We start from the raw sequence: 115,343 nt of genomic DNA, 5'->3' as shown, positions 1-115,343 counted from the left end.
GGAAAACCGGCCGACCGGCGTGGTCGCCTTCCGCGGGTGGTGGATTAGCGCCCGCGCGGTCACGGAGTGGAAGACCGAGCTGCTCGGTGCGCTGGAGGCCTACTTCGCCGACAACCCGCTAGCCGCCGGCATGCCGCGCGTGGCCGCGGTCCACCTGTTGGCCCTGCCCGGCGAGGAGCTTGTGGACGTCGTCATCGCCGCGGCTAAGGTGAGCTCCAGCGGCGGGCTGCTCAGCCTGCCGGGGCGCCAGGCGGACTTGGGCGCGGCGGAGGAGGGCATCGCCAAGCTGGAAAAGCGGCTGGCCGATGCCCCGTGCGCCGCCCCGGAGGCCGGCGACCTTAGCGCGTGGGGCCTGGGGCAGACCGAACTGGCCGCCGCCGAGCGCGCCGGGCGCGTGGTGCGCCTGGGCGGCGGGATCGTGCTGGTGCCGGCCAGCTTGGAATGGGCCAAGGCCCGCCTGGGCGAGCTGGAGCAGCCGTTTACGACCTCGCAGGCGCGGCAGGCCCTGGGGACCACCCGCCGCGTGGTCATCCCCGTGCTCGAGCATTTCGATGCCCAGCGCATCACCCGCCGGATCGACGCCGGGCACCGCGAGCTGCGCTAGCCGCGGCGGCTAATCCGTTGCCGGCGGGTCGTGGTGTAGCTTCGGGAAAGGCCCGAAGGTTCTGCTGGGTGCCTCGTCATGCTCGGCGTGGTCGGGTCCTAGGACCGGCCGGCCGCCCGGGGTGGGCAGCGGGAAGGCGGCGCAGTCGAGGGTGACGTCCCAGGTTTGGGTAAGCGGCTGCGGGCGGGCCGGCCAGGCGCTGGCGTCCGGCAGCGCGGGCGGGGCCGGGCGGAAGCGTAGCGATTCTGCGTCGGCGGGGACATCGACGGCAATGCTGCAGTCGGCCACATAGGCGCGCGCGCAGACGGTGCGGGTCCCGGCGGCGTCTAGGGCCGCGGTCAGAGCGGGGTAGTCGGCCGGGGTGCCGATGGTGCCCAAGACGTTGTCCTCGGTGCTGACTAATAACTCCGCCGCCTTCTTGTCCACGCGCACGATGAGCTGGCAAGCGTGGCTGTACGCGGCGTAATCGTCTGGCAGATCCCCGCGGGAAGTATCCACCGCGGCGGGCTGGCCGCCGTCGACGATAACCGCTTGGGCGGGAACCGTGTTGACCGGCACCAACCATTCGTTAGGGCCCAGGTGGATGCCGACCTCGACTGCGCGGTCGGCGATCTCGCACTGCGCCCACGTGGTGGGAACTAACCCGGCGCGCCGCAGCCGGTCTAGGCTGGGGAAGGCGACGGCCTCGTCCGCCGCGATGGTCGCGATGATGCCCACAGACGCCCGGACCCGCCAACCGGCCGGCAGGGGCTCCAGGCTGACCTCGAGGACCAGCGGCTCGTGCGCCAGGCCGGGCAGGCTCAGCACCGGGGCTGCGGTGATGTGATCCAGGAGGGCCAGGTGCTCCACGCCGAGGAACTGGGCGGGCAGATGGTAGTTACGCATTAGGCGGCGCTCCTGCGGTTGCTAGAGGAAACGGGTGGGCTCGGCCAGGACTCGGCTAACATATTAGAGCTAGCAGGTGAGAGCTAGCAGATGAGGAAAAGCCCTTTCTGCCAGACAGTCTATCGAGCATTCCGGCACCCTTACCCGATTACTAGGGTGAAGGTTCGCGCAAAGTGGAGAGGTCCAGCACACAGTGCGTTATGGTATACGCCACAGAAGTATCGACTTATGTGTTTTCTGTCTATTCTGTTATCCACTCGGATATCCACTTGGGTTCTAAGTTTCTAGGGCAAGGAGGATCCTCATTTCGCAGCAAGAGTCTTCATCTAGCTCGCCGGCAAGCTCGCAGCCGGACCCCACTCCGGCCACGCGCGGCGCAGGGCACAACCGAAAGCCGGGGCGCCTGCCGCAGGCCAAGCGGGTGCTCAAGGACATCATCTACCCGCACAACATCCACCCGGCGCTGGTGCCCGGCGTGTCCATCGAGGACCAGAAGATCAAGTACGGGGTGGACAAGCCAATCTTGGTGGTGGTCGGCGGCCTCATCGTGGCCTTCATCATCTGGGGTGTGCTGGCCCCACAGCAGGTATTCGATGCCTCCTCGGTCGCCCTCGAATGGGTCATGACGAACCTGGGCTGGATCTTTACCGTGCTGGCCATCGGGCTGGTCTTTTTGCTGCTGATCCTAGCCTTTTCCCGCTACGGGCGCATCCCGCTGGGCGTGGACGGGGAAAAACCGGAGTTCTCCACGGTCAGCTGGGCAGCCATGCTCTTTGGCGCCGGCATCGGCATCGGCATCATCTTCTTCGGCCCTTACGAGCCGCTCAGCCACTACCTGTCGCCGCGGCCCGGGGCCTACGAGGCCGCCAGCGAGGAAGCCATGATGGGCGCGATGGCGCAGGCGGCCATGCACTGGGGCCTCAACGCCTGGGCCATCTACGCCATCGTCGGCCTTGCTGTGGCCTATGTGTCTTACCGCCGCGGGCGCGTGCCGCTGATGAGCTCCATCCTGCTGCCGCTTCTGGGCACCAAGAAGAACGACTCCTGGCAGGCCCGGGTCATCGACGGCCTGGCGATCATCGCCACGCTGTTTGGTACGGCGGCGACGCTCGGCATCGGCGCGCTGCAGATCAGCCGCGGCGTCGAGGTGGTCACCGGCTGGTCGCCGGAGGGCAACGCCCTGGCGCTGGTCATCATCATGGTGCTATCGGTCGGCACGATCGCCTCGGCGGTCTCCGGCGTGGCCCGCGGTATCCGCTGGCTGTCCAACATCAACCTGGCCTTGGCGCTCGGCCTGGCGATCTTCTTCTTCGTGGTAGGACCGACGGCATTCCTGGCCAATATGCTGCCGGCCGTGGTCGTCGAGTACGTCGGCTCCATGCCGGACATGTTGGCCGCCAACATGGGCGAGGGCGAGGAGATGCAGGCCTACCTCTCGGCTTGGACCACGTTCTACTGGGCCTGGTGGGTGTCCTGGGCGCCGTTCGTCGGCGTCTTCGTCGCCAAGATTTCGCGCGGGCGCACTATCCGCCAGTACATCCTGGGCGTGCTTTTCATCCCGTCCGCCATCATCGTGGGTGCCTACACCATCCTGGGTGGGACCACCATCTGGCTGCAGCGCCAGTCCAACGCCGTAGCCCCGGATGGCACCGCGGAGTCCATGCCCGCGCCGGAGGAAATTTTCTTCGTGGTGCTGGACAAGCTCCCCGGCACCGAAATCGTCGCGCCGCTGGTGATGGTGATGCTTGCGGTCTTCTTCGTGACCACCGCGGACTCGGCCTCGCTGGTCAACTCGCAGATGACGCAGAAGGGCAACCCGCGGCCCAAGCCCTGGATCACCATCTTCTGGGTCCTGTGCATGGCCGGCATCGCCGTGGTGATCCTGCTAGCCGGCGGCCGCAATGCCCTGCAGGGCCTGCAGAACCTCATCACCATTACCGCGCTGCCTTTCGCGGTCATCATCGTGGCCATGTGCGTGGCCCTGGTGCGTGAGTTGCGCAACGACCCGATGAGTATCCGCGCCCACTACGAGTCCCAGGCGATCTCCAACGCCGTCGTCCACGGCGTGCGCGACTACGGCGACGACTTCGCCCTGAGCATCGAGCCGACGCCCAGCGAATCCGACTACGCCACCGGGGCCAACTTCGACTCCACCGCAGATGAGGTCACCGAGTGGTACACCCGTACCGACGAGGAAGGCAACACCGTCGGCTACGACTACGAGACCGGCGAGTACATCGCCGAGGACAACAGCGGCGTCGATCCGGACCATGACAGCGGGGTTAAGGCGGACTAATAACGGCGGCCGGCATTCCTGCCCTTTAAGGTAGGGGCATGCACGATTTGCCCACCGTCGCTTTCGCCTTCGGGCTGGCGCTGCTGGCCGGCCTGTCCACCGCGATAGGTGGCGCCATCGCCGTTAGCCGCCGCAACCCAGGCCCCGGATTCATGGCCGGGGCCCTGGGCCTGTCGGCCGGCGTGATGCTTTATGTCTCCTTCGTCGAGATCCTCCCCGAGGGCAAAGCACAGCTGACCGAGGCCTTCGCCGACGCGCGCGCCGGGACCTGGGCGGCCGTGGGCGCGTTCTTCGCGGGCATCGCCGTCATCGCGATCATCGACCGCCTGGTGCCGGAGGAAATCAACCCGCATGAGCCCGGCACCACCGAGGAGGTCGCCCGCCGGCGCCGGCTCATGAAGACCGGCGTGTTCACCGCCGGGGCGCTGGCTATCCACAACTTCCCGGAGGGCTTCGCCACCTTCCTGGCCGGCCTCGAGGACGTCCAAGTCGCGCTGCCGGTCGCGGTAGCGATTGCTATCCACAACATCCCGGAAGGCATTGCCGTGGCCGTGCCCCTGCGGGAAGCCACCGGATCGCGCGCCAAGGGCTTTTGGTGGGCGCTCGTTTCCGGCCTGGCGGAGCCGCTCGGCGCGCTCGCCGGCTTTTTGCTGCTGATGCCGCTGCTGGGCCCGGCGACGATGGGCATTAGCTTCGCCGCCATCGCCGGCATCATGGTCTTCATCAGCCTGGACGAGCTGCTGCCGACGGCCGAGGAGACCGGCAAGCACCACTTCGCCATCTACGGCGTCATTGCCGGCATGGCCATCATGGCGCTGTCGCTGCTGCTGTTCCTGTAGAGGCTCTGCGCGCCGTCGCCCGCCGCGCCCAGCGGGTGAGGTAGAACGAGCCCAGCGCCGAGATGACAATCGGTCCGACCAGCCACAACGGGGCCGCGGTCAGCTCCCAGGCGACGACGGCGGCGAAGAGGGGAGCCCGCTGGGTTACCGCCAGCACCGCGGCCGCGCCAATGAGCGCGCAGCTGATGATCGAGTATTCGCTGTCCATCCACGGTAGGCCTGCCCAGTGGAAGAAGAACGCGGCGGCCCCGCCCAGCGACGCCCCCGTCGCCAGCGCCGGCGTGAGCGTGCCGCCCACGGCCCCGCAGCGCAAACACAGCACCGTCAGGGCCGGCTTGGCCACCAGCAGGCAGGCAAAGAGCGTGCCGCTGCCGCCTAGGTGAAGGGTGAGCTGGATGATGTCGAAGCCGTTGCCTGGCACTGGCGGCAGGACCAGCGCGCAGGCGCCCACGGCCGCCCCGGCCGCGCCGACGGTCAGCGGCAGGTACCACCGCGGCGGGGTGCGGTGTCGTCCGGCCCAGTCCGCGCCCGCCGCGAAAGCGCCGCCGATGCCGCCGGCCAGCGGCATCACCACCACCATCCAGGCCACGGCCGCCAGGACCAGCCCGCGGCTGGGGGAGAACTCAGGCAGCGTGTAGAAGGCCTGGTGGCCCACCACCGGCCAGGCGGTCACGGTCGCCAGGCCGGACACGGCCAGCGCGGTGAGCACCGTGCGCAGGGTAGGGGTGATGTGCAGCACGGAGAAGGCGAAGATGGCACCGGCCAGCGGGACATTGTAGACCGCGCCCAACCCGGCGCCTGCGGCGATGGCCACCAGCTCAACGGCGACGCCGCTAGCGGAGTTCTTGTTCCGGGTTAGGGCCGCGGCTACGGCGGCCGCGCCCTGGCGCGGGGCGTTCTCGCGCCCGATGGAGCTGCCCGTGCCGGCGGCGAGTAGTTGGAAGGCGGCATCGGCCAGCGTGCGCCCCAGCGGCAGGTCGCGGCCGTCGTGTAGGGCGTCGCCGACGGTGCGTACCGGGCCGACGCGGCGCAGCCACCACCAGCCGGCGCCGGCCAGCAGCCCGCCGGCCGCCGGCACGCTGACGACGGTGGCCCAGTGCGCGGGGCCCGGGTCGTCGTGCGCGCCGATCAAGAGCAGGGCGTCGACGCAAAGCGTCATTACCAAACCAACGATGCCGGCGGCCAGGCCGGCGGCGACCACCAGGGCCACGTAGACGAGCGGGGACTTGATCCCCGGGGAAGGGGTGGTGTTACTTGGCCGCCCGGACATGCTGAACACCTTCGACGACGGCGACGATGATGGCGCCGACTATGAAGCCGAAGACCATCGAGCCGGCGGTATCCACCAGCCATTCCAGCACGCCGGCAGGAACCAGATGGCTGAAGTGGTGGACGGCATCGGCGGGCGCGCTCAGGCCGAACTCGGCCAGGCCGGAGGTCAGGATGTGGCCGCCGACCCACAGCATGGCGGCGGTGCCGATGATGCCGATGATGTGCAGGACGTAGGGCATGCCCTTGACCAGGGCCTTGCCGACCAGGGAGTTGCCGTCGCGGCGCTTGAGCAGGCGCAGGCCGATGTCATCCATCTTGACCAGCACGGCCACCGCGCCGTAAACGCCCAGGGTAAAGACGATGGCGATGGTAATCAGCGTGATAACGCGCAGCCCGAAGGACTCGCTCATCAACTCGTTGAGGGCGATGACCATGATCTCCGCCGACAGGATGAGGTCGGTGCGGATGGCCGAGGACACGAGCGAGTCCTCCGCGTCTGGGCCGGACTCGCGCACCGGCGTTTCCTGATCCTCCATGCCCGGCAGCAGTTTCGCGGAGATCTTGTGGGAGCCCTCGAAGCAGAGGTAAGCCCCGCCCAGCATCAGGATGGGGGTCAGCGCCCAAGGGGCCAGCCAGGACAGCAGGAGCGCCACCGGCAGGATGATGATGAGTTTGTTTACCAGGGAGCCCTTGGTGATGCGCCAGATCATCGGCAGCTCCCGCTTGGGGTCCACGCCGGCGACGTATTGCGGGGTCACGGCGGCGTCATCGACCACGACCCCGACCGCCTTGGCGGAGGTCTTGCCGGTCAGCGCGGCGACGTCGTCCACCGACGACGCCGCGGAACGCGCGATCAGCGCGATGTCATCAAACAAGGCAAGAAGGCCACCGGCCATGGAACCACTCTCCGGGCAGTGCTAGGCGAATTAGTGCTAAAAGAATTAGTGCTAGGCGTATTTAGGGCAAAAGCCTAAGGGCCACAGCAGGAAATAGAAGCTAAAAGCAACAGCTAAAGCGTTTGCAATCTACCCCGGATCCCCGGCGGCTGCAACACGTGCGGCTATCGGAAGGCTCAGGCGTTGCCGGCCGGGACGAGTTCCACCTCGTCGGCCCACGTGAGCGGGAAACCCAGCTGGCGCAGCCACTCCATGGCGTCGTCGCGGTGGCGGGTGATGCCCTCGACGGCGGCAAGGGTGGCATCGATAGCCCCCTCGGCCTCCTCGGCACTCAGGTAGCCGGCGGAGGTGGCGGCGGCGAGCTCGTCGATGTCCAAGACCTCGACCGGGCTGCCGGTCAGGGAGACTAGGTCGACGTAGAGATCCCGGGTGGACCACACCTCGTCGGTCACGGAGATATCCGCAATGTCGAAGTAGAAGTCCTGGGAATGCTCGACGCCCGGGCGGAAGTGAAAGATGTTGGCGCGCAGGCGCAGCTCCGGCAGGAGCCAGGACTCCAAGTAGCCGAAGCGCGGGTGGTCGGCACCGCGGCCCATGTAGAGGCCGAAGTCGGTGCGCTCGTAGCGGTCGACAGGGCGGTTAAAGCCCTTCGGGTCGATGTTGAAATCCCCGCGGGTGTCGAAGGTTTCTTCCTTGACGGGGTGCAAGTCAACGCTCATGGGTTTACTTAACCTCCACGATGGCGGCGGTGGGGGCGAAGCGACAGCTGCCCTCTTCGGTGTTGACGGCGCCGCTGAGCAGGGCGACCACGGTGCCGGGGCCGGTGGCGGCGCGGCCCGAGATGGTTGCCGGGCCCTCCGGGTTGATCCCGTGGTTGCCCAGCGGGGTGACGCCGCTGCGGAAGTTGTTCAGGTTGAACCAGTGGACGTTCATCTGGCCCTGGTTGGGCGTGGCGGGCTTGGTGCCCATGGCGGTGAACAGGAAGGCGGTTTCTCCGGCGCCGGCGCCGGGGGCGGGGATCTCGGTCGGCCCCGGCACCGCGATGGCCGAGCCCACGGAATCCTGCGTGCCGCCGATGCAGCGGCCGGAGGCGGTCGGCCAGTAGAACTGCCGGAAGTTCGGGCCGCCGACGGGCATGTCCACGCCGGCCTCGCCGCCGTCCTGGCCGGTGGTATACGCCAGGGTCGCCAGGATGGCGTTGCGGGCGTCCTCTGGCATCCACGGCTGATAGGCGAAGTCGCGCACCTGCTGGGCTGCCTCCGGGGTGGGCCGGCCCAGGTGATCCACCGGGAGCGAGGAGCCGACGGCGTCCTCGAACTGCGCGCTCAGCTCGGCGGCAGGAGACGCGGCCGAGGAGGCGGGAGCCGGGACCTGCGGGGTGGCTTCGGCGGGGGAGACCGCGGTGACGAGAGCGCCGATGAGCCCGGCGGTCGCGGCTGACATGGCTACCGCGCGGCCGAGCCGGGAGCTCGGGCTCCGGCGGCGCGTTGCGGGAGTGCTGGCGTGGTCCGCGGAGGAAATGGTCACGATGAACGCAGTCCTTGGGTGGGGGATAAGTTCTAGTAGAAGAAGGCGTTGTCCGGCGGTGACTAAACTGGCCCCGGGTTTTGTGTCTGCAAGCCTCTTGGGTCACATTAGTCACAGCCGTAACAACTTCACCTTCAGTAACAATATTTAATTTTTGGCAACAGTCAACCGTGAACGTGGCTATTACTTCATCTTTCGTCGAATGTAATGGTTTCGTTACACATCCCAGCGCTGCGGTAAATGCGGACGTGGCTGCGGGGCTCGGCGGGCGGCGAGTTTTGAGGTCGGGTCCATTTTTCGGTGGCCAATTCTGCAGCGAACTAGCAGGCGGGGTATCGTTGTACCCCGTTGAAAAATGTCCCGTTCCTGGGAGCCTGGGCGGCAAGAGCCTGCTCCCGGCAAGGAAGGCGGGCAACCCAAGATTCCATTGAAGGAGAATCGATTCGTGACCCATACTGAGTTCCGTAACGTCGCCATCGTCGCCCACGTTGACCATGGCAAAACCACCCTGGTCAACGGCATGCTGGAGCAGTCCGGCGCTTTCGGCGAACACGGCGAACACACGGACCGTGTCATGGACTCCAACGACCAGGAAAAAGAGCGCGGCATTACTATCCTGGCCAAGAACACCGCCATTACCCGTAAGGGCAAGGGCAAGGATGGCGCCGACCTTATTATTAACGTCATCGACACCCCGGGCCACGCCGATTTCGGCGGCGAGGTCGAGCGCGGTATTTCCATGGTTGATGGCGTGGTCCTGCTTGTCGATGCCTCCGAGGGCCCGCTGCCGCAGACCCGCTTCGTGCTGACCAAGGCCCTGGAGGCCAAGCTGCCGGTTATCATCGCCGTCAACAAGACCGACCGCCCGGACGCCCGCATCGACGAGGTCGTCACCGAATCCCAGGATCTCCTGCTGGAAATCGCCGCCGGCCTGGACGATCCGGAGGCGGCGGCCGCCGCCGAGGAGCTGCTGGACCTGCCGGTGCTCTACGCCTCCGGCCGCGCCGGCATCGCCTCCACCGAGAACCCGGGCGACGGCAACGTACCCGCCGGCGAGGACCTGCAGCCGCTCTTCGACGTCATCTACGACGTCCTGCCGGAGCCGTCGGCCACCATCGACGCCCCGCTGCAGGCGCACGTGACCAACCTGGACTCCTCCGACTTCCTGGGCCGTATCGCGCTGCTGCGTATCTACTCCGGCACCATCAAGAAGGGCCAGCAGGTCGCCTGGATCCACTACGATGACGAGGGTAACCAGCACACCAAGACCGTCAAGGTCGCGGAGCTGCTTCGCACCGTCGGTTTCGAGCGTCAGCCGGCCGAGGACGCCATCGCCGGCGACATCGTGGCTATCTCCGGAATCTCCGACATCATGATCGGCGACACCATCGCGGATCTGGAGCACCCGGAGGCCCTGCCGCGCATCACCGTCGATGAGCCGGCCATCTCCATGACCATCGGTGTCAACACCTCGCCGATGGCCGGCCGCGGCGGCGGCGACAAGCTGACCGCTCGCCTGGTCAAGGCCCGCCTGGACCAGGAGCTCATCGGTAACGTCTCCCTGCGCGTCCTACCGACCGAACGCCCGGACGCCTGGGAGGTCCAGGGCCGCGGTGAGATGGCGCTGTCCGTGCTCATCGAGTCCATGCGCCGCGAGGGCTTCGAGCTGACCATCGGCAAACCGCAGGTCGTCACCCAGGAAATCGACGGCAAGGTGCACGAGCCCTACGAGCTGATCACCATCGACGTGCCCTCCGAGCACCAGGGTGCGGTTACCCAGCTGATGGCCACCCGCAAGGGCCAGATGCAGTCCATGGACGTGCGCGAAGGCGACTGGGTCCGCATGGTCTTCCGCATCCCGGCCCGCGGCCTTATCGGCTTCCGCACCCAGTTCATGACGGAGACCCGCGGCGCGGGCATCGCCAACTCCATCTCCGACGGCCTGGACGTCTGGGCCGGCGAGATCAAGTCCCGCCCGACCGGCTCGCTGGTCGCCGACCGCACCGGCCAGATCACCCAGTACGCGCTGACCCAGCTGGCCGACCGCGGCAGCTTCTTCGTGGAGCCGGGAGACGAGGCCTACGAGGGCATGGTCGTCGGCGCCAACAACCGTGATGAGGACATCGACATCAACATCACGAAGGAAAAGAAGCTGACCAACATGCGCTCGGCCACCGCCGACGCCACGGTCACCCTCGCCAAGGCCCACACCCTGAGCCTGGAGGAGGCCCTCGAGTTCTGTGGCACCGACGAGTGCGTCGAGGTCGCCCCGAACGCCCTGCGCGTGCGCAAGGTGATCCTGTCCGCGACCGACCGCAAGCGCGCGGCCTCCCGCAACAAGCAGCTCAATAAGTAGTTCGCCCGAGCGTTAACTACCTCATCCCGCCCCACTGCACTAAAGTGGGGCGGGGGTTATTTCTTTTCCAGAAGGCAGGTGCACCGGTGACAAAGCCGTTTCGCGGCGCGATAGCGCTGCTAAGCGCCGGCCTGCTGGGCAGCGGGGTCGTAAGCGCCTGCGCGGCGAACCCGGGCCCGCCGCCGGTGGTGGAGGAGGCGCCGTCGGAGCCCTCGGCCACGTCGACCACGACCACCCCGCCGCCCGAGCCGACCGAGCGCTCCCGGGTGGCCGTCGGCGTCGACCCGCTGCAGGCCGGGCTCAACCCGCACCTGCTCGCCGACAACCAGCAAGTCGTCGAAGACATCGCCGACCTCGTGCTGCCGTCTGTTTTCCACGGCGATCGGCTCGATACCGACGTGGTGGATTCCGCCGAGGAAGTCGAGCCCCCGGAGGGTGTGGCTCAGCGCCTGCGCTACGAGATTTCCTCGGCCGCCCAATGGTCCGACGGCACCCCGCTGACCTCGGCCGACTTCAGCTACCTGTGGGAGAAGATGCGCAGCACCCCGGGGGTCAAGTCCCCAGCCGCCTACCAGGCAATTAGCGCGGTCCATAGCTCCGACGGCGGCAAGATCGTCACCGTGGACTTGTCCACCCGCGTGGCGGACTGGCGCGCGCTGTTCCAACACCTCCTTCCGGCCCATCTGCTGGAGGAGGGCGACGCCTCCTTTAGCGCGGCCCTGGCCAACGACATTCCGGCCTCGGCCGGGCGCTTCCTGGTCGCCTCCGTGGACAACGCCCGCGGGATGATCACCTTGAACCGCAACGACCGATACTGGGGCGCGGAGCCGGCCCAGCTGGACGTGGTCGAGCTGCACTACATGCGCTCGTCTCAGCAGGCCGTCAACATGCTGCGCACCGGGCAGGTCGGCTTCACCGACATCCGCCCGGAGCAGACCACCATGGAGTCGCTGTCCCTGGTTCCCGGCGTCGATGCCCAGACCCAGGGCGGGCTGCGACAGCTTCGCCTCCAGCTGTCCACCCGCACGCTTGCCGATACCCCAGCCCGCCGTGCCCTAGCCAGCCTCGTCGACACTGATCAGCTGGCGCGCCTGGCCACCGGCCGCAGCGCCGACCTTTCCGTGGCCCGCAACCCGGTCGGCGCGGGCGCGGATCTCACCCCGCTGCGCGAGCTCGCCGAGAACCGGCCCATCCGGCTGGCCGCGGACCCGTCCGACGTGCCCGCCACGAACGCGGCGAACGCCCTCGTGGACGTGCTGACCAGCCAGGGAATACCCGCCGAGGTGGTCGGGGAGAAGATGTCCGTTATCGCCTCCACGCTGCTGCCCAACGAGCGCGCCGATGCCGTCCTGGCCTGGCACGATCTGAGCCTGCAGCCGGCGGACTTCGCGGATTATTTCGTCTGCCCGGGCCCCGAGAACAGAGCCGTTGGCGACCTGTCCGGCTATTGTCCGGAGGACGCCGCGGCGCAGCTGGGGCGTATCCTCGGAGGCGAATACTCGGGCGAACAGGCCCTCGAGCAGGTGCGCGCCCTGAACGCGGCCCAGACCCTCTACGTGCCGATTGTGGACGAGACCCGAGTGCACGCCGTGGGCCGGGGCATCGCTGGCCCTGCGGGGAGGCCCGCCGAGTGGTCGCTGGAATCCGCCCCAACCTGGAAAGAAGGAGAACGTGACGAAGAATAACCTGGATCTTGCGGGCTACCGCGTGCTGGTCACGCACGCGCATCCGGACGATGAGACGCTCTTTACCGGAGGCACCATCGCCGGCCTGAGCGGGCGCGGGGCCCAGGTGACCGTCGCAACGGCCACGCTGGGCGAAGAGGGCGAGGTCATCGGGGATAAATACCAGCACCTGGTGGTGGACGAGGCCGACCAGCTGGGCGGATTCCGCATCGGGGAGCTAGACGCCGCCGTGGGCCACCTGGGTGCGCGCTCCGTGCTGCTGGGCGGGCCCGGTCAGTTCCGCGACTCCGGGATGGCAGGATCAGCCGCCCACGCTAACCCGCGGGCCCTGGTCAACCGCGTGCCGGAGGCGGCCCAGTCCATCGCCCAGCTCATCGACAAGCTGTGCCCCAATGCCGTCCTCACCTACGGGCCCGACGGCGGCTACGGCCACCCCGACCACATCGCGGTGCACCAGGCCACCCACCAGGCCCTCAAACAGGCCGGCTGGGCCGTTCCCCGGGTGTGGTGGGCCATCTACGAGCGCGAGCTGACGCTGGGCGCCCTGGAGACCCTGCACCCGCCGGAGGGCTGGCAGCTGCCCAGTGCCGAGTACTTGGAGAACTTCACCAACGCCGGCGCCGACCTCAAGGTCCGGCTCATCCCGGCCGCCTACCAGGCCAAGCGCCGCGCGATGGCGGCGCACGCGACCCAGATCTGGCTCGGCGACGGCACCGTCACCGAGACCAACCCGGAACCCGCCTGGGTGCAGGCGGCCAACCCGGCCGAGGTGCCCACCGGCTACGCCCTGTCCAACCGCCTGCTGATGCCGCTGCCGCGCACCGAGTCCTACCAGCTGGCCCAGGGTCCGTCGCCGCTCGGCGAGGGAATCCGCGGGCTGCTGGGGGAGCTGGATTCATGAGTGGCGAGCAAGCGGTCATCCGCACCGACTTCACGCGCGCCGAGGCCGCAGGCGGGCTAGCCTGGCTCTGCGTCGGGGCGGCGCTGTCCTGCCTGCTGGAGGTTGTCTACCTCAACGTGTGGCTGGGGCCCGTGCCGTTCCCGGTAACAATTGTGGTGGCGTTCCTGTTCAACCACGTGCTGACCACAACGGCGCGCCTGTGGAGCTCGAACACCCTGGTGGTGCTGCTGCCTTTGGTTGTGTGGATCCTGCTCTTCGCGATATTTTTGTTTGGTGTTGAAGTAACTGGGGATCAGCTACTAGCCAATAATATTCGCACCGTGTGCCTGCTTTTCGCGGGCATCGTGGGCGGTGTCTGGCGCTTTGTCAAGACGAAGTGACATACTAATTAACGGCCTAAAAACTGGATCAGGAGATAATTTTCACCCATGACTTATACAATCGCCCAACCTTGTGTTGACGTGATGGACCGGTCCTGCGTCGAGGAGTGCCCGGTTGACTGCATCTATGAAGGCAAGCGTTCCCTCTACATCCACCCCGACGAGTGCGTGGACTGCGGCGCCTGCGAGCCCGCCTGCCCGGTGGAAGCCATCTTCTACGAGGACGACGTGCCGGACGAGTGGCTCGACTACAACGACGCCAATGCCGCCTTCTTCGACGATCTGGGCTCCCCGGGCGGGGCCGCCGCCTTGGGACCGCAGGACTTCGACGCGCCGATGATCGCCGCGTTGCCGCCACAGAATCAGGAGTAGAAGCACCATGAACCGCACCCCGCTGGGGGAAAAGCTACCGGACTTTCCCTGGGACTCGCTGGCTGAGGCCAAGGCCAAGGCCGCCGCGCACCCGGACGGAATGATCAACCTGTCCGTAGGGACCCCCGTGGACCCGGTCTCGCCGGGGGTGCAGCTGGGTTTGACATCGACGGCCGCGGAGCCAGGCTACCCCGCCACCGCCGGCTCGCCGGAGCTGCAGCAGGCCATCGTGAGCGCAATGGAGCGGCGCTACCACGTCACCGGCCTGGACACGAAGTCGGTACTGCCGGTTATCGGTTCCAAGGAGGCCATCGCGTGGCTGCCCACCCTGCTGGGGCTTAGCGGGCACCGGATTGTTATCCCCAGCCTGGCGTACCCGACTTATGAGGTGGGGGCCCGGCTCGCGGGTGCCGAGGCCATCCGCGCCGACGAGACCGCCGACTTCGGTGACGCCTCGCTGGTCTACCTCAACTATCCCGCCAACCCGACCGGGCAAGTCGCGTCCGTCGAGCACCTCCGCGAGGTCGTCGCCTGGGCCCGCGCTAACGATGCCATCGTTGCCTCCGACGAGTGCTACCTCGGCCTGGGCTGGAACGACGACAACCCGCCGGTGTCCATCCTGGACCCGCGGGTGTGCGCCGGCGACCACACCGGTCTGCTGGCCATGCACTCGCTGTCCAAGACCGCCAACCTCGCGTCCTACCGCGCGGCGTTCATCGCAGGCGACCGCGACCTCGTCCAGGAGCTGCTGGCGGTGCGCAAGCACGCCGGCCTCATCGTGCCCGGCCCCATCCAGTCCGCGATGGTCGCCGCGCTCGACGACGACGCCTCCGAGCAGCTCCAGCGCCAGCTCTACGCCCGCCGGCGCGTGGCGCTGATGAAGGCGCTGACGGCCGCGGGATTTAGCATCGACCACTCCGACGGCGGCCTCTACGTGTGGGCAACTCGCGGCGAGGACTGCCGCGCGACCGTCGATTGGTTGGCCGAGCGCGGCATCCTGGTCGCGCCCGGCGACTTCTACGGCGCGGCCGGCAAGCAGTACATACGCATGGGGCTTAACGGCACCGACGCGGGGATCGCCGCCGCGGTGGAGCGCCTGGGGCGCTAGTGCCACCCATCGGCTGCCGGGAGGGCATCTCCCCGCAAAAGACCGTCTTGCGCGGCCACGTTCCTTCGGAAGGGGAGTACTGGGCCGCCCGCGCCGGCGATTCCCCCTTCGCCGAAGGCGAGAAACTCCGCCCCAGCCAGCCGCTGCCGCGGCCCGTTCCCGCGTGGTTTCACCCCGTCGTGGCTGAGGAAGAGGAGATCCCGTTCTACCACCGCGTCCTCTTTGCCGACGAGGACCTCATCGTGGTGGACAAGCCGCATTTTCTGCCGACGACGAGCAACGGGCGCATTGTCCGCAACACCGTCCAGACCCGTCTCCGCCTGGAATTCGGCGAAGACGAGATTGTGCCCATCCACCGGCTGGACCGGCTGACCGCGGGGCTGGTGGTCTGCTCCCGCAGGCGCGCTACCCGCGGCGCCTACCAGCAACTTTTCGCCCGGCGCCGCGTGCGCAAACACTACCGCGCGGAGCTTAGCGCCCCGCTATATGTCGACGCACTCATCACCCTGCCCATGCGCAAAGAGCCCGGCCAGCGCCGCGTAACCGTCGATGCCGCCGGCACCACCACCCGCACCCGAGTCCGCGCGCACGGGCGGGTGGCCGACCTGTGGCCGGAGACCGGGCACACGCACCAGCTGCGGGTGTTGCTGAATCATTTGGGCGCGCCGATCGCCGGCGACGACACCTACCCAACCGACCGTGGCCTGCAGCTTTACGATTTTTCCCGGCGGCTGAAGCTCTGGCACACCAGCCTTAGTTTTACCGATCCGTTGCAAGGCACGCAGCGCCGGTTTTCACTCCCGCAGTAGTGGCGGAGTATTCTCGAGTAGTTATTGTTGTTATCCGCAGGCCTGAAAAGGTAGTTCATGAGTGAGCAGAGCATCGCGCGCATGGCGGCCAACCTCCGGCAGTTCATCAAGTTCGGCATGGTGGGCGGCTCGGGCGCGCTGGTTAACTTTGCCGTCTTCGTGCTATGCAAGAAGATCGCCGAGGGCTTCTTCCACGTCCACGAAACCGACGTCTGGTTCCCGATTCTAGGCACCGAATTCAACGTGCGCTGGTACAACGTGTTCATGGTGATCGCCTTTCTCGTGGCCAACACGTGGAACTACCAGCTCAACCGCATGTGGACCTTCAAATCAGTCAGCAGCGTGTCCTGGCTGCGCGGTTTCTTCCCTTTCCTGCTCACCGGGCTGGGCGCGCTCATCGTCTCGCAGATTTTCATGGTCCTGCTGATGAACCCCACCACGCCAATCGGCCTGCCGCGCGAGATCTTTGATGATTCCACCGGCCTGCGCACCATGTCCTACTGGGCCAACATGATTTCCGTCATCCTCGCCATGCCGGTCAACTTCATCATCAACAAGCTCTGGACCTTCCGCTCACGGCCCGAGGGGCCGCGCGTCGTCCACGAGCAGGAGCCCGCCTAGCGCTTGTTTTCGGCTCTTCGCCGGCCCCGCGCGCCCTTCGCGCTCACGGGCAGAGCCTAGGAGCGCATTTTCGCCGTGCTGGTGACCGCGAAGGGTTCAGGCATGGCCTATCCCTCCGGCGAGCCAGCCAGCTGCTGTCTAGTCATCGAAGGAGGCGTCCAAACGCCTCAGGTCGCGTGCGCGGAGGAGGTTGATGATAAGAGGGGTGAAAACCAGCCCGCCGAGAAATCCCAAGACGCCACCGACGATGATGCCGCTAGCCGTATCCAGTTTGCCTGCCTGGTAGGTGTTGTAAAACATGCCCGCCATCATGATTGCAGCTGGTAGAGCGACTAGCGCGGTGGGAAGAAGACGAGGGGTGGCGGGCTTCGGGCGGGGTATGTGCTTGGTCATCCATTGGGTGCTGATCACCTCAGCGAGGGCGTAGGGCAAAACCACCACTACGGAGACCTGGGAGAGCTGCCCGTCTAGGAGCCAGGCGAAGATTGCGCCGACGGTGTACAGGCTGAAGACCATCGTGGAATACCCCACGGCGAAGGACTTGTAGACCATTTCCCGCTGGTACTCGTCCTCGGTGCACGCCTCGACCTGCTCAAAGGTGTGATTCGCGATGTGATCGGCGATCGACATGCCAGGTAGTCCTTTCTCAGCTCGTGCCACTCCCGCCGGCAAGAACGGAACGTGAGGTAGACGGGACTACCCATCAGTACCGTGCCGGCGGCGTGACTTGCCCATCTTCGTGACTTAGCGTAGAGAATCCCGGGCTACCTGGCAAAGCTTAGAGATTCCAGTGCCATTTCCATGCCGGTTCGCGGCTCACATAGGTCATTTGCCCGGGATGCCCTCGCGTGCGGCGCCGAATCGCGTCGCGAATCTGGTTGATTACGCTGGGGAGATTGAAGCGAATGCAGTCGCCGGTAAACCTCAGCACCAGGTACCCGTGGTTCTGGCCTGCGTTGGACTTCATGCGGTCGAGGATAAAGTTGCGGTGCTGGCTATGGTAAGTATACCCGTCGACCTCGATGAGAATCTTCCACCGCCGCAGCTCCAAGGTCGAAGCGGTAGCCGGCCACGGCCGAATTATGGATTGGGTAAATTCCCTGTTTGCGCATCTCGCGCGCGAGTTCTCGCTCACGGAGCGAATCCGTGCCGATAGCGCACTCGCGCAGGCACGCCCGCAAGCCCCTTGGTATTCGCCCCATCCGGCGCCTGTCCTTAGCCAGCTGGGCCCGCCCGTTTTTGCCGTGGTAGTGCGCTTCCAGCATCGGGTGGCTGCGTTCCGGGCAGCGCCGCGCAGCCCACAGCGGCTCCACCACCCGCAACCTGTCAACCACCTCCGCCGAGCGCATCCGCGAATGCACGACGCGGAAATTCTCGCCCACAATGGTCCGCGGTCCCTCTAGTGTCAACGGGAAAGTCAGCGGCAGCCCGCAATGCACCTCGATGGCGCTGCGCCCGGCCAGCACCGCGTGCGGATACGCCGCGAGCAGGCACGCCGCGACCTCGCGAGTGTTCGGCTGCTGGTCCGTGTAGACCCCGCGGTGGATGCGAAAAAGTCGGCCCTCGGCCAGCAGCGTTCGAATCCGGCGCTTGCCGATGCCCTCCTTCCGCAGCCGCGCAGTCGTCCACATCGCCATGTACCTAAAGCTAGGCAGCGAACAGCATTGCTAGGGGAGAGGGCAGAAAAGGCCGGAAAACGGCAAAAATAGTTTGCCCACGCCGGCTTCTGGCGGGCGCGACCTGTAATGTGACCATCCTAGGTGGTGACATTGCTACCCAGCGGGTAGGCCGCGAGGGTGAGCTTCGGCGAAGGGACTCAAACCGCCCAATGCGCCCTTCGCGGTCACGGGCGCGGGGCCCGCGCTCAGAAAATCCCCGCCGGTGACCGCGAAGGGTTCATTCTTGCCGGAGCAGTCGAATCTGGCGGAACTGAATCCGGTGCAAGGGGCGCCGGAGCAATTGAATCCGGCGCAAGAGGCCTCGGATGCAATGGAGTCGTCGCTAATGGAACAGGTGGAAGACACGCCGGCGCAACGTACGGTGAGCGCCCAGCCAGCTGACCCGCTACGGCAGGTCCAACGTCGAGGTCGGGGAGATGCCGCGGACCTTCGAGTTGATGAAGCCAGCGACGGCTAGCACCGCGAACATGGCGGCGGCGGAGGAGAGCTGGATGCGGGAGGAGGCATCGCTGAGCATGAGCACGGCGATACCGGCCAGCGCAATCAGCGTCAGCCACGTCAGGTAGGGGTAGGCCCACATGCGGATGGGCAGCTCGTAGCGGGCCTCGAGCTGGTGGCGCAGGCGTAGCTGCGCCACCGCGATGAAGGTCCACACGATAAGCAGGGACGCGCCCGCGGAGTTGAGCATGAAGGTCAGCAGCCAGCCGGTATCGGCGTAGTTGAGCACAACCATGACGGCGGCCAGCGCCACGGACAGCCCGATCGCCGGCAGCGGTACGCCGTGGGCGTTGGTGTGGGCGAAGATACGCGGGGCCTCGCGGCGGGTGGCCAGGGAGTGCATCATGCGGGAGGAAGCGTAGATCTGCGCGTTGAAGGCCGACAGCAACGCCAGCACGATGATGACCTCCATGAGGCCGGCCGCAAACGGGATGCCGGCGTGTTCGAGCACGCGGGTAAAAGGCGAGGCGGCGGCGGTGTCGGAATCGCCCAGCGAGGAGTAGGGCAGCAGGAAGGTAATCACCAGCACGGAACCCAGGTAGAAGACCGAGATCCGCAGGATGGTCGAGCGCACGGCGTTGACCAGGGAACGCTTCGGGTCCTCCGACTCGGCGGAGGCGATGGCTACGACCTCAATGCCGCCGAAGGCGAAGGCGACCGCCAACAGGCCGGTGGCCACGCCGGACAGGCCGTTGGGCATGAAGCCGTCGCCCAAGAAGATCTCGGTGCCCACGAAGGTGTGGCCGGGCAACAAGCCGAAGATGAGCGCCAGGCCCAGCAGCAGGAAGGCGACGATGACGACGACCTTGATGGCGGCGAACCAGTACTCGAACTCGCCGAAGAAGCGCACGTGCAGAAGGTTAATCACGCCGAAGATGGCCACGCACACGGCCGCGGGAATCCACGGCGGCACGGCCAGCCACGCGCCAATGAAGGCGGCGGCGCCGGTAATTTCGGCGCCCAGCACCGCCACGGTGGCCAGCCAGTAGATCCAACCCTGCGTGAAGCCTGCCCAGCGTCCGATGCCGTGCTCGGCGTACTCGGAAAACGAGCCGGAGGCGGGGATGACGGTGCCCATCTCGCCGAGCATCTGCATCACGAGGATGGCCAGCGTGCCGGCGATGATATAGGCGACGAGGACCGCTGGGCCGGCGGCGGCGATGGCCACGCCGGTGCCCAGGAAGAGCCCGGCACCGATGGTGGAGCCCAGCCCCATCATGGTCAGGTGGCGGACCTTCAGGCCGCGGCCGAGGGGGGCGGTGGGAGTTGGTTCAGCAGTAGACACTCCTCAAGTGTAAGGCGCGCATAAGAAAGGACCCCCGAAGGGGTCCGCAGTGCCGCTTTTTAATTCTTGTGGAGGTCGGAGTTGAGGGCCACGGCCGCGGCCTTCCACTCGGTGGCTTCCACCGCTCCGGTCACGGAGTGGCGGCGCAGCAGCACACCGGAAGCTCCCGACAGCTGCGCGGCCTTGACCTGCTCGCCCGGCTCGACGCCGGCGGCCTCGGCCACCTTGTCGTAGACGGTCACGCGGGTGCCCGCGGTGACATAAAGACCGGCCTCGACCACGCAGTCGTCGCCCAGCGAGATGCCGACGCCGGAATTGGCGCCGAGCAGGCAGCGCTCGCCCAAGGAGATGACCTCCTTGCCGCCGCCGGACAGCGTGCCCATGATGGAGGCGCCGCCGCCGATGTCGGAGCCGTCGCCGACCAGCACGCCGGCGGAAATGCGGCCCTCGACCATGGACGCACCCAGGGTGCCGGCGTTGAAGTTGACGAAGCCCTCGTGCATGACGGTGGTGCCCTCCGCCAGGTGGGCACCCAACCGGACGCGGTCGGCATCGCCAATGCGCACGCCGGAGGGGATGACGTAGTCGACCATGCGGGGGAACTTGTCCACGGAGTACACGGTGACCGGGCCGCGGGAGGCCAGGCGGCCGCGTACCATCTGGAAGTCGGAGACGGCGCAGGGGCCGTAGTTGGTCCACACGACGTTGGCCAGGTGGCCGAAGATGCCGTCCATGTTCAGCTCGTGCGGGCGGACCACGCGGTGGGACAGCAGGTGCAGGCGCAGGTAAGCGTCGTAGGTGTCGATGGGGGCATCGTCAAGGGAGGCGATGCCGGTGGCCACCGCCACGCGGGCGACGCCGCGCTCCTCGTCGGGGCCTACCAGCTCAGCGAACTGCTGGGGGACCTCATCCAGCTGGGTGGTGCCGGACTGCTCCACCGGCTGGTCGGTGTGGACGGCTGGGAACCAGACGTCCAAGACCGTGCCGTCGTGGGTGATGGTCGCGAGTCCGCGGGCGGATGCTGAAGTCATAGTGTGAAAATGCCTCGTGAAAAAATCGATGGGAGTATGCCACGTATTCAGTTGTTTAGACGCACGTTGAGCCAGTTTAGCTAATTAGCGTTTGTTGCGCCCCACCTGGCTGCGCGCGCCGGTCGGCAGCGCGAAGGACAGCACGATGAGGATGGCGGACATCGCCACGACGGCGCCGATCTGGGCGCGGGCGGCCGGGTCGAAGAGCATCAGGACAATCAGCGCCCCCAAGGCGGCCAGCACGATCCACGGCACATACGGGAAGCCGGGCGTGCGCAACTGGGTTAGCTCGCCGTTGGCCTTCATCTCCGGGTGCAGCTTCAGGTAGGAGCAGACCACCAGGATCCAGATGACCAGCAGGCACCCGCCCACGGCGTTGAACAGGAAGGTCAGCAGCCCCGGAGGGTTCCAGTACTGCAGGCCGACGGAGGCGAAGGCGAAAATCATGGACAGTACGACGGCGTTGCGCGGCGAGCCCTGGGCGTTCGTGAACAGGAAGGCGTGGTGGGCGTTGCCGTCGCGGGCCATGTCGAAGACCAGGCGGGAGGTCGCATAAATCTGGGCGTTGAACGCCGACAGCAGCGCCACGACGATGACCAGCTCCATGAAGCCGGCCACGGCCGGCAGGTTGGCCGTGCCCATCACGAGGGCGAAGGGGGACTGGGAGGCGTCGTCGGCGTCCTGGATCAGATCGAAGGGCAGCAGTAGCGCGATGACGGCGACCGAGCCCAGGTAGAAAACGATAATGCGGAAGATGATGGCGCGCACGGCGGTGGAGACGTTGTGCGCGGGATCCTCGGACTCCGCGGCGGCGATAGTCACCAGCTCGATGCCGCCGAAGGCGAAGGCGACCGCCAGCAGGCCGGCGGCGAAGCCGGGGATGCCGTTGGGCAGGAAGTTATCGGTGAAGTTCTCCGTGGCGACGAAGGTAGTACCCGGCCACAGGCCGGTAACCATCAGCACACCGAGCACGAGGAAGGCGACGATCACCGCGACCTTGATGACGGCGAACCAGAATTCGAACTCGCCGAAGCCGCGCACGGAGGCGAAGTTGATCACGGCGAAAATCAGCACGGCGATGAGCGCCGGGATCCACGGCTCGACGCCGAACCAGCCGCCGATGATGGCCGCCGCGCCGGTGATCTCGGCGCCCATGACCATCACCAGCATGAACCAGTACAGCCAGCCGCAGGTAAACCGCGCCCAGTTGCCGAAGGCCTGGCCGGCGTAGGTCGAAAAGGAACCCAGCGACGGGCGGGCGGAGGCCATTTCCCCCAGCATTCGCATGATCAGGGCGATCAAGGCGCCCGCGATGGCATAGGCAATGAGAATGGACGTGCCGGCGATGTGGATGCCCACGCCCACGCCCAGAAACAGTCCGGCGCCGATGGCAGAGCCCAGGCCCATCATAGTCAGGTGGCGGGTTTTCAGCCGATGAGGTTTCTCCGTTGCCATTGAATTCTCCAACCCAGATATGCGATATGTCGATCCCGCTGCAATACAGCGAGTGTTTGCTGGGAGTTTACACGTTCGTCACCAAGGTCACGCCCGCCACCCCCGCCTTAAGCGGTAGCATGGCCGGTTGTGAGTACCCCGAAGCCGAATTCTCTAGATCTGCTGACTTGTCCGATCGAGCTGACCAAGCAGCTGGTGGACATCCCCAGCCCCTCCCACCACGAGGAGGCCATCGCCGACGCGATTGAGGCCGCCCTCCGGACAATTGAGGAGGTGGAGGTAGCCCGCTTCGGCAACACCGTCTGCGCCCGCACCCACCGCGGGCTGGACTCCCGCGTCGTGCTGGCCGGGCACGTGGACACGGTCCCGCTGGCCGACAACGTGCCGCACCATATGGAAGGCGAGACGATGTTCGGCTGCGGCACGGTTGACATGAAGTCCGGCCTGGGCGTTTACCTGAACGCTTTCGCGACTCTGGCTAACGATGCCTCCTTGGCCCACGACCTCACCCTCATCGCCTACGAGGGCGAGGAGGTCGCCACCGAGTACAACGGGCTGGGGCACATCCAGCGCGACAACCCGGAGTGGCTGGCCGGGGACTTGGCGCTGCTGGGCGAGCCCTCCGGCGGGATGATCGAGGCCGGCTGCCAGGGCAGCATCCGCCTGCGGGTCACCGCCCGCGGTACCCGCGCGCACTCGGCCCGCGCCTGGCTCGGCTCCAATGCCGCCCACACCCTGGCCCCGGTCATCAATAACATCGCCGCCTACCAGCCCCGCGACGTCGAAATCGACGGCTGCGTTTATAAGGAAGGCATCAACATCGTGCACTTGGATGCCGGCGTGGCGACCAACACCATCCCGGACGAGGCGTGGCTGTTCGTCAACTACCGCTTCGCGCCCGATCGCAGCTCCGAGGAGGCCATGGCCCACCTGCGCGAGGTCCTCGGCGAGCACGAGAACATCGACATCGAGGTCGATGACGTCGCCGAGCCCGCGCTGCCCGGCCTGGGCCAGCCCGCGGCCGCCGCGCTTATCGATGCCGTCGGCGGCCAGGTCCGCGCCAAGTACGGCTGGACCGACGTGGCCCGCTTCTCCGAGATGGGCACCCCGGCCGTGAACTTCGGTTGCGGGGATCCCGGCTTCGCACACAAGCCGGACGAGCAGTGCCCGGTCGACCAGATAACCGAGGTCGCCGGCGTCCTGCGCCAGTACCTGACCACCACGAACTTTTAAAGCAAACTCTTAAAAACCAAGAAGGGGAGCCGTTGCCGATGGCACCGCAGAAAAACAATCAGAAGCACCTTTCTGAGGGCTACCACCGCACCCTGCGCGGGCCGCTGCTTCTGCGCACCGAGGGCGAGCAGGAGTCGACCTACGACCAGCGCCTGCTGCAGTCGGGCGCGGATCACGAGTGGCAGCACGCCGACCCGTGGCGCGTGCTGCGCATCCAGGGCGAGTTCGTGGCCGGCTTTGACGCCCTGTCGAAGCTGCCTAAGGCCGTGACCGTCTTCGGCTCGGCGCGCACGCCGGAGGATGCTCCCTCCTACGCGCAGGCCGTCGAGCTGGGCAACAAGCTGGTCGGCGCGGACTACGCCGTCATTACCGGCGGCGGGCCCGGTATCATGGAGGCCGCCAACCGGGGCGCGCACGGGGCCGGCGGCATGTCCATCGGCTTAGGCATCGAGCTGCCCTTCGAGCAGGGACTGAACCAGTACGTCGACTTGGGCCTGAACTTCCGCTATTTCTTCGCCCGCAAGACCATGTTCCTGAAGTACTCCCAGGCTTTCGTCTGCCTGCCGGGCGGGATGGGCACCATGGACGAGTTCTTCGAGGTAGCCTGCATGGTCCAGACCGGCAAGGTGACCAACTACCCGATTGTCCTGCTCGACACCGAGTACTGGTCCGGCCTGGTGGAGTGGATGAAAAAGCGCCTGGTCGCCGACGGCTACATCAACGAGACCGATCTGGACCTCTTCCTGGTTACGGACTCGGTGGACGAGGCCGTCGAGCACATCGTCAGCGCGCACGCCATCATGACCGACGGGCGCATCCGCGATCTCTAGCCCCATGCCACACCACGCTATCGCCCAGGTCATGGCGATTATTAACCGCACCCCGGATTCTTTCTACGACAAGGGCAGCACCTTCGAGCTGGACCGCGCCCTGGCGCGCTGCGGGCAGGTCGTTGCGGAGGGGGCATCGATAGTCGATGTCGGCGGCGTCAAAGCCGGGCCCGGCACGCAGGTGGATGCCGCCGAGGAGATCGACCGCGTCGTGCCCACCATCGCGGCCATCGCCGAGCGCTACCCGGACGTCGTCGTGTCCGTAGACACCTGGCGCGCAGAGGTAGCCGATGCCGCCATCGCTGCCGGCGCCCGACTCGTCAACGACACCTGGGCGGGCTTCGACCCGCAGCTCATCGAAGTCGCCGGCCAGCACCGCGTCGGCTACGTCTGCTCGCACACCGGCGGGATCACCCCGCGCACTCGCCCGCACCGCGTGCACTTCGACGACGTGGTCGCCGACGTCATCGCGGAGACCACCGCCCTGGCCGAGAAGGCCGCCGGTTTAGGCTGCCCGGAGGAGCTGGTTTTTATCGACCCCACGCACGACTTCGGCAAGAACACCTTCCACGGGCTCGAGCTGCTGCGGCGCATCGACGAGATCGTGGGCACCGGCTGGCCGGTGCTCATGGCGCTGTCGAACAAGGACTTCGTGGGCGAGACCGTCGGTCGCGGGGTGGGGGAGCGCGTCGCCGGGACGCTGGCGGCCACGGCCTGGGCCGCGGCCCGCGGGGTGGCGGCCTTCCGCGTGCACGAGGTCGCCGAGACCGTCGATGTCATCCGGATGACCGGGGCCATCGCCGGGCAGTGCACCCCGCTGGCCACCACGCGGGGGCTCGCGTGAGAGTCTCCGTTGTCATCCCGGCGCTCAACGAGGAAGCCACCGTGGCCCGGGTCGTTACCGCCTGCCTGGCCGATTGCCCGCACGAGGTCTTGGTCATCGACTCAGACTCCACCGACGCCACCGCCGCCGAGGCCGCGGGCGCGGGGGCGACGGTGGTCAACTGGCGCGAGGTGCTCGGAAGCATTGCGCCGGTGCCCGGCAAGGGCGAGTCGCTGTGGCGCGGGGTCGCCGCGGCGAGCGGCGACGTCGTGGTCTTCGTCGACGCCGACTTGGACTCGGCCGAACCCGGCATGGTCAACGCCCTGGCCAGCCCCTTTCAGGACCCGGGGATCCACCTGGTCAAGGCCCATTACGAGCGCACCTTGGGCGGGCAGGCCAGCGGCGGCGGCAGGGTCACGGAGCTTGCCGCCAAGCCGCTGCTGCGCCTGTTCTTTCCGGAGCTTACCGATATCTACCAGCCGCTGGGCGGGGAGTACGCCCTGCGCCGCGAAACCGCGCTTCAGCTGCCCTTCGTCTCCGACTACGGGGTCGAAGCCGGCCTGCTGATTGATGCGTGGCGGGCCTTCGGGAGGGCATCGATAGCGCAGGTGCCGCTGGCCCCGCGGCGCCACCGCAACAAACCGCTGGAGCAGCTGGCACCCATGGCGGAGGTCGTGGCGCAGACCATCCTGGCGCGCGCCGGCGCAGACGTCCCAGAGGTGGCCGGACGGCCGGCGCTTGCTGGTATCCTCAAACCATGATTTCTTGGCTCGTGCTGATTGTGGTGCTGGGCGCCCTCGTCGTCGTGGGCACGTGGCTGTGGGGCAAGCTGATTGGTCCCGGGCCCGTCATGGAGGCCGTGCCGAACCCGCAGGCCGCGGACCAGCACAACGATGCCGCCCTTGCCGCCGGCAACTACGCTGCCCTGGAGTTCGACGTCGCCCGCCACGGCTACCGCCAGGACCAAGTTGACCGCGTGATCGCGGCGCTGTCCGCCGAGCTGGAACGGTACCGGGCCGCCACCCCGGATCTGAATAAAGGATAGACTGGGAAGAAGCAGTAATCCTTTGTAAAGAAAGTGTGGAAACCATGGCAGCTATGAAACCTCGTACCACGGGCGGAGCGATGGAAGCGGTGGAAGAATCGCGCAAGATTGTCATGCGGATCCCCTCCGACGGCGGTGGGCGAATCGTCATCGAGCTGTCCAAGGAAGAGGCGGCGGAGCTCGGTTCGTTGCTGACCGAAGTCGCCAGCTAGAGTAGGTCTATGCTTTCCGACATCATTGATCTTTTGGCGGATCCCGCCGACGGAAGTGCCCTTTCGGGCGCGGATGAGTTTTCTCGCCTCGTGTCCGAGACCGGCCACAGCTACGACGTGGCCAAACAGGGCTACGTGACGCTTGCGGCCGGGGCGGGGCTCAAGCACCAGGGCGATAACATGGACATGGTCAACGCCCGCGAGACCTACCTGGCCCGTGGCCATTTCGCCCCCTTCGTCGAGGCCGTGACCGGCAGCATCCAGGACGTCGTGGAGCCGGTGGCTGACGATGTCGCCCCGAGCATCCTCGAGGTCGGCGCCGGCACCGGCTACTATCTGGCGCACACGCTCGACTCGATTGCGGGTTCGCGCGGGGTGGGCCTGGACATCTCCCCGCACGCGGCCAAGCACCTGGCCAAGGCCCACCCGCGGATCGGCGCCGTGGTCGCCGACGTCTGGGAGCGCTTGCCGCTGCGCGATAACAGCGTGCACGCCATCTCCGTGGTTTTCGCGCCGCGCAACCCCGCCGAATTCCGCCGCATTCTGGCCCCGGGCGGACAGATCGTCGTGCTCACTCCCGAGGTGGGACACCTGGATGAGCTGCGCGAGCCGCTGGGCATCCTGGGCGTGGAAGAAGGCAAGATTGACCGCATGTACGAGCAGGCCAGCGGCTACCTCGAGCAGGCCGCCGACCCGGTCGATATCTCTTTCCCCATCACCCTCGACAAGGAGTCCATCCGCGACCAGGTCGGGATGAGCCCCTCGGCGCGACACATCAGCGCCGCCGAGCTCGACGAGCGCCTGGCGGCCCTGCCGACGACGCTGTCGGTCACCGCCCGCGCCCGCCTCGACCGCCTGCGCGCGGTCTAAGCCGGGTCCGTTTCTCCTAAGAGCCGGCGCGCTCCCACTCGCGCAGGATTTCGGCGTCGCCGCTGGTGCGCAGGCCGCTGCAGCCGCCGGTGAAGTAGACGCGCGAGGCCATGGCCACCTGGCCGCCGTCGGCGAAGACCTCGACGGTAGAGCCGTCGATGATGATGGTCAGCGAGTCAGAGTCATCTTCGGCGAGGGTGGCGGTGGCGGGGGCGTCGTCGGCGTAGAGATCCTGAAACTTGGAGCAGCGCTTGAGGGTGAGCTCCTCGCCGGAGTGGGTCACGACCGCGGCCGGATCCCCGTCGGCGTCCAGTAGCTCCACCGCCAGGTGCGAGCCGGCCGGGACGTTGAGCAGGCCGACCCAGGAGCGCGCCCGGGAGGACTCGGCGACCGCGTCCGGCAGGCCCACCGCCGGGGTCTGGAAGAGCTTGCCGCCCTGCAGCGTGATGTGCCGCGGCAGGGAGAGCACGTTGGCCCAGCCTTCCTGGGTGAAGGAGGGGTGCGTGGTGGCATCGTCAGCGCGGCCCTGGCCGTTCATGAGGCCGAACAGGCGCGACTGCTCGAAGCGCTGCTGCTGGTCGACCGTGCCCGGCATGTAGTTCGTGGTGCGCGGGCGGGTGAAGTCGTGCCCGAAGTCGAGCTGTTGGAAGCCGGTGCGCACAGTAAACACGGTGCCCTCCAGGCGCCCGACCAGGTAGCCGGAGACCTCCCGGTCGCCGCGCTCGATGGTCACCAACAGCACGTCGTAGATGTGGTCGTCGACCTGGTCGCGCAGGCGGATGATGCGCGGCGAGACCACCGGCGGCAAGTCTCCGCCGGCGCTCCAGCCGGACAGTCCGGTGTCTCCCGCGAAGGTCAGCGGGCCGGAAAAGGTCCAGGAGGTGCCGTCCTCGGAGTGGAGGATGACCGGCTGCGGGGTCTCCGTGGTGCCGGTCAGTGCCAGCATGATCCAGCCGGCGTGCCCCTCGTCGCGGTCGGCTTCGGCCCAGCCTGGCACGACGCAGGGGGAGCGGAAGCGGGAGAAATCGGTGGTGTCGGCGGCGACGGTGCCCACCCGCTGGATGGCCGCGTCCAGGGTGGACGGGTCGTCGGAGACCTCGCAGACGCGGTCGAAGTCCTTGTCCTGGGCTAGAGCCACGGTGCTGCCCGTCGACGTCACGGAGGTGAAGTAGAGATTGACACCGGCATCGACAGCCGCGACAGCGCCGGCACGCAGGGTGATTTCGCCGCCGGCGGGGGCGAGCACGTCGTCGCACTCCAGCCAGTCGAAGGGCATCTCCTCGGAGAAGACGTGACCCCACCGGGCGCCCTGCCCGGGCTGCGCGCGGTACTGGAAGTACAGGTGCCAGGTCGTCCCGTCCAGCAGCGCGCCGGCGGGAGCGTCCAGGATCCCGCTTTCCGGAGCGAAGTGAAGCTCGGGATGATGAATGTGGATTGGCAAGAAAAACTCCTTAAAACTCAGACCAGCGAGCGGTAGATATCGACCGTGTGCTGCGCGATTGTCGCCCAGGAAAACTCCTCCACGGCGCGCTGCCGGCCGGCCTCGCCGTACTGGCGGGCGCGGTCGGGGTCTGCCGCAAGGTCGTTGACTGCCTGGGCGATGTCCACCTCGAAGGTGGCGGCGTCGTCAGCGTCGTAGGCCACCAGCGTACCTGTAACCCCGTCGCGCACGACTTCCGGAATGCCTCCCACGCGGGAGGCCACGACTGCGGTGCCGCACGCCATGGCCTCGAGGTTAACTATTCCCAGGGGCTCGTAGATGGACGGGCACACGAAAACATCCGCGCCGGTGTAGACCTGCTGGACACGGTCGTGGTTGAGCATCTCCTTGACCCAGAAAACCCCGTCGCGCTCGGCGCGCAGCGTGTCGACTAAGGCCTCGGTGCGCGCGGCGATCTCGGGGGTATCGGGGGCGCCGGCGCACAGCACCAGCTGGATGTCCGGGTCGAAGGAGCGGGCGGCGCGTAGCAGGTGCTCCACGCCCTTCTGGCGGGTAATCCGGCCCACGAAGGCGACCACCGGCCGCTGGCTGTCCACGCCCAGCTGCGCCAGGTAGTCGCCGTGGCGCGGCTGCCAGCGCTGCGTATCAATGCCGTTGAGCACCACGTGCACCTTGTCCGCGTCGATGCGGGGGTAGGCGTCCAGGATGGATTCCTTCATGCCGGCGGAGACGGCGATGACGGCGTCGGCGGATTCCATTGCGTTGCGCTCGGACCAGCTGGAGATGCCGTAGCCGCCGCCCAGCTGCTCGCGCTTCCACGGGCGGTGCGGCTCCAAGGAGTGGGCCGTTACCACGTGCGGGATGCCGTAGAGTAGGCCCGTCAGGTGACCGCCCAAGCCGGAATACCAGGTGTGCGAGTGCACCACGTCCAGGTTGTCGGCCGCGTGCGCCATCCGCAGGCCGGTCGACAGGGGCTTGAGGGCGGGGTTGGCGTCGGCCAGCGCGCTGTCGGGGCCGTGGGCAAAGACACCGGCCTCGTCGCGGTCGGCGCCCATGCAGTGGACGTCGACGTCGATGATGTCGCGCATGAAGCGAGTCAGCTCGGCCACGTGGACCCCGGCGCCCCCGTAGACCTCGGGAGGGTATTCCTTGGAAAAGATTCCGGCTCTCATGCCCTCCCAGAATAATGATTAATGCCGCGGCGCGCACCGAAGGTAAACAAGGGGTAAATAGTACTAATTTCCGCTGCGTAGTTTCCTTCGTGCGGATAGGTTGGAGGTCGTGAGAAGCCAGCCTAACGTCCTTGCCATCGTTCTTGCCGGCGGAGAGGGCAAACGCCTCTTTCCGCTGACGGAAGACCGCGCCAAACCCGCCGTGCCCTTCGGCGGTTCCTACCGTCTCATCGATTTCGTCTTGTCTAATCTAGTCAACGCCCGCTTCCTCAAAATCGCGGTGCTGACCCAGTACAAGTCGCACTCGCTCGACCGCCACATCTCCCAGGCCTGGAACCTGTCCGGGCCCACGCCGCAATACATCGCCTCCGTGCCGGCCCAGCAGCGGCGCGGCAAGCGCTGGTACAACGGCTCGGCCGACGCCATCGTCCAGTCGCTGAACCTCATCCACGACGAGAAGCCGGACTATGTCATCGTCTTCGGCGCCGACCACGTCTACCGCATGGACCCAGCTCAGATGGTCGACGAGCACATCGCGACCGGCCTGGACTGCTCCGTCGCCGGCATCCGCGTGCCCCGCTCCGAGGCCAGCGCATTCGGCTGCATCCAGGCCGACGGCATGGGCACTATCACCGAGTTCGTCGAGAAGCCGGCCGATCCGCCGTCCACCCCCGACGACCCGACGCAGACGTATGCTTCCATGGGCAACTACGTCTTCACCGCCCAGGCACTTATCGATGCCCTTTTGGCCGACGAGGACGACTCCGAATCCGCGCACGACATGGGCGGCAACATCATCCCGTACTTCGTGGAGCGCGGCCAGGCCCACGTCTACGACTTCATGTCCAACCAGGTGCCCGGCTCCACCGAGCGCGACCACGGCTACTGGCGCGATGTGGGGACCATCGACTCCTTCTACGAGGCGCACATGGATCTCATCTCCGTGCACCCCATCTTCAACCTCTACAACCGGCACTGGCCCATCCACTCGACGGATGATTCCAACTTCCCGCCGGCGAAGTTCGTGCAAAACGGAATCGCGCAGTCGTCGATGGTGGCCCCGGGCTGCATCATCTCCGGCGGCACGGTGCGCAACTCGGTGCTGGCTTCTGACGTGCACGTCGCCGACGGCGCGACCGTCGAGGGCTCCGTGCTGCTGCCGGGTGTGCGCGTCGGCCGCGGGGCCGTGGTACGCCGGGCCATCCTGGACAAAAACGTCGAGGTAGGCGAGGGCGCCATCGTCGGCGTCGACCCCGAGCGCGACGCCGAGCGCTTTCAAATTTCGGCCGGCGGCGTGGTCGTCGTCGGCAAGAACCAGCGCGTCTAGAGCTTCGTTACGAGCGTGACACCGCCACCCAGCGGCAGGCGGGTGACCACGGCGCCCTCGAGCTCGCGGATGGCGGCGTCGGCCTGGCGGGCGGACTGGGTGGCGCGATCCGTACGCGAGCTATCGCCCAGGGTCCCGTCCAGCAGGGCATTCGGCAGGACCAGGGTGCCGTGCGGGGACAGGAGGGGCCAGGCGGCATCGACCAGCGCGGGCAGATCCAGGCTGTGCACGTCGGCGTAGATTACCTGGTAGGACTCGCTGGCCAGGCGGCTCATCACGTCCAGCGGGCGGGACGGTAGGTAGCGCACGCGGCTCGGCGGGTAGCCGGCCTCTCGGAAGGAGGCCTTGGCCGCGGCTTGGTGCTCGGCCTCCGGGTCGATACAGGTCAGCGAGCCCGACTCGGAAAGGCCCTCCAAAACGTAGAGGCCGACGACCGCCGCGGCCGGCGAAATGACAATTGCTTGGGCCTTCGGCGTGGCCGCATGCCCCGTGGAGGCGGCGGCGAGGGTGCTAATCAGCTGGCCCAACGACTCGTCCGGCAGCGGCAGGGAATACTCCTGCGCGTGGTCGCGGGCGTGCGCGAGCGCTTCCGAGGGCGCGGAAGTCGAGCCAATATAGGATTGCAGTGCGTCAAAAGCCGTAGTAATCACAGCCTTCAGTCTAGGCATAACGCCCCACTTAGGTGGGGATAACGCCCCGAGTCGTGGGTGGCAAAACGGTTAACAGCAAATGTACAGCCCACCGTCTGGAGTTTGGAAGAAAGATGTAGCACAATACTTGTTATGGCAAAAGACTCTTCCTCGGCGAACACTGCCCCCGTGAGCACCGCTGCTTTCGATGCCGGGCAGGCAGCCATGCCGTCCTGGGCCGACCTGGTGGCCGAGCACGCCGACAGCGTCTACCGCCTAGCCTACCGCCTGTCCGGTAACCAACACGACGCGGAGGATCTGACCCAAGAGACCTTCATGCGCGTGTTTAGGTCCCTGCACAACTACCAGCCCGGCACCTTCGAGGGCTGGCTGCACCGAATTACCACCAACCTTTTTCTGGACATGGTGCGCCACCGCGCGAAGATCCGCATGGAGGCCCTGCCCGAGGACTACGACCGCGTGCCGGGCAACGACATGACGCCCGAGCAGGCCTACACCGTGGCCAACCTGGACCCGGCCCTGCAGGCCGCGCTGGACTCGCTGAGCCCTGAGTTCCGCGTCGTTGTCGTGCTCTGCGACGTCGTGGGCATGAGCTACGACGAAATCGCCGAAACCCTGGGCGTCAAGATGGGCACGGTGCGCTCCCGCATCCACCGCGGCCGGTCCCAGCTGCGGGCGGCCATCGAGTCCGCCGCGGCTAACGATGCCGATGCTCGCCTCCTGCTTCCCACCAAGTCCTAGAAAAATTCCCTAGGCTGTTGTTAGGACTAGTACTTCGGGGCTGAAAGGAGGCCACAGCTGTGCACCCGCATGTATCGCGCTTTTCTTCGCTGAGCTCGGCTGGCTCGGCCGGAGCTGTCGGCTCGGCGGGTTCGGCGGACGCGGCTGGGATTGCGCGGGCCCGCAAGATCCGCGACAAGGCTAAGGCGCGGGCGCGCCGCATGGACACCATCGGGCACTTGGGCCCCGAGGCCGTCGTGGCCTTCGTCGATGGCGAGATGGAGCGCAAGGCAGCCCACCGCGTGCGCGTGCACCTGGTCCACTGCGCCGAGTGTCGCCGCGAGGTCCACGTGCAGCGCGGTGCGTCGGAATGGGTGCGCATGTGCAACGTCGACCACCAGGTGCGCGCACCACATTCGCTGGTGGATAAGCTGACCAGCATCGCGAGCTCCGCGGTGGGGCCGGGGCCGGACGCCTTCACGCCAGCCTACCGCCCCGAGCAGGATCTGTTTGACCGGCTGGAGATGATGGTGCGGGCGATCAGGCACAACCAGGGCCGCAGAGAAAGACTAGAGTAAGTCACGTGTTTTCGAATTTAGGCGTTACCGAGATCGTGGTGATCGTGCTGATCGCCGTAGTCGTCATCGGCCCAGAGCGGCTGCCCGGGGTGCTCCAGGACGTGCGCGCCGCGATCTTCGCCGCGCGGCGGGCGATCAACAACGCCAAGGCCGAGCTCAACGGCGAGGTGGGGGAGTTCTCCAAGGAATTCGACGACCTGCGCGGGCCGCTCAACCAGGCCATGGAGTGGGGACGGCTTGGGCCCCGCGGGGTGCTGACCAAGGCGCTTTTCGACGGAGACGACAGCGCCTGGGACGACTTCAACCCGAAGAAATTCTTAGACGAACCGGCCGCGAAGGTCGAGCAGCGCGAGGAAAGCTACAGCCCGTACACCGACCAGCCGCGCGAGACTAACACCGCGGCAGCCGGGCAGGGCTTCGATTATTCGCAGATTTATGCTGCCGATTTCACCCCCACGCTGCAGGCTGAGCCACGGCAGGCTGAGCAGCAGCCGCAGGCGGAGACGCGGCAGGCCGAGCAGCGCCGCGAAGAACCCCGCCCCGACCAGCCGTCGGGCTTTAGCTGGTCGGATATTAGCTAGCGCCTAGAGGCGTCTAGTGACGGGTAACGCCCAGGCCGAGTGGCTTGCCGGCCAGGGAATCCTTGCGCACCGCGATCTTGTCCGCGATGGCGGCAACGGCCTGCGCTGCGGCCGAGTTCGGGGCCTGCTCGAGAATCGGTACGCCGGAATCGCCGCCGGTGCGCAGCGCCGGATCCAGCGGGATCTGGCCCAGCAGCGGGACCTCGTGGCCCAAAAGGGTGCTCAGCCGGTCGGCGACGATCTGGCCGCCGCCGCTGCCGAAGATATCCATCGTGGTGCCGTCCGGCATGACCATCGCGCCCATGTTCTCGATGACGCCGGCCACTCGCTGGCGCGTTTTCTGGGAGATGGAGCCGGCGCGCTCGGCGACCTCCGCGGCCGCAGCCTGCGGGGTGGTGACGATAAGCAGCTCGGCGTTGGGGATGAGCTGGGCTACCGAGAGCGCGACATCGCCGGTGCCGGGCGGCAGATCCAGAAGCAGCACGTCTAAGTCGCCCCAGAAGACATCGACCAAGAACTGCTGGAGGGCGCGGTGGAGCATCGGCCCGCGCCAGACGACTGGCGCGTTGCCCTCGACGAACTGCCCGATGGAGATGTGCTTAATATCGTGCGCGATGGGCGGCAGCAGCATCTCCTCGTCCAGCACGGTGGGGCCCGCGGTGGAGCCCAGCAGGCCGGGGACGGAGTGACCGTAGATATCGGCATCGATGATGCCCACCTTGAGGCCCTTGCGCTGCAGGGCGGAGGCCAGGTTGACGGTGACCGACGACTTGCCCACGCCGCCCTTGCCCGAGGCCACCGCGAAGACGCGGGTGGTCGAATCGGGCTTCGCGAAAGGGATCTCCGGCTCGGCCTTGCCGCCGCGGAGCTTCTTCTTAAGCTCGAGGCGCTGCTCGTCGTTCATCGCGTCCAGCGTCACGCTGACGTCGCCGACGCCGTCGATGTCCTCCAACGCCGCCTGGGTGTTGGACTGGATAGTGTTTTTCATCGGGCAGCCAGCGATGGTCAGGTAGATTTCCACGGCGACGTCGTTGCCGTCGATGGCGATGGACTTGACCATGTCGAGTTCAATAATCGGGCGCCCGATTTCGGGATCCTCTACGCGGGAGAGCGCGCTGCGGACAGCGGATTCGGTTAGTGCACTAGTCATATCATGAACCATCGTAGTAACCGGGCGGGGAAAAATACACGTCGGGGCACGCGGTGTAAGATGACAGGGAATTTCAACGTTGGGAGGAGACTCGATGCGTGTGCAAGCCGGTGCCGCCTGCCTCGTCGCCGCGGCGGTGGCCTTGAGCGGGTGTGAGGTGGCCGACCCCGGCAGCACCGCCGACCCGCGGGAGGACGCGGACATCCGCATCCTGGTGGATTCGCAGGACACAGAGGGCCAGGTCGTCGCCGAAATCTTCAAGCAGGCCTTCGCCCGCAACGACCGCAACGCCGAGTTGGTCGTCGAGGACAACACGGCCGGTTCCTCGCTGGTGGAAAAGATGGGCGAGGACGGCAATTTCTGGGCCGCCTGCACCGGCGACGCCCTCTTCGCCCTCGACCCCGACCGCGCCCGGGAGATGGAGCAGGACTTCAGCGCCGGCGAGGCCCGCCGTGACGAGGACCGCAACGGGCAAACCCACATCGCGATGATGGAATCGCTGCCCACCACGCTGACCACCGTCGACCCGTCCACCGCCCAGGGCTGCAGCGCGAGCCCCGCCAGCGAGCTGCCCCAGAACTACAGCCCCATCTTCACGAAGGGCCTTTTGGACCGAGAGGAAAAGGAGATGCTGGGCTCGTTGTCGAAGTTCCTCATCGAGCAGGACATCGACGAACTCGTCGAGGAAATCGAGTCCGGCGACGGCGAGATCGAGAAGATCGTTTCCCGCTGGAGCCAGAACAGCGTCCCCGAAGGCGAGTTGGACGCCAACAGCGACTCGGACTCCTCCGAAGAATAGCGCGCCGCTAAATAGCGCCCTGGCCGGTGGATAACTCCGCGGTCTATACGCCCGCATATGTTTTGGGCAAGTTGTCCACAGGCTGCCGCTGCGCTTGGTTGAGCGCGGCGGCGTCGGCTGCTGTTGTGGAGCATGGACACAGAATTTGATCCAGACCGATTAGAACGCACGCGGGCGTACTTCGGGGCGCGGGCGACGGTCATCGCCCTGCTTGAGGAGATCCGCGGCGCCAGTACCGACGACCTCGTAAAGCACGCCGGGGCCACGCGCGCCGGCGCCGAAGAGCTGCTGGGAGTGCGCGACCTCTTTTTTGGGGCGACCCGCTACCGCGGCCGCCAAGGCCGCGCCTTGGCCGCCGCCCGGCGGATTGGCCACGACCTTGCGGTGCTGCTGGTGATTGCCTACCACGTCGGGCGCGCCCGCAAACAGGACGACGCCTGGCGCATCTTCGAGGAGCTCGCGTGCATTGCGACGGACGAGGAGGCGATGGGGCGCATCGCTCGCCGGAAGGTGCGCGAGGCCAACCCGAGCCCGACCCGCACGCCCGGCGCGAGATGCGCCGCGGCAAGGACGGTCTATGGTCGTGGAAGATTACCGCGGACTCGGCGTTCATCGCGGACCTGCACGCCAATATCGACTCGGTCGACGACGCCCGCGCCGCCCTTCTAGGCGGAGGCGGGGCGGCCACGCCGGCGACCACCAACGCGGTCATGGGCATCAGCGATTTCGGCCGGCTGCTTAGCGATGCCTCCTCCGGCGCCGAAGACATCACCGTTCAGCTGACCAACGGCGCCGTTATCAGCGGCGCCGAGCTGGCGCGACGCAAGCTCAGCGAGTTCGGCTTCGTCGGTCTGGTGGACCCAGTGCGCGGGCCGGTCAACCTCTACCGCATCGAGCGCTTCGCCTCCGACAAGCAGCGGCGCTTGGCGCTGATGGAAAACCCGGTCTGCGCCTGGCCGGACTGCCTGCTCGGCGGCGACGAATGCCGGATACACCACATGAGACCCTGGGAGCGGGGAGGGTCGACCAACATGGACAACCTGGTGACCTTGTGCCCGCACCACAATGGCGCGAACGATGACGCGGGGCGCGGTGGGCCGACATCGCGGGGCAGGATGGCCCGGGTGCGCGGAAAGACGGTGTGGATACTGCCCCGGTAGGCCCTCCCAGAGATTAAAAAACCGACCCGCCACCTCCCTAGTTGAGGGAGGGCAGCGGGCCGGCTAGCTGGCGTGCCTAGAGCGCGGCCTAGACGTCGAAGGCCTCATCGAGCAGGTTCTTCTGCTCGAGCTGGTGGACCTTGGACACGCCGGTGGCAGTCGAGGACTGCGCGCGGCGGGACACGCGGACCAATTCCGGCATGTCCGGAATCAGCTCGCGCAGGTGCTCGTTGTAGAACGGCCACGGGCCCTGGTTGGCCGGCTCGTCCTGGACGAAGCGCACCTGGGTGGCGTTCGGGTAGGCCTCGAAGGCCTCGCGCAGGCGGTTGAACGGGATCGGGTGAAGCATCTCGACGCGCACGATGGCCACGTCGTCGCGGCCGTCCTTCTCGCGCTTCTTCTCCAAGTCGTAGTAGATCTTGCCGGAGCAGAGCATGATGGTTTTGACCTTGTCCGGGTCGCCGACTACCTTGCCGTTGTGATCCACCTGGTTCGGGTCGTTGATGACCGAGCGGAAGGAGGTCACCTCGGTGAAGTCCTCCACGGCCGAGGTGGCCTGCTTGTTACGCAGCATGGACTTCGGGGTGAAGACGACCAGCGGGCGCTTCATCGTGCCGAGTGCCTGGCGGCGCAGCAGGTGGAAGTGGTTGGCCGGGGTGGTCGGCTGGGCCACGGTCATCGAGCCCTCGGCGCACAGCTGCAGATAGCGCTCGATACGGGCGGAGGAGTGGTCCGGGCCCTGGCCCTCGTAGCCGTGCGGCAGCAGCAGCACGAGCGAGGAGGTCTGGCCCCACTTGGCCTCGCCGGAGGCGACGTACTCATCGATGATGGTCTGCGCGCCGTTGGCGAAGTCGCCGAACTGGGCTTCCCAGGCTACCAGGGCATCCTGGTTGCCCAGGGAGTAGCCGTACTCGAAGCCCATGCCGGCGTACTCGGTCAGGGCGGAGTTGTAGATGAGGAACTTGCCGCCGTTGCCCTTGGCGTCGGCCACGTGGTTGAGCGGGTTGTACTCCTCGCCGGTTTCCGGGTCGAACAGGACCGCGTGGCGCTGGGTGAAGGTACCGCGGCGGGTATCCTCACCGGCGATGCGGATGACCTTGCCGGAGTTAGCCAGCGAGCCGAAGGCAAGCAGCTCGCCCCAGGCCCAGTCGATGCCGCCTTCCTGGGCGGTCTTGGCGCGCTCCTTGGCTACCTTGGACACGCGCTTGTGCAGGTCGAAGCCCTCCGGCGGGTTGACGAAGGCCTGGCCCAGCTCGTTCATCTCCTCGGCGGTGATGGAGGTGTCCAGACCGCGGGTCAGCTCCTGGGAGGAGGTGATGCCGGTCTGCTCCTGCGGGCCGGTCTTTTCGGCTTCCTTGACCTCGGTGAACACGGATTCCATCTGGTCGTGGAAGTCGCGGGCGGCGGCCTCGGCGTCCTCCGCCGAGAGGTCGCCACGGCCGATAAGGTCCTCGGTGTAGGACTCGCGCACGCCCTTGTGGTCGTTGATGAGGTCGTAGAGGACCGGCTGGGTCATCGACGGGTCGTCGGCCTCGTTGTGGCCGCGCAGGCGGTAGCACAGCAGGTCGATGAAAACGTCCTTGCCGAACTGGCGGCGGTACTCGGTAGCCAGCTGGCCGACCCAGACGACGGCCTCTGGGTCGTCGCCGTTGACGTGGAAGACCGGGCAGTCGAAGCCCTTGGCCAGGTCCGTGGCGTAGTGGGTCGAGCGACCGGAATCCGGGGTGGTGGTGAAACCGATCTGGTTGTTGACCACGATGTGGATGGTGCCGCCCACGGTGTAGCCGCGCAGGTTGGACAGGTTGATGGTCTCCTGGACGACGCCCAGGCCGGTGAAGGAGGCATCGCCGTGCAGCATCAGCGGAACGACGGAGTAGCCCTCGTCGCCCTGGTCGATGATGTCCTGCTTGGCGCGGGCCATGCCGACCAGTACAGGGTCGACGGCTTCGAGGTGGGACGGGTTGGCGGTCAGGGAGACCTTGATCTCGCCGTCGCCGAACATCTGGAGGTGCTCGCCGCTGGCGCCCAGGTGGTACTTGACGTCGCCGGAGCCGCCCAGCTGGCCGCCGCGGTAGTTGCCGTCGAACTCTTCGAAGAGCTCGGCCAGCGGCTTGCCCACGATGTTGAACAGGACGTTCAGGCGGCCGCGGTGCGGCATGCCGATGACGACCTCGTCCAGGCCCTGGCCGGCGGCGGTGTCGATGATGGAGTCCATCAGCGGGATGAGGGACTCGGCGCCCTCCAGGGAGAAGCGCTTCTGGCCGACGTACTTGGTCTGCAGGAAGTTCTCGAAAGCCTCGGCGGCGTTGACCTTCTGCAGGATGTACTTCTGCTCGGCGTTGGTCGGCTTGGGCATGCCGTCCTCGAGGCGATCCTGCAGCCAACTGCGCTCGTCGCGATCGAGGATGTGGGCGTACTCGGAGCCGACCTTCAGGGTGTAGGCCGAACGCAGGCGGGACAGGACCTCGCGCAGCGTCGTGGATTCCTTGCCACCGAAACCGCCGACGTTGAAGGTGCGATCCAGGTCCCAGATTGTCAGGCCGTGGGTGGCCATATCCAGGTCGCGGTGATCCGGCGAGGGCAGGCCCGGCTGGTGCCAGCCCAGCGGGTTGACGTCGGCCAGCAGGTGTCCGCGGGAGCGGTAGGCCTCGATGAGCTGCATGACGCGGGTGTTCTTGTCCACGCCGGAGTTCGGCACGTCCTGGGCCCAGCGGAACGGCTGGTAGGGAACGCCCATCTCGGCGAAGAGCTCGTCCCAGAACTTGTCGTCGACCAGCAGCTGGCCGATGGTGCGCAGGAACTCGCCGGACTCGGCACCCTGGATGACGCGGTGGTCGTAGGTGGAGGTCAGGGTGACCAGGCGGCCCACGCCCAGGTCCGCCAGGCGGTCCGCGGAGGCGCCGGCGAATTCGGCCGGGTAGTCCATGGAGCCCACGCCGATGATGGAGCCGGAGCCCTTGGTCAGGCGGGCGATGGAGTGGCGCGTGCCGATGCCGCCCGGGTTCGTCAGGTTGATGGTCACGCCGGAGAAGTCGTCCATCGTCAGCTTGCCGTTGCGGGAACGGGTGACGATGTCCTCGTAGGCGTCGACGAACTCGGCAAAGCCCTTGTTTTCACATTCCTTGATGGCGGCGACGACCAGCGCGCGGGAGCCATCCTTTTGCGGCAGGTCGATGGCCAGGCCCAGGTTGATGTGCTCGGGCTGGACGACGGTCGGCTTGCCGTCGGAAACCTCGTAGCGCACGTTCATGGCCGGGTGGATCTGGGTGGCCTTGACCAGTGCGTAGCCGATGATGTGAGTAAAGGAGATCTTGCCACCGCGGGTGCGCTTGAGGTGGTCGTTGATCATGGAGCGGTTTTCCCACATGAGCTTGACCGGCATGTCGCGCACGGTGGTCGCGGTCGGGATCTCCAGCGACTCGTCCATGTTCTTGGCGATGGCCTTGAAGGTACCCTTGAGCGGCTTCTGGCCCGGTTCGGGGGTAGCGCCGATGCGATCCAGGGGTGAGGTCGGGGCCTTTTCCTTAGCCGGGGTGTTGGCCTTGGCGGATTCCTTCTGGGCCTTCTTCACGTTTTTGGAGACCTCGGTCTCGCGGACGTTCTGCTTGGTCTTGGCAGTCGTTCCTTCAGATTCCTTGGCCGCCTTAGCCGGCTTGTTCTTCTTCGGCTTGGCCGGCCCCGATTTGCCGGTGTCAGCCGACTTTTTAGGGGCGCCGTTGGCCTCGAAAAACTCCCGCCATTCCTTATCTACGGAGGATGGATCTTGGGAATACTGCTGGAACTGTTCGTCAATCAGCCACGCGTTCGGGCCGAATATATTCGACTTGCTCACGGCAGGTGCTCGCCTCTTTTCCTTTAGCTTTGTCGGGTAGTCACATCAACTTTAGTGGTAAACATCCACGGCGGGGGTAATGCCCCCAGCAAAGTGGTTCGCTCCCAATGATACGGGGCGCAACCGCGCTGACAATCTCGCTTCTTAATTGGTGATAGCGGGCAGTGGATCGAGGTTGGCGCGTGCGTGATCGATGACCTGTCGAGCCAGCTTGCGGTTGGCCACCGAGCCCAACACCGCGCCGATTCCCAGCGGCATCAGCTTGGAGACCCACGCCCACTTGAAGCGCTTGGTGATCTGCTTGGCAAACAGCTTGCCCAGGCGGGCGTTCATCCCGGACAGGGTGGGGGCGGAAAAACGCGTGAGCGATGCCGCACTCGACAGGCTGGCGCCCTGGCCCAGGTCGCCGACGATGGTGTCGACGATGGCCGAGCCCTTCGAGCCGGTCAGCACCAGCAGCACCAGCGCGCGGCGCTGCTCCTCGTTGCTGACATCGATGCCCCGCAGGTGCGCGGAGGCCAGGATGTACCAGGCGGCGGCCTCCAGGAAGACCAACGAATCCGCCCCGATGGCGGCCGCGCCGGTGAAAAAGCCGACGCCCGGGACAGAGGCAGCCGCGCCGGCGCCCGCGCCCGTTCCGGTGGTGATGTTGCGGAAGTGCTTGTCGATAATCTCCTGGAGCTGCTCCGGCGTGGCAGTCGGGTTGCGCTTTTTAACCGACTCGACGTACTTGACGATGGTGCCGGCCTGGATCTTGACGGCCTTATCTAGACTTTTGAGTAGGGTGGCCGTCCACTTGTCGGCGTGGTCGGGGTCGATGTCGTACCGTTCCAGGTTTGCCGCGGCTTCCTCCGGGGTGACAGTGTCGACGGCGCCGCCTTCTTTGTCCTTCTTACCAATTCCAAACACGTTTCGTCTCCTCCGATAAATAGGTCCTATACCACTCTAGGGGAAAGAGCGGCGGGGCATCGTTAAGCGGGCGCAAGGTTGCGCAAACCCGACGCGAGCTTACTACGCTGGATTCCATGGGGCCCTGGGACGAGAAGTGGGAAGAAGAATCAGTCGCTGCCGCGCGCCGGCAAGCGGCGGCCGCCCATGCCCGCGCCGCCGCAGCCCAGGCAGCCGCCCATGCCCACCCCGGGGACGGGCTAACCATCCGGACTGCGGCCGGGTGGGTCCACGGCAAGCGCGAACATGACGACGACGGGCTTGACGTCAGCTCCTGGAAGGGCATTCCCTTCGGCAAGGACACCGCACGCACCGGGCGGTTTTGCGCCCCCGAGCCGGTGGAGGCCTGGGAGGGCGTGCGCGAATGCCGGGACTTCGGCCAGGTGGCGCCGCAGCCGACCTATTCATGGACCGAGCGGGTCATCGGCAGCGAGGACTGTCTGAACCTAGACGTGGTGCGGCCCACGGGCACGCAGCGTTTGCCGGTGGTGGTCTACCTGCACGGCGGGTCTTTCATCATGGGCTCGTCGCACATGCTGATGCTGCGTGGTTTCCACCTGGCGCAGTCGATGAACGTCGTCTACGTTTCCATCAACTTCCGGCTCGGCGCGCTGGGCTACCTGGATCTGCGCAGCCTGCCCGGCGAGTGCGTGGCCAACCCAGCGGTGCTGGATCAGCTGCTGGCGCTGGAATGGGTGCGGGATAATATCGCTCAGTTCGGCGGGGATCCGGACAACATCACGCTGATGGGCGAGTCGGCCGGGGCGGCCGCGGTGCTTTCCCTCATGACGAGTCCGGCGGCGCAGGGGCTTTTCCACAAGGCCATCGCCCAGTCGCCGCCCATCGGACTGAATCATTCCCGCACACAGTCGACCCTGTGGGCGCGCGAGCTGGTCAAGCGTTTGGCCTTGCCGCGGGGAAGTGGCATCGAGGAGCTGCGCGCGGAGGGGTGGCCGGACCTGGTGCGTGCCGGGCAGTCGATGATGTGGCGCGCCGGCGAATTGCTGCACCTTAATTCCTGCTACGCGCCCACACTCGACGACGACGTTTTACCCGTGCACCCGTTGGAGGCCTTCGAGAAGGGCACCCAGGCCGGCGTGCCGCTGCTGGTGGGGACCAACTCGGGCGAGACCAGCTTCGCGAAATACCTGTTCCAGCGGGAGGGCTCCCGCGCCCGCGCCGGGCTGCGGCTGCTGCGCTCTTTCGACGAACACAACGCCGAACAGGTCGTGGACGCCTACGGCCGGGCCGAAGGGCGGCGGGATTTCGCTGACCTGCTTTCCGATGCCCTCTTCTGGGCGCCCACCGTCCGCGCCGCCGGTGCTCACGCCCAGCGCTACCCGACGTGGATGTACCGCTTCGACTACACGCCGATGGCGCTGCGCTGGCTGGGGCTTGGCGCGGTGCATTCGCTGGAGCTGGCCAACGTCTTCGGGGATCCGAATTCTTCGCGAATGTCGCTGGTGACCAAGCTGGGCAACGGGGACGCGGGGGAGTCGATGACCCAGCTGATGCAGGAACACTGGGCGCGGTTCATCTGGGAGTCGGAGCCTGCACCCAGCTGGCCGCGCTACCGGGTGGACGGCGGGGAAGAATCCGAGTTGCGCGCGACCCAGGTTTTCGACATCCCGCCGCGCGTGGACCACGACCCCAAGGCCGAGCAGCGCCGTGCCTGGGAGGACTATTCCATGCTGGAGTGGGGCGCGGGCCGCCCGGAGCTTCTGGCGGAACTGGGCTTCATCACGAGCGAACCCGATTAGCGGTAGACTAGGGTCGGTGCACCACTGCCTAAACACAAGGACGGATTGCTGAACATGAGCTTTTTCGAAGATATTGCAATTGCCTTGGACGCCGAAGGAATTGAATCCCGGGTCAACGATGACGTTTTGTTCGTCCCGATTACCGCGGAGTTGGAGATCCAGTTCGTGGAGATTGACCCGCTGCTGCCCGCTGCCAACGTCTACATCGCTGCCGCGGACGTCGACGAGGATGACGAGAACTTCGAGGCAGTGCTGGTCTCGGTGGCGTTTTCCGTCGAGGACGCGACCGAGGCGGTCGCCCGCCACATCGCCACCGATCAGGTGGTCACGGTCCTGCGGGACCTCATCGAGGGCACCGACGAGCGGATTTCTGACCTGGAATTCGAGCAGGACTCCTTCAACCCGAACCTAGTCGTCGCCGAGGTGGGCGAGGACTCCGAGCTCCGCGTGCTCGTGGAGACGGTAGACGGAATCCCGCAGGCGATCGTGCGTTTCCTGGCTTTCGACTTCGACGAGGACGAGCTCGACGCCGCCGAGGACGAGGCCATCTCGGAGGCCTGGGACCAAGGCGAGGCCGAGGGCATCGTGGAAGAAGGCCGGATCGCGCTCTTCGAGAGTGGCGAGCTGGCCGAGGCCGCGCCCGTCATCGAGGTGCCAGCCGAGGCTCTGGAACTGGGGACCTACACGGACTTCGACCGCCTCTTCGACGTGCTGGGCTTGGTCTCCGAGCAGGCGCTTGACTGGGAGGCCCAGCTGGTCTCCTTCGACGCGGGCGAATTCGATGAGCCGGATGTCTACGACATCTTCGGCGAGGACGTCGACGATGCCGATTTCGCCGATTACGAGGACACCACCGGCGAGGACTAATCGCCTGGCGGAAGGTTGTCGTCGGCGTGGCCACCGCGCTGCTCGTCGCCGTGTGGGTCGCCGGCTCACCTGGCATTCGCCTCTGTGGGCGCGTTGACCGAGCTGCTCTTCGGCGCGGGGGCAAAGCGCGGGTGGTGCGCCTCGGTCTTGCGCATCTTGGGCGCCGGGTGAGCCATCGGCTTGGCTACCGGGCTGGCCTCGTGCCCGCCCCGGCTGTGGCCGCACCCCGAAACCAACGCCGTGGGGCTGAGCCACCTGACGGATTTTTCTGCTAACCGGGCGCTAGGTGGGCGCTAATCGAACGCTGAACTATCGGCCGGTTAGGCGGCCTGGTCGAAGCCGGCGAACAGTGAGATGGGGGAATGGACGGGGCGCAAGTCACGGTCGACCAGCCAGATGAAGGTGTGGGCTGTGCCGGAGCTGAGCTCGTGGACGGCATCGATAAGCTCTTTGTCGATGACGGCGCGGACCCAGGCCTCCGGGGTGGTGCTGTCGACGAAGTCGCCGCCGGCGTGGGTAAAGCGGAGGGAGACCACGTAGGCGGGCTCGCGCTCGGCGCCGTAGCCCTTCGCCCGGGCCTTGGCGCGGGGGCCGACGCGGTGGCGAGTGATGGCCACGTCGAGCCCGGGGCTGCCGGCCACGGGTGGCAGGGAGACCGAGGGCGGGCGCCAGTTGGCCAGCGGCCGCGCCAGCGAGCGCGGGTGGCGCGTGATGCTGGTCAGTGCCCGGGCTTCCTCCCAGGCGGTGAACTGGATTTCGGAGGCCAAGCGGCTAGGGGAGACGGTCGAGGTGGCGGTGGGCTGGGGGCGGTAGTTCGTGTTCTTCATGCCGGAAACGTTAGTGGCCCGGCGGGACACAGCCCGCGGAAAATAGAACGCGTGTGCGATTTAGTCTGGCGGATTTGGGGCCACCGGCTAAGCTAGGGATTTACCATGTCAGATACCGTGTCAGATTCCCCGCAGTCCAGCCCAGCCACCCCGGCCATTCCCCGGCAGATCTGGGTGCTGGTGGCCGCTGCCTTCATCATCGCGCTGGGCTATGGGCTGATCGCGCCGCTGTTGCCGCAGTTCGTGGTGAGCTTCGACGTCTCGATGGCCGCGGCGGGCCTGGTCGTGTCGATCTTTTCCGCCTCCCGGCTGCTCTTCGCCCCGGCTTCGGGCTACCTGATTAACCGGATTGGCTCCCGGCGGATCTATCTGACGGGCCTTTTAACCGTGGCGGTGATGACGGGCTTGGTCTCGCTGGCCCAGGCTTATTGGCACATCATCGCGCTGCGCTTTCTGGCCGGGATTGGTTCGACGATGTTCACGGTATCGGCCATGGGGCTCATTGTCAGCCTGTCGCCGGCGCAGATTCGCGGCCGGTGCTCGGCGTTGTACGGGACCGCGTTCCTGCTGGGCAATATTGCCGGGCCGCTGTTGGGCGCCGGGTTGGCGTTCCTGGGCTTCCGCTGGCCGTTTTTCATCTACGGCCTGGGCGTGGCGCTGGCAGCCGGGGTGGTCTGGTGGCTGATGCCGCGCTCGGCGGGAGGGGCCACCGCAAAGTCCAGCCTGCCGCCGATGAAGCTTTCGCAAGCCTGGCAGGACACCGCCTTTCGGGCCGCGCTGACCTCCAGCTTCGCCCATGGCTGGGTGAATATGGGGGTGCGCGTGTCGGTCATCCCGCTCTTCGCCGCCGCGGTTTTCGCCAACAGCTCCGCCGCCGCGGGCTACGCGCTGGCGGCGTTTGCCGCCGGCAACGCCGTGGTCCTGCAGTTCTCCGGCCGCTGGGCGGATACCTTTGGCCGCCGCCCGATGATCCTGGTTGGCCTGTGCGGTTCGGCCGTTTTCACCTGGCTGCTGGGGCACGCGGACTCGCTGTCCCTGCTGATTGGGTTCTCAGTGTTGACCGGCGCCGCGGCCGGGTTCATTAATCCCGCCCAGCAGGCCACGCTGGCCGACATCATCGGTTCTGAGCGCTCCGGTGGGCAGGTGCTCTCCACCTTCCAGATGGCCATGGATTTGGGCTCCATCTTCGGGCCCGTCGTGGTGGGCGCGCTGGCGGATATCTACGGCTTTAAGAGCGCCTTCGCGGTCAGTGGGGCGGTAGCGCTTATGGGCGTTGTCGCGTGGGCTTTCTCCCGCGAGCCGCTGCCTGCCACCCCGGCCAAGCTGCGGGTTATCCCGCGCCTGATTGGGGGACCGCGGCGGCCGCGGAGGCATCGTTAGCCTAGTCGCTACCGTGCGGGACGATGACGGCGCGGCCGGAGGCCTGGCCCGCCTGCAGCTTGCGGTAGACCTCGAGGCTCTCGCTGAGCGGGTAGGTGGTCTACATCGGCTCGAGGTAGCCGTCGCGGAAGATCTCGACCAGACCGTGCAGCTCGGGCAGGGTGTCCCAGTAGGTGGAAATCAGCTCGGTCTCACGCGGCGAGGTCAACCAGGCGAACTCGTAGGCCCAGCCCGCCCAGACCGATGACCAGGACGTACTGACCGCCCTGGTTGAGCGTCGGCAGGGCCTTCTTGATGGCGCGGTAGGGGGCAGGCCGGCGTCGGCGACCTTCAGCAGGACCTCCGTGGGTGCCGGGGTGGGGCGTTCGATGTCTTTGAGCTCGGGGAAGTGTGCGGGCCGATGGGGCGGATTGCCTTCATGGTGGTCATGTTATTCCCGAGTTTTCTACCGAAAGGTGCGGGTGTGCGTGGTGCGGATAGGGGGCGGGGCGCTGCCCAGTCTAGTAATTGGGAACCTACTCGACATTGAAAGTGTTCTAGGTTACATTTAGTGTTACTCGCGTCTGGCTGTCGCGCGGGCATCACAGACCTCACCCCGGTTGCCCAAAACCCGGGAGGGCCGTATGCCCGCTATTGGCGTGCGCGCTTCTCGTGGCTTTTCGGGCCCCGCCGAAACCCCGATCGACCAGGAGTAAGTAGTGACTACTCAATCCCAACCGCCCGCCGACGAGCGGGTCGAAGCCGCCCCCTTGTCGCGGGTGGACGGCAAGTGGCGCCTGTTCGTCTACAGCGCCATCGGCGCCTTCGTCTTTTTCTTCCCCGTCACCTACGACGGGAAGCAGTCCATCCCGCTGGATCACCTGGTGACCATCATCCAGCAGTATCTGCCCGGGGTCGTGCCGTGGATCATCCTGGCGCTGGCCGCCTACGGCACGTGGCGCTCCATTGCCAATAAGAACTGGGAGCAGGGCCCGCTCCAGGCGGTCTTCACGGTGCTTAACGTCGTGGGGCTGGTGGTCAGCTTCCTGATGGTAATCGACAAGCTACCGTGGGTCCTGGGCGAGGAGGATCTAGTCCCTTTCCTGTGGAATAAGATCGCGGTCCAGGTCGGGCTGATCGTTCCTATCGGCGGGGCGTTTTTGGCCCTGCTCATCGGCTACGGCCTGCTGGAATTCGTCGGGGTGCTCATGCAGCCCATCATGCGCCCGCTGTGGAAGACCCCGGGGCGCTCGGCTATCGATGCCGTCGCGTCCTTCGTCGGCTCTTATTCCTTGGGCATCCTCATTACCGACCGCGTCTACCAGGGCGGCGGCTACACCGCGCGCGAGGTCTCGATCGTGGCCACGGGTTTTTCGACGGTCTCGGCCGCCTTCATGGTCATCGTCGCCAAGTCGCTGGACATCATGAATATCTGGGGCATCTATTTCACCGTGACCCTGGTGGTGACGTTCTTGGTCACCGCGGTGACCGTGCGCATTCCGCCGCTGCGCACCATCCCGGACGAGTATTATCACTCCGCTGAGCCGGACCCGGAGCGCACCGTGCAGGGCAACCGCTTCCGCGAAGCCTGGCGCGAGGCCCTGCAGGCGCTGGCGACGGCGCCGTCGCTGCGCAAGGGCATCGGCGAAAACTTCCTGGACGGGCTGAAGCTGTCGGGGGCCATCGTGCCCTCCATCATGTCCGTCGGGCTCATCGGCCTGCTGCTGGCCCGGTTCACCCCGATCTTCGAGTGGATTGGCTACCTGTTCTACCCGTTCGCTTGGATCGTGCGGCTGCCGGAGCCGGTGCTGGCCGGCAAGGCCTCGGCGATGGGCGTGGCGGAGATGTTCCTGCCGGCCACTGCGGTGGCGGACTCGTCCAGCCTAGTGCTGAAGTTCGTGATCGGGGTGGTCTCGGTCTCGGCGATTATCTTCTTCTCGGCGCTGGTGCCCTGCATCCTGGCGACCAAGATCCCGATCAAGCTTTGGCACATGCTGGCCATCTGGTTCGAGCGGGTGGCCCTGACTATCGTGCTGGCCACCCCGTTCGCGTACGTGCTCTTCGAGGTCTTAGGGCTCGGGACTTAAAGCCTGGGGGCTTAAAGCCAAGGGGCTTTAAGCGTGGGCGGACGCGTGGGTGGCCACGATATCGGCGATGAGCCGGGCCGCCAGCTTGGCGGTCCGGTCGTCGACGTCGAAGTCGGGGTTGAGCTCGACGACGTCGACCAAGCGGAGCTTGCCGGTGGCCGCCACGGCGAGTGCCATCGCGCGGATTTTGGCGAAGTCCACGCCCAACGATGCCGGGGCGGACACGCCCGGCGCGGTGGCGGCCGGCAGGACGTCGAGGTCGATGGACAGGTGGACGGCCGGCTGGTTCTGCACAGACTTGGCGACCAAGCCGGCGGCCTGGGAGGGGCTGAGATGCATCAGGTCCTCGTCGAGGACGGTCTCCACACCGAGCTCGTCGGCGGTGTTGAACAGCACCGCGGTGTTGTTGGCCTCCGAGATGCCGAAGACGGAGTAGTCGAAGGCAGCCGGCTGGTCGGGGCAGGCGTTCTGGACGAACTCGGCGATCTGTTTGAACGGCGTGCCGGAGGTGGCCCGGTCGGCGGTGCGCAGGTCGAAGTGGGCGTCGAGGTTGACGATCTTCAGCGGCTGCTCGCCATTGCCGCGGAAGGCGCCGCAGTGGGTGGCAAACGCCGTTTCGTGCCCGCCGCCCAGCACCACGGCGAGGTTGCCGTTGCCGACGATGTCGCCGACGCGCCGGCTCAGCTCCGCCTGGGAGCCTTCCAGATCGTCGTTCTGGGTGGTTACGGTGCCGGCGTCGAAGCGGGGGAAGGAGTCGTGGACGGCCAGGCCGCCTAGGGCAGAGCGCAGCGTGGCCGGGCCGGCGGCGGCTCCCTGACGGCCGCCGTTGCGTAGTACGCCCTCGTCGGAGGCGTAGCCGATGAGCACGGCGGCATCGGTAGCAGAAGCGGCGCCGTCAGCCGGCAGGGGCTGGACGACGCTGTGCCAGCGGGCGTGTTCGGGGCCGGGGCCGTCGTCGCGGCCGGTCCATTCGGGGGCGGGGGCAAAGAGCGGTTGGTCGCTGATGGTGTTCATAGTCTTCCACTGTAGGAGCTTTGTACCGCGAGTTTGCGGGGAAATTTCCTACAATTGTCGCGTGAGAAAGATTCAGGTGCCCGCCGCCCACAATGCCCTGCGGATTCTGTCGCTGCTGTCTACCATCGACGTGCCGATTTCGGCCGCGCGTATCCGCAGTGAACTGGACCTGCCGCGGTCAAGCACCTACCACCTGCTCAACGAGCTGGTGGAGTCGGGCTTCGTGGTGCACCTGCCGGAGAATCAGACCTACGGGCTAGGGCTGGCGGCCTACGCGATGGCCTCGGCGTATACTACGCAGCAGCCCTTGGTGCGGATGAGCCACCGCTATGTCGAGCAGGTGGCGAACCTGGCGGGCGGGTCCGGGCACCTATCCCGGCTGGCGGGCTCGGAGGTGGTTTACCTGCACGAGGTCCGCAGCCCCGGGGCGGTCTCCCTGGTCACGGAGGTGGGTGTGCGCTTGCAGACGCTGCGCTCGGCCTCCGGCCGGGTCATGCTGGCCTACCTGCCGGAGGCCGAGGCGCGTGCCACCTTCGCCACCGCAGGGCAGGAGGGTAGCCTGCGGCAGTTCCGCGAGCGCCTGGCCCAGGTACGCGAGCGCGGGTGGGAGGAGGAGACGGAGGAGATCTCGCGCGGTCAGGCATCGTTGGCCGTGCCGGTGCTGGATCATTTGGCGCGCCCGGCCGCCAGCCTGGCGGTGACCTTCGGGGTGGGCTCGCTGAGCGATGCCACCCGCGCGGCCGTCCTCGACCACCTGCAGTCCTCTGCTCGTCAGATAGCGGCGCGGATGTACGGCTCCCGGTAGTGAGGGCAAAGGCCGCCGCCCACGGAGCGACCGGCCAAAGAGGGCACAACATTTTCAGCCAAACGTGTGGTAAATGACACAAATTGGGGTTAGTGTCTGGAAGTAGCGTTCCGCGGCGCACAAGGCTGGGGGACGGGCCAGGCTACGAGAAGGAGACAACTGACCATGGCTGAATTTAAGGCTGACAAGACCGCTTTCGCGGGCAGAGATAGCGGAGATATTAGGGAAGTGGAAGTAGGGATCGGCGGGCTGAGTATCGCCGAGGTCGTGGCGGTGGCCCGCCACGGCGCACGCGTGACGGTCGCCCCGGACGCGCGGGAAGTGGTGGCGGCCACCCGGCAGCGGGTCGAAGACCTGGCAGCTGCGGAGACGCCGGTCTACGGGATTTCCACCGGCTTTGGCGCGCTGGCCCGCCGGCATATCCCTGCCGAAAAGCGCGCCCAGCTGCAGCTGTCCCTGGTGCGCTCCCACGCGGCCGGCTCGGGGCCAGAGGTGGAAGAAGAGGTCATCCGCGCGCTGATGTTGCTGCGTCTGTCCACGCTGTGTACGGGGCGCACCGGCGTGCGCCCCGTCGTGGTGGACACTTACGCGGCGGCGCTGAACGCCGGGATCGTGCCGGTGGTCTACGAGTACGGCTCGCTGGGCTGCTCCGGCGATCTGGCCCCGCTGGCGCACTGCGCCCTAGCGCTGCTGGGCGAGGGGGAGGTCCGCGTGGAGGGCAAGCGGCAGCCGGCGGCCGAGGCCTTGAAGGGCGCCGGGATCCAGCCGCTGCAGCTGCGGGAGAAGGAGGGTCTGGCGCTGATCAACGGCACCGACGGGATGCTGGGACAGCTGTGCCTGGCTATCGCGGACCTGGAGGCGCTGGCCCGGCAGGCGGATATCGCGACCGCGCTGACGCTGGAGGGCCTGCAGGGCAGCCTCGACGTCTTTGCCGACGACTTGCAGCAGCTGCGCCCGCACCCCGGTCAGGCCGCCGCGGCGGCGAATGTCCGCGCGTTGACCGCCGCATCGGAGAACCTGTCCCAGGCCCACGACGAGTTCGCGCAGTCGCACGTCCAGGATGCCTACTCGGTGCGCTGCGCCCCGCAGGTGGCCGGTGGCTTCCGGGACACGCTAGAGCACGCCCGCCAGGCGGCCGTCAACGAGCTGGCCGCGGCGGTAGACAACCCGGTCGTGGCCCTGGACGGCCGGGTGGTCTCCAACGGCAATTTCCATGGCGCGCCCGTGGCTTATGTGCTCGACTTTCTGGCGATCGTGGTCGCGGATCTCGCCTCCATCTCGGAGCGGCGCACGGACCGCTTTTTGGACGTGGCACGCAACCGCGGCCTGCCCGCGTTCGTCGCGGACGATCCGGGCGTGGATTCCGGCCACATGATCGCGCAGTACACGCAGGCCGGCATCGTCAGCGAGCTGAAGCGCCTGGCGGCCCCGGCGTCGGCGGATTCCATCCCGTCGTCGGCCATGCAGGAAGACCACGTCTCCATGGGCTGGTCGGCGGCGCGCAAGCTGCGGCGCGGTATCGACGGTGCGCAGCGCGTGGTGGCGATTGAGATCCTGACTGCGGCGCGCGGCATCGACCTGCGGGGGACCACCCCCGGCGCCGGCGTGGCCGCGGTGGTGGCAGCGCTCCGGGAGCGGGTCCCGGGGGCGGGGCCGGACCGCTACCTGGCCCCGGAAATCGCCGCTGCGGTGCAGATGGTGCAGGACGGCACCTTCCTGCGGGCGGCCGAATCCGCGGTCGGCCAGCTGCAATAAACCAGCGTACACCAGCGCAATCCCGTATCTGAGACAGCTAGCTCCTCAGGTACGGGACTTTTTAGTATGACGCGGGTTACTTTTATTGCACGGCACGCGGTGGCGCACAATCCCACATGTGGTTGCTCCACCTCCGTGCATGTGCGCGGTGCCGCCCACCCACTTCAGGAGTAATCGGGGAGACAGCCCCGGGAGACCGGTCCCCAACGCCCCGGGGAAGGCGAGGCGGCATCGGCAAGCGCGTGCTGACCTGCCGCCGGAATGAAGAGGAAGGAATAGTAAATGTCGGAAGCCCGTGAAGTCCGCGCCCCGCGCGGGACCGAAATTAGCGCCAAGTCCTGGGCCACCGAGGCCCCGCTGCGCATGTTGATGAACAATCTGGACCCGGAGGTGGCCGAGCGCCCCGAGGACCTGGTAGTTTACGGCGGCACCGGCAAGGCCGCCCGCAGCTGGGAGGCCTTCGACGCCATCGTGGACACGCTGCGCGACCTCGAGGCGGACGAGACCCTCCTGGTGCAGTCCGGCAAGCCAGTCGGCGTTTTCAAGACCAACGAGTGGGCCCCGCGCGTGCTGATCGCCAACTCCAACCTGGTCGGCGACTGGGCTGACTGGGAGCACTTCCGCGAGCTGGAGGCCGAAGGCCTGATGATGTACGGCCAGATGACCGCCGGGTCCTGGATTTACATCGCCACCCAGGGCATCCTGCAGGGCACCTACGAGACCTTCGCGGCCGTGGCCCGTAAGCGCTTCGACGGCACGCTCGCCGGGACCCTTACCCTGACCGGTGGCTGCGGCGGCATGGGCGGCGCTCAGCCGTTGGCCGTGACCTTGAACGGCGGCGTGTGCCTCATCGTCGACGTCGACGAGACTCGCCTGAAGCGCCGCCAGTCCAAGCGCTACCTGGACGAGGTCGTCACCGACCTGGACGAGGCCCTCAAGCTGGCCCTGGCCGCCAAGGAAGAAAAGCGCGCCCTGTCCGTGGGCCTGGTGGGCAACGCCGCGGACGTCTTCCCGGAGATCCTGCGCCGCCAGCAGGCGGGCGAGCTGACCGTGGACGTGGTCACCGACCAGACCTCGGCGCACGATCCACTCAGCTACCTGCCGATCGAAATCACCGTCTCCGACTGGCACACCGAGGCCCAGTCTGACCCGACCACCTTCACTAAGAAGTCCCGCGAGTCCATGGCCCGCCAGGTCCAGGCCATGGTCGAATTCCAGGACGCTGGCGCCGAGGTCTTCGACTACGGCAACTCCATCCGCGACGAAGCCCGCCACGCCGGCTACACCCGCGCCTTCGAGTTCCCGGGCTTCGTCCCGGCCTATATCCGCCCGCTGTTCTGCGAGGGCCTGGGCCCGTTCCGCTGGGCTGCGCTGTCCGGCGACCCGGAAGACATCAAGGTCACCGACCAGGCGCTCAAGGAGCTCTTCCCTGACAACGAGCACCTGCACAACTGGCTGGACGCCGCCGAGGAATACGTCGAGTTCGAGGGCCTGCCGGCGCGCATCTGCTGGCTGGGCTACAACGAGCGCCACAAGGCCGGCCTGCGGTTCAACGAGCTGGTCGCCGAGGGCAAGATCTCCGCTCCGATCGTCATCGGCCGCGACCACCTCGACTCCGGCTCCGTGGCCTCGCCGTACCGCGAGACCGAGGCCATGCTGGACGGCACCGACGCGGTGGCCGACTGGCCGCTGCTCAACGCGATGACCGCGGTGTCGTCCGGGGCGACCTGGGTCTCCATCCATCACGGCGGCGGCGTCGGGATGGGCCGCTCCATCCACGCCGGGCAGGTCAGCGTGGCCGACGGCACCGAGCTGGCCGCCGCCAAGCTGCGCTCGGTGCTGACCAACGACCCGGGCATGGGCGTTATCCGCCACGTGGACGCGGGCTACACTCGGGCCCACGACGTCGCCGAAGAACGCGGCGTGCGCATCCCGATGGAGTTTAAGGCCCGCGACTAAAGCGACAAAGCACCGTTTGCCCCCTCGACCAAACCCGCTGCAGAAAGGCTGGACGAATGACCAAGGTATTTCGCAACATTTCCGAGCTCCGCACGGTGGCCGAAGCCGGCACCATCACTGATGCCGCGCTGGTGGCCGACGACGCCGGCACCATTGCTTGGGCCGGCCCCGCCGCCGAGCTGCCCGGGAAGTACGCAGACGCCGAGACCGTCGACTTGGGCGGGCGCGCCGTCCTGCCCGGCTGGGTGGACTCCCACACGCACATGGTCTTCGACGGCAACCGCGCCGAGGAATTCGAGACCCGGATGGCCGGCGGCGACTACGCGGCCGGCGGAATCGCGGTGACCATGGAGGCCACGCGCTCGGCCGGTGCGGAGCGGCTGAGCCAGCTGGTGCGCGAGCGCGTGTCCGCCGGGCACGCGGGCGGCACCACCACCTTTGAGACCAAGACCGGCTACGGCTTGGACGTGGACTCCGAGGTCGAGGCTGCCCGGGTGGCCAGCCAGTACGTGGACGAGGTGACCTTCCTCGGCGCGCACTTGGTGCCGCCGGGGCAGGAGGCTGAGGCCTACGTCGAGCAGGTCGTCGGGCCGATGCTGGACAAGGTCGCGCCCTATTGCGGCTGGATCGACGTCTTCTGCGAGCGCGGCGCGTTCAACGAGGAACAATCCCGCCGCGTCTTGGAGGCCGGCCGCGCCGCGGGGCTGGGGCTGCGCGTGCACGGCAACCAGCTGGGCGAGGGCCCGGGCGTGGCGCTGGCCGTCGAGCTCGGTGCCGCCTCCGTCGACCACGTTAACTACTTAAGCGACGCGGACATCGCGCGCCTGGCGGATTCGGAGACCGTGGCGACCATGCTGCCGGCCTGTGATCTGTCCACCAGGCAGCCGCTCGCGCCGGGCCGCACGCTCATCGATGCCGGCGTGACCGTCGCGATCGCCTCCAACCTGAACCCGGGCACGAGCTATACCTCCTCGATGAATTTCTGCGTGACCACGGCGGTGCTCCAGCAGCACCTGAGCCTGGACGAGGCCATCGCCGCGGCCACCCTGGGCGGGGCGAAGGCGCTGCGCCGCCACGCCGTCGACGGCGGCAAGGACGCAGCCGGGCGCCCGGCCAAGGGCCAGCTGGTGGTCGGCGCGGCCGCAGACCTTCACGTGTTGAACGCGGAAAACGCCATTAACTTGGCGTACCGCCCGGGCATGCCGGCCACGTGGCGCACCTACGTAGCCGGGGAATTGGTCGCCGAGAACAGCTAGCCGGCCGGGCCCCAACGCGCCGGGGCTAGTCCCAATGGTGTTTGCCCGCCCATTAGCGTAATGTTGGGCGGGCAATGAGCATTACCGATAACGCCACCGGCGGCGTCAACGAGCCGGAAGAATTTTCTCAACAGTCGGAATCTCAGGACAACGCGCAAGGTGTGGCAGCAGAAGCTGCGGAGAACACCGGGGCTGCGCAAGCTTCTGAGGGCGCCGGCGCCGAATCCCAGGATTCGGCCAATGACAACTCCCAGGGGTTTGACGGCCTAAGCCTGCCAAGCGAAGTGCTTGACGCCGTGGCCAGCGTTGGTTTCACCACCCCTTCTCCCATCCAAGCGGAAACTATCCCGATCCTGATGGAAGGCCGCGACGTGGTCGGCCTCGCCCAGACCGGTACCGGCAAGACGGCGGCCTTCGCGCTGCCGATCTTGGCCCGCATCGACGAGCAGGCCCGCCATCCGCAGGCCCTCGTGCTGGCTCCGACACGCGAGCTGGCCCTGCAGGTCGCGGACTCCTTCCAGTCCTTCGCCGATTACCTGGGCAACATCGAGGTCCTACCGATCTACGGCGGCCAGGCCTACGGCATCCAGCTGTCCGGCCTGCGCCGCGGCGCCCAGATCATCGTCGGCACCCCGGGCCGCGTCATTGACCACCTGGAGAAGGGCTCGCTGGACCTGTCCCAGCTGCGCTTCCTGGTCCTCGACGAGGCCGATGAGATGCTGAACATGGGCTTCCAGGAGGACGTCGAGCGCATCCTGGAAGACACCCCGGACAACAAGCAGGTCGCGCTGTTCTCGGCCACCATGCCGAACAGCATCCGCCGCCTGTCCAAGCAGTACCTGGACAGCCCGGCCGAGGTGACCGTCAAGTCCGAGCGCCGCACCAACGACAACATCACGCAGCGCTTCCTGCTGACCCCGCACCGCGCGAAGATGGACGCGTTCACCCGGATCCTCGAGGTCACGGACTACGACGCCATCATCGTCTTCTGCCGGACCAAGCACGAGACCGAAGAGGTCGCCGAAAAGCTGTCCGATGCCGGCTATTCCGCCGCCGCCATCAACGGCGACATCGCGCAGAACCAGCGCGAGCGCACCGTGGATCAGCTCAAGGACGGCCGCCTGGACATCCTGGTGGCTACCGACGTGGCCGCCCGCGGCCTGGACGTCGAGCGCATCACCCACGTGGTCAACTACGACATCCCGAACGACACGGAGTCCTACGTCCACCGCATCGGCCGCACGGGGCGTGCCGGCCGCACCGGCGAGGCCATCCTGTTCGTCACCCCGCGCGAGCGGCGTATGCTGCGCTCCATCGAGCGCGTGACCAACGCGCGGCTGGAGGAGATGGAGCTGCCCACCGTCGACGAGGTCAACGTCAAGCGCAAGGAGAAGTTCGCGCAGTCCATCACGGAGACCTTGGGCGACAAGCAGATGGAGCTCTTCCGCGGCCTGGTTCGCAAATACTCCGAGGCCAACAACGTCGGCATGGACGACATCGCGGCCTCCCTGGCGGTACAGTTGCAGGCCGGCTCTGAGTTCCTGATGAAGGAACAGCCGGTCAGCAAGAAGGACAAGCGCGACAAGGAGCGCTTCCGCCGGGACGATCGCGGCGACCGCGGCGACCGCGGCGACAAGCGCGGCGGCCGCTTTAGGGACCGCGAACGAGACCGCGGCCCGAAGCGCCCGGACGGCGACTTCGAGACCTACCGCCTGGACGTGGGCAAGCGCCAGAACGTCCGCCCGGGTGCCATCGTGGGGGCCATCGCCAACGAGGGCGGCCTGTCCTCCAAGGACTTTGGCCGGATCACCATTGCGGTTGGCCACACCTTGGTCGACCTGCCGAAGAACCTGGACCCGGCCGTGCTGGACCGGTTGAAGGACACCCGGATCTCCGGGCAGCTCATCAACATCCAGAAGGACACCGGGCGCCCGCCGCGCCGCGGATTCCACCGCGACAACCGCGATCGCCGCGGGGGCCGCCGCGGCGACAAGGGCGGCCGCGGCCGCTGGCGCGACTAGCACGCTAACAGGAGAGCTCCACAGCCAGCCAGGGAACCACAGGAAGCCCGGCGCAGTCTATAAAGGCATGCGCCAACGTTTCCTGTGGTTCCTTTGTCTGTGCACTCTGGTTTACCTCTTCGCGCAAGTCGCCCCGTTTGTTAAGCCCGCGGCGCCCGACGGGCTGCCCGAGCTTAGCGCTAGCCTGGCACGGGTGGAGGCGATCGAACAGCGCCAGCGCGTGCTGGGCTACGAGCGCGAGGCCTTCGGTTCCGGGTGGGCTGCGGCCCCGCGGTCGGCGTGCACCACCCGGGAGGTCGCCATCCTGGAGCAGACCTCGCAGCTGCGCCGCAGCGGCGCCTGTGACATCAGCCGGGGCAGTCTCCACGATCCTTATGCCGACACCGAGGTGCCCCTGCGCCGCGGGGATATCCCGGTGGAGGTCGACCACGTCTTCCCGCTGTCTGCCGCGTGGGACCTGGGCGCGCACACCTGGTCGGCGCAGCGGCGGCAGGACTTTGCCAACGATCCGCTCAACCTGGTGGTGACCCGGGACGAGGCTAATCGCGACAAGTCCGACGATCTGCCGGCCCGGTGGCTGCCCCCGGCGGCGGGGCAGCGTTGCTGGTACGTGCGCCGGCTGGCGGCTGTCGCCGCGGAATACGGCCTGCCCCTGCCGCGGCGGGACCTTCAGGTCATGCGGGCGCAGTGCCGGTTGACCATTTGATCCGGTTTAACGATAGGGTTAACTGCGGAAGCCGTGTCCCACGCACGGCAGTTTTCCTATGAGCGGCGCTTTCCCTTAGCCGTCGCAAAACCCGTGAGAAAGGTTCTGGAGCAACTTTTATGACTTCTTTGTTCATCGCCGCGCATGTGATCGCCGCGATCTTGCTGTTGGGCCCAGTTACCGTGGCGACGTCGCAGTTCGGCCCGCAGATGCTGAATGCCGCCGAGGGCGACGACAAGGCCCTCGGTGCCACCCGCACCCTGCACAACATCACCAATTCCTACGGCTATATCTCCGCGATCGTGCCGATTTTGGGTATCGCCGTCTTCCTGATGGATATGTCCACCTACGGCACTCAGGGCCAGTTCCACGCGTCCATTGTGCTGGCGATTATCGCCTGGGCGCTACTGTTTTTCCTGATCATCCCGCGCCAGAAGAAGGCTATGGCCGCCCTGGCCGGTGAGGGCACCACCGATTTCGCCAAGGATAAGAAGCAGATGGCCATGTTCAGCGGCATCTTCAACCTGTTGTGGGTTGTCATTGCCATCCTGATGTTCCTCTAAGTTTTAAAGGGGACGTCGGCAAGCAAAAATCCCGCTTTCCTGACCGCGCACGAACGCGGCGGGGAAAGCGGGATTTTCTTTTGTTTGGGAAGGCACCGAGCGGGCTAGCCGGAACTAGTCCTTGACCTGCTGGGCGGCATCCTCGAAGGCGACGTTCTCGTTCTTGGAGACGATCTTGGCGAGGTTTTCTGCCTGGTCGAACTCATCCTGGACTTCCTTCGGCGGCTGCTTGGTCGCCAGGGAGACCACGACGGTCACGATGAGCGAGAGGGCGAAGCCCGGGACGATCTCGTAGAGCGTCTCGGTCAGCGCCGGAATGTTGCCCCAGATGATGGTGGTCAGCGCGCCGACGACCATGCCGGCGATGGCGCCGGTGGCGTTCAGACGCCTCCAGTACAGGGACAAAAGCACCAGAGGACCGAAGGCGGTGCCGAAGCCGGCCCAGGCGAAACCGACCAGACCCAGGATGGAATCCGACGGGTTGATGGCCAGCAGGGCGGCAACCACCGCGACGGCGACGACGGCGGTCCGCGAGAGGTTGATCAGCAGGCCCTGGGAGGGCGACTTCTTGGAGAAGATCTTCCACAGGTCCTCGATGAGCGAGGTGGAGACCACCAGCAGCTGGGAGGACATGGTGGACATGATGGCGGCCAGCACCGCGGTCAGTACCAAGCCGGCCGGCAGCGGGTGGAACATGACCTGGGCCATGTCCAGGAAGACGGTCTCAAAGTTCTCCTGGTCGGTGATGGAGTAGTCGTTCTGGGTGAAAAAGACCGTGGCGGACAGGGCCACGAAAATGGCGCCGAGGACGGACAGAGCCATCCAGGTCACGCCGTAGAACCGGCCCTGGCGGGCATCGGAGGGCTTGCGCAACGCCATGAAGCGAACGATGATGTGCGGCTGGCCGAAGTAGCCTAGGCCCCAGGCGACGTTGCCGATGATGACGCCTGCGGTCACGCCGGAGACCAGGGAAAAGTAGTTCGGGTTCTCCAGCACGCCGTTGGTGGCGTACGGGTTCTCCGCCGCGAAGGAGAAGATATCGGACGGGTTGTCCAGGGAGATGATCGCCATGACGGGCACGATGATGAGCGAGCAGAACATCAAAAGGCCCTGGACGACGTCGGTGTAGGACACTGCGAGGAAGCCGCCGATGAAGGTGTAGGCGACGGTGACCGCGGCGATAATCAGCATGCCGGTCAGGTAGTCGCCGCCGAAGGTGGACTCGAAGTAGCGGCCGCCGGAGACCATGCCGGAGGAGACGTAGAAAGTGAAGAAGAAGATGATGATCAGCGCGGCGATAACGCGCAGCAGGCGGGACTTGTCGCGCAGGCGGTTTTCGAAGAAGGACGGGACCGTGATGGAGTTTCCGGCCACCTCCGAATAGGCACGCAGACGCGGGGCGACCCACTTCCAGTTAGCCCAGGCGCCACAGGTCAGGCCGATGGCCATCCAGACCTCGGACATACCGGTGAGGAAGAGGGCGCCGGGCAGGCCCATGAGCAGCCAGCCGGACATGTCGGAGGCGCCCGCGGACAGGGCCGCTACGAAGGGGTGTAGCCCGCGCCCGCCCAGAACGTAATCGTCGTATTGATCGGTTTGCTTGTAGCTCCAGTAACCGATGGCGAGCATCGCGAAGATATAAATGATGATCGCGATGACATACCAGGTTGAGGTATCCACGAAGGCTCCTTGCAGTACTTGATGTGTAAAACAGTGCGCCACCCGGGTGCGATAAAGCTCAAGCGGCCCAGGGCGGGAAAGAACGGTTGCCTACAGAGTCTTTTTCCCAGGTGGTGCCGTGGGAGTATGACCTGCGGAACATAACAAGGGTAACGAGAGTCACAGAACTGCCCAAGCTATGAAACTCCCCCTCACAGGTGCGCGGAAGGGTTTTATGAAGCAATGAGGAGGTTCACCACCGTTTATAACGAGACGGTAACAATCGCAGGTGGTGCGCGTCCCACCGTCGTTTGCGCGGTAAACGCCCCCTTTCCTCCCCTCAAAGGAGGGTAGGCATCTGTGCTGGCCAGTGGCCTAAGTGGGCATCTGAGTGGGGGCGGCAGGCCAACGCCCCCAAACAGTGTGGCTGGCGGAAAAGGCCGCGTGTCGGCCATCGGTGTTAGACTATTCGGCATGTCTGGATACCTTCTGCACGGCCTGTGGCTGCCTGTGTCTGGGTTTAGCCTGTGGGTCGAACAGGTGGAGGGGCACAAGATCGTTACGCCCGCCTCCGTGCCGGAAGGGACCTTTCCAGAAGCCGTCGAGAGCCTGCTTTCCAAGAAGTCTTTCCGCAACCGCGCCCGGGTCTCGCTGCGCACGCCGAAGGGTAAGGACGTCTCGCTCATGGCGCCGATGGCCATGTTCGGGCCGCAGGACGCCATCGTGGCGCTGTCCCAGTTATCCTTCTTGGACGAGCGGACACCGGCGGCGACCGCCGAACAACGCGCCTCTATCGCCCCAGATCTCTATTGGCTCATCCGGGCCTACCGCGGGCTGGCCAAGTTCGTACGCGCGGGACGCGTGACCATCCGCCTGTCCTACCAGGCGGGCGAGTGGTTCCCCATGTGGCAGCTGGCCGCCGGGCTGGGGGAGCGCGGCTGGCTGGCGGAGATGGTCGCCGCGGCCCCGGGGATTTTGACCATCAATAACCGGTCCCTGTCGGACGACCTCATCGATGAGCTCACCCACTGGATCGCCTTCATGGAGCTCAAAGACCTGCTGCACACGCCGCGCCCGTACGCCTGGCACGATTTCGCGCAGGCCATGCTGACCACCTCGCCCATTAAGCGCGGCCGGGCGCAGCTGCTGCGGGGCTTGAATGAGTGGAAGGACTCGATCGCCTCGGTCGACCTGCAGCTGGTCATCATCGTCGAGGAACCCGGCGAAGAAGAGACCTTACTGGAGCCTTCCCAGGCGGTTTGGCCAATGCGCCTGCGGGTCCGCTCCGGCACGGACTCGCCGCAGCCCATCCGCGTCGATCAGCTCGACGCCCGCTCGGTGGAGAAGCTGCGCGACTCGCAGCGCCGGGCCATCGGCATTGCCCCCGCGCTCAACCCCAGCTCCTCGCAGCCCGCACCCCGCTGGTACGACAACGCCGGGGACTGGGACGTCTACCTGAGCACGGACGCGCTGGTGCAGTTCATCGGCAGCGACGTCTCCGCACTCAAGGCCGCCGGCTTCACGGTGATGCTGCCCAAGGCCTGGGCGCAGGCGGAAACCAAGGCCCAGCTGGAAACCCGCGAGGTCACGGACCCCGCGGTTGCGGCCACCAAGTCGCAGGTGGGCCTGGAGAAGCTGGTCGAATACGACTGGCACATCTCCGTCGGCGACGTGCAGCTGAGCGAACAAGAAATGGAGGAGCTGGTCAACTCCAAGTCGGGGCTTATCCGTCTACGCGGCGAGTGGGTCATGGCGGACACGCAGGCGCTCAGCCGCATTACCGACTACATGGACAAGCTCAACCAAACGGCCTACAAGCGCCGGAAGAAACAGCTGGAGGCGGCCGCCAAGGAGGCCGAGCGCGCCCGCCTGCTGGAAACGCCGGGCTGGGAGCAGCTGGTCGCGGACGTAGAGCGCCAGCTCGCCGAGTTCAACCAAGCGGACAAGGACACGGACGAATTCGGCGAGGTCACCCTCGCCGAGCTGCGCCAGCTAGCCCTGGAATCCATGGCCAACGAGCCGATCGAATTCACCGGCTCGAAGTGGTTCAACGGCCTGTTGGGAGGCATGGACACCATCGCCCCGCAGCGCGTCGCGGTGCCGGACGCCGTGCATGCGGAGCTGCGCGAATACCAGCGCCGCGGCGTCGACTGGCTGTACTGGATGTCGCAGAACAATATCGGCGCCGTGCTGGCCGATGACATGGGCCTGGGCAAGACCCTCCAGTTGCTGACCCTGCTGGCGGTCGAAAAGGAAAAGGCCCGCACGGACGGCAAGGAGCTCGGCCCCACCCTGGTGGTCGCGCCGACGTCCGTCGTGGGCAACTGGGCGCGCGAGGCCGCGCGTTTCGTCCCGGATTTCACCGTCCTGGTCCAGCACGGATCCGGCCGCCTGAAGGATAAGGAGCTGCTGACCGCGGCTGCCGATGCCGACCTGGTCATCACCTCCTACGGCACCCTTGGCCGCGACTTCAAGCAGCTCGGCCTGGTCGAGTGGGACCGCGTGGTCCTCGACGAGGCGCAGGCGATTAAAAACTCCGCGACCCGCAGCTCCCGGGCAGTGCGCTCCCTGCCGTCGCGCCACCGCATTGCGCTGACCGGCACGCCGGTGGAAAACCGCCTGTCGGAGATGCGCTCCATCCTCGACTTCTGCAACCCCGGCATCCTGGGCTCGACCAGCTTTTTCCGGAACCACTTCGCTAAAGCCATCGAGCGGGAGCAGGACCCCACCATGACCGAGCGCCTGCGCCTGCTCACCGCGCCGTTTATCATGCGCCGGCTGAAGACGGACCCGAAGATCATCGACGACCTGCCGGAGAAGTCCGAGCAGATCCTCACTGTGTCCATGACCACCGAGCAGGCCTCCCTCTACAAGGCCTTCGTGGACGACGTCCAGGTCCAGCTCGAACAGCGCCAGGGTATGGCCCGCCGCGGGCTGGTGCTGTCCTCGCTGACCCGCATCAAGCAGATCTGCAACCATCCGGCCCACTTCCTAGGCGACGGCTCGCCGGTGACCATCAAGGGCAAGCACCGCTCCGGGAAGGTCGCCGAGCTCATGCGGATTGTCGACGAATCAATCCAGGCCGGCGAGCGCCTGCTGGTCTTCACCCAGTACCGCGCCTTCGGCGATATCTTGAAGCCCTACCTGAGCGAGCAGCTGGGGCGGGAAATCCCGTTCCTGCACGGCGGGGTCATCAAGAACAAACGCGATCAGATGGTCGAGGACTTCCAGGACCCGGATGGCCCGCCGGCGATGATCCTGTCGCTCAAGGCGGGCGGCACGGGCCTGAACTTGACCGCCGCCAGCGTGGTGGTGCACATGGACCGCTGGTGGAACCCCGCGGTGGAAAACCAGGCCACCGACCGCGCCTTCCGCATCGGCCAGCGCAAAAACGTCCAAGTCTACAAGATGATCACCGCCGGCACCTTGGAGGAGAGCATCCAGGATATCCTGGATGGCAAGACCACCCTGGCCGGCTCCGTGGTCGGCGAGGGCGAAGGCTGGCTCACCGAGCTGGATCCGGAGCAGCTGGCTTCCCTGATGAGCTACCGGGGCAGAGAGTAGGAGGACGAGGACATGAGCGTGTCTAAAGACAACGTCATCTACGCCAACTTCGGCACCCGCAAGCGCGTGACCACGGCAGAGGAGACCAACAAGGTAACCCGCAGCGGGGCTACCGGGCCTGTGCTCTCCCCGGCCGCCCAGCGCGTCTGGTCCGTCATCAGCAAGGCCACCGACGACGGCCGGCTCACCCGCGGGCGCCAGTACGCGCGCGCCGGGCACGTGGTGGGCCTCGACGTGCGCAACGGCGCCATCCACGGCCGCGTCGCCGGCTCCCAAAACGAGCCCTTCACGGTCCTGATGCAGCTGCCGTACCGCTCCAACGACGACCTAGCGCGCATCAACGAGCTGCTGGCGCGCACCCCGAACGCCCTGCGCAACGCCCACGAGGGCCACTTAAGCGAAGAGGTCCTCGACCTGCTCTTCGCCCCCACGGCCGACGACCTGCGGCTGAGCTGCTCCTGCCCGGATTCCACCCCGGTCTGCAAGCACGTGGTGGCCGTGGCAGATCGCCTGGCCAGCCGTATCGACGCCGACGCGTCGGTGGTCTTTGCCTTCCGCGGCCTGAATTTCCTGACCCTGGAGCAAGCGGTCTTGGAGGAGTCGCAGGCCGCGTCCCAGGATGCCTTGGCTAACGATGCCGGCTTGACCAACGACGAGCGCAACGACCTGTTCTGGAAGGGGCGACAGCTGCCGGACCTGCCGCGGCCCAAGGTCGCACCGGCACTGGAGGATTCCGACCCGGATCTACTGCGCAAGGCCATGCGGGCGGTCTCGCACACCAACGTGGATTTGCTGCGCTCGATCTCCGATATCGAGGACATGTACCACCACCTGACCACCCGCTAGCTTCTTTAAACGGGTGTTCGATAGTAGCTTCGGGCGTGTGTCCGGTGGCTGTGTTAGACATGGGGTATGACTTCAACGACGTTCATCCACACCTCCGATCTGCAGATCGGGATGGAGCGTGGCTTCTTAGGCAGCGACGGCCAGGCGCGTTTCAACGCGGCCCGGCTGGCCAGCATTGACAAATTGGGCGAGCTCGCCGCTGAGGTAGGCGCGGACTTCATCGTGGTGGCCGGTGACGTCTTCGAACACAACTCGCTCTCGCCCCAGACCACCGGGCGCGCCCGGGAGGCGCTTGCCCACCTGAATGTTCCGGTCTACCTGCTGCCCGGCAACCACGACCCGCTGGTGGCGGACTCCATCTTCTTCCGCACCCAGGCTGAGGGGATCCACGTCATTGGGGACTCGGAGCCCACCCCAGTCGCGGACGGCGTCGAGCTGGTCGGCGCCCCGTACCTGTCGAAGCGCTCCAACCATGACCTGGTGGCGGCCGCCCTCGAGCCGCTGGAGCCCATCGAGACGATCCGCGTGGCCGTCGGCCACGGGCAGGTCGAATCCCGCACGTCAGAAGATGACGCAGAGCTGATCGACTTAAGCCTAGTCGAGGACAAGATCCACGCCGGGGCCATCGACTATCTCGCGCTGGGGGACACCCACTCGGCCATGCCGCTGGGCAGCACCGGGGCGGTGTGGTTTTCCGGGGCGCCGGAGACTACCGCTTTCCACGAGGTGGACAACGACGCCGGCGAGAACAACTCCGGCAAGGCCTTGGCCGTGACCATCGAGAAGACTGCTGCGGGCAATGCCTCGGTGACGGTGGAGCAGCACCAGCTGGGCGAGTGGCGCTTTGAGGCCCTCAGTGCCGAGCTGACCACCAGCCAGGACGTGGACCACTTCATCGAGAAATTGAAGGCCTACCCGCACAAGGACCGCACCGTCATCAAGTACGGCCTGCAGGGGACCCTGGGCATCCACGACACCCAGCGCCTGCAGCACCAGTTGGAGGCCCTAGAGCCGGTCTTCGCCGATTTGCGCGAACGCGGCCGGACCATGGACCTGCACCTCGCCCCGTCGGAGGACGAGCTCGCGGACCTGGACTTGAGCGGCTATGCGGCCGGGGCGCTGGAAGAAATCATTGCGGACATGGACGCGGACCCGGTGGCCCGGGACGCGGCGAATTTGTTGTTCCGGCTTTCCTCGCCGGGCGCGCGGAAAGGGGCTAAGTAATGCGGATTCATTCTCTCGAGCTGCGCAATGTGCGCGCCATTGAACACCTCAAGCTGGAAGACCTGCCCGACCACGGCGTGGTGGTCATCCACGGCGACAATGAGGCCGGCAAATCTACCCTGGTCGAGGCCATCGACGTGGTCCTTAAACTGGCGCACAGCTCCGAGGCAATGAAGACGGTGGGCGTCCTGCGCCCGGTGGGCAAGGACGTCTCGCCCGCAATCACCTTGGAGGCGACCGTGGGGCCGTACCGCTTCCGGATCTTCAAGCGGTGGTTTAGCAAGAAGGCCGCGGAGCTGACCGTCTTCGCGCCGCGCCCGGAAAACCACACCGGCCGCGCCGCCGATAAGCGCCTCGAAGAGATTCTGGACGAGCACCTAGACCAGGATCTCGTGAAAGCCCTGTTCCTCAAGCAGGACGATCTCGGCGCGGCGGTCGAGGCCGTCGGCATCCCCTCGCTGCGCAACGCCCTGGAGCAAAGCTCCGGCAGCCAGGTCCTTGGGGAGGGGCAGGATTCCGGCCTCATGGACAAGGTTGAGGAGGAATACCAGCGGTATTTCAACAAAAAAAAGGCGACCCGACCGGCGAGTACAAGCGCGCGGCCACCGAGCTATCGGCCGCCCAGGACGCGGCCGAGCAGGCGGGCAAGGAGCTCGCGGAGCTGGAAGGCTACGTCCGTGACTACGAGCGGGCGGTCGACCAGCGCGAGCAGGCCGCCCAAGAACAGGACCCGGCCCGTGCGGAGCTGGAGCAACGCACCGCGGAGCTGAACGCGGCTCACCAGGCCCAGGACGCCTTCGCGGCCCGGGAACAGGACTTCAACCAGGCCCAGGAGGCCGAGGAGCGAGCCCAGGAGGATCTGCGCGGCCGCCAGGAGCTGATCGAGGAGATTGAGAGCAACCACAAGCAGCTCGCCGCGGCGCAGGAAGAACTCGCCCCGGTGGCCGAGCAGGCCGCGGCTGCCGACGAACGCCTCAAGACCGCCCGGGAGCAGTCGGCGAAGTATGCCAAGGCGCTGGCCGAGGCGCGTCAGCAGCGCAAGGACGCCGCTGCCGAGCACAAACAGGTGGTAGACAGCGAGCGGCTGGCCCAGCTGGGCAAGCAGTTGGGCCGAATCGATGGGGTTGCTGAGCAGCTGGACGCGCTGCGCCAAGACATCGCCGCGCGCGGCCACGCCGTGACAGAGGCGGAACTGGCTGACGTGGAGCAGTTGTCCCAGGACGTCCAGCTGCACCGGCGCTTGCAGGAGGCCGCGCAGGCGAAGCTGTTTTTCCGCTCCGAGTCCGGCGCGGACACGGAGATTACCGTCGACGGTCAGTCGCAGACCGTGGCGGCCGGGGCCCAGGAGCTCGAGGTTCCCGTCGAGGACGGCACGGAGCTGGTCATCGGCGCCCTGCGGGCCCGGTTTGTCGCCGGGCAGCAGGGGAATGCCGCGCGTTCAGCGCGGGAGGAATACGAGCACGCGCAGCGCCGGCTTGCGAACCTACTGGAGGCGCTAGGCTGCGACAGCGTGGAGGCGGCCCGCGCGCTGCGCGAGCACCAGGCCGAGCAAGACCGTGCGGCCGAGCGGCTGCGTCACGAGATGGACACGCTGGCCGCCGGCGAAGACGTGGAGCAGCTGCGAGCCGAGCACCGCGCGCTGAGCGAAGCCCTGACGGACGTGGACACCGCGGACCTGGTGGATGCCGCCACCGCCGCGGCCGCGCTGGCTGCCGCCGAGGAAGCGGAGGAGAAGGCCCAGAAGGCGCAAGAGGACGCCGCCGCGGCGGTAGCGCGCGAGGAAGAGCTTAACCTCTCGGAGACGCTCATGCGCCACCAGGTCACGGTGGAAAGCCTGCGCGACGCCGTCGCCCGAGCCGAGCAGTCCCTGGCCCGGGCACGCGAGCGCCGCAGCGACGACGAGCTGGACCAGGCGCTTGCCGTGGTCTCCGAACGGCTGACGGCGGCCCACGACGCGCGGGAGCAGGCGCGGGCGGCCTTGGACGCGGCGGACCCGGAACGCGCGGAGCAGCTGCACGCGGGCGCGCAGGCGCACCTGAAGTCGCTGGAGGACGCCTGGTCGCAAGCCGACCGGACCATCGCCACGCTCACCGGATATATCGAGCGGGACCAAGGTAGTGCCGAGCGCGCGGAGAAGGCCCAAGCCGAGGTCGAGAACGCCCGCGACCGTTACGACTCCCTGGACCGGCGCGCGCAGGCTGTGAAGTACCTGCGCGCGGTGCTGCTGCGCCACCGCGAAGAGGCCCGCCGCAAGTACTCGGCGCCGTTCGCCGACCGCCTGGGCCGGCTAGCCCGCCGGGTCTACGGCGGCGAAGTCGAATTCCAGCTGAACGAAAACCTCGAGGTTACCCAGCGCACCCAGGACGACGTCACCGTCAACCTGAACGAACTGTCCGGCGGCGCCCGGGAGCAGCTAGCTATCCTGACCCGGTTTGCCATCGCGGAGCTGGTGGAGGAGTCCGCCGGCGGTGGGGAAGAGGGCGGTGCTAGGCCGGTGCCGGTGGTCATCGACGACGCGCTGGGCTCGACCGACTCCGAGCGCATCCGGCTAATGTCCACGCTGTTTAGCGAGGTAGGCAAGCGCTCCCAGGTCATCGTGCTGACCTGCATGCCGCAGCGCTACTCGCGCGTGCCAGGAAGGGTGGCCCTGGACATCGAAGATCTCAAGCGGGCGGACTAGGTCAATGACGCAGCCCGGGCAGGACCAGTCGGAGGCAGCTTCGCGGCAGACTGTCTTCTCCGGCTGGCTAAGCCCGGAGCAGGAGCGCCTGTGGGAGCTTTTAAACTCCGCGGCCCAGCAGGTTGAGGCGAAGCTTGACCAGGCGCTGGAATCCTGCGGCACGCTCACCCAGACTGAGTTCCACCTTTTGGCGGCGCTGTCCCAAGCGCCCGGGTACACGCTGCGCCTGAAGGATCTGAGCGAGGTCCTCGGCTGGGCACACGCTCGGGTCTCGCGCCAGATTAGCCGGATGTCGCGGCGCGGCCTGGTCAGCAAGTCGACCGATGGGAGCGACCGGCGGGCGGTGCGGGCCCGGATGACGGAGGCCGGAAAGGAGGAGCTGGGGCGCGCCGTGCCGGCCTATACCGCGCAGCTGCAGCGCACGGTTTTCGACGAGCTCACGCCCCGGGAGGCCGGCCTTGTGGGGCGGGTGGCGGCGGAGGTGGCCGGAGAAGGCCCCGGGGAAGCCGCGGTAGCGAGCTGTTAACTAGCACGTGGGATAGGGTACGTTGAGTCTATGAATAAGCAAACGCGTTGGCTTGACGATGACGAGCAGGACCTCTGGCGAATGCTCCTCGACTCCATGCGGAAGATCGACCGCGGCATGGAGGATTCCCTGCTCTACGGCAGCGACCTCTCCCTCGCGGATTTCTCCATCCTGGTTCCGCTCTCCGAGGCCGACGGCCAGGCGCTGCGGCTGCGCGACCTGTGCAAGAACCTGGGTTGGGACCGCTCCCGCGCCTCCCACCAGGTCAACCGGATGCTGAAGCGCGGCCTGGTCACCAAGGGCAAGTGCGCTGGCGATGCCCGCGGAGTGCTCATCGAGCTCACCAACGAGGGGCGCCGCCGCCTGGAGCGCGCCGCTCCGGCCCACGTGGAATCCGTCCGCCGCCTGGTCTTTGATCATTTATCGGACGCGGACCGCGCGGGGCTGCGGCGTTTTTGCGAGGGCGTGCTCGCCGTGGACAACATCCCCGGCCAACCCGGCTTCGTCCCCGATGCCCGCCTGGGCGAGAAGGTAGAGTAAGGGCCATGATGGGCCAAGAGTTGTTCGAGCAACCGCACAAGCAATACGAGCAGTACCACCTCACCGCCTTTCCGGAAGAATCCGCCGCCCTGGGCGATCCGGAACACTTCCCGGACGGGGAGCCGACCGCCGAGCAGGCTGAGATCATGGAAAAGCTGCTTGAGGCGCACCCCGATAAGGCCCTGACCTTCGACGCGGCGACGGGCCTGTGGATCGCCGGCGCGGAGGCAGACGTCGAGGCGCTGTTTAACGCGCGGGAGGAATTCGTCGCTGCCCTTGAGGAAGGCATCGACCCCGAAGCCTAGCCTATAGGGGTGTAGCTGCCAGCAGGGCGGAGTCGAAACTAGTACGTAGATACTGCTAAGATAGCGGTTGAATCGGGCCGGTCACGGCCAGTGGAGTCGAAAGGAAGCAAAGTAATGACTTCTCGTTTGGAGCAGGAAAAGAGCGAGGCAGAAGCTCGCGACCGCGGTGACGGCGTCGGCAAGGTCATCCTGGAATGGATCCCGATGGGCATCATCATGGTCGTCGTGATGGGACTGCTGATGACTGGGATGCTCGCCCTGGAGCCGGGCCCCATGGATCTCTTCTAATCCCGCTTTAGTTTCTGCACGCTCCCTGACCACGGTGGTCGGGGAGCGTTTTGTCTGCGCGGTGTTAGATTGGAAGCTATGAATAACAAGTCAGCAGACGTAGAGATTCGGCCCGCGCGCGAGGACGAGCTTCCCGCTGCCATCGAGGTGCTCGCCCACACCTTCGCCCAGGACCGCGCGGTGCGCTCCATCATGGCGCACACCGGCGGCCAGCACAACAACGTGGATTTTGCCCGCGCTATTTATGAAATCCAGGTCTACGGCCACTATTTCCCCAAAGGGGAGGTCGACCTGGCCATTGACGACGGCGAAATCGTCGGCGTGGGCCTGTGGGCACGGCCGAATAAGCAGATGTCGACGCCCAAGTTCATGGCGCTGCTGCCGAAGTACATCAACCTGTTTCGCCGCGCGGTGCCGTTCGTGGCCCGGCGGGAGGCGCGCACCGCCAACGCCCACCCGGGGTTCGCCCATTGGTACCTCTTTGCCATCGCGGTGAGCTCCCGCGTCCAGGGCAAGGGGATTGGCTCGACGATGCTCAAGCACGGCCTGCGCCGCGCCGGCGATGCCCCGGTCTACCTGGAGGCATCCACGCCGAAGTCCGCGGCTCTGTACCGTTCGCTGGGCTTCGCGGAGCTCGGCCCGATCGAGGTCGCCGGCGATATGCTGGCCGATCCGCCGGAGATCGCCATGTGGCGGCCTACCCCGCGCGACGACGACTAGCCGCAACAAAAGGGCCCGCACCCAGAGCTTCTTGCTGGGTGCGGGCTCTCTTTGTGGTGTCCCCGACAGGGATCGAACCTGCGACCTTCGGTACCGGAAACCGATGCTCTAATCCGCTGAGCTACGGAGACATATTCACCATTGCCGTCTCTTGGAACGACAATGATAAAATTCTAACCCATCGGGCCAGTCAGTGTTAAATCAGCCCCGGTACTTCGTTAACGTCGCTGGTTCCGGTGCGCAGATAGTCCACCACGATCTCGTCGACAGCCGCGTTGCCGGACGCGACGTGGCCGTGGCCCGGGCCATGGACGGTCACGACGTGGGAGCCCATCTGGCGGGCCATATCGGCGTGAAACTGGTACGGGGTCTGCGGGTCGCCGGTGGCGTTGATCTGCAGCGGGCGGTGCTCGAGCTCGGCGCCGCTCAGCGCTGGGACGGAGGTCACCGGGCCGCGGCCATTGCAGGCGATCCCCGCCCCGTACAGGGAATTGAACATCGTGAACGGGTCCTGGGTGACATAGGTCGACCACACATACGACGGGACTAGGCCCGGGTTGGCTGGCAAGGAGTTCTCGTTGCACAGGATGAGGTTCTGCATGGCCTGGGCTTGGGTTTGCGCCTCGAGCGCCTTGCGGGCCTGCTCCGGATCCTGGGGCCCGCCCAGGTCCTCGATGCCGGCGATGTGCTTAGCCAGCGCCTCCCAGCTGACCGCCGAAGGCACGAGTAGGCGGGTGAGCATCAGGGTATTCGAGTTGGTCTGGGAGGCCTGCGGGTTGCGGATCTTGTCGCCCAGGAACTCGGCCTGGACGCGCAGCTCACTGGTCGCGGTCATGATGTTGGCCGCCGGCTGGCTGGAAAACTCCAGCCCCGGGGGTAGGTCGCCGATCTTCGCGTCCGGCGGCAGCACCGTCGGGCGCACGCCGGCTTCGCGGGCTACCTTGCGCGACCACGCCTCGTAGGCCTTGAGGGGAGTGGTGCCCAGGTGGTAGGTGGCATCGTTAGCCGCGACGTAGTCGAAGAAATCGTGCAGCGCGTTCTCGTAGCCGGCCTGCTGGTCGGCCAGGGTGCCGTTCCACGCGCGGGCGGGGCTCATGGCCGAGTCCAGCACGACCTTGTCGGTGTGCTGCGGGTAGAAGGAGGCGTAGGTAGAGCCCAGCAAGGTCCCGTAGCTAAGCCCCATGATGGAAATCCGGTCCTCGTCCAGGGCCTGGCGCACCATTTCCCAGTCGCGGGCGGTGTTTTCGGTGGTCAGCGAGTTGGTGTAGCCGGGCGTGGACTTCTCGCAAGAGTTGCGGATATAGGCGCCGGCGCGGGTGGCGGCGTCGAAGTCGTTGCCGCCCGGCTGGGTGCACTCCACTGGGGTGGAGCCGGGCAGGCCGCGCGGTTGGACCGCTACGCGGTCCCACTCGTTGACGACGCCCTCGGGCCAGGCGAACTGCTCACTGCCGAAGTAGGAGTAGCCGTCCCCGCCCGGTCCGCCCGGGTTGCCGAAGAGCACGCCGCGCTTGGCCTGCGGGTTGGCGGCCGGCACGCGCAGGAAGCCGACGCTGATGGTGCCGGCCGACGGGTTGTCATAGTACGTGGGGACCTCAATGCGGCCGCACTCGGCGTTGTCCTCGGTGACCTGCTCGGGGCAGTCCTCCCACTGGATCTGCGGGGCGGCGTTCTGGGGCTCGTGGGCTACCGCCGGGCCGGCGGCGAGGCTGCAGGCCACCCCGAGCGCTGCCAGGACGGAGACAGCGGCCCGGGCCGGGCGATTCTGAGAAGGTCGTAGCACCTGATCCTCCTAGGAACTGAGTCAGTAAAGAAAATGAAAATAGAAAATAACGGAAACCGTGGGGTTTGAGTGTTTTTACACTATCGCCGCCTCCCCCGGGCCGCACGTTTGCTCAACAAAAAGGGGGGCCGGCGGGTGCCCTAGGTCGCCACAACTGACAACTTTGGCACCGCCGGCCCCACAGGGGCTGCTAAGCGCTACTTCACGATGACGACGATCAGGTCCCGCGGCCCGTGCACACCCTCCACGCGGGAGAGCTCGATATCGGAGGTCGCCGAGGGGCCCGAAATCCAGGTTGCCGGGTGCTCCGGGTTCATGCGGGAGACCATCTCCGGCACGCCGTAGACGATGTTTTCCTGGCGGACGATGCACACGTGGCGGTCCGGGACCAGGGTCAGCGCGCGGCGGCCGTTGGTCTCACCGGCCTCGAGGGAGATCGTGCCGGTCTGGGCGGCAGTGACGTGGGATTCCGTTACGACGGCGTCGACCTCGTTGAGCGTGCGCGGGTTGACGTCGTTGGAGTCCGGCTTGGCCTCCCCGTCGAACTGGGCGAAAAGCTCAGTGTCCATGCCCGGCGCGTAGCGGATGTCGTGGCAGTCCTTGTCCACCAGGATCTTCGCCAGGGTGGCCGGCAGCTCCGCGGCGTCGGTGACGTGCACGTCGGCCTTGTAGTCCACCAGGCGGTCCACCAGCAGGTCGCGCAGCTCATCCGGGGCGACCTCACGGTCGCGCTGGTAATCGCGCGGGACGTCCACGTGGTCGGCCAGTCCCGCGGACTTCTGCGCGGAGCGGATGCGGGACAGGATTTCCTTCTTGGCTGCGCGGGATTGTTCAGCGGTACGGGTCATGACTTACTTCTCCTTCTCAGAGCCCTGGTCCGGGGACTGGACAGCGGCGGCGGGCAGGCCCTCCTCGCGGGCCTGTGCGAGCAGGTCGCGGGCCTCGTCGGATTCGAACCACTGGCGGAAGGACTTCTTCGGCGGCACGGCGGTGTCGCGGCCTTCCGACCAGCCGGACATGAACAGCGGCAGGCTGTCGATGGTGCCGTTGAAGCCGCCCAGCACGCGGCCGAAGGCGACCAGGCGGGTCAGCGTGTTCCAGACCTTCGGCTTGGCCCAGACGAACTCCACCAGGTCGAAGAGCTTGGACTCGACCGGCGGGGTGGCGTGGGTGACCTTCTGGTAGCGGTTTTCCAGGATGACCTGGGACAGCGGGATCTTGACCGGGCAGACCTCGTCGCAGCGCCCGCACAGGGAGCAGGCGTACGGCAGAGAGGCCGACGGGTCGTGGTGGTCCTTCATGCCGGTCAGCTGCGGGGTCAGGGAGATCCCGATGGGGCCCGGGTAGACCGAGCCGTAGGCGTGGCCGCCGGCGCGCTCGTAGACTGGGCAGACGTTCAGGCAGGCCGAGCAGCGGATGCACTTGAGCGCCTGGGAGCCCACTGGGTTCGACAGGGCGGCGGTGCGACCGTTGTCCAGCAGGACAAGGTGGAAGTTCTGCGGGCCGTCGCCCTCGGTAACGCCCGTCCACATCGAGGTGTACGGGTTCATGCGCTCGGCGGTGGAGGAGCGCGGCAGCAGCTGGAGGAAGACCTCGAGGTCCTGGAAGGTCGGTACGAGCTTCTCGATGCCCATGACCGTAATCAGGGTCTCCGGCAGGGTCACGCACATGCGGCCGTTGCCCTCGGACTCGACGATGTTGATAACGCCGTTTTCGGCCACGCCGAAGTTCGCGCCGGAGATGGCCACCTTGGCCTTCATGAACTGCTCGCGTAGGAACTTGCGGGAGGCCTCGGCCAGCTCCGGCGGGTTGGCCTGTAGGGACTCGTCCGTGTTCGGCATCTGCCGGACGAAGATGTCGCGGATTTCGGCGCGGTTGCGGTGGATGGCCGGGACCAGGATGTGGGAGGGCTTGTCCTCGCCCAGCTGGACGATGAGCTCGGCCAGGTCGGTCTCGCGGGCGCCGATGCCGGCCTCTTCGAGGTGCTCGTTCAGGCCGATCTCCTGGGTGGCCATGGACTTGACCTTGACCACGTCGGTCTCACCCGTGTCCTCGATGAGCTGCGTGATGATCTCGTTGGCTTCCTTGGCGTCGCGGGCCCAGTGGACGATGCCGCCGCGGGCAGTCACTGCCTCTTCGAACTGCTCCAGCAGCTCCGGCATGCGGGCGGCGACGTCCTCCTTGAGTGCGGAGCCGGCCGAGCGCAGCTGCTCCCAGTCCGGGGTTTCCTCCACGGCGTGGGCGCGCTTGTTGCGGATGGTGGTGGTGGCATGCTCCAGGTTGCGGCGCTGAGTGGCGTTGTTCAGGCCGTCGTGAGCGGCGGCGACGAAGCCGCGGTCGCCGCGCAGGTTGCCGTAGTTTTCGGGGGCACGGGGCGGGGTAGTGTCGGTGAAAACAGCCATTAGAGCATCTTCTCCTTCGAGTAAGCTGCGGACTTCGGCGTCCAGGGGTGTTCCTTGGTCGAGGCGAGGATCTCCGCCATGTGCACGGCGCGGATGCCGGCCTGCTGGCGCGAGAGGGCGCCGGCGATGTTCATCAGGCAGGAGGAGTCGCCGCCGGTGACGTACTCGGCGCGGGTGTCCTTGATGTGGCGGGTCTTGTCCGTGACCATGGCCTGGGAGACCTCGGGGTTCTTCAGCGAGAAGGTGCCGCCGAAGCCGCAGCATTCCTCTGCTTTTTCCAGCGGGACCAGCTCCATGCCCTCGACGTTCTTGAGCAGCTGGTAGGGGCGGTCCGCCAGCTTCAAAAAGCGCAGGCCGTGGCAGGAAGAGTGGTAGGTCACCCGGTGCGGGAAGAAGGCGCCCAGCTGGGTGGTCTGGGCGATGTCGACGAGGAACTCCGGCAGGTCGTAGGTCTTGTCGGCGGCCTTCTTGGCGCCGTCCACGTCGGCCTTGCTGCCGAAGCGGTCGGCGATCTTGACGTGCTGCTCGCGCACCGCGCCCACGCAGGATCCGGAGGCGGAGACCACGTAGTCGATGGAAGGATCGGCGAAGGCGTCCGCGTAGGTGCGGATCATGCCCAGCGTTTCTTCCTGGTAACCGGTGTTGACGTGCATCTGCCCGCAGCAGGTCTGTTCCTCTGGGAAGACCACCTCGTGGCCCAAGCGGGAAAGGATGAGGGCAGTGGCTTTGTGAGCGTCCGGAAAAAGGGCGTCGCCAATGCACGTGGAAAACAAAGCTATTCGCATCGATTAGGCTCCTTGGTTTAGCGGGATCTTAAGGGGACTCTCGGAAAGTGAGGCTCCTAGAAAATTCACGGGGGTATGAAGTAAATATTAGCGCGAATCCCGTATTTAATCACCCCCAAAAATAACGATGACCTGCGGATATTTCGAAACATTAATGTTGCGAAAATGGTCCGCAGGTCATGCGCCTGCCCCGCGCGCTGGGCGCGGGTTTTCCGGCTCGGGCGGGTTTGGGGTATCCGGGGTTATCAGGGGTGTCTAAGGAAAGCCTTAGGGAACTAGCCCTCGGGACTGGTTAGGGCACCAGGAAGCCGAGAACGTTGGTCATCAGGAAGACGATGACGCACACGACGGCCAGGAAGGCCAGCGAATAGGCCACCACGTTCTTGAGGATGACGGACTCCTTGCCCTCCATCTTGACGGCGGTGGCCGCAATCGCCAGCGACTGCGGGGAGATCATCTTGCCGACTACGCCGCCGGAGGTGTTGGCGGCCAGCATCAGGTCCGGGTTGACGTGGATGCGCTCGGCGGCGGCGACCTGCAGGTTGGCGAACAGGGCGTTGGCTGAGGTGTCCGAGCCGGTCACGGCGGTACCGATCCAGCCGAGCACCGGGGAGAACAGTGCGAAGATGCCGCCGGCCGAGGAGACAAACTCACCAATGGTGATGGTCTGGCCGGAGTAGTTCATGGTGTAGGCCAGCGCCAGGACTAAGATGATGGTCAGGGCGGAGAACTTCATACGGGAAACGACGTCCCCGAAAGCCTTCACCGGCTGGCCGAAGCTCAGCTTGTAGCGGCCGTTCTCGTTGAAGAAGTGGTAGATGATCGTGACGATGATGCCGGAAATTAGCAGCAGCGTACCGGGGTTGCCGAAGACGTTGAAGCTAAAGCTGGTGTCCAAGACGTTGCCGGTCGCGTCCACGATCGTCCCGTCCAGGAAGGGCCAGCCGGTCTTGAAGACCCAGAAGCCGAACAGGGCCGGGATGGTGGTTGCCACGGCGAAGACCGCGGTGACTACGGCGTAGGGCAGCAGGGCCATCCAGATGCGGCGGCCGGTGAGATCGCTGGTGCCGTCCTGGGCGGGCAGCTCCATGCGCTCGCGCAGGGCGGCAACGCCCTTGGGCTTCCAGACGCGCAGGAAGGCGAAGGCGCAGCCCAGGGAGACAATGCAGGCGATGACGTTGGTCAGCTGGTAGGCGAAGAAGGTCGCGGCGAGCCACTGGGCCACCGCGAAGGAAATGCCGATGACGGCGGCCGCCGGGGCGGTCTCCTTCACGCCGCGCACCCCGTCCAGGATGAACGCGATGAGGAAGGGCACGATGGCGGCGATGACCAGCACCTGCAGCGAAATCAGCGCGGCGATGTCGTGGGTCTGCTCCAGGGTACGGCCGCCGACCTCGCCGGCGGTGGTCACCGGGATGCCTACGGCGCCGAAGGCCACGGGCGCGGTGTTAGCGATAAGGACCACGGTCGCAGCGCGCAGCGGCTTGACGCCGAGCGCCATGATCATGGTGGCGGTAATGGCCACCGGGGCGCCGAATCCGGCCAGGGCCTCCAGCAGGCCGCCGAAGCAGAAGGCGATGAGGATGGCCTGGATGCGGATATCGCCGTCGCCGAGTAGGTCGAACGTCTTGCGTAGATCCTCAAACCGGCCGGAGGCGACGGTGATTTCGTAGAACCAAATAGCGGTGATGATGACCCAGACGATGGGCAGCAGGCCGAAGAGGCCGCCGCGGACGGCGGACGAGAGGGCCATGTCGATAGGCATCGCGAAGCCCACGATGGCGATCACTAGGGAAGTTAGCAGTGCGACCGCGCCGGAGGTGTGGGCACGGGCCTTGAAGCCCAGCAACATAATGAAAAAGGCGATGAGCGGCAGGGTGGCCACGAGCGCGGTGAGCCCGAGGCTGTCCCCGATCGCTGAGGTGTTGATCTCAAACAAGATGCGTCCTCGAATTCTCCAGATAGGGAGGCCCCGACTATTCGGGGCGCAGCAGGTAGTACACGGTCCTCATTGTGGTTAGTCGGGGATAAACCGACTTAGAAACTCACACTGAGTTAAGAAAAGCATAGCGCGGACCTGTGCGTTGGCAGACCATTTCGATCTGCTTATGGGGTATCTCATGCACCAGCGGGGTTAGTGCGGTAGTCAAACGGGATATTCGATAGAGTTTAGGGTTATGACTCCGGCAGAACTGGCACAACTGATTAAGGACACCGCAACCGACGTGTTGGCGGAACACGACCTGGATATCTCCGTTATCCCCGAGACCGTGACCGTGGAGCGCCCGCGCAACCCGGAACACGGCGATTACGCGACCAACCTGGCGCTGCAGGTCGCTAAGAAGGCGGGCGCCCAGCCGCGCGAGCTGGCCACCTGGCTGGCCGTCGCGTTGGACGAGCAGGACGCGATCGCGGAGACCGACGTCGCTGGCCCTGGCTTTTTGAACATCCGCCTGGCCGCCGCCGCCCAAGGCGACGTGGTGGGCAAGATCCGCGAGGCCGGTTCCGACTTCGGCAAGAACACCACCTTTGCCGGGCAGAAGATCAACCTGGAGTTCGTCTCCGCGAACCCGACCGGGCCCATCCACCTCGGGGGCACCCGGTGGGCGGCCGTCGGTGACTCCCTGGGCCGCGTGCTGGAGGCCAGCGGCGCGGAAGTCACCCGCGAGTACTACTTCAACGACCACGGTGGCCAGATCGACCGCTTCGCCCGCTCCCTGGTGGCGGCCGCCCAGGGCGAGCCCACCCCGGAGGACGGCTACGGCGGGGCCTATATCCAGGACATCGCCAGCGCGGTGCTGGAGAAGAACCCGTCCGCCCTAGACGGCTCCCCGGAGCAGGTGCAAGAAGCCTTCCGCGCCGACGGCGTGGACATGATGTTCGCCCAGATCAAGCAGTCCCTGCACGAATTCGGCGTGGACTTCGACGTCTACTTCCACGAGAACTCACTGTTCGAGTCCGGCGCGGTCGAGCGCGCCCTGGACCAGCTCAAGGCCCAAGGCGAGCTCTACGAGGCGGATAACGCCTGGTGGCTGAAATCCACCGACTACGGAGACTCCAAGGACCGCGTGGTCGTTAAGTCCGACGGCAACGCCGCCTACATCGCCGGCGATATCGCCTACGTCGCGGACAAATTCGACCGCGGCCATACCCTAAACATCTACATGCTCGGCGCCGATCACCACGGCTACGTGCCGCGGCTGAAGGCCGCCGCCGCGGCCCTGGGCTATGACGCTGACGCGGTCGAGGTCCTCATCGGCCAGATGGTCAACCTGCTGCGCGACGGCAAGCCGGTGCGCATGTCCAAGCGCGCGGGCACCGTCATCACGCTGGAGGACCTGGTGGCCGCCATCGGCGTGGACGCCGCCCGTTACTCGCTGGTGCGCTCGTCCGTGGACCAGTCCATTGACATCGACCTGGGTCTTTGGCAGTCCCAGTCCTCCGATAACCCGGTCTACTACGTGCAGTACGGGCACGCGCGACTGTGCTCCCTAGCACGCAAGGCGGCCGAGGCGGGCGTGACCGCCGACGGCGCGGACCTGTCCCTTCTGACCCACGACCGCGAGGGCGACCTCATCCGCACCCTGGGCGAGTTTCCCGCCGTGGTGGCCGAGGCCGCGCAGCTGCGCGAGCCACACCGCATCGCCCGCTACGCCGAGGAGCTGGCCGCCAGTTTCCACCGCTTCTATGATCAGTGCCAGGTCCTGCCCAAGGCCGGCGAGGAGGCCCAGCCGGTGTACTCGGCCCGCTTCGCGCTTGCCGATGCCGCCCGCACCACCCTGGCCAACGCCCTGACCATGGTGGGCGTGACCGCCCCGGAGCGGATGTAATGACCGATTTCAACGATCTGCCGTCGCATGTGTGGCCCCGCAACGCCCAGCGCGAGGAAGACGGCGTGGTCACCGTCGCCGGGGTCCCCGTGCCTGACCTGGTGGAAGAGTACGGCCCGCCGCTCTACGTCTTCGACGAGGATGACTTCCGCTCCCGCTGCCGGGACATGGCAGCCGCCTTCGGCGGGCCCGCCCACGTCCACTACGCCTCCAAGGCCTTCATCTGCAAGAAGATCGTGCAGTGGGTCAACGAGGAGGGCCTGTGCCTGGACGTGGCCTCCCACAACGAGCTGCTCATCGCCCTGGCCGGCAACTTCCCGGCCGCGCGCATGACCGCCCATGGCAACAACAAGGGCCCGGGCTACCTGCGCGACTGCGTGGAACACGGGGTGGGCCACGTGGTGCTCGACAACACCGACGAGCTGGAGATGCTCAACCGGATCGCCGGCGAGTTGGGGCGCGTCCAGAAGGTGATGGTGCGAGTGAAGCCGGGTGTGGACGCCCACACCCACGAGTTCATCGCCACCTCCCACGAGGATCAGAAATTCGGCATCTCGCTGGCCACCGGCGCGGCTTTCGATGCCGCCCGCGCCTGCCTGGCCGCCGATAACCTCGAGCTGGTCGGCCTGCACTGCCACGTCGGTTCCCAGGTCTTCAACGCCGAGGGCTTCAAGCTGGCAGCCGAGCGCGTCATGGCGCTGTACTCGCGCATCCATACCGAGCTGGGCGTCACGTTGCCGGAGCTGGACCTGGGCGGCGGCTTCGGCATCCCGTACATGCCCTACGAAGAGGCCCTGGACGTGCGGGCTGTGGCCCACGATCTGCTCACCGCGGTCGGCACCACGGCGGACGCGCTGGGGATTACCCCGCCCTTCGTCCTGGTCGAGCCGGGCCGCGCGCTGGTGGCCGGATCCGCCATCGCGGTCTACTCCGTGGGAACGGTCAAGGACGTGGAGACCGGCAAACAGGAGCTGCCGCTGCGGCGCTACCTCTCCGTCGACGGCGGCATGAGCGATAACATCCGCCCGGCCATGTACGGCTCCGAGTACGACCTGCGGGTCATGGGCCGCTACACCGACGGCGCCGAGGTACCTTCCCGCGTGGTGGGTTTCCATTGCGAATCCGGCGACATCCTGGTCGACGAGCGGGACCTGCCGGAGGACATCACCAGCGGCGACATTGTGGCGACGGCGGCCAGCGGCGCCTACCAGTACATGATGTCCTCGCGCTACAACGGCGCGGTGAGGCCCGCGGTGGTCGCCGTGCGCGCGGGGCAGGTAAAGCCCATGCTGCGGCGCGAGACCTTAGCCGATTTACTCTCGTTAGAAGTCGACTAGTTACCCCCGCCCGGGCGCCTCAGTGGCGCCCGGGCGGGATTATTATTCTCCGCTGTGCTGGCCATTAGACCAGCGCACGCGCGGTCGGCGGGGGTTAGGCACCGGAGGAGTGGTTCCGTTGGGCCTCAAAATAGACAGCTCGTTCTGTATGATAGGCCGCGTACGTTAAACGACCGCATAGATTGAGGAGAGCTTCGAAGATGGCAGCCACCACGCAGGGAACTATCCGCACGGCTAAGGGCGAGGGCGAGACCGTCGGAATTGCGCTGCTGGGATTCGGCACCGTGGGCGCGGAGGTCTTCCGACTGCTCGGGGAGAACGCCGACGCCTTTGCGCACCGCATCGGCGGCCCGGCCGAGATTCGCGGTGTGGCTGTGTCCAACGTGGGCAAGAAGCCGCGCCCGGGCGTTCCCCAAGAGCTTCTGACCGACGATGCCCGCGCGCTCGTCGCCCGCGACGACATCGACCTGGTCGTGGAGGTCATCGGCGGCATCGACTACCCGCGCGAGCTGGTTTTGGCCGCCCTGCGCGCCGGCAAGTCCGTGGTCACCGCCAACAAGGCGCTGGTCGCCGCCCACGCCGACGAGCTGGCCGAGGCCGCCGATGCCTCCAACGTCGATCTCTACTTCGAGGCCGCCGTCGCCGCCGCCATCCCGGTGGTCGGCATGCTGCGCCGCTCCCTGGCTGGGGACCAAATCCAGCGTATCTCCGGCATCGTCAACGGCACGACCAACTACATCCTGGACGCGATGGAATCTACGGGTGCGTCCTACGAGGAGGCGCTGGCGGAGGCGACCCGCCTGGGCTATGCCGAGGCCGATCCGACCGCCGACGTCGAGGGCCACGACGCCGCCTCCAAGGCCGCCATCATGGCCTCGCTGGGCTTCCATACCCGCGTGAAGTTCGAGGACGTCCACTGCGAGGGGATCACCAACATCACCGCCGAGGACATCGAGGCCGCCGGGCAGGCCGGCTATTCCATCAAGCTGCTGGCTATCTGCGAGCGGATCACCGATAAGGAAGGCAAGGAATCCGTGAACGCGCGTGTGCACCCCACCCTCGTGGCGAAGTCGCACCCGCTGACCTCGGTCAGCGAGTCCTACAACGCCATCTTCGTCGAGGCCGAGGCGGCCGGTTCGCTGATGTTCTACGGCAACGGCGCCGGCGGTAACCCGACCGCCTCCGCCGTGCTGGGCGACGTGGTCGGCGCGGCCCGCAACATCATCCACGGCGGCCGCGCCCCGGGCGAGAACACCTATGCCAACCTGCCGATCGCCTCCTTCGGCGAGGTGCGCACCCGCTACCACATCGACATGACGGTCAACGACCGGATCGGCGTGCTGGCCGAAATCGCCAACGTCTTCTCGACCAACAACGTCTCCCTGCGCACCGTCCGCCAGGAGGACGGCGACGACGAGGCCCGCCTGGTCATCGTCACGCACTCCGCCCAGGAGCAGCTGCTGGCCGACATCGTGGACCAGCTGGGGGCCCTGCCGGACGTGCTGGCCGTCAACTCGGTAATCCGCCTGGGCAGCTAGGAAAAGGGAGAAAGACGCGCATATGAGCACCGAACTGCAAGTCGGGACCAAGGCGATTGTTAAGGTGCCGTCCTCCTCGGCCAACCTGGGCCCGGGCTACGACACCCTGGGCCTGGCCGTCACGCTCTATGACACCGTCGAGGTTGAGGTCACCGAGTCCGGCCTCGAGGTGGTCATCTTCGGCGAGGGCGAGGAGGACCTCCCGCGAGACGGTTCGCACCTGGTGGTCAAGGCGCTGCGCTCCGGGCTCAACGCCGCCGACGTCGAAGCACCGGGTTTGCGCGTGGTCTGTACCAACGCGATCCCGCAGTCACGCGGCCTGGGCTCGTCCGCGGCCGCCGCGGTCGCGGGCGTGGCCGCCGCCAACGGGCTGGCCGGCTTCCCGCTCGACGAGGACCAGGTGGTCCAGCTGTCCTCGGCTTTTGAGGGCCACCCCGACAACGCCGCCGCGTCCGTGCTGGGTCAGATGGTGGTTTCCTGGACGACGGTCCCGGTCGACGGCCGCTCCCTGCCCGAGTACCGCGCGCGCTGCCTGCCGGTCCACCCGGACATCCGCGCCACCGCCCTGGTGCCGGACTTCCACGCCTCCACCCAGGCGGTGCGCCGCGTGCTGCCCTCGCACGTCACGCACAGCGATGCCGCCTTCAACGTCTCCCGCACCGCCGTCCAGGTGGCAGCGTTGACTAGCCACCCGGACTTGCTCCTGGAGGGCACCCGCGACCGCCTGCACCAGCCTTACCGCGCCGACGTGCTGCCGGTGACCGCGGAGTGGGTTAACCGCCTGCGCAACCGCGGTTTCCCGGCTTACCTGTCCGGCGCTGGCCCGACGATTATGGTCCTGCACACCGACCCCATCCCGGAGGCCGTGCTCGACGATGCCCGCGACCAGGGCCTTCGGGTCCTTCCGCTGGAGATCGCCGGGCCGGTGGAGGTCGAGGTCACCCAGGCCTAATCCTGGGTGATAAGGCAGGTGCCGCTGTCGGTGAGCGGGTGGAGCCGCACGGTGGGCTCCTCGTCCGGGGCGGTGGTCATCTCCTGCAGGTAGCCCTCGTGGACCGCGCACAGAAACGGCGTGGGGGACTGCCCGGCAGAAACGAAGGGGCAGGCGTGCAAGCACAGGCCCAGCTTGGTCTGCTCGGGGTCGAAGCCCATGGCGCGCAGCCGGGCCTGCATCTGAGCCGCCGAGGCCGGGCCCGTTTGTTCTAGCTTCCTCGCCCACTGGCGCCCGATTTCGCGGGCGCGGGGTGAGTCGTAGTCGGTGAGCTCGGCATCGTCAGCCAGCTGGTAGAGTAGTACGGTGATCAGGCTGACGTATTCGCTGGCGATGGCCTGGTTATCCGGGACGCGTACCCGGAAGATGAGGGAGGGGCGACCGCGCCCGTGGGAGTGGGCGGCCACCGCCGCGACGGCCCCGGCGGCCTGGAGCTCGTCGAGGTGCCCGCGGGCGGTGTTGACGTGCATGCCGAGACGCTCGGCGATCTGGGCTGCGGTGGCGCCGTCGCTGAAGGAATCCACCACGTCGAGTACCTCGCGCTGTTTCGGGGACAGCGCGAGTGCCTCTGGGAAGAGGTCCGTCACGGGGCGAGGCAGGCGGGCAGGTTCGGTCATTCTTTTTACTTTAGTACTCGTTGGGGCTGACGTGAACTGCCTGCGGGTCAACCTGACAGTAGATTTCGTCACCCACGGCCGGGGCTTCGGCGTGGGAGACGCGCACCTGGCCGAACGGGCAGTGGAGCGTGACCAGGAAGCTATTTATCGAGCGCGCCTCCACGGCCTGGACGGTGCCCGGCCAGCAGTTCTCCGCTTGGGCAACCGGGTGCGCGGACAGTCGCGCGTCCTCGGGCTGGAAGGTCACGACAACCTCTTGCTGGGGGCGTAGTTGCGCGGTGGTGGCCCCGATGAGCGTGGCCCCGCCGGCGGCCACCCGCGCGGTGTCTGAGTGGACGATCTCGCAGGTGCCGGTGGCCCGGTTGAGGCCGCTTACCCGCGCCACGAAGTCCGTCGGCGGGGCAGAAAGCAGCTGACTCGTGGGCCCGCTGGCCACGCTCAGCCCGGACTCCATGACCACCAGGTGCTCGGCCAGGCGCTGGATGTCCAGCAGGTTGTGCGTGACCATCAGCACGGTGCGGTCGTGGCGGCTGGCGTGGAAGAAGCGGCGCCACCGGGCGGCAGCGGCCACATCGAGGGCGGCCAGCGGCTCGTCCAGGATGAGTACGGACGGCCGGGTGGCCAGCGCGCGTACGAGCGCGACCTGTGCGGCCTGCCCGCCCGACAGGGAGGGCACGCCGACGTCAGCCAGGTCGCTGAGGCCCGCCGCCTCCAGCAGCTGGGTGGCGAGTGCGCGGTCGCGGCTGGCCATGGTGACGGCCTCGACCACGCCCGCCCGCGGCGGCAGGCCGGGCGACTGAGTGACCATGACGACCCGGCGCTGGTGCGGCGGCACGAACTGGCCGGCCGCGTCGTCCACGACCCGGTCCCCGATGGTGACCTGGCCGCGCAGCCGGCCCGCCACCCGGCGCATGAGGGTGGTCTTGCCCGAGCCGTTTTGGCCCACGATGGCGCTCACGCGCCCGGCCGGCAGGGTCGTGCCCTCTACCGTGACCGGGGTGGGTTCCTTCGGCGGGCGGGTGAGTTCGCGCAGGCGCTCGGCGTCCATCTCGGTAATGGTGCGGGCCTGCTGGCGGGGCTTGCGGCCCACGAGCGCCGGCAGGCCGGCCAGCGCCAGGCAGACCAGCGCCAGGCCGATGAGGATGGCGGACAGCGCGTAGGCGGCCTCCGTGTCGACCTCGCGCTCTAGGTAGATGCCCAGTGGCATCGTGCGCGTGACCCCTGGCATCGAGCCGGCGAAGGTCAGCGTCGTGCCGAACTCGCCTAGAGAGCGCGCGAAGGCTAGCCCGGCGCCGGTGGCGATAGATGGCGCGACCAGCGGCAGGGTGACCTTCCACAGCACTCGGCCGGGGTTCATCCCGATGCCGCGGGCCGCGGCCAGCACCTCCCCGTCGATTTGGCGCAGCGCCGAATCAACGGCGACGACCACGAACGGCAGGGAGACAAACATCTGCGCGACAACGACGCCGGGGAAGGCGAAGGCGAAGTGCAGGTCCATCGCCTCCAGCCAGGGCCCCAGCAGGCCGCGCCGGCCGATGGCGGCGGTTAGGGCTAGGCCGCCGACGACAGGGGGCATCGCGAGCGGGAGGAAGACCAGCAGGCGCGCGGCGAGCCCGCCGCGGCCGAGCTGTTGCATCCAGACCGCCAGGCTGGTGCCCAGGATCATGGTCAGAACGGTCGACTGGGCCGCCGCGGCGAGGGTGACCTTGAGCAGGTCGTGGACCTCGGGGCGGGCCAGGATCTCCCCCATGCGCGCCCAGGGCACGCGCACGGCCAGGGCGATGATGGGGAACAGGATAAACCCGACCGCGATGATCCCGATGAGCCCGAACACCACAGGGGCGGGTGTGCGGGCGCGGCGCGGTGGGGTAGCAGCCGTAGCAGCTGAAGTAGCGGTAGTAGCCACGAGACTCAGTTAGTCGGCGGGGGTGAAGCCGTACTCTTCCCAGGTGGCGTCGAAGTCGTCAGCCAGCAGGTCCAGGACTTGCTGGGCGGAGTCCTGCTCGGAGGAGGTGGTAACGACCGCGCCGAGGATCTGGTTGGTGAACTTGTCGGCGCCTTCGATGGTGATGACCTCGACGTCGTCGCCCGCCGCGGCGGCATCGGTGGAGTAGACCCAGCCGGCGTCGGCCTCGCCGGAGACAACCTTGCCAAGCACGTCAGCAACCTGGTGCTCCTGGGAATCCGGCTGGATGTCCAGGTCCTTGTCCTCGATGATCTGCTGGGAGATGTCACCGCACGGGACTTGCGGGTCGCACAGCACGAAGTGGGTCTCGTCCGTGATGTCGTCGACGGTCCTGATGCCGGCCGGGTTGCCCTTTGGCACGACCATGACCATCTCGTTCTCGGCTAGGACCTTCGGATCCTGGACGGTGCCCGCCTCGACGGCATCGTCCATGATCTTCTTGGAAGCGGTCAGCAGCAGGTCGCCCGGGGCGCCTTCCTTGAGCTGGGAGACCAGGTCGGAGGAGCCGGCGTTTTGGAACTTCAGCTCGGCCGGCGGGTCGAGCTCGTCGGCGGCGGCCTGTAGGTCGTCGTTGAGCACGCGGGTGGAGGAGGCAGCGAGGACGTTGAGCTCCACGGAGCTGTCAGAGCCGGTGGTGCTATCGGTATTGCCGTCCGATGCCGATTCCGTCGACGGGGCGCAGGCGGCAGCGAACAACGTGGCGCCGGCTGCGCAGCCGGCGAGAACGCGCTTCATCATGGAGACATATTCCTTTCACGAGACAATCGAGAACACGTCCGGCCGCTCTAACCAGGTAGGGAGGAATTTCTTGGACACGTGTTCAACTTATTCTACATGCCCGTCGGCCCGCGGTCGGCCAGACGTCGGTACGGGGGGAGGAACGGGCACGCCTGCTGAGATGGCCGGCGCGCGTGGGGGTTTCCAGTTGGGAGTAGGAATTAGTACGATAAAAACTGTGCAAAATGACCGTGTAGCCTACCGCGTGGTGTTCCTGGCCTTTGCTGGGGTGGCGCTGCTGACCGGCCTAGCGGCGGGGGCATCCCTGTTGGGGGTGCTGAGTGTTGCCGCGCCGGTGGCGGATCTGCATGGCCTGTTGATGGTCTTCGGCTTCGTCGGCGGGGCCATCGGGCTAGAGCGCGCGGTGGCGGTGCGGCGGGCGTGGGCCTGGGCCGGCCCGGCTGCCCACGTCGCCGGCGTGGTGGCGCTGCTGGTTCCCGCGGCGGCGGGCGCGGATCTGCCGGCGCTGGTGCCCGGGGCGCTGTTCGCCGCCAGCTTCGGAGTGCTGGGGGCAATCTACCCGGCAATCTACCGCCGCCAGCCGACCGTGTCGGTGGTCGTGCAGGCGGCCGGTGTGGTGGCGGCCGTGATGGCGGCGCTGCTGTGGGGGATAACGGGCCGCTTTGAGACCGTGCTGCCGCTGGCGGTGGCGTACGTGGTGGCCACCATCATCGGCGAGCGTATGGAGTTGGCCCGCCTGTCAGTGGCCGGCACCCGCGCCGAGATCCAGCTGACCTGGCAGGTGCTGGCGATGGTGCTGGCCGCCGTCGTCCATGCCGTCGCCCCGCGGTTGGGACACGTGCTGGTTGCGCTGGCGCTCATCGTGGTGGCCGCGACCGCGCTGCGCGTCGACGTGGCCGTTAACCTGGTGCGCTCACGGGGCCTGCCGCGATATTCGGCCGCCTGCATGCTGGGCGGATACTTCTGGCTGGTGCTGGCCGGCTTTACCTGGCTGGCCTACGGACCGGGCGCAGAGGGCTATGCCTACGATGCCGCCGTCCACGCCGTCTTCCTAGGCTTCGTCATGTCCATGATTTTCGCGCACGCGCCTATCGTCCTGACCGCCGTGATCCACCGCCGACTGCCGTACCGCCGGGTGCTCTACGGCCCGGTAGTGCTCCTCCACGGCGGGCTGGCCACGCGCCTGACCGGGGACTTTCTGGCCCAGGACGCGATCTATACCGCCGGCGGGGTGATAACCCTCGTGGCCGTGCTGGTCTTCGTGGGCACCGGGCTGGTGTTGACCTGCGGGGGTGGTGGACGTGCAGATTAGTCTCGGCGCAGTCAGCGACGTCACCTTGCGCGCGAGGACGCGGTGGCACACGGCCGCCGGGGCGCTCATCGGGGCCTGGGTCCTAGTCGGCCTAGCCGTCGCGGTGGCCTACCACCTGGGCGGGCCCGTGGTCTGGTGGGATTTCATCCACACCTTCACCCTCGGGGCGGTCACCACCGCCATTGTGGTCTATTCCACGCACTTTACCGAGGCCTTAACCCGCACGCCGACGGCCAGCTACCGCGGCGTGGCTGCCCGCGTGGTGCTGGTCCAGGTCGGGCTGGTGGGCCTACTGGTGGACCGGGTCGGCTATTCCTGGTCCCTACTTGCCGATGCCTCCTGCGCCCTCATCCTCCTCGCCGCCGCGTGGCAGGTGGCCGTCATCGTAACCCGCCTGCGCCGTTCCCTGTCCGGGGCCTTTGCGGTGACGGTGCCGTTTTATGTGGCGGCCTTCGCCTGCTTTATCGCCGCGGTGGTGCTGGCGGTGCTGGCGGGCAGGGGCATCGGCGGCTATACGGGGCTGATTGCCGCGCACTCGCGGCTGATGGTCTGGGGCTTTGCCTGGCTGACCATCCTGGGCACGGTCGTGACCCTGCTGCCCACGCTCACGGGTACGGCGATTAGTCCGACCGCGCGGGCCCGGAGTACGCGCTCGTTGGTGGTCCACGCCGTGGGGCTGGCGGCGGCCGCGGCGGGGCTCATCGCCGGGGCGGAGTTGGGCGCCAGCTTCGGAATGGCGCTGGTGGCGCTGGCCAGCGGTATGCTCGTCGTGGCCGTGGTGGGCGCTGTCCTGGCCCAGGGGCCGGGGCTAAATACCGCCAGCCTGTCCGTGCTGTGCGGGCTGGGCTGGATGTGGGCCGTAAACGCCGCCGATGCCGCCAGCCTGGCAGCCGGCGCCTTCCCGCGCGCCATCACGCTGCAACTGCTGCCGGTCTTCCTGCTGGGCGGCCTGCTGCAGCTGGTGACCGGGGTACTGCACCACCTGCTGCCCACGCTGTGCGGCGGCGGGCCGGCGGTGGTGCACCGGGCGCGGAAGGCGGCCGGGGCCGGAGGTATCGCGCGGCTGGTCTGCCTCAACGTGGGCGCCGCGCTCATCCTCGTGGGCAACCTCGGCGGGCCTGCCGGCACGGCCGGACTCATCCTGGTGGGGCTCGCGCTACTGGCTAATGTGGTGGTTATCGCCACCGTTTTCGCAATTGTTGGGAGAAAACATGACTAAACAATCCAGGCCTACTGGTGGCACGACCACGCAGCCCTCAGCCGGGTGGGCCGCCTGGGCGCTTATCGGCATCGCGGTCGTCGCCGTGGTCATCCTGGCCGTGGTCACCACGACCTCGGCCGGCAAGGAGACCACGTCGGGCGGCGAGCAGCCGGTGGCGGCGACCGGCGACGTCGTCGAGATAGACGTGAGCGTCGAGGGCATGGCCTTCGTCCCCAACAGCGTCGACGTGCCGGCCGGCTCCCAGCTCAAGGTCAACTTTACTAACACCGGCGACCAGGTCCACGACCTGAAGATCGGCGAGGCGGAGACCGGCCGGGTCAACCCCGGCGACTCGGTGGTCTTGGACGCCGGCGTCATCTCCGAATCCGTCGAGGGCTATTGCACCATTGCAGGGCACCGCACGCAGGGTATGACCTTCGACGTCGTCGCTGGCGATGCGCTGGCGGGCGGCAGTGGGGCATCGTCAAGCGCGGCAAGCGGGGCGAACCCGCACGTGGACGTGCCGACGGCCGCGGAGCGCCAGAGCGACCTGGGGCCGGAGTTCGCGGCCTTCGACCCGCGCCTGGAGGCCGCCCCATCCGAACGCGTGCACGAACACACCTGGGTCATGACCGAGGAGATCCGCGAGGTCGCGCCGGGCGTGGAGCAGAAGCAGTGGCTGTTTAACGGGCAGGCGCCCGGGCCGACGCTGCGCGGCAAGGTCGGGGACACGTTCCGGATTACGCTACGCAACGAGGGGCACATGGGCCACTCGGTGGACTTCCACGCCGGCGAGGTCAACCCTGACGAGGCGATGGCGACCATCGACCCCGGCGAGGAGCTGGTCTACGAATTCACCGCGAAGCGTTCCGGCATTTGGATGTACCACTGCGCGACGGCACCGATGACGCTGCACATCGCCAACGGGATGACGGGCGCGGTCATCATCGACCCGCCGGAGGATTCCCAGGATTCCTTGTCGGACGTTGATGCCGAGTACGCCCTCGTCGCCAGCCTGCTCTTCCTGGGCGAGCGCGAGGTCGGCGCGGACGAAGAGCGCGTGGCTGCCGGCAACTACGACCTGGCGGGGTTCAATTTCTATCCCAACCAGTATGAGCAGCGGCCCCTGCGCGCCAAGGTCGGCGAGACCATCCGTATCTGGGTGCTGAACGTAGGCCCGGACGAGTCGCTGAGCTTCCACGTGGTCGGCGAGGTCTTCGACACCGTCTTCAAGGAGGGGCAGTACCTCATCCGCGATGCCGAGGACACCGGCTCGCAGGCCGTCGACCTGGCTGCGGCCCAGGGCGGGTTCGTGGAGATGACGTTCGATGAGCCGGGAACGTACACGTTCGTCAACCATGCCCTGACCAACGCGGAGAAGGGACAGCGCGGGCAGATCGTGGTCACGGAGTAGGCGGGCACGCCGAGTAGGCGCTACGGGCGTGGTCCGTGGCGCCTTTTCGCGTGTTGAGGCAGTCGTGGGGTTCGGCTGGCCTTGTTCCTTGTGGTGTCCCCTCGCAGCCTTGGTCTCGCGGCGGGCTTGTTCTCGCGGCTGACCGCCGTGTCAGCCGTTGGCCGTTAGGGCCTGTTGCTCCAGGGTGGGTCCCAGGTGACTGTGCCGTGTCTTCGGGTGATCCTGCCGTGTCTGGGGTAGGTCGGGTCGTCGTCGTTCCAGGAGTTGTGGAACTCGCACAACAGGGTGAGGTTTTCTTGGTTGGTTTCACCGCCGTCTGCCCAGGGGTGGATGTGGTGGACTTGGCACTCGTCGGCTGGTTTGCGGCAGTTCGGCCAGGCGCACCGGGTGGTTTCGGCTTTGGCCATGTCTTTTTGCTTGGGCGAGGCGTGCCGTTGGTAGCGGTATTGGTTGACCGGCCCGCGCCTCGGGTCCACCAGGGTGGCTAGGCCGGCATCCAGTAGGCATTGGCGGATGTAGTCGGCTCCGGTCATGGTGGTGCCGTTGCTGAGCTGCAGGGTGATCTCGTCGCCGTCGCCGGTAAGGATGCGCACCCAGTCGGGTAGGGAGATGACCACGTGGGTGGTCTTTGGTTGTTTTTCGAGGCCGCCGCTGAACAAGGCTTCGACGTCGGGGATGGTTTTAATTGATGCCCAGAGGTTTTCTATCAGCTGCGGGTCCCCGGTAATGGAGAAAGTACTGGGCCCGTCCTTGCGGCGGATAACTCGTATTCCTTCGGTGGGTGGGGCGGGGCGGTTGAGCTCCAAGACTTTTTGGTTGGCCAGTCTGCGCAGTTGTGTGGTGGTGCCGGGGGTGTTGCACAACTCGATGAGCATCGCCCAGGCGTCGGCCTGGTTGCGTACTCGGCGGAAGGCGTTGTCCAGCACTAAGAGGGTGTCGAGGTGGTGTCCGGATTCGGCGGCGGCTTTCCGGGCGGCGGCTTGCTTTTTCGTAAAGGATGTCGTCCCGAAGAAGGTGTGGCAGGCACGACAGTGCGCGGCGGCGGCAACGTCGGACATGACAGCCTTCAAAGCGGGCAGGCTGAGCTGGCGGCACAGGTCCAGGTAGCTGATCCCGTCCGCGAAGATGGCGTGCGCTGCTTTTACAGTGTCCAAGGCTGTCGTTGCTGTCATGCCTCACACGCTAGAAGCGGCTGACAACCCCCACAAGGGCACCATCCCGCGCCTGTGGATAACTCGGGGCGCTATAACCGTCTTGCGCAGACCATCCACAGGCCGAATACGGCCGTTGTCGTGGCGCCACCTGCCCAAAGGCCGAAAAATGGAGCAATGTGCCCAGGTAGGCATCGTTAGGCATAATTAGGCACACAAAGGCCCCCGCACTAGGCGGGGGGCTGTGGAAAACTACGGTCTAGGCGCCGTGGGGCGGCGTTTCGTTCTTGTCCAACTGCGCGCGGTGGGAGCGTACCGGTTCCCAAGCGACGTGGTGGCGCATGTCGGTTGTGCGCTGGTCGCGGGACCGGTAGACCACGTACGGGCGCGTGACATAACCGACGGGCGCGGAGAAGGCGTGCACCAGGCGGGTAAACGGCCAGACGGCGATGATGGTAAAGCCCGCCAGGACGTGGACCTTGAACTGCCATGGCACGTTGGCCATCAGCTCGGGCTGGATATTAAAGATGAGCAGGTTGCGCAGCCAGGGCGCGATGGTCTCGCGGTAGTCGTAGCCGTGGGTGCCGCCCAGGTCGAAAAGCTGCAGCGTGAACGTCGCGATGGAGCCGGACAGCAGGGCCAGCCCCAGCAGGACGTACATGACCTTGTCGGACGTGGAGGTCGACAGGAAGACGGAACGGTTGACCACGCGGCGGTAGACCAGCCCAGCAAACCCCAGTAGCACGGCGACCGCGGCAAACGAGCCGGGGATGGTGGCGATCCAGTGGTAGACGTGGTCGCTGATGCCGACGGCGCGGGTCCAGGACTTGGGCATCGCTAGCCCCATGAGGTGGCCGATGATGACGAAGACCATGCCCCAGTGGAACAGCGGGGAGGACAGGCGCAGCAGCTTGGACTCGTAGATCTGGGTGGAATGGGTGGTCCACCCGAACTGGTCGGAGCGCCAACGCCAGAAGATGCCGACGACGAACGCGGCTATCGCGAGCCAGGGGAATGCTCCCCAAAGAAAATTGTTAAAAGTATCCATGGAAAGTCCTTAGACCGTGTTCGGCTGAGCGGTAGGGAAGGGCAGATCCGCAATCCCGACCATCTCAGCGGGTGGGCCGGTGCGAATGAGATCGACGTACTTTTGGGCGGTGTCCGGGTCGACTTTGGGCAAGGACTTGCACAAGGCCGTCACCAGGCTCAGGTAGGGCGAGTTGACGTGTCCGAGGGCCGCGCGCAGCACCTCGATGCCCTCCCGGTAGCTGGCCACCATCTCTACGGCGCTGTCGTGGTCCTCGCTAAGCGCGAGGGCTTCCAAGACGACGCAGAGGTGGTCGGGCAGCTCCTCGTCGCTAACGACGAAGCCCAGGGCCTCGAGCTGCTGGCGGAAGGACAGGATGGCCATGCCGCGCTGCCGGGTGTCGCCGACCGCGTAATAGGACAGGAAAAGCGAGCAGCGGCGCCGCTGGTCGAAGGTCTCGACGTAGTGCTCCTCCATCCCGCGCAGCCCGGCGGCGCGGGCCCAGGTGGCGAAGTCCACGAAATCGGTGGCGATGGCCAGCGGCAGCGGATCCAGCTGCTCCTCGACGGTCTCGAGGCGCTGCAGGAAATCTGGCTGCGGGTAGTTGAGCAGCACCGAGACCGCCATGGCGATAATGCGGCGCTGGTCCACCGAGACCTTCACCGGGGCGATGAACTCATCGGGGAGCTTACCGGTGTGGGTCCGGATGGCGCGCTCGACGTCCTTGGCTCCGCCGCGGCTACCGATGCCGGCTGGGGTGCCGAATCCGGCCACGGCATCGTCGGCCGGGGGCCGGCTGGGGGTGCGGCGGGCGAGTGTTTCAAAGATATTCATGGCTGGCCTCGCTTAATTCCTCGACGGGAACATTGAATCGGGACGGTCCCCGGTCCAGGACAGGAGGGAGACCTTGCCGCTGCGCGTGCTGCCGTGGGTGCAGGCTTCCGGCGCACCCATGCCCAGGTCTTGGAACGTGTCGTTCAGGTTGCTGGCCGGGTCGACGCCGCCGAAGGGATCCAGCGAGCTGATGCCGCGCGGGGTCTCGGGGGAGGCGGTGGGGATGACGTAGCGGTCGTCGTACTTGGCGATGGAGAGCAGGCGGTACATCTCCTGCATCGTGCGCCCGTCCATGCCGACCGCCTGCGCGATTTCCTCTTGCGGATCGTTGCCCAGGTTGATGTCGCGCATATACGAGCGCATGGCCACCAGCCGGCGCAGCGCCTTTTCCACCGGGGCCGGGTCGCCGGCGGTAAACAGGCCAGCCAAGTAGTCCAGCGGGATGCGCATGCGCGATAGGGCGGTGAACAGGATCTTGTGGTCCTCGCCGTCGTTGCCGGAGGCGGTGACTTGGTCGACGATGGGCGACAGCGGCGGGATGTACCAGACCATGGGCAGGGTACGGTATTCCGGGTGCAGCGGCAGCGCGACCCCGTACTTGATGATGAGGTCGTAGATGGGGGAGTTCTGTGCTGCGTCGATCCAGGAGTGCGGGATGCCCTCGCGCTGGGCGGCCTTGACGACCTCGGGGTCGTGCGGGTCGAGCAGGATCGACTTCTGGGCCTCCAGGAGGTCCTGCGGGTCCTCGGTGGCGGCGGCGTCGGCGACGCGGTCGGCGTCGTAGAGGATGACGCCCAGGTAGCGCAGGCGGCCCACGCAGGTCTCCGAGCATACCGTGGGCTGGCCGACCTCGATGCGCGGGTAGCACAGCGTGCATTTTTCGGCCTTGCCCGTCTTGTGGTTGAAGTAGACCTTCTTGTACGGGCAGCCGGAGACACACATGCGCCAGCCGCGGCAGGCGTCCTGGTCAACCAGCACGATGCCGTCCTCGGTGCGCTTGTACATCGCGCCGGACGGGCAGGAGGACACGCACGTCGGGTTCATGCAGTGCTCGCAGATGCGCGGCAGGTAGAACATGAACGTGTCTTCGATCTCCTTCTTCACGTCCAGGTTCATCTCGTGCAGGACCGGGTCGTGGTCCATGGTGGCAGTCGACCCGCCCAGGTTGTCGTCCCAGTTGGAGGACCACTCGACCTTCTCGATGGGGCGGCCGTCGATCTGGGAGACCGGCTTGGCCGTCGGCTGGGTCCTCTGCCCGGCCTTGGCGCCCATCAGGTCCTCGTACTGGTAGCTCCACGGCTCGTAGTAGTCCTGGATGGTCGGCAGGTTGGGGTTGTGGAACAGGGTCGCCAGCTTCTTGAGCCGGCCGCCGGCCTTGGGTTTGAGCTTGCCAGAACTGGTGCGCTCCCAGCCGCCCTTCCACTTCTCCTGGTCCTCCCAGCCACGCGGGTAGCCGACGCCGGGCTTGGTTTCGACGTTGTTGAACCAGATGTACTCGGTGCCTTCACGGTTGGTCCATGCCTGCTTACAGGTCACGGAACAGGTGTGGCAGCCGATGCACTTGTCGAGGTTCATGATCATTGAGATCTGAGCCATGACCTTCATTAGTAAGACACCTCCTGGGAACGGCGGCGGACGCGGGTGACCTCGTCGCGGTTATTGCCGGTGGGCCCGATGTAGTTGAAGTGGTAGGTAAGTTGGCCGTAGCCGCCCGCGATGTGGACCGGCTTGATGGAAATACGCGTCAGCGAGTTGTGGGTGCCGCCGCGGCGGCCGGTGTGCTCGTTGAGCGGGGTGCCGACGGTGCGCTCCTGGGCGTGGTTGCACAGCATGGTGCCTTCCGGGATGCGGTGGGAGACGATGGCGCGGGCGCTGACGACGCCGTTGCGGTTGTAGACCTCGACCCACTCGTTGTCCTTAACGCCGATCTTTTCGGCGTCCTTGTCGGACATCCAGACCACCTGGCCACCGCGGGAGATAGACAAAACGTGCAGGTTGTCGAAGTACTGCGAATGGATGGACCACTTGTTGTGGGTGGTCAGGTAGCGCAGGGTGACCTCTGCCTCGCCGCGCTCGTTGCTCAGCGTCTGGCCGGGGGCGTGCTCGCCGTGCAGGTGGACGTGGTCCAGCGGCGGGCGGAACACGGGCAGGGATTCGCCGTAATCCATGAACCAGTCGTGGTCGAGGTAGTAGTGCATCCGGCCCGTGAGCGTGTGCCAGGGCTTGTCGAACTCGACGTTGATGGAAAAGGCCGTGTACCGGCGCTTGTTGCGCTTGTCGGCGGTCCACTCCGGCGAGGTGATGACCTCGGTGGGGCGCTCCTTGATGGAGTCCCAGGTGATGTGGACGTCGGCATCGGAAGCGCCCAGCGGGGTGAGATCCTTGCCGGTGCGCGAGGACAGGAACTCGAAGCCCTGCTGCGCCAGCTCGCCGTTGGAGACGCCGGACAGGTGCAGGATGGCGTCGATGACCTTGGTGTCCTTGGTCAGATCGATGAGCTCGCCCTGGGAGGTCTGCGAGGTGCCGCAGATGAGCTCGAGCTCCTTGACCTGCTTTTCTACGTTGAACTTGGTGCCGTGCACGCCGGTGCCGGCCTTAGCGGGCAGCGAGCCGAGGTGCGCCCACTTTTCGTAGATGCGCGTGTAGTCGCGCTCGACGACGTGCAGCTTCGGCATCGTCACGCCCGGGACCAGCCCGACCTCGTCGATGTCCGGGACGATGCCGTTGGGCATGCCCAGCTCGTCTGGGGTGTCATGGTGGCTCGGCTGCGTGATGACGTCGCGCTGGGTGCCCAGCCACTTGACAGCCTTGTCGGACAGCGCGGCGGCTAGGTCCTGGAAGACCTCGAAGTCGGTGCGCGCCTCCCACGGCGGGGTGATGGCCGCGTTGAAGGAGTGCAGGTAGGGGTGCATGTCGGTTGAGGACATGTCGTGCTTTTCGTACCAGGTAGCGGCCGGCAGCACGATGTCGGAGACCAGCGTGGTCGAGGTGTTGCGGAAGTCCGTGGTCAGCATCAGGTCGAGCTTCCCCTCGGGGGCCTTATCGACCCATTTGATGGTGCGCGGGCGCTGCTCCGGGGAAAGCTCTTCGGCGGTGGCATCCGAGTCGATGCCCAGCAGGTGGCGGAGGAAGAACTCCGTGCCCTTGGCCGAGGAGCCCAGCAGGTTGGTGCGCCAGTTGAGCAGGATGCGCGGCCAGTTCTCTTCTGCCGAGGGGTTGTCGTAGGCAAACTCCAGGTCGCCCTTTTGCAGCTGCTCGACTACGTAGTCGTTGATGTCCAGGCCGGCGGCGTCCGCCTCGTCGGCTAGCAGCAGGCAATTGCGGTTGAACTGCGGGTACGCCGGCATCCAGCCGCGGCGCATGGCCTCGGACATGGTGTCGGAGACCATCTTTTCGCCGATGGCCCCGCGGCTGGCCAGCGGGGAGCCCAGCTGGGAGGCGCGCGAGTTGTCGTAGCGGTACTGCTCGGTGGCGAAGTAGTAGAAGCCGGTGGAAATCATGTGGCGCGGGGGACGCTGCCAGTCGGTGGCCATGGCCCACTGGGTCCAGCCGTTAACAGGGCGCAGCTTTTCCTGGCCGACGTAGTGCGCCCAACCGCCGCCGTTGACGCCCTGGGTGCCGCACATCGAGGTCAGCGCCAGGAAGGTGCGGTAGATGTTGTCGGCGTGGAAGTAGTGGTTCACGCCCGCGCCCATGATGATCTGGGAACGTCCCTGCGAGTCCGCGGCGTTCTGGGCGAATTCCCGGCCGATGCGGATGGCCGCGGCGGCGGGAACACCGGTGAGCTCTTCTTGCCAGGCCGGGGTGCCGACCTCGCTGGCGTCGTCGAAGCCGGTCGGCCAGCTACCCGGCAGGTTCAGGTCCTCGCGCGGGACGCCGTAGTGGGCGAGCATGATGTCAAAGACTGTGGTGACCAGCTTGCCGTTGACCTCGCGCACGGGCACGCCGCGGTGGACCACGCCGGCGCCGACCGGCTTGCCGGTGCCGATATCGGCCGGGTCGGTATCCAGGTCGAAGCGTGGGAAGAGGACCTCGGCGGTGGAGAAGGAATCTGTCTCCGCCACCGACATGACGGGGTCGACGCCGTCTAGGGAGAGGTTCCACTTGGCGGAATCCATGTCCCAGCGGTCGGCGACGGTGCCGCCCGGATCGACCACGCGGCCGTTTTCTTCCATGACGAGGCCACGGTGCGTGGCGTTGGGGCTGTCGGCCAAGGAGGGATCGTTAGTCTGGGAAGCCGTGAAGAACTTTCCGGGGGTGTAGGTCCCGTCTTCGCGCTGGTCGAGGGAGACTAGGAACGGCGCGTCGGTGTACTTGCGCATGTAGTTCAAGAAGTACGGCTCTTGGCGGTCGACGTGGAAGGTCTTGAGGATGACGTGGCCCATGGCAAAGGCCAAGGCGGCGTCGGTGCCCGGCTCGATGCGGGCCCATTCGTCGGCGAACTTGGTGTTGTCGGCGAAGTCGGGGGAGACCACGACGACCTTGGTTCCCTTGTAGCGGGCCTCGACCATGAAGTGGGCGTCCGGGGTGCGCGTGACCGGGATATTGGAGCCCCACATCATCAGGTAGGAGGAGTTGTACCAGTCGCCGGACTCGGGGACGTCGGTTTGGTCGCCGAAGGTCTGCGGGGAGGCCGGCGGCAGGTCCGCGTACCAGTCGTAGAAGGACAGGGCGACGCCGCCGATCATCTGCAGGAAGCGGCTGCCGGCGCCGTAGGAGACCTGGCTCATCGCCGGGATGACCGTGAAGCCGTTGATGCGGTCGGGCCCGTACTTGCGGATGGTGTAGACGTGCGCGGCCGAGGCCATGTCGATGGCCTCCTCGTAGGAGATGCGGATTAGTCCGCCCTTGCCGCGCTGGGAGATATACGCCCGGCGCTTGTCCGGGTCTTCCTGGATGGCCTTCCAGGCAAGCACCGAGTCGCCGTGCTTCTGCTTTTCCTCGCGGAACATGTCCACCAAAACGCCGCGGGCGTACGGGTAGCGCACGCGGGTCGGGGAGTAGGTGTACCAGGAAAAGGAGGCGCCGCGGGGGCAGCCGCGGGGCTCGTACTCCGGGGTGTCGGGGCCCGTGGTGGGGTAGTCGACGGCTTGGGACTCCCAGGTGATGACGCCGTCTTTGACGTAGACCTTCCAGGAACAGGAGCCGGTGCAGTTGACGCCGTGGGTGGAGCGGACCATCTTGTCGAAGGCCCAGCGGTTGCGGTAGAAGACGTCGGCCTGCCGGCCGCCCTGCAAAAAGACCTGTTGGCTGGAGGCAGAAGCCTCGCCACGGCGCAGGTAGGCGCCCAGTTTAAACAGTGGGTTGAGCTTGCCGTTTTCGGGAGCGGGGACTTGAGTAGTCATGGGAGTAAAACTCTCTGTTGGGGGCTGGGTTTAGCCGGGGTACGGGGCGTTCGGGCGGGCGTAGAAGACCCAGACCAGGACCGTGGTGATGGCGAAGTAGACCACGCAGCCCCAGAAGAAGGCGGCCATGGGCATAGCCGACAGGAGCATGCCGACGACGAACGGGCCGAAGGCGCCGATGGCGCCGGTCCAGCCGACCACGCCGCCTGCCTGGCGCGGCGGGAGGATCATCGGCATCTGCTTGAAGGTGCCGGCGTTAGCCAGGCCGGTGAAGAAGAACATGATGAGCATACCGGCCAGGAACCACCAGAACTGGTCCGGGGAATCCGGGTTCAAAAACAGTGCAGAGAACGCGGTGAAGATGGTCATGCCCAGGCAGCCGATGAAGGTCCAGATGGCGCCGCCGAACTTGTCGCAGAGCGGGCCCCACAGCGCGCGCACGAGGGCGCCGAGCAGGGGGCCGATGAAGGCGAAAGCCGCGCCGCGGGGCAGGTCGTCGGGGTTCATGACCTCGGCGAACTTGGAGGTCTGGCCGTAAATGTCGTTGATCATTAGGGCGAACTGGGCGGCGAAGCCGGAGAAGGCGCCGAAGCTCATCAGGTAGACGACGGTCAGTACCCAGGTGTTGATGTTGCCGAAGATGTCGATCTGCTGACGGAAGTTCGCCTTGACCGGCACGTCCTTGAGCAGCGTCCAGGCCAGCACGGCCATGACGATGGTCCACGGCACGAAGAAGATGGCCGGGGAGTGGACGAAGATGGCGGTCTGGTCGGGCAGGCGCTGCGGGGCGACGAAGCCGATGCCGATGAGGCTGAAGCCCATCAGCCACGGGGCGACCAGCTGGATGAAGGAGATACCGAAATTGCCCAGGCCTGCCTGCAAGCCGAGCGCGGTGCCGGACATCCGCTTCGGGAAGAAGTAGCCGGTGGATGGCATGAGGCCGGAGAAGACGCCGCCGCCGATGCCGGAGGCGAAGGAGATGGCGAGCAGCTCAACGAAGGAGGCGTCGGGGCGCTGGACGACCGAGAACCAGCCGAACATGGGCAGCAGGAACAGTAGCGAGGAGAAGGTGACCAGCTTGCGGGTGCCCAGCACCGGCGGCAGGAACATGAAGACCAGGCGGAAAAGGCCGCAGGCCAGGCCCGAGACCGCGGTGAGGGCGTAGAGCTGTCCGGAGCTTAAGTCGAAGCCGATCTCGTTCAGGATGGGGGCGATGGCGGAGACCAGGTACCACGCGGCGAAGCCGATGAACAGGGTGGTCGTCGAAATAATGAGCGTGCGCCAGGCAATCTTGGAGTCCCAGTGGTCGGAATCTTCTGGATCCCAGCCCTGGATGACTTTGCCTGAGGTGTCTAGCTGAGTCATGGGGTGTCCTCAAAACATCTCGAAGGAATAGCTGAATAACAATTTATCGAGTATTAGACTCAGAAGAGGAATTTGTACGGAAATTTCTGGTTTTATTTAGGGAACGTTAATGTTGCGCATTTCCCCGCCCTCCGATTCGCGCTGCGTAGGCCGCTGAGGGTTGCCTAAGCAGGGGAAATAAGCCCCACGGTGATATTTCTCACGGGCGTAGTAGAGGAGGCGGCCGAATGGGACACCAGGAGGCACCAATGCCTGAGTTGAAGGCCGCAGTAATCGTCGCGTCAAACCGCATCCAGGAGGGTACCAAGCCCAACAAGGCCGGTCAGCGTGCGGTGGAGCTATTGACCAACCACGGCGTGGAGGTCACGCAAAAGCAGTGCTTAAACGAGGGTGCCGCGAATTTGCGGCCGGCGCTGAGCCAGGTAATCGAGGCGGGCACTGACGTGGTGCTGGTCATCGGCGCAACGGGGATTTCCCGCGACAACGACACCCCGGAGGTCACGGAAGAATTCATCGCGGCCCGCATGTGGGGCCTGGAGACCCAAGTGCTCCTGGAGGGCCTGAAGAACTCACCTAGGGCCGGCCTGTGCCGCGGGATTATCGGTGTCACCTCGTGCCCGCCGGGGACCTTGCTGGTCAATTCCGCCTCCTCGGTCGGGGCGGTTGAGGACACCTTAGCGGTGGTGCTGCCCCTGCTGAAGGACATTTTCCGCGAATGCCGCTAACTCCTGTGGCGTGTCGTAGTCGCGCTCGGCGCCGGTGCCAGGGACCTCGATAAGCCGGGAGTCGCGGCGCGCCTGGCGCAGCAGCCGGCGGGCGGAGGCGTTGTGCACTCGGGGCAGCTGGGCGAGCGCGCGGCGCAGGTGGTCGGCCTTCCACAGCGAGCACAGCGGCTGCAGGAAGCCGTCGGCGCTGCGGACGATGGCGGCGTCGGCATCGGCAGCGTGCAGCGCGCGCCAGACGGCGGGGACAAGCTGGGCGGAATCGGGGGCATCGACGCTTAGTACGGCGATGTAATCGCTGTGCAGGGCCTGCGTGCCGCGTGCGATGCCGGCGACCGGGCCGCCGAAGAGCGGGTTCTCGCAGACCTGCGGCAGGCCCAGCGGGTAGGGGGAGACCACTATGCGCTCGCAGTGGTAGGGCAGCTGCCCCAGCACGCGGTCGACCAGGCGCTGGCCGGCAACGCGCAGGCTCGCCTTGTCGATCCCACCCATGCGGCGCCCCCGGCCGCCGGCCAAAACGAGTGCGCCGAGTTCGCCGGGGAGGGGATAAGCAGGCTGGGCCATAGCCTAGGCCTTAGGCAGGGTGCGGGACCAGTCGCCGGAGCGCCCGCCGGACTTGGCGATGATTCCGGCGCGGCGGATGAAGGCGGAACGGTCTACGCCCTTGACCATGTCGATGACCGCCAACGCGGCGACGTTTACCGCGGTCAGAGCCTCCATCTCCACGCCGGTGCGATCCGCGGTGCGCACGGTGGCCGAAATCGCCACGCAGTCTTTATGAAGCTCGAGGTCGACGCTGCAGCCGTGCACGCCAATGGTGTGCGCCAGCGGCAACAGCTCCGGGGCCTTCTTGGCCGCCGCGATGCCGGCTACGCGCGCCACGGCCAGCACGTCGCCCTTGGGCATGGTGCCGTCTCGCAGCGCGTCCATGATCTCTCGCGAGCAGGCCACCTCGCCCTCGGCGGTGGCGGTGCGCACCGTCGGCTTCTTCTCGGTCACGTCGACCATGTAGGCCTCGCCGGCGTGGTTGAGATGCGTAAACTCCATTGCTCGTCCTTTCTTTAAAAGCTACTTAAACCGGGTTTAAAACCAGGTGATTTCGACAGTATCGCCCGCCCGGGGCCCGGCGGCGTGGGCGGCAAGGCCCACCATCCCGGCGGTGCCGGCCAGGTTAGCCACCATGTGGGAACCCAGCCGTCGCCCGTTGAATGGGAAGGCGGCGGGCGGGTTGTCCGCGTAGTCCACCCAGACCGGCAGCCAGGCGGGGCGGTCCCGGGTGTCGGGGAAGTCTTCGCCGGCGCGGACTATCCCGCGGCGGCGAAGGTCCGGGTGCGGATCGCCGCGGAGGGCGCGCAGTGCGGGGGCGACGTAGAGGTGGAAGGAGACGAAGGTCGCTACTGGGTTGCCGGGAAGAGAAATCATCGGCGTCGAGCCCCAGACGCTTATTCCCTGCGGGGCGCCGGGCTTTTGGTCGACGTCGCCGAACCAGGCATCGCGGGCGTAAACCTGGGCGCTGGTGTGGACGATGTCGAAGGCTCCGGCCGAGACCCCGCCGCTGGTGATGATGAGGTCGTGGGTCTGCGCCGCCTGATGAGCCAGGGCGACGAAGGAATCGCTCCGGCCCGAGGCGCCGTCGCTGTCCCCGGAGTGCAGGTGCGTTAGCTCGGCGGGCCCGGAGTCTCGCACGAGCTGGGCCAGCATGGGCCGGTTGGAATCCGGGATCTGGCCAGGTTGCAGCAGCTGGGCACCGCCATCGCCCAGGCTCACGAGCTCGTCGCCGGTGGAAATCACCGCCACCCGCGGCGTGCGGTGCACGGGCAGTGTGGTCAGTCCCGCGGAGTGGCAGGCGGCGATGACCCCGGGATCCACGCGGGACCCGGCACGGACGGCCGTGTCTCCAATGGCGAGGTTGTCGCCGGCCCGGCGGATGTGGGCGCGGGCGGGATCGGCACCGCGGATGGTCACGGTTTCGGGCAGGGGGGTCGGCCCGGCGGGGATATTGGTCAGCTCCACGGGCACGACCACGAGCTCCGGATCGAGGGGATCGGCGACGGGCGCGCCGGTCATGATCCGCACCGCAGCACCGGCGGGCACCTCCTGTGGCGCGCTGCCGGCCGGCACGTCGCCTGCTAGCGGCAGCGTGGTCGGGCCGGAGCCCAGGTCGGCGCGGTGGACCAAGAAGCCGTCCATGGCCGAGTTGTGGAAGGCGGGCACGGGGATGTGGCAGGTGGCATCGGCGGCACAATACTGGCCGCTGGTCAGCTTGCTCAGCGGCGTGTCCACGGCCGGGAGAGGCCGGACGAGGCTGAGGACGCGCGCGAGGTGGTCGGCGACGGAGCACGATGAAGAATGGTGCATAACGGGTTCTAGCTTAAGCTGGCTACCCGCCGATGGCGGACATCGGCCGGTCCGGCTGCAGGAAGCCCTCGTCGTTGACGCCGTGGCCGGGCAGCTTGGCCCACATCTCGCCGGCCCAGGCGGTCATGAGTTCCTCGTCGGAAGCGCCCTGGCGCATCAGGTCGCGTAGGGAGGTCTCCGAGTTGCCGAAGAGGCAGTTGCGCACCGCGCCGTCGGTGGTCAGGCGGGTGCGGTCACAGTCGCCGCAGAAGGGGTGGCTGACCGAGGCGATGATCCCTAGCTTGCCGCGCGTGCCGTCGGGGCAGGTCGCCTCCCACAGCGCGGCGGGGGCTGAGCCGCGCGGGGCGCGGGCCGGGCGCAGGTCGAACGCGGATTTCAGGCGGTCGAGGATGTGGTCTGCGGTGACCATGGTGGAGCGATCCCACTGCTCGCGCGGGCCCAGGGGCATCTGCTCGATAAAACGCAGCTGCGCGCCCTTGTGCAGGGCGAAGTCGGCCAACTCGACGATGTCGGCGTCGTTGATGCCGGGCATGACCACGGCGTTGATCTTGACGGGGTGGAGGCCGGCGGCCAGGGTGACATCGATGGCTGCGAAGACGGAATCGAGTCGGTCGCGGCGGGTCAGCTCGGCGTAGGCGGCGTGGTTGATGGTGTCCAGCGAGATGTTGACCCGGTCCAGCCCGGCGGCCTTGAGCTCGTCGATGCTCTTGTCCAGGCCCAGCCCATTGGTCGTCAGCGCCGTGCTGGGGGCGTGGCCTTCGTCGGTGCGCAGATTTTTGGTGGCCGCGATGATTTCTGCCAGCGACTTGCGCAGCAGCGGCTCGCCGCCGGTGAAACGGACCTGCCGGATGCCCAGGCGCTCGACGGCCAGGCGGATAAGTCGGATGGTTTCTGCGTCGTCGAGCTTGTGCTGGTTGGGCATCCAGTCCAGGCCCTCGGCGGGCATGCAGTAGGTGCACCGCAGGTTGCAGCGGTCGGTCAGGGACACGCGCAGGTCTCGGGCGACGCGACCGTATTTGTCCACCAAGGCTCGGTTGCCGTTGGCGTCGGCGGCAGGCAGGTCCGCGGCGGCCTGCGGGCGGCCGGCTACGCGCGGGGTGGGTAGCAGCACCTTCGGGGCGGAAGAACGGTCAGTCATATTCTCCCAACTCTATGCGTTGTGCGGATAGGACTACTAACCACAACGGCGCGCCCAGGTCAGCTATTCCTTTCCGAGGGCGCGGGCCTAGGTCAGCGGCTGGTCCGGATCCAAGGTGGCGTTGTCATCAATCTGGTTGGCCTCGCCCGGGCCGGCCAGGCGAATGATGTTGTACTCGCCCTCGGCCAGGTGGGAGCGCAGATCCTTCTTGTCGAACTTGCCCACCGACGTCTTATCGATGCTCTTGATGAAGGTCCAGTACTCCGGCAGCATCCAGCCGGGCAGCTCGGAGCGCAAGTTCTCCCGGAGGCTCTCAGCGGTCTCGATGGTCGGGTCGATGTCGTGCTGGAGGACGGTCACGGCCAGCGGGCGCTCGCCCCACTGCTTGTCGGGGTAGCCGATGACGGCGGCCTCGATGACCCGGTCGTCGGCCATGATGAGGTTTTCCAGCTGCACGGAGTAGATCCACTCGCCGCCGGAGCGGATGACGTCGCGGGCGCGGTCCTCGACGGTCAGGAAGCCATCCTTGGTTACCGAGCCCACGTCGCCGGTGCGCAGCCAGCCGTCGGCGGTGAACTTGCTGACCGCGTCCTCGGTGCGCTTGCCGCGGAACTGGGAGGCCGCCCCGCCTTCCTCTGCGGCGGGCGAGTGATAGTAGGACTCCGTGACCAGGTTGCCGCGGACCTGGATCTCGCCGGCGTTGCGGTCAGTCTTGGAGACCACCTGCCCGTCGTTGACCACGCGGTATTCCAGGCTGGTGGGGAAGCGGCCCTGGGAGATGCGGTAGCCCCAGCGGGAATTACCGCTAGCGCCCTGCGGCGGGCGCGCCACGGTGCCCACAGTGGTGGTTTCCACCATGCCCCACACGTGCACCACGTCGACGCCGAAGCGCTCCTCCCAGACCTTGATCACCTGCGGCGGGACCGGGGAGCCGCCGGCGTAAATTTCGGTCAGCGACATGCGCTCTGGCGGGTGGTGGAGGTAGTGGACGAAGAGCTGGATCCAGATGGTCGGCACTCCGTGCGCCACGCGTGGGTGGGTGGAGGCGATGAGCTTGGCCAGGGTGGGCGCGGAGACGTCCGAGTCCGGCAGGATGAGTGGTGTGCCCGTCATGAAGGCAGCGAAAGGCACGCCCCAGGACAACACGTGGTAAATGGGAATGCAGCACAGGAAGGACTCGCCGTGGGTAATCGCCAGGCTGTCCGTGGTGCGCAGCAGCATGGAGGCTAAGTAGATGGAGCGGTGCGAGTAGACCACGCCCTTGGGCGCGCCGGTCGTTCCGGTGGAATAGCACAGCGCCGCGGCCGCGGACTCGTCTAGGACCGGCCAGTCATAGCGGGTCGATTGCCCGTCCAACAGGGCTTCGTAGGAATAGACTTCCACGCCGCGGGGGAAGTAGGGGCTCAAGTGGCTCACCCGGCCCGGGCCCGTGAAGACGACCGCGCGGACGGTTGCGGTCCCGGCTAGGACCGCGCCCAGCTGCTGGGCCAAGCGCGGATCGGCGACGATGACCTCGATCTCCGCGTGGTTGACAATGTGCCGGATCTGGTCGTTCATCAGCTGTTTGTTCAGCGGGGTAAATACCGCGCCCTTGCAGGCCACGGCGAACATGACCTCGAGGTGTTCCGAGCAATTCCATAGGAAAGAGCCGACGCGCTCGTCGCCGGTAATCCCCAGCTCGTCGTGTAGCACGTGGGCGAAGGCCGCCGCGCGCGCCCCGATGTCCGCGAAGGTGCATTCCTCGGCCGCCCCGGCGCCGTCGGGGGCGTGCTCGCCGTGCCATGTAGTGACCTTGGTCTGGCTGTGGACGGTGGCGCCCTGCTCCAAGATACGGGAGATATTGAGCGGGACTTCCTGCATGGTGGAGTGCATGGTCACTATGATAGCCACCTCTTTAGGCCCCGGGGTGGGACCGGTACCGAAGAAGGTGGAATCTTGCGCTATACTGTCTGGGACTGGCTGAGCTGCTTGAGCGTTTGAGCTACGTGAGCTGCCCTAAGTTAAACAGTAAAGCACATGTGCTCGGGCCTGCTCGTGCAGTCGAGATGCGTTGTCCCTGGGCCCTGACCCCACAGAATGGGTCAAACCACAGCCTCCGCGCTTTCTGGGTGAGTACCTCAAACGCCGTGCACACGGCGCAAGGTTTAAGGCCGGCCCGCAGAGGGACGACGTGGTACCTGCCGAGGAATGGGCAACTCGGTCCCACGCGGACCACTCGGGCTCCCTTCCGGCCCCAACCGGCGCTGCGCGCCCTCGAGGCTGCTCGAGGTCCACGACAGTCAGCCGCTGGGCGCCCACGGTAGGCTAGCCAGAGTTTTATCTTTTAACTACACAGTCATTTCCAGAGTGCCTAGCCGGCGGACCCAAAGACTTGGGAAAACCGGCCCGGTAACACGCGGCAGGACCGCCCGACCGGGCTCGCTGGGCACCCAGAATCATCCGCTGGGAAAAGCGACGAAAGGACTTCCGTGAGCGATACGGAGAATATCTCGCCTCAAGAACTGGCATCCCTGAAGCTGCCGCAGCTGCGCGAAATTGCGGCCCAGAAGGGCCTGCGCGGCATCAGCGCTCTCCGCAAGGGCGCTCTCATCGAGGCAATCACCACCGGTAAGAAGCCGGCCGCCGCCAAGGCCGCGCCGAAGTCGGCAGACAAGGCGGACAAGCCCGCTAAGCAGGCGCAGGAACAAGCCTCGGCCGCGCAGGCTGACGTTGCCCCGCAGCGCGACGGTCGCCGCCCACAGGGCCGCGACGACAAGCAGGGCGACGGCGAGAAGAACGCCGACAATAACAACGGCAACAACGGCAATGATGAACCGCGCTACGAGTCCCGCGCACAGGCCCGTCGGGCCCGCCGCAACCGCGCGCGCCGGGGTGGGCGCGACGACCACGACGGCAACAACCAGGACCAAGGCCGCGACAACCAGGATGATTCCCGCAACGGCAACAACGGTAACGGCGGGAACAACGGTAAAAACGGTAAAAACGGCAACAACGGCGGCAACAACCACCGCCGGAACAACGGCGACGATGACGAACGCGGCGGCCGCCGCGGGCGTCGCAACCGCCGCAACCGCCGGAACCGTGGCGGCGGCAACGACAACCGCGGTGGCGGCAACGACCTGCAGATTCGCGAGGGCGATGAGCTGCAGGCCGTCGGCGGCATCCTCGAGGTAGTCGACAACAACGTCGCGTTCCTGCGCACCACCGGCTACCGCGCGGCGAACTCGGACGTCTTCGTCAACCAGAACCTGGTCCACCGCCTGGGGCTGCGCTCCGGCGACGCCGTGACCGGCCAGGTCAAGGTCGCCGGCGCCACACGCACCCACGGCAACGGCCGCAACCGCCGCAAGTACAACCAGCTGGTGCGGGTCGATACCGTCAACGGGATGGACCCGGAAGAGGCCAAGCAGCGCCCGGACTTTGCCAAGCTGACCCCGCTGTATCCGAACCAGCGGCTGCGCCTGGAGACCGACCCGAAGGTCCTGACCACCCGTGTCATCGACCTGATTATGCCGATCGGAAAGGGCCAGCGCGCCCTGATCGTCTCCCCGCCGAAGGCCGGTAAGACGACCATCCTGCAGAACATCGCCAACGCGATCTCCATCAACAACCCGGAGTGCTACCTCATGGTGGTGCTCGTCGACGAGCGCCCCGAAGAGGTTACCGACATGCAGCGCTCGGTCAACGGCGAGGTGATTGCCTCCACGTTCGACCGCCCGCCGTCAGAGCATACCTCGGTCGCCGAGCTGGCCGTCGAGCGCGCCAAGCGCCTGGTGGAGCAGGGCAAGGACGTCGTCGTGCTGCTGGACTCCATCACCCGCCTGGGCCGCGCGTACAACAACTCATCCCCAGCCTCCGGGCGCATCCTGTCCGGCGGTGTCGACTCCAACGCTCTCTACCCGCCGAAGCGCTTCCTGGGCGCGGCCCGCAACATCGAAAACGGCGGCTCGCTGACCATTATCGCCACGGCCATGGTAGAAACCGGCTCGACCGGCGACAACGTCATCTTCGAGGAATTCAAGGGCACGGGCAATGCCGAGCTGAAGCTGGACCGCTCCATCTCCGAGCGCCGCGTCTTCCCGGCCGTTGACGTCAACCCGTCGGGTACCCGCAAGGACGAGCTACTGCTCGTGCCGGAGGAGCTGCGCATCATGACCAAGCTGCGGCGCATCCTCGCGGCTCTGGACTCCCACCAGGCCATCGACTTGCTTATCAAGCAGCTGAAGAAGACCAAGTCCAACGGCGAATTCCTCATGGGCGTGGCGCAGTCCGCGCCGATGGTCGCTGACAAGGACGAGGAGGATTACAAGTAATGGCTAGCCAGGTTTCGCTGGTCGACGACATCGTCTCCGAGTATCAGGGTCTGGAAATGCAGATGGCCGACCCGGAGGTAGCCGGCGATCAGAACCAGTTCCGGAAGCTGTCTAAGCGCTACGCCGAGCTGCGGCCCATCATCCAGGTCAACGACGAGCTCAACCAGGCTCGCGTTGACCTCGAGGACGCGAAGGAGATGGCCTACGAGGACCACGACTTCCAGGTCGAGGCCGATCGCTTGGAGGGCGAGGTCGTCGAGCTGGAAGAAAAGCTCGCTGACCTGTTGGCCCCGCGCGACGAGCACGACGCCGAGGACATCATCATGGAGATCAAAGCCGGCGCCGGCGGGGAAGAAGCCGCGCTTTTTGCCGGCGACTTGGCCCGCATGTACGAGCGCTACGCCGACAAGACCGGCTTTAGCTGGGAGGTGCTTGGCCTCAACGAGTCCGACCTGGGTGGCGTGAAGGACATGACCATCTCCTTCAAGTCGAAGAACCCGTCCCGCGACGGCGCGTGGTCTGTCTTCAAGTTCGAGGGCGGCGTCCACCGCGTCCAGCGCGTGCCGGTGACCGAGTCCCAGGGCCGCATCCAGACCTCGGCGGCCGGCGTGCTGGTCTACCCAGAGCCGGACGAGGTCGAGTCGGTCAACATCGACGAGAAGGACATCCGCGTCGACGTCTACCGTTCCTCCGGTAAGGGCGGTCAGGGCGTGAACACCACGGACTCCGCCGTGCGCATCACGCACCTGCCCACTGGGCTCATCGTCACCTGCCAGAAGGAACGCTCCCAGATCCAGAACAAGGCGCGCGCCCTGCAGGTTCTGCAGGCCCGCCTAGATCAGATGGAGCGTGAGGCCCGCGAGGCCGAGGACGCCGAGCAGCGCGCCTCCCAGGTCCGCACCATGGACCGTTCCGAGCGAATCCGCACCTACAACTGGCCGGAAAACCGGATCACGGACCATCGGATCGGCTACAAGGCCAACAACCTGGACTCCGTGCTGGACGGAGACATGGGCGATCTCATCACCGCCCTGCAGAACCAGGAGCGCGCCGAGCGCCTCGAGGCCGAAGGCTAGAAGTGGCCCCCGGCACGTACGCGCGCCTGCTCCGGGAAACCACCCGGCGGCTTTCGGCGGCCGGCGTGGCCTCCCCGGAGTTCGACGCCCGCCTGCTGCTGAGCCACCTCATCGGCTGCGGGCACATGGATATCCCGCTTAATGAGTCGACGATGCCCGGCTTCGAGCTCGCCCTCGAGCCGCTCGTTCGCCGCCGGGAGCAGCGCGAGCCCTTGCAACACATCGTGGGCACCGCCCCGTTCGGCCCGCTCGATCTCGCGGTTGGCTCGGGGGTTTTCATCCCGCGCCCAGAGACCGAGGTCCTGGCCGACTGGGCCAAAGGCAAGGCTGAGGGCTTGATTAAGCAGGGGAATAATTCCCCCCTAACGATCCTCGACCTGTGCACCGGCTCGGGCGCCCTGGCGGCCTACCTGGCCTATTACCTCGTACCCGCCACCCGCGTCGTGGCGGTGGAGAAGTCGTCTAAGGCCGCGGAGTATGCCGCGCGCAACTTCGCTGACTTGGGGCTTCAGGTGGAACTCGTCGAGGGCGACGCCTGCGACCCAGCCCTGAAACCGGAGCTGGACGGGCGCGTCGACGTGCTGGTGACCAATCCGCCCTACGTGCCGGAGTCGCCGGTCTTGGCCCCGGAGGTCTACCACGACCCAGCCGAGGCGGTCTTCGCCGGATCGGATGGCATGGACGTCATCCGGGCCATGGCAGACAACCTTACGCGCTGGCTGGCACCCGGCGGATGGCTCGGTATCGAGCACGATGATGCCACCTCCGCGGCCGTGCAGAGCGTCCTTAGGGACACCGGCGCCTTTAGTACAGTAGAACCAATGCTCGATCTCACCGGCACCGCCCGCTTCGTGCGCGCGCAGCGTAAAGAGTAGGGTTAAAGCTCCCGTAACCAGGGAAGCGGTGCCGAAAAGACACCGAGACCAAAACCAGAGAACTTTAGTTTTTCGTGGGAGAAGTTGATGCAAGGCAAAATCTATAGTTGCGCTGACGAAGCGGGGCGTGCGAACGGTATCGCTGCGGCGACTAGGGCCGCGAAGTCCGGGCGCCTGGTGGTACTGCCGACGGACACTCTCTACGGCATCGGCTGCGACGCCTTCGACAACGACGCGGTAGCCAATCTGCTAGCCGCCAAGCACCGCGGGCCGGACATGCCGGTGCCGGTGCTCATCGGCTCCTGGGAGACCATCCAGGGCCTCGTTGCCACGTATTCCGACCAGGCGAAGCTCTTGGTCGAGGCCTTCTGGCCGGGTGGGCTGTCCATCGTTGTGCCGCAGGCGCCGAGCCTGCCGTGGAACCTGGGGGATACCCGGGGCACGGTCATGCTACGCATGCCGCTGCACCCGATTGCCATCGAGCTGCTCCGCGAGGTCGGCCCGATGGCTGTGTCCAGCGCCAATATCTCCGGCCACCAGCCGCCGACCACGGCGATTGCCGCCAAGCAGCAGCTGGGCAAGTCGGTCTCGGTCTACCTGGACGGCGGGGAAACTGCCATCGGCAAGCCGTCGACGATTATTGACCTGGCCGCGCCGCAGCCCTACCTGCTGCGGGAAGGCGCCATCTCGGCCGAGCAAATCTCCGAGGTCATCGGCGTTTCCGCCGAGGCCCTCCGGACCCGTCCGGGAGCCTAATGCTAGGCGGAGCCGGGGTGCCGCTGCGCGAAATCGGACTCGTCATCCTCGTCGCGGCGATTATCACCTACCTGACCACCGGGATCGTGCGCTCGGTGCTGGTGCGCAGCGGCCGGGTCGCCGAGGTGCGCCAGCGCGACAGCCACTCCCAGCCCACGCCCCAGCTGGGCGGGCTGGCCATGTACACCGGGTTTATCTCCGCGGTCTTCTTCGCGGCGCAGCTGCCCGCGCTGACCCGCGGTTTCATGCCGGTGACCCCGGAGATGACCGCGGTCATCTGGGCTTCCAGCGCCATCGTCCTGGTGGGCGTCGTCGACGACTTGGTCGAGCTGTCCGCGCTGGTAAAGCTGGCCGGGCAGCTGGTCGCAGCCACCTTGCTCTCGGCCCTGGGGCTGACCTGGTCGCTGCTGTTCGTGCCGTTTGGCGGCGGCACCACGCTGCTGCTGGACCAGTTCCAGTCCTCGTTGGTGACCATCTTCATCGCGGTCCTGCTGGTCAACGCCATCAACTTCGTCGACGGGCTGGACGGCCTTGCCGCCGGCCTGGGCCTTATTGCGGGCGGGGCCATCCTGATCTTCTCTTTGACGGTCCTGCACGACCAAGGCGGGGCGGTCTCGGCGTACCCGCCCGCCATCATTGCGGCCGGCCTGGTGGGCATGTGCGCCGGCTTCTTGCCGCACAACTTCGAGCCCTCACGCATCTTCATGGGCGATAGCGGTTCGATGCTCATCGGCCTGCTGCTGGCGGCGGCCTCGACGTCCGTTTCGGGCAAGATCAATATGTCGCTTTACGGCGGCGCCGACATGGTGGCGGTCCTCTCGCCGCTCATCGTCGTCATCGCCGCGGTCTTTATCCCGGTGCTGGACCTGGTCTGGGCGGTTATCCGCCGCCTGTCCCAGGGGCGCTCGCCGTTTTCGGCCGACAAGGCCCACATTCACCACCGCTTGCTATCGCTAGGGCACACTCACCGCCGCACCGTGCTGGTGCTCTACCTGTGGGTCTCGGCCGTCGCCTTCGGGGCGGTGAGTTTCTCGGTCGTGCCGGTGCCCGTGGCGGCCGGGGCCACGGCTGTGGCCATCGTGACGGCCGCCGTCGCGACCCTCATCCCGCTGCGCGCTGGCAAGATCGGCCGCGTGCCAGCCTCGGCCGATAAGCCGGGCTAGAAGGTCCACCCGTACAACCTGTAGGATTCGTATTCGTGTCTGAAAGCTTTGATTCTACGCAAACTAACCCGAACGGCAGGGCGCCGCGCTCCGAGTTCGACGACCACCGCCGGCCGATGGTGCGCGCGGTGCGCTTTGGCTCCATGGCGCTGGCGGTCGTGACCGTGCTGTCGCTGGCCGGCTGGGGCTGGGCCAAGGACCTGCCCGGCATCTGGGGCGTGCTCCTCGGAGCGGCCATCGGCGGAGGTTTCGTCCTGCTGACCGCGCTTTCGGTGCTCGTGACCGCCAACTCCAGCCCGTCGACCACCATGGCGGTCGTTCTTGGCGGCTGGTTGGTCAAGGTTGTTCTCTTGATTATTGTCCTGCTGGCCATCCGCGGCATGGACTTCTACGACAACGTCGCGCTCTTCATGACCGTCATCTTGGCCCTCATCATCGTGCTCGGCACCGAGGTGTGGGGGATTATCACCTCTCGGGTGACCTACGTGTCTTAAAACGCGTGGGCCAATGCGTTGGCCTTTGAGGGCCCGTGAGCCTAGTGCCCGGGAAGTAATGCTTCCCGGGCACTTTGTCGTGCCGGGGCAAACGAGAGGGGCCCGTGTTGGGGCTTCGGGGGTGTGTTTAGCAGGTATTTGTCACCCCCGCGGGGGCTCAAAGTGTAAGGCTGTGATTAACCTTACCCGCCTGGGTTTTCAGTGGGAACGGGCAGTTTTGGGGCGAGAGTGGACCAATTGTTCGGGTTTCCTACCAGCTACTTGCACAAACTGGCCCCCCGCGTGCGAAATTTCAATAACAAGCTGCTAGAATTTCCTGCGGGTTACCGCGGATCTAGGGTCCGCAGTCTGTGAGTGACGGACTGCTACGCCTTATAGTCCGTTGCGGTGAATCCCTGCTGCAGCATCGCTGATGTGCGACGGAGTCCGTTGTTGCGGCAGAGAGTTTGAGACGTCCATCGCACCGTATGAATTCGACACTCATACGGCCCGAACACGGGAGAGAACGCTGAGCGTTACAACATTGGCCATGAAGGGAAGCTTTCACGCACCCGAACTGGATCCAGAATTTTTCCCGGGGCAATATTACGGCCATATCCTTTTTGCGGATACACCGTTCGCGCTGGATCGCTTGATGCTGGTCCGCCTGCTCATGGCGGCCATCTTGGTGATCCTGTTTGTAGTCGCCTTCCGGAACCCGAAGCTGGTTCCGAAGGGTTTGCAGAACGTTGCGGAATACGGGCTGGATTTCGTCCGCGTTCACATCGCAGAAGACATCTTGGGGAAGAAGGAAGGCCGTCGGTTCTTGCCGATTTTGGCCTCTATCTTCTTCGGCATTCTGTTTTGGAACGTCTCGACAATCATCCCAGGCCTGAATATTTCGGCGAATGCCCGTATCGGCATGCCCATCGTGCTGGCCATCGTGGCGTATATCGCGATGATTTACGCGGGTGCAAAGCGCTATGGCTTCGGCAAGTTCCTGAAGTCGTCGGTGGTTATTCCTAACCTGCCGCCGGCTCTGCACTTGCTGGTTGTGCCGATCGAGTTCTTCTCGACGTTCATCTTGCGTCCTGTCACGCTGGCCTTGCGTCTTATGGCGAACTTCCTGGCCGGCCACATCATCTTGGTCCTGCTTTACTCCGCTACCAACTTCTTCTTCTGGCAGCTGAATGGCTGGACCGCGATGTCTGGTGTGACTCTGATTGCAGCGGTTTTGTTCACCGTATACGAGATCATCATCATCTTCCTGCAGGCGTACATTTTCGCCCTGCTGACCGCCGTATACATCGAACTGTCACTGCACGCAGACTCGCATTAAACACGCGCGAACGACGCGGCCAACTGAATAACCCCACATCAAACCACCACCGCCTTCGCCGGCAAAGCGCTGGCGGGGAAACATTCGAAAGGGAGCGACTTTCACATGAACGACATCATCTTGGCTCAGGCAGCAGAGTCCTCGATCAACGGTCTGGGCGCCATCGGCTACGGCATCGCCACCATCGGCCCGGGCCTGGGCATCGGCATCCTCGTCGGCAAGACCGTCGAGGGCATGGCACGTCAGCCGGAGATGGCTGGCCAGCTGCGTACCACCATGTTCCTGGGTATCGCCTT

At 66.5% G+C, this 115,343-nt stretch carries 101 protein-coding genes and 1 tRNA gene (2 of these 102 running past the window's edge); 61 read left to right on the top strand and 41 right to left on the bottom strand.

The genetic code is table 11. The features are described from left to right. Window positions 1-604: the final stretch of a selenocysteine-specific translation elongation factor gene (selB, locus tag QQS52_RS01045; RefSeq protein WP_472772171.1), read on the top strand. Its footprint begins 1,190 nt before the window's first position; the window shows 604 of its 1,794 coding nt (coding positions 1,191-1,794); its start codon lies beyond the left edge, outside the window; it ends in the stop codon at window positions 602-604. Window positions 605-613: 9 nt separating this feature from the next. On the opposite strand, the gene QQS52_RS01040 is transcribed toward selB, so the two are convergent. Continuing rightward, window positions 614-1,489 carry a hypothetical protein gene (locus QQS52_RS01040; protein WP_472772170.1) on the bottom strand — a complete coding sequence of 292 codons (876 nt, stop codon included), beginning with the start codon at window positions 1,487-1,489 and terminating at the stop codon, window positions 614-616. 421 nt (window positions 1,490-1,910) lie between these two features. On the opposite strand from QQS52_RS01040, the gene QQS52_RS01035 reads away from it, so the two are divergent. Next, window positions 1,911-3,785 carry a BCCT family transporter gene (locus QQS52_RS01035; RefSeq protein ID WP_472772169.1) on the top strand — a complete coding sequence of 625 codons (1,875 nt, stop codon included), beginning with the start codon at window positions 1,911-1,913 and terminating at the stop codon, window positions 3,783-3,785. A gap of 38 nt (window positions 3,786-3,823) precedes the next feature. After that, a complete protein-coding gene (gene zupT / locus QQS52_RS01030; RefSeq protein ID WP_472772168.1) occupies window positions 3,824-4,624 on the top strand; it encodes a zinc transporter ZupT in 801 nt (266 codons plus the stop codon). On the opposite strand, the gene QQS52_RS01025 is transcribed toward zupT, so the two are convergent. From QQS52_RS01025 to QQS52_RS01010, 4 genes are all read right to left on the bottom strand, one after another. Then, window positions 4,593-5,894 (bottom strand): chloride channel protein, encoded by a 1,302-nt coding sequence (locus tag QQS52_RS01025; protein WP_472772167.1) that lies wholly within the window; start codon window positions 5,892-5,894, stop codon window positions 4,593-4,595. The two genes, zupT and QQS52_RS01025, sit on opposite strands and share 32 nt — an antisense overlap. After that, the gene (locus QQS52_RS01020) at window positions 5,875-6,792 is read right to left on the bottom strand and encodes a DUF808 domain-containing protein (RefSeq protein ID WP_472772166.1); all 918 of its coding nucleotides are present in this window, start codon (window positions 6,790-6,792) and stop codon (window positions 5,875-5,877) included. Before QQS52_RS01020 ends, QQS52_RS01025 begins: the two co-directional genes overlap by 20 nt. Before the next feature lie 176 nt (window positions 6,793-6,968). Further along, window positions 6,969-7,511 (bottom strand): ribonuclease FAU-1 family protein, encoded by a 543-nt coding sequence (locus tag QQS52_RS01015; protein ID WP_472772165.1) that lies wholly within the window; start codon window positions 7,509-7,511, stop codon window positions 6,969-6,971. Between the two features lie 4 nt (window positions 7,512-7,515). Beyond that, a complete protein-coding gene (locus tag QQS52_RS01010) occupies window positions 7,516-8,235 on the bottom strand; it encodes an Rv1157c family protein (protein ID WP_472772274.1) in 720 nt (239 codons plus the stop codon). A gap of 529 nt (window positions 8,236-8,764) precedes the next feature. On the opposite strand from QQS52_RS01010, the gene typA reads away from it, so the two are divergent. The 8 genes from typA (at window position 8,765) to QQS52_RS00970 (ending at window position 16,551) form a co-directional block, all read left to right on the top strand. Continuing rightward, on the top strand, window positions 8,765-10,675 hold the full coding sequence (gene typA, locus QQS52_RS01005) for a translational GTPase TypA (protein WP_472772164.1): 1,911 nt from the start codon (window positions 8,765-8,767) through the stop codon (window positions 10,673-10,675). Window positions 10,676-10,761: 86 nt separating this feature from the next. Further along, window positions 10,762-12,360 (top strand): ABC transporter family substrate-binding protein, encoded by a 1,599-nt coding sequence (locus QQS52_RS01000; protein ID WP_472772163.1) that lies wholly within the window; start codon window positions 10,762-10,764, stop codon window positions 12,358-12,360. Then, the gene (gene mshB, locus QQS52_RS00995) at window positions 12,347-13,261 is read left to right on the top strand and encodes an N-acetyl-1-D-myo-inositol-2-amino-2-deoxy-alpha-D-glucopyranoside deacetylase (RefSeq protein ID WP_472772162.1); all 915 of its coding nucleotides are present in this window, start codon (window positions 12,347-12,349) and stop codon (window positions 13,259-13,261) included. Before QQS52_RS01000 ends, mshB begins: the two co-directional genes overlap by 14 nt. After that, window positions 13,258-13,641 carry a hypothetical protein gene (locus QQS52_RS00990; protein ID WP_472772161.1) on the top strand — a complete coding sequence of 128 codons (384 nt, stop codon included), beginning with the start codon at window positions 13,258-13,260 and terminating at the stop codon, window positions 13,639-13,641. The genes mshB and QQS52_RS00990 overlap by 4 nt, the downstream gene beginning before the upstream one ends. Window positions 13,642-13,689: 48 nt before the next feature. Further along, complete coding sequence (gene fdxA / locus QQS52_RS00985) at window positions 13,690-14,013, top strand: ferredoxin (RefSeq protein ID WP_070769427.1); 324 nt, start codon at window positions 13,690-13,692, stop codon at window positions 14,011-14,013. 7 nt (window positions 14,014-14,020) lie between these two features. Further along, window positions 14,021-15,121: a succinyldiaminopimelate transaminase gene (dapC, locus tag QQS52_RS00980; protein ID WP_472772160.1), complete on the top strand. Its 1,101-nt coding sequence runs from the start codon at window positions 14,021-14,023 to the stop codon at window positions 15,119-15,121. Further along, complete coding sequence (locus tag QQS52_RS00975; RefSeq protein WP_472772159.1) at window positions 15,121-15,930, top strand: pseudouridine synthase; 810 nt, start codon at window positions 15,121-15,123, stop codon at window positions 15,928-15,930. Before dapC ends, QQS52_RS00975 begins: the two co-directional genes overlap by 1 nt. 57 nt (window positions 15,931-15,987) lie before the next feature. Next, window positions 15,988-16,551 carry a GtrA family protein gene (locus QQS52_RS00970; protein WP_472772158.1) on the top strand — a complete coding sequence of 188 codons (564 nt, stop codon included), beginning with the start codon at window positions 15,988-15,990 and terminating at the stop codon, window positions 16,549-16,551. A gap of 138 nt (window positions 16,552-16,689) precedes the next feature. Here QQS52_RS00970 and QQS52_RS00965 read toward each other — a convergent pair whose 3' ends face one another. The 6 genes from QQS52_RS00965 to QQS52_RS00940 all read right to left on the bottom strand — a co-directional run bounded on the left by QQS52_RS00965 (window position 16,690) and on the right by QQS52_RS00940 (window position 22,499). Next, window positions 16,690-17,181: a hypothetical protein gene (locus QQS52_RS00965; protein WP_472772157.1), complete on the bottom strand. Its 492-nt coding sequence runs from the start codon at window positions 17,179-17,181 to the stop codon at window positions 16,690-16,692. Between the two features lie 148 nt (window positions 17,182-17,329). Further along, complete coding sequence (locus QQS52_RS00960; protein WP_472772156.1) at window positions 17,330-17,602, bottom strand: DUF559 domain-containing protein; 273 nt, start codon at window positions 17,600-17,602, stop codon at window positions 17,330-17,332. Further along, the gene (locus QQS52_RS00955; protein ID WP_472772155.1) at window positions 17,547-18,182 is read right to left on the bottom strand and encodes a hypothetical protein; all 636 of its coding nucleotides are present in this window, start codon (window positions 18,180-18,182) and stop codon (window positions 17,547-17,549) included. Before QQS52_RS00955 ends, QQS52_RS00960 begins: the two co-directional genes overlap by 56 nt. Before the next feature lie 433 nt (window positions 18,183-18,615). Next, the gene (locus QQS52_RS00950; RefSeq protein ID WP_472772273.1) at window positions 18,616-19,947 is read right to left on the bottom strand and encodes an amino acid permease; all 1,332 of its coding nucleotides are present in this window, start codon (window positions 19,945-19,947) and stop codon (window positions 18,616-18,618) included. A gap of 125 nt (window positions 19,948-20,072) precedes the next feature. Beyond that, window positions 20,073-21,044: a 2,3,4,5-tetrahydropyridine-2,6-dicarboxylate N-succinyltransferase gene (gene dapD, locus QQS52_RS00945; RefSeq protein ID WP_472772154.1), complete on the bottom strand. Its 972-nt coding sequence runs from the start codon at window positions 21,042-21,044 to the stop codon at window positions 20,073-20,075. A gap of 84 nt (window positions 21,045-21,128) precedes the next feature. Then, window positions 21,129-22,499 carry an amino acid permease gene (locus QQS52_RS00940; RefSeq protein WP_070769419.1) on the bottom strand — a complete coding sequence of 457 codons (1,371 nt, stop codon included), beginning with the start codon at window positions 22,497-22,499 and terminating at the stop codon, window positions 21,129-21,131. Between the two features lie 129 nt (window positions 22,500-22,628). Between QQS52_RS00940 and dapE the strand changes: the two genes are divergently transcribed. From dapE to QQS52_RS00905, 7 genes are read left to right on the top strand one after another with little or no spacing between them, the layout of a single operon-like run. Then, complete coding sequence (gene dapE, locus QQS52_RS00935; protein ID WP_472772153.1) at window positions 22,629-23,732, top strand: succinyl-diaminopimelate desuccinylase; 1,104 nt, start codon at window positions 22,629-22,631, stop codon at window positions 23,730-23,732. A 38-nt stretch (window positions 23,733-23,770) separates the two neighbouring features. Next, window positions 23,771-24,562, top strand: a complete 792-nt coding sequence (locus QQS52_RS00930; RefSeq protein ID WP_472772152.1) for an LOG family protein — start codon at window positions 23,771-23,773, stop codon at window positions 24,560-24,562. 31 nt (window positions 24,563-24,593) lie between these two features. Next, window positions 24,594-25,406: a dihydropteroate synthase gene (gene folP, locus QQS52_RS00925; protein WP_472772272.1), complete on the top strand. Its 813-nt coding sequence runs from the start codon at window positions 24,594-24,596 to the stop codon at window positions 25,404-25,406. After that, the gene (locus tag QQS52_RS00920) at window positions 25,403-26,146 is read left to right on the top strand and encodes a glucosyl-3-phosphoglycerate synthase (RefSeq protein WP_472772151.1); all 744 of its coding nucleotides are present in this window, start codon (window positions 25,403-25,405) and stop codon (window positions 26,144-26,146) included. The genes folP and QQS52_RS00920 overlap by 4 nt, the downstream gene beginning before the upstream one ends. Next, a complete protein-coding gene (locus QQS52_RS00915; RefSeq protein WP_296203090.1) occupies window positions 26,143-26,430 on the top strand; it encodes a cell division protein DivIVA in 288 nt (95 codons plus the stop codon). Before QQS52_RS00920 ends, QQS52_RS00915 begins: the two co-directional genes overlap by 4 nt. Before the next feature lie 44 nt (window positions 26,431-26,474). After that, a complete protein-coding gene (locus tag QQS52_RS00910) occupies window positions 26,475-26,642 on the top strand; it encodes a DUF3117 domain-containing protein (protein ID WP_070769414.1) in 168 nt (55 codons plus the stop codon). A 9-nt stretch (window positions 26,643-26,651) separates the two neighbouring features. Continuing rightward, complete coding sequence (locus QQS52_RS00905; RefSeq protein WP_472772150.1) at window positions 26,652-27,512, top strand: methyltransferase domain-containing protein; 861 nt, start codon at window positions 26,652-26,654, stop codon at window positions 27,510-27,512. A gap of 16 nt (window positions 27,513-27,528) precedes the next feature. Here QQS52_RS00905 and QQS52_RS00900 read toward each other — a convergent pair whose 3' ends face one another. Continuing rightward, window positions 27,529-28,947: a GH32 C-terminal domain-containing protein gene (locus QQS52_RS00900; RefSeq protein ID WP_472772271.1), complete on the bottom strand. Its 1,419-nt coding sequence runs from the start codon at window positions 28,945-28,947 to the stop codon at window positions 27,529-27,531. Between the two features lie 23 nt (window positions 28,948-28,970). After that, window positions 28,971-30,125 carry a glycogen synthase gene (gene glgA, locus QQS52_RS00895; protein WP_472772149.1) on the bottom strand — a complete coding sequence of 385 codons (1,155 nt, stop codon included), beginning with the start codon at window positions 30,123-30,125 and terminating at the stop codon, window positions 28,971-28,973. A 109-nt stretch (window positions 30,126-30,234) separates the two neighbouring features. Here glgA and glgC point away from each other — a divergent pair, with 109 nt between their 5' ends. Further along, window positions 30,235-31,452: a glucose-1-phosphate adenylyltransferase gene (gene glgC, locus QQS52_RS00890; protein WP_472772148.1), complete on the top strand. Its 1,218-nt coding sequence runs from the start codon at window positions 30,235-30,237 to the stop codon at window positions 31,450-31,452. Here glgC and QQS52_RS00885 read toward each other — a convergent pair. Next, window positions 31,449-32,120 carry an O-methyltransferase gene (locus tag QQS52_RS00885; protein WP_472772147.1) on the bottom strand — a complete coding sequence of 224 codons (672 nt, stop codon included), beginning with the start codon at window positions 32,118-32,120 and terminating at the stop codon, window positions 31,449-31,451. The two genes, glgC and QQS52_RS00885, sit on opposite strands and share 4 nt — an antisense overlap. A 114-nt stretch (window positions 32,121-32,234) precedes the next feature. Here QQS52_RS00885 and sigE point away from each other — a divergent pair, with 114 nt between their 5' ends. The 3 genes from sigE to QQS52_RS00870 all read left to right on the top strand — a co-directional run bounded on the left by sigE (window position 32,235) and on the right by QQS52_RS00870 (window position 33,981). Continuing rightward, window positions 32,235-32,843, top strand: coding sequence for an RNA polymerase sigma factor SigE (sigE, locus tag QQS52_RS00880; RefSeq protein WP_472772146.1), 609 nt, complete (start codon window positions 32,235-32,237; stop codon window positions 32,841-32,843). Between the two features lie 149 nt (window positions 32,844-32,992). After that, window positions 32,993-33,400: a zf-HC2 domain-containing protein gene (locus tag QQS52_RS00875; protein WP_472772270.1), complete on the top strand. Its 408-nt coding sequence runs from the start codon at window positions 32,993-32,995 to the stop codon at window positions 33,398-33,400. Window positions 33,401-33,405: 5 nt separating this feature from the next. Continuing rightward, window positions 33,406-33,981 (top strand): twin-arginine translocase TatA/TatE family subunit, encoded by a 576-nt coding sequence (locus QQS52_RS00870; protein ID WP_472772145.1) that lies wholly within the window; start codon window positions 33,406-33,408, stop codon window positions 33,979-33,981. Window positions 33,982-33,994: 13 nt separating this feature from the next. Here the strand turns inward: QQS52_RS00870 and QQS52_RS00865 are convergent, their stop codons facing one another. Then, on the bottom strand, window positions 33,995-35,131 hold the full coding sequence (locus QQS52_RS00865) for a P-loop NTPase (protein ID WP_472772144.1): 1,137 nt from the start codon (window positions 35,129-35,131) through the stop codon (window positions 33,995-33,997). A 94-nt stretch (window positions 35,132-35,225) separates the two neighbouring features. Between QQS52_RS00865 and QQS52_RS00860 the strand changes: the two genes are divergently transcribed. Then, window positions 35,226-35,930 carry a hypothetical protein gene (locus QQS52_RS00860; RefSeq protein WP_472772143.1) on the top strand — a complete coding sequence of 235 codons (705 nt, stop codon included), beginning with the start codon at window positions 35,226-35,228 and terminating at the stop codon, window positions 35,928-35,930. A gap of 159 nt (window positions 35,931-36,089) precedes the next feature. Here the strand turns inward: QQS52_RS00860 and QQS52_RS00855 are convergent, their stop codons facing one another. Further along, complete coding sequence (locus tag QQS52_RS00855; RefSeq protein ID WP_472772142.1) at window positions 36,090-36,338, bottom strand: hypothetical protein; 249 nt, start codon at window positions 36,336-36,338, stop codon at window positions 36,090-36,092. A 53-nt stretch (window positions 36,339-36,391) separates the two neighbouring features. Here QQS52_RS00855 and QQS52_RS00850 point away from each other — a divergent pair, with 53 nt between their 5' ends. Then, window positions 36,392-37,090 carry an HNH endonuclease signature motif containing protein gene (locus QQS52_RS00850; RefSeq protein ID WP_472772141.1) on the top strand — a complete coding sequence of 233 codons (699 nt, stop codon included), beginning with the start codon at window positions 36,392-36,394 and terminating at the stop codon, window positions 37,088-37,090. Between the two features lie 88 nt (window positions 37,091-37,178). Here QQS52_RS00850 and QQS52_RS00845 read toward each other — a convergent pair whose 3' ends face one another. Both QQS52_RS00845 and QQS52_RS00840 read right to left on the bottom strand, forming a co-directional pair. Next, window positions 37,179-40,922 carry a multifunctional oxoglutarate decarboxylase/oxoglutarate dehydrogenase thiamine pyrophosphate-binding subunit/dihydrolipoyllysine-residue succinyltransferase subunit gene (locus QQS52_RS00845; protein WP_472772140.1) on the bottom strand — a complete coding sequence of 1,248 codons (3,744 nt, stop codon included), beginning with the start codon at window positions 40,920-40,922 and terminating at the stop codon, window positions 37,179-37,181. Between the two features lie 144 nt (window positions 40,923-41,066). Then, the gene (locus QQS52_RS00840) at window positions 41,067-41,831 is read right to left on the bottom strand and encodes a hypothetical protein (RefSeq protein WP_472772139.1); all 765 of its coding nucleotides are present in this window, start codon (window positions 41,829-41,831) and stop codon (window positions 41,067-41,069) included. 116 nt (window positions 41,832-41,947) lie between these two features. Here QQS52_RS00840 and QQS52_RS00835 point away from each other — a divergent pair, with 116 nt between their 5' ends. Together QQS52_RS00835 and QQS52_RS00830 are read left to right on the top strand one after the other, a co-directional pair. Next, window positions 41,948-43,630 carry a carboxylesterase/lipase family protein gene (locus tag QQS52_RS00835; RefSeq protein ID WP_472772138.1) on the top strand — a complete coding sequence of 561 codons (1,683 nt, stop codon included), beginning with the start codon at window positions 41,948-41,950 and terminating at the stop codon, window positions 43,628-43,630. Between the two features lie 54 nt (window positions 43,631-43,684). After that, window positions 43,685-44,497, top strand: a complete 813-nt coding sequence (locus QQS52_RS00830; protein WP_472772137.1) for a DNA primase — start codon at window positions 43,685-43,687, stop codon at window positions 44,495-44,497. 320 nt (window positions 44,498-44,817) lie between these two features. On the opposite strand, the gene QQS52_RS00825 is transcribed toward QQS52_RS00830, so the two are convergent. After that, window positions 44,818-45,324, bottom strand: coding sequence for a hypothetical protein (locus QQS52_RS00825; protein WP_472772136.1), 507 nt, complete (start codon window positions 45,322-45,324; stop codon window positions 44,818-44,820). Window positions 45,325-45,429: 105 nt separating this feature from the next. On the opposite strand from QQS52_RS00825, the gene QQS52_RS00820 reads away from it, so the two are divergent. After that, the gene (locus tag QQS52_RS00820; protein ID WP_472772135.1) at window positions 45,430-46,704 is read left to right on the top strand and encodes an MFS transporter; all 1,275 of its coding nucleotides are present in this window, start codon (window positions 45,430-45,432) and stop codon (window positions 46,702-46,704) included. Window positions 46,705-47,453: 749 nt separating this feature from the next. Continuing rightward, window positions 47,454-48,770, top strand: a complete 1,317-nt coding sequence (locus tag QQS52_RS00815) for a YjiH family protein (protein WP_472772269.1) — start codon at window positions 47,454-47,456, stop codon at window positions 48,768-48,770. Window positions 48,771-48,797: 27 nt separating this feature from the next. On the opposite strand, the gene hutG is transcribed toward QQS52_RS00815, so the two are convergent. After that, entirely contained in the window at window positions 48,798-49,784 is a 987-nt protein-coding gene (gene hutG / locus QQS52_RS00810; RefSeq protein ID WP_472772134.1) for a formimidoylglutamase, read from the bottom strand. A gap of 61 nt (window positions 49,785-49,845) precedes the next feature. Here hutG and QQS52_RS00805 point away from each other — a divergent pair, with 61 nt between their 5' ends. From QQS52_RS00805 to QQS52_RS00775, 7 genes are all read left to right on the top strand, one after another. Further along, complete coding sequence (locus QQS52_RS00805; RefSeq protein ID WP_472772133.1) at window positions 49,846-50,589, top strand: IclR family transcriptional regulator; 744 nt, start codon at window positions 49,846-49,848, stop codon at window positions 50,587-50,589. 165 nt (window positions 50,590-50,754) lie between these two features. Continuing rightward, window positions 50,755-52,344, top strand: a complete 1,590-nt coding sequence (gene hutH, locus QQS52_RS00800) for a histidine ammonia-lyase (RefSeq protein WP_472772132.1) — start codon at window positions 50,755-50,757, stop codon at window positions 52,342-52,344. 282 nt (window positions 52,345-52,626) lie between these two features. Next, a complete protein-coding gene (locus QQS52_RS00795; protein ID WP_472772131.1) occupies window positions 52,627-54,303 on the top strand; it encodes a urocanate hydratase in 1,677 nt (558 codons plus the stop codon). A 56-nt stretch (window positions 54,304-54,359) separates the two neighbouring features. Continuing rightward, window positions 54,360-55,559 carry an imidazolonepropionase gene (gene hutI, locus QQS52_RS00790; protein WP_472772130.1) on the top strand — a complete coding sequence of 400 codons (1,200 nt, stop codon included), beginning with the start codon at window positions 54,360-54,362 and terminating at the stop codon, window positions 55,557-55,559. A gap of 74 nt (window positions 55,560-55,633) precedes the next feature. Continuing rightward, on the top strand, window positions 55,634-57,580 hold the full coding sequence (locus tag QQS52_RS00785) for a DEAD/DEAH box helicase (protein ID WP_472772129.1): 1,947 nt from the start codon (window positions 55,634-55,636) through the stop codon (window positions 57,578-57,580). A 67-nt stretch (window positions 57,581-57,647) separates the two neighbouring features. Next, complete coding sequence (locus QQS52_RS00780; protein WP_472772128.1) at window positions 57,648-58,286, top strand: HNH endonuclease family protein; 639 nt, start codon at window positions 57,648-57,650, stop codon at window positions 58,284-58,286. A 119-nt stretch (window positions 58,287-58,405) separates the two neighbouring features. After that, window positions 58,406-58,849 (top strand): DUF2269 domain-containing protein, encoded by a 444-nt coding sequence (locus tag QQS52_RS00775; protein ID WP_472772127.1) that lies wholly within the window; start codon window positions 58,406-58,408, stop codon window positions 58,847-58,849. 114 nt (window positions 58,850-58,963) lie between these two features. On the opposite strand, the gene putP is transcribed toward QQS52_RS00775, so the two are convergent. Continuing rightward, entirely contained in the window at window positions 58,964-60,529 is a 1,566-nt protein-coding gene (gene putP / locus QQS52_RS00770) for a sodium/proline symporter PutP (protein ID WP_472772126.1), read from the bottom strand. A gap of 453 nt (window positions 60,530-60,982) precedes the next feature. On the opposite strand from putP, the gene QQS52_RS00765 reads away from it, so the two are divergent. The 10 genes from QQS52_RS00765 (at window position 60,983) to QQS52_RS00720 (ending at window position 71,201) form a co-directional block, all read left to right on the top strand. After that, window positions 60,983-64,072 carry a DEAD/DEAH box helicase gene (locus tag QQS52_RS00765; protein WP_472772125.1) on the top strand — a complete coding sequence of 1,030 codons (3,090 nt, stop codon included), beginning with the start codon at window positions 60,983-60,985 and terminating at the stop codon, window positions 64,070-64,072. Window positions 64,073-64,084: 12 nt separating this feature from the next. Beyond that, window positions 64,085-64,918, top strand: a complete 834-nt coding sequence (locus QQS52_RS00760) for an SWIM zinc finger family protein (protein ID WP_472772124.1) — start codon at window positions 64,085-64,087, stop codon at window positions 64,916-64,918. 66 nt (window positions 64,919-64,984) lie between these two features. Next, a complete protein-coding gene (locus QQS52_RS00755; protein ID WP_472772123.1) occupies window positions 64,985-66,142 on the top strand; it encodes a metallophosphoesterase family protein in 1,158 nt (385 codons plus the stop codon). After that, window positions 66,142-66,912, top strand: coding sequence for an AAA family ATPase (locus QQS52_RS00750; protein ID WP_472772122.1), 771 nt, complete (start codon window positions 66,142-66,144; stop codon window positions 66,910-66,912). The genes QQS52_RS00755 and QQS52_RS00750 overlap by 1 nt, the downstream gene beginning before the upstream one ends. A 170-nt stretch (window positions 66,913-67,082) precedes the next feature. After that, the gene (locus tag QQS52_RS00745) at window positions 67,083-68,822 is read left to right on the top strand and encodes an ATP-binding protein (protein ID WP_472772121.1); all 1,740 of its coding nucleotides are present in this window, start codon (window positions 67,083-67,085) and stop codon (window positions 68,820-68,822) included. Window positions 68,823-68,826: 4 nt separating this feature from the next. Then, window positions 68,827-69,348, top strand: coding sequence for a MarR family winged helix-turn-helix transcriptional regulator (locus QQS52_RS00740; RefSeq protein ID WP_472772120.1), 522 nt, complete (start codon window positions 68,827-68,829; stop codon window positions 69,346-69,348). A 30-nt stretch (window positions 69,349-69,378) separates the two neighbouring features. Continuing rightward, window positions 69,379-69,888, top strand: coding sequence for a MarR family winged helix-turn-helix transcriptional regulator (locus tag QQS52_RS00735; RefSeq protein WP_472772119.1), 510 nt, complete (start codon window positions 69,379-69,381; stop codon window positions 69,886-69,888). 5 nt (window positions 69,889-69,893) lie between these two features. Continuing rightward, window positions 69,894-70,193, top strand: coding sequence for a molecular chaperone GrpE (locus QQS52_RS00730; RefSeq protein ID WP_070769386.1), 300 nt, complete (start codon window positions 69,894-69,896; stop codon window positions 70,191-70,193). 114 nt (window positions 70,194-70,307) lie between these two features. Next, entirely contained in the window at window positions 70,308-70,481 is a 174-nt protein-coding gene (locus QQS52_RS00725) for a hypothetical protein (protein WP_472772118.1), read from the top strand. A 78-nt stretch (window positions 70,482-70,559) separates the two neighbouring features. Further along, entirely contained in the window at window positions 70,560-71,201 is a 642-nt protein-coding gene (locus QQS52_RS00720) for a GNAT family N-acetyltransferase (protein ID WP_472772117.1), read from the top strand. Window positions 71,202-71,255: 54 nt separating this feature from the next. Here QQS52_RS00720 and QQS52_RS00715 read toward each other — a convergent pair. The 6 genes from QQS52_RS00715 to QQS52_RS00690 all read right to left on the bottom strand — a co-directional run bounded on the left by QQS52_RS00715 (window position 71,256) and on the right by QQS52_RS00690 (window position 78,107). Continuing rightward, window positions 71,256-71,332, bottom strand: a tRNA-Arg gene (locus QQS52_RS00715). Between the two features lie 65 nt (window positions 71,333-71,397). Next, window positions 71,398-72,981, bottom strand: coding sequence for an alpha/beta hydrolase (locus tag QQS52_RS00710; protein ID WP_472772116.1), 1,584 nt, complete (start codon window positions 72,979-72,981; stop codon window positions 71,398-71,400). 197 nt (window positions 72,982-73,178) lie between these two features. After that, window positions 73,179-73,829: a LutC/YkgG family protein gene (locus QQS52_RS00705; protein WP_070769383.1), complete on the bottom strand. Its 651-nt coding sequence runs from the start codon at window positions 73,827-73,829 to the stop codon at window positions 73,179-73,181. A 3-nt stretch (window positions 73,830-73,832) separates the two neighbouring features. Continuing rightward, window positions 73,833-75,383 carry a lactate utilization protein B gene (locus tag QQS52_RS00700; protein WP_472772115.1) on the bottom strand — a complete coding sequence of 517 codons (1,551 nt, stop codon included), beginning with the start codon at window positions 75,381-75,383 and terminating at the stop codon, window positions 73,833-73,835. Beyond that, entirely contained in the window at window positions 75,383-76,168 is a 786-nt protein-coding gene (locus QQS52_RS00695) for a (Fe-S)-binding protein (RefSeq protein WP_472772114.1), read from the bottom strand. The genes QQS52_RS00700 and QQS52_RS00695 overlap by 1 nt, the downstream gene beginning before the upstream one ends. A gap of 292 nt (window positions 76,169-76,460) precedes the next feature. Next, window positions 76,461-78,107, bottom strand: coding sequence for an L-lactate permease (locus QQS52_RS00690; RefSeq protein WP_472772113.1), 1,647 nt, complete (start codon window positions 78,105-78,107; stop codon window positions 76,461-76,463). A gap of 238 nt (window positions 78,108-78,345) precedes the next feature. On the opposite strand from QQS52_RS00690, the gene argS reads away from it, so the two are divergent. The 4 genes from argS to thrB all read left to right on the top strand — a co-directional run bounded on the left by argS (window position 78,346) and on the right by thrB (window position 83,825). After that, entirely contained in the window at window positions 78,346-79,998 is a 1,653-nt protein-coding gene (gene argS, locus QQS52_RS00685; RefSeq protein WP_472772112.1) for an arginine--tRNA ligase, read from the top strand. Further along, window positions 79,998-81,335: a diaminopimelate decarboxylase gene (gene lysA, locus QQS52_RS00680; protein ID WP_472772111.1), complete on the top strand. Its 1,338-nt coding sequence runs from the start codon at window positions 79,998-80,000 to the stop codon at window positions 81,333-81,335. The genes argS and lysA overlap by 1 nt, the downstream gene beginning before the upstream one ends. Before the next feature lie 200 nt (window positions 81,336-81,535). Then, complete coding sequence (locus QQS52_RS00675; RefSeq protein ID WP_472772110.1) at window positions 81,536-82,873, top strand: homoserine dehydrogenase; 1,338 nt, start codon at window positions 81,536-81,538, stop codon at window positions 82,871-82,873. Between the two features lie 22 nt (window positions 82,874-82,895). After that, on the top strand, window positions 82,896-83,825 hold the full coding sequence (thrB, locus tag QQS52_RS00670; RefSeq protein WP_472772109.1) for a homoserine kinase: 930 nt from the start codon (window positions 82,896-82,898) through the stop codon (window positions 83,823-83,825). Here the strand turns inward: thrB and QQS52_RS00665 are convergent. From QQS52_RS00665 to modA, 3 genes are read right to left on the bottom strand one after another with little or no spacing between them, the layout of a single operon-like run. Continuing rightward, window positions 83,822-84,481, bottom strand: a complete 660-nt coding sequence (locus tag QQS52_RS00665; protein ID WP_472772108.1) for a helix-turn-helix transcriptional regulator — start codon at window positions 84,479-84,481, stop codon at window positions 83,822-83,824. The genes thrB and QQS52_RS00665 overlap by 4 nt on opposite strands. 10 nt (window positions 84,482-84,491) lie before the next feature. Continuing rightward, a complete protein-coding gene (locus tag QQS52_RS00660) occupies window positions 84,492-86,387 on the bottom strand; it encodes an ATP-binding cassette domain-containing protein (RefSeq protein WP_472772107.1) in 1,896 nt (631 codons plus the stop codon). A gap of 9 nt (window positions 86,388-86,396) precedes the next feature. Further along, window positions 86,397-87,185 carry a molybdate ABC transporter substrate-binding protein gene (gene modA / locus QQS52_RS00655; protein ID WP_472772106.1) on the bottom strand — a complete coding sequence of 263 codons (789 nt, stop codon included), beginning with the start codon at window positions 87,183-87,185 and terminating at the stop codon, window positions 86,397-86,399. Between the two features lie 217 nt (window positions 87,186-87,402). Between modA and QQS52_RS00650 the strand changes: the two genes are divergently transcribed. From QQS52_RS00650 to QQS52_RS00640, 3 genes are read left to right on the top strand one after another with little or no spacing between them, the layout of a single operon-like run. Further along, window positions 87,403-88,497 (top strand): hypothetical protein, encoded by a 1,095-nt coding sequence (locus QQS52_RS00650; RefSeq protein ID WP_472772105.1) that lies wholly within the window; start codon window positions 87,403-87,405, stop codon window positions 88,495-88,497. Next, entirely contained in the window at window positions 88,487-89,716 is a 1,230-nt protein-coding gene (locus QQS52_RS00645; RefSeq protein ID WP_472772104.1) for a beta-carotene 15,15'-monooxygenase, read from the top strand. Before QQS52_RS00650 ends, QQS52_RS00645 begins: the two co-directional genes overlap by 11 nt. Then, window positions 89,709-91,112, top strand: coding sequence for a multicopper oxidase domain-containing protein (locus QQS52_RS00640; protein ID WP_472772103.1), 1,404 nt, complete (start codon window positions 89,709-89,711; stop codon window positions 91,110-91,112). Before QQS52_RS00645 ends, QQS52_RS00640 begins: the two co-directional genes overlap by 8 nt. A 164-nt stretch (window positions 91,113-91,276) precedes the next feature. Here the strand turns inward: QQS52_RS00640 and QQS52_RS00635 are convergent, their stop codons facing one another. From QQS52_RS00635 to QQS52_RS00610, 6 genes are all read right to left on the bottom strand, one after another. Further along, the gene (locus QQS52_RS00635) at window positions 91,277-92,284 is read right to left on the bottom strand and encodes an HNH endonuclease signature motif containing protein (RefSeq protein WP_472772102.1); all 1,008 of its coding nucleotides are present in this window, start codon (window positions 92,282-92,284) and stop codon (window positions 91,277-91,279) included. Between the two features lie 238 nt (window positions 92,285-92,522). Beyond that, entirely contained in the window at window positions 92,523-93,311 is a 789-nt protein-coding gene (gene narI / locus QQS52_RS00630; RefSeq protein WP_472772101.1) for a respiratory nitrate reductase subunit gamma, read from the bottom strand. Window positions 93,312-93,320: 9 nt separating this feature from the next. Next, window positions 93,321-94,124, bottom strand: coding sequence for a nitrate reductase molybdenum cofactor assembly chaperone (narJ, locus tag QQS52_RS00625; RefSeq protein ID WP_472772100.1), 804 nt, complete (start codon window positions 94,122-94,124; stop codon window positions 93,321-93,323). A gap of 12 nt (window positions 94,125-94,136) precedes the next feature. After that, a complete protein-coding gene (gene narH, locus QQS52_RS00620) occupies window positions 94,137-95,729 on the bottom strand; it encodes a nitrate reductase subunit beta (protein ID WP_472772099.1) in 1,593 nt (530 codons plus the stop codon). Beyond that, window positions 95,729-99,469 carry a nitrate reductase subunit alpha gene (locus QQS52_RS00615; protein WP_472772098.1) on the bottom strand — a complete coding sequence of 1,247 codons (3,741 nt, stop codon included), beginning with the start codon at window positions 99,467-99,469 and terminating at the stop codon, window positions 95,729-95,731. The genes narH and QQS52_RS00615 overlap by 1 nt, the downstream gene beginning before the upstream one ends. 30 nt (window positions 99,470-99,499) lie before the next feature. Then, complete coding sequence (locus tag QQS52_RS00610) at window positions 99,500-100,834, bottom strand: MFS transporter (RefSeq protein WP_472772097.1); 1,335 nt, start codon at window positions 100,832-100,834, stop codon at window positions 99,500-99,502. A gap of 248 nt (window positions 100,835-101,082) precedes the next feature. On the opposite strand from QQS52_RS00610, the gene QQS52_RS00605 reads away from it, so the two are divergent. Next, complete coding sequence (locus QQS52_RS00605) at window positions 101,083-101,559, top strand: molybdopterin-binding protein (RefSeq protein ID WP_472772096.1); 477 nt, start codon at window positions 101,083-101,085, stop codon at window positions 101,557-101,559. Here the strand turns inward: QQS52_RS00605 and mobA are convergent. From mobA to QQS52_RS00580, 5 genes are all read right to left on the bottom strand, one after another. Then, entirely contained in the window at window positions 101,509-102,120 is a 612-nt protein-coding gene (gene mobA, locus QQS52_RS00600) for a molybdenum cofactor guanylyltransferase (protein ID WP_472772095.1), read from the bottom strand. The genes QQS52_RS00605 and mobA overlap by 51 nt on opposite strands. Window positions 102,121-102,123: 3 nt before the next feature. Beyond that, window positions 102,124-102,603 (bottom strand): cyclic pyranopterin monophosphate synthase MoaC, encoded by a 480-nt coding sequence (gene moaC / locus QQS52_RS00595; protein WP_472772094.1) that lies wholly within the window; start codon window positions 102,601-102,603, stop codon window positions 102,124-102,126. A 36-nt stretch (window positions 102,604-102,639) separates the two neighbouring features. Beyond that, window positions 102,640-103,914: a molybdopterin molybdotransferase MoeA gene (locus QQS52_RS00590; protein ID WP_472772093.1), complete on the bottom strand. Its 1,275-nt coding sequence runs from the start codon at window positions 103,912-103,914 to the stop codon at window positions 102,640-102,642. Window positions 103,915-103,936: 22 nt separating this feature from the next. Then, window positions 103,937-105,052 (bottom strand): GTP 3',8-cyclase MoaA, encoded by a 1,116-nt coding sequence (moaA, locus tag QQS52_RS00585; RefSeq protein ID WP_472772092.1) that lies wholly within the window; start codon window positions 105,050-105,052, stop codon window positions 103,937-103,939. An 87-nt stretch (window positions 105,053-105,139) separates the two neighbouring features. After that, window positions 105,140-106,924, bottom strand: coding sequence for a long-chain fatty-acid--CoA ligase (locus QQS52_RS00580; RefSeq protein WP_472772091.1), 1,785 nt, complete (start codon window positions 106,922-106,924; stop codon window positions 105,140-105,142). Between the two features lie 596 nt (window positions 106,925-107,520). On the opposite strand from QQS52_RS00580, the gene rho reads away from it, so the two are divergent. The 8 genes from rho to QQS52_RS00540 form a co-directional block, all read left to right on the top strand. After that, on the top strand, window positions 107,521-109,365 hold the full coding sequence (gene rho / locus QQS52_RS00575; RefSeq protein ID WP_472772090.1) for a transcription termination factor Rho: 1,845 nt from the start codon (window positions 107,521-107,523) through the stop codon (window positions 109,363-109,365). After that, window positions 109,365-110,441 (top strand): peptide chain release factor 1, encoded by a 1,077-nt coding sequence (gene prfA, locus QQS52_RS00570; protein ID WP_296206416.1) that lies wholly within the window; start codon window positions 109,365-109,367, stop codon window positions 110,439-110,441. Before rho ends, prfA begins: the two co-directional genes overlap by 1 nt. A gap of 2 nt (window positions 110,442-110,443) precedes the next feature. Next, on the top strand, window positions 110,444-111,316 hold the full coding sequence (prmC, locus tag QQS52_RS00565) for a peptide chain release factor N(5)-glutamine methyltransferase (RefSeq protein WP_472772089.1): 873 nt from the start codon (window positions 110,444-110,446) through the stop codon (window positions 111,314-111,316). A gap of 87 nt (window positions 111,317-111,403) precedes the next feature. Continuing rightward, entirely contained in the window at window positions 111,404-112,072 is a 669-nt protein-coding gene (locus QQS52_RS00560; RefSeq protein WP_472772088.1) for an L-threonylcarbamoyladenylate synthase, read from the top strand. After that, window positions 112,072-113,235 carry a glycosyltransferase family 4 protein gene (locus QQS52_RS00555; protein WP_472772087.1) on the top strand — a complete coding sequence of 388 codons (1,164 nt, stop codon included), beginning with the start codon at window positions 112,072-112,074 and terminating at the stop codon, window positions 113,233-113,235. The genes QQS52_RS00560 and QQS52_RS00555 overlap by 1 nt, the downstream gene beginning before the upstream one ends. A gap of 116 nt (window positions 113,236-113,351) precedes the next feature. Further along, window positions 113,352-113,729 carry a hypothetical protein gene (locus tag QQS52_RS00550; RefSeq protein WP_472772268.1) on the top strand — a complete coding sequence of 126 codons (378 nt, stop codon included), beginning with the start codon at window positions 113,352-113,354 and terminating at the stop codon, window positions 113,727-113,729. 529 nt (window positions 113,730-114,258) lie between these two features. Beyond that, window positions 114,259-115,047 carry a F0F1 ATP synthase subunit A gene (gene atpB / locus QQS52_RS00545; protein ID WP_290225883.1) on the top strand — a complete coding sequence of 263 codons (789 nt, stop codon included), beginning with the start codon at window positions 114,259-114,261 and terminating at the stop codon, window positions 115,045-115,047. 105 nt (window positions 115,048-115,152) lie between these two features. Beyond that, on the top strand, window positions 115,153-115,343 hold the 5' portion of the coding sequence (locus QQS52_RS00540; protein ID WP_472772086.1) for an ATP synthase F0 subunit C. 49 nt of this gene lie beyond the right edge of the window; only the first 191 of its 240 coding nucleotides appear in the window; it begins with the start codon at window positions 115,153-115,155; its stop codon lies beyond the right edge, outside the window.

The sequence above is a fragment of the Corynebacterium sp. 1103A genome (genome assembly GCF_055700955.1).
Note: the sequence above shows the minus strand (reverse complement) of the source record. Positions and strands in the feature narration are given on the sequence as shown.

Coding starts and splice junctions, on each gene's coding strand:
- QQS52_RS01040 (WP_472772170.1), bottom strand. CDS start 1,489: ATGCGTAACTACCATCTGCCCGCCCAGTTCCTCGGCGTGGAGCACCTG.
- zupT (WP_472772168.1), top strand. CDS start 3,824: ATGCACGATTTGCCCACCGTCGCTTTCGCCTTCGGGCTGGCGCTGCTG.
- QQS52_RS01025 (WP_472772167.1), bottom strand. CDS start 5,894: ATGTCCGGGCGGCCAAGTAACACCACCCCTTCCCCGGGGATCAAGTCC.
- QQS52_RS01020 (WP_472772166.1), bottom strand. CDS start 6,792: ATGGCCGGTGGCCTTCTTGCCTTGTTTGATGACATCGCGCTGATCGCG.
- QQS52_RS01015 (WP_472772165.1), bottom strand. CDS start 7,511: ATGAGCGTTGACTTGCACCCCGTCAAGGAAGAAACCTTCGACACCCGC.
- QQS52_RS01010 (WP_472772274.1), bottom strand. CDS start 8,235: ATGTCAGCCGCGACCGCCGGGCTCATCGGCGCTCTCGTCACCGCGGTC.
- QQS52_RS00990 (WP_472772161.1), top strand. CDS start 13,258: ATGAGTGGCGAGCAAGCGGTCATCCGCACCGACTTCACGCGCGCCGAG.
- fdxA (WP_070769427.1), top strand. CDS start 13,690: ATGACTTATACAATCGCCCAACCTTGTGTTGACGTGATGGACCGGTCC.
- dapC (WP_472772160.1), top strand. CDS start 14,021: ATGAACCGCACCCCGCTGGGGGAAAAGCTACCGGACTTTCCCTGGGAC.
- QQS52_RS00970 (WP_472772158.1), top strand. CDS start 15,988: ATGAGTGAGCAGAGCATCGCGCGCATGGCGGCCAACCTCCGGCAGTTC.
- QQS52_RS00965 (WP_472772157.1), bottom strand. CDS start 17,181: ATGTCGATCGCCGATCACATCGCGAATCACACCTTTGAGCAGGTCGAG.
- QQS52_RS00955 (WP_472772155.1), bottom strand. CDS start 18,182: ATGTGGACGACTGCGCGGCTGCGGAAGGAGGGCATCGGCAAGCGCCGG.
- QQS52_RS00950 (WP_472772273.1), bottom strand. CDS start 19,947: ATGATGGGGCTGGGCTCCACCATCGGTGCCGGGCTCTTCCTGGGCACC.
- dapD (WP_472772154.1), bottom strand. CDS start 21,044: ATGACTTCAGCATCCGCCCGCGGACTCGCGACCATCACCCACGACGGC.
- QQS52_RS00940 (WP_070769419.1), bottom strand. CDS start 22,499: ATGGCAACGGAGAAACCTCATCGGCTGAAAACCCGCCACCTGACTATG.
- QQS52_RS00930 (WP_472772152.1), top strand. CDS start 23,771: ATGGCACCGCAGAAAAACAATCAGAAGCACCTTTCTGAGGGCTACCAC.
- folP (WP_472772272.1), top strand. CDS start 24,594: ATGGCGATTATTAACCGCACCCCGGATTCTTTCTACGACAAGGGCAGC.
- QQS52_RS00915 (WP_296203090.1), top strand. CDS start 26,143: ATGATTTCTTGGCTCGTGCTGATTGTGGTGCTGGGCGCCCTCGTCGTC.
- QQS52_RS00910 (WP_070769414.1), top strand. CDS start 26,475: ATGGCAGCTATGAAACCTCGTACCACGGGCGGAGCGATGGAAGCGGTG.
- QQS52_RS00905 (WP_472772150.1), top strand. CDS start 26,652: ATGCTTTCCGACATCATTGATCTTTTGGCGGATCCCGCCGACGGAAGT.
- glgA (WP_472772149.1), bottom strand. CDS start 30,125: ATGAGAGCCGGAATCTTTTCCAAGGAATACCCTCCCGAGGTCTACGGG.
- QQS52_RS00885 (WP_472772147.1), bottom strand. CDS start 32,120: ATGCCTAGACTGAAGGCTGTGATTACTACGGCTTTTGACGCACTGCAA.
- sigE (WP_472772146.1), top strand. CDS start 32,235: ATGGCAAAAGACTCTTCCTCGGCGAACACTGCCCCCGTGAGCACCGCT.
- QQS52_RS00865 (WP_472772144.1), bottom strand. CDS start 35,131: ATGACTAGTGCACTAACCGAATCCGCTGTCCGCAGCGCGCTCTCCCGC.
- QQS52_RS00860 (WP_472772143.1), top strand. CDS start 35,226: ATGCGTGTGCAAGCCGGTGCCGCCTGCCTCGTCGCCGCGGCGGTGGCC.
- QQS52_RS00835 (WP_472772138.1), top strand. CDS start 41,948: ATGGGGCCCTGGGACGAGAAGTGGGAAGAAGAATCAGTCGCTGCCGCG.
- QQS52_RS00830 (WP_472772137.1), top strand. CDS start 43,685: ATGAGCTTTTTCGAAGATATTGCAATTGCCTTGGACGCCGAAGGAATT.
- QQS52_RS00825 (WP_472772136.1), bottom strand. CDS start 45,324: ATGAAGAACACGAACTACCGCCCCCAGCCCACCGCCACCTCGACCGTC.
- QQS52_RS00820 (WP_472772135.1), top strand. CDS start 45,430: ATGTCAGATACCGTGTCAGATTCCCCGCAGTCCAGCCCAGCCACCCCG.
- hutG (WP_472772134.1), bottom strand. CDS start 49,784: ATGAACACCATCAGCGACCAACCGCTCTTTGCCCCCGCCCCCGAATGG.
- hutH (WP_472772132.1), top strand. CDS start 50,755: ATGGCTGAATTTAAGGCTGACAAGACCGCTTTCGCGGGCAGAGATAGC.
- QQS52_RS00795 (WP_472772131.1), top strand. CDS start 52,627: ATGTCGGAAGCCCGTGAAGTCCGCGCCCCGCGCGGGACCGAAATTAGC.
- hutI (WP_472772130.1), top strand. CDS start 54,360: ATGACCAAGGTATTTCGCAACATTTCCGAGCTCCGCACGGTGGCCGAA.
- QQS52_RS00785 (WP_472772129.1), top strand. CDS start 55,634: ATGAGCATTACCGATAACGCCACCGGCGGCGTCAACGAGCCGGAAGAA.
- QQS52_RS00780 (WP_472772128.1), top strand. CDS start 57,648: ATGCGCCAACGTTTCCTGTGGTTCCTTTGTCTGTGCACTCTGGTTTAC.
- QQS52_RS00775 (WP_472772127.1), top strand. CDS start 58,406: ATGACTTCTTTGTTCATCGCCGCGCATGTGATCGCCGCGATCTTGCTG.
- QQS52_RS00765 (WP_472772125.1), top strand. CDS start 60,983: ATGTCTGGATACCTTCTGCACGGCCTGTGGCTGCCTGTGTCTGGGTTT.
- QQS52_RS00760 (WP_472772124.1), top strand. CDS start 64,085: ATGAGCGTGTCTAAAGACAACGTCATCTACGCCAACTTCGGCACCCGC.
- QQS52_RS00755 (WP_472772123.1), top strand. CDS start 64,985: ATGACTTCAACGACGTTCATCCACACCTCCGATCTGCAGATCGGGATG.
- QQS52_RS00750 (WP_472772122.1), top strand. CDS start 66,142: ATGCGGATTCATTCTCTCGAGCTGCGCAATGTGCGCGCCATTGAACAC.
- QQS52_RS00740 (WP_472772120.1), top strand. CDS start 68,827: ATGACGCAGCCCGGGCAGGACCAGTCGGAGGCAGCTTCGCGGCAGACT.
- QQS52_RS00735 (WP_472772119.1), top strand. CDS start 69,379: ATGAATAAGCAAACGCGTTGGCTTGACGATGACGAGCAGGACCTCTGG.
- QQS52_RS00730 (WP_070769386.1), top strand. CDS start 69,894: ATGATGGGCCAAGAGTTGTTCGAGCAACCGCACAAGCAATACGAGCAG.
- QQS52_RS00725 (WP_472772118.1), top strand. CDS start 70,308: ATGACTTCTCGTTTGGAGCAGGAAAAGAGCGAGGCAGAAGCTCGCGAC.
- QQS52_RS00720 (WP_472772117.1), top strand. CDS start 70,560: ATGAATAACAAGTCAGCAGACGTAGAGATTCGGCCCGCGCGCGAGGAC.
- QQS52_RS00705 (WP_070769383.1), bottom strand. CDS start 73,829: ATGACCCGTACCGCTGAACAATCCCGCGCAGCCAAGAAGGAAATCCTG.
- QQS52_RS00700 (WP_472772115.1), bottom strand. CDS start 75,383: ATGGCTGTTTTCACCGACACTACCCCGCCCCGTGCCCCCGAAAACTAC.
- QQS52_RS00695 (WP_472772114.1), bottom strand. CDS start 76,168: ATGCGAATAGCTTTGTTTTCCACGTGCATTGGCGACGCCCTTTTTCCG.
- argS (WP_472772112.1), top strand. CDS start 78,346: ATGACTCCGGCAGAACTGGCACAACTGATTAAGGACACCGCAACCGAC.
- lysA (WP_472772111.1), top strand. CDS start 79,998: ATGACCGATTTCAACGATCTGCCGTCGCATGTGTGGCCCCGCAACGCC.
- QQS52_RS00675 (WP_472772110.1), top strand. CDS start 81,536: ATGGCAGCCACCACGCAGGGAACTATCCGCACGGCTAAGGGCGAGGGC.
- thrB (WP_472772109.1), top strand. CDS start 82,896: ATGAGCACCGAACTGCAAGTCGGGACCAAGGCGATTGTTAAGGTGCCG.
- QQS52_RS00665 (WP_472772108.1), bottom strand. CDS start 84,481: ATGACCGAACCTGCCCGCCTGCCTCGCCCCGTGACGGACCTCTTCCCA.
- modA (WP_472772106.1), bottom strand. CDS start 87,185: ATGATGAAGCGCGTTCTCGCCGGCTGCGCAGCCGGCGCCACGTTGTTC.
- QQS52_RS00640 (WP_472772103.1), top strand. CDS start 89,709: ATGACTAAACAATCCAGGCCTACTGGTGGCACGACCACGCAGCCCTCA.
- QQS52_RS00635 (WP_472772102.1), bottom strand. CDS start 92,284: ATGACAGCAACGACAGCCTTGGACACTGTAAAAGCAGCGCACGCCATC.
- narI (WP_472772101.1), bottom strand. CDS start 93,311: ATGGATACTTTTAACAATTTTCTTTGGGGAGCATTCCCCTGGCTCGCG.
- narJ (WP_472772100.1), bottom strand. CDS start 94,124: ATGAATATCTTTGAAACACTCGCCCGCCGCACCCCCAGCCGGCCCCCG.
- narH (WP_472772099.1), bottom strand. CDS start 95,729: ATGAAGGTCATGGCTCAGATCTCAATGATCATGAACCTCGACAAGTGC.
- QQS52_RS00615 (WP_472772098.1), bottom strand. CDS start 99,469: ATGACTACTCAAGTCCCCGCTCCCGAAAACGGCAAGCTCAACCCACTG.
- QQS52_RS00610 (WP_472772097.1), bottom strand. CDS start 100,834: ATGACTCAGCTAGACACCTCAGGCAAAGTCATCCAGGGCTGGGATCCA.
- QQS52_RS00605 (WP_472772096.1), top strand. CDS start 101,083: ATGCCTGAGTTGAAGGCCGCAGTAATCGTCGCGTCAAACCGCATCCAG.
- mobA (WP_472772095.1), bottom strand. CDS start 102,120: ATGGCCCAGCCTGCTTATCCCCTCCCCGGCGAACTCGGCGCACTCGTT.
- moaC (WP_472772094.1), bottom strand. CDS start 102,603: ATGGAGTTTACGCATCTCAACCACGCCGGCGAGGCCTACATGGTCGAC.
- QQS52_RS00590 (WP_472772093.1), bottom strand. CDS start 103,914: ATGCACCATTCTTCATCGTGCTCCGTCGCCGACCACCTCGCGCGCGTC.
- moaA (WP_472772092.1), bottom strand. CDS start 105,052: ATGACTGACCGTTCTTCCGCCCCGAAGGTGCTGCTACCCACCCCGCGC.
- QQS52_RS00580 (WP_472772091.1), bottom strand. CDS start 106,924: ATGCACTCCACCATGCAGGAAGTCCCGCTCAATATCTCCCGTATCTTG.
- prfA (WP_296206416.1), top strand. CDS start 109,365: ATGGCTAGCCAGGTTTCGCTGGTCGACGACATCGTCTCCGAGTATCAG.
- QQS52_RS00560 (WP_472772088.1), top strand. CDS start 111,404: ATGCAAGGCAAAATCTATAGTTGCGCTGACGAAGCGGGGCGTGCGAAC.
- QQS52_RS00555 (WP_472772087.1), top strand. CDS start 112,072: ATGCTAGGCGGAGCCGGGGTGCCGCTGCGCGAAATCGGACTCGTCATC.
- QQS52_RS00550 (WP_472772268.1), top strand. CDS start 113,352: ATGGTGCGCGCGGTGCGCTTTGGCTCCATGGCGCTGGCGGTCGTGACC.
- atpB (WP_290225883.1), top strand. CDS start 114,259: ATGAAGGGAAGCTTTCACGCACCCGAACTGGATCCAGAATTTTTCCCG.